The 113,752-nt window shown below is 71.0% G+C and carries 107 protein-coding genes, 1 tRNA gene and 1 riboswitch (1 of these 109 cut by a window edge); of the genes, 62 read left to right on the top strand and 46 right to left on the bottom strand.

Annotated elements, in window-relative coordinates; all coding sequences use genetic code 11:
* Positions 1-41 precede the first annotated feature (41 nt).
* Positions 42-1,853, top strand: coding sequence for an AMP-dependent synthetase/ligase (locus NZH93_RS06610; protein ID WP_259622008.1), 1,812 nt, complete (start codon positions 42-44; stop codon positions 1,851-1,853).
* 291 nt (positions 1,854-2,144) lie between these two features.
* Complete coding sequence (locus NZH93_RS06605) at positions 2,145-5,204, top strand: AfsR/SARP family transcriptional regulator (RefSeq protein ID WP_259622007.1); 3,060 nt, start codon at positions 2,145-2,147, stop codon at positions 5,202-5,204.
* A gap of 3 nt (positions 5,205-5,207) precedes the next feature.
* Here NZH93_RS06605 and NZH93_RS06600 read toward each other — a convergent pair whose 3' ends face one another.
* Positions 5,208-5,522, bottom strand: coding sequence for an HC3 family zinc finger protein (locus tag NZH93_RS06600; protein ID WP_259622006.1), 315 nt, complete (start codon positions 5,520-5,522; stop codon positions 5,208-5,210).
* Between the two features lie 317 nt (positions 5,523-5,839).
* On the opposite strand from NZH93_RS06600, the gene NZH93_RS06595 reads away from it, so the two are divergent.
* Together NZH93_RS06595 and NZH93_RS06590 are read left to right on the top strand one after the other, a co-directional pair.
* Positions 5,840-6,721, top strand: a complete 882-nt coding sequence (locus NZH93_RS06595; RefSeq protein ID WP_259622005.1) for a helix-turn-helix domain-containing protein — start codon at positions 5,840-5,842, stop codon at positions 6,719-6,721.
* 16 nt (positions 6,722-6,737) lie between these two features.
* Positions 6,738-6,860, top strand: a complete 123-nt coding sequence (locus NZH93_RS06590; RefSeq protein WP_308214173.1) for a DUF397 domain-containing protein — start codon at positions 6,738-6,740, stop codon at positions 6,858-6,860.
* A 123-nt stretch (positions 6,861-6,983) separates the two neighbouring features.
* Here NZH93_RS06590 and NZH93_RS06585 read toward each other — a convergent pair whose 3' ends face one another.
* The 4 genes from NZH93_RS06585 to NZH93_RS06570 all read right to left on the bottom strand — a co-directional run bounded on the left by NZH93_RS06585 (position 6,984) and on the right by NZH93_RS06570 (position 12,142).
* Positions 6,984-8,120, bottom strand: coding sequence for a glycosyltransferase family 4 protein (locus NZH93_RS06585; RefSeq protein ID WP_259622003.1), 1,137 nt, complete (start codon positions 8,118-8,120; stop codon positions 6,984-6,986).
* A gap of 14 nt (positions 8,121-8,134) precedes the next feature.
* Positions 8,135-9,400 carry a hypothetical protein gene (locus tag NZH93_RS06580; RefSeq protein ID WP_259622002.1) on the bottom strand — a complete coding sequence of 422 codons (1,266 nt, stop codon included), beginning with the start codon at positions 9,398-9,400 and terminating at the stop codon, positions 8,135-8,137.
* A 44-nt stretch (positions 9,401-9,444) separates the two neighbouring features.
* Positions 9,445-10,422, bottom strand: coding sequence for a C40 family peptidase (locus tag NZH93_RS06575; RefSeq protein WP_259622001.1), 978 nt, complete (start codon positions 10,420-10,422; stop codon positions 9,445-9,447).
* A gap of 355 nt (positions 10,423-10,777) precedes the next feature.
* Positions 10,778-12,142, bottom strand: coding sequence for an NYN domain-containing protein (locus NZH93_RS06570; protein WP_372506578.1), 1,365 nt, complete (start codon positions 12,140-12,142; stop codon positions 10,778-10,780).
* Positions 12,143-12,254: 112 nt separating this feature from the next.
* Between NZH93_RS06570 and NZH93_RS06565 the strand changes: the two genes are divergently transcribed.
* Positions 12,255-13,958: a DEDD exonuclease domain-containing protein gene (locus NZH93_RS06565; protein WP_259622000.1), complete on the top strand. Its 1,704-nt coding sequence runs from the start codon at positions 12,255-12,257 to the stop codon at positions 13,956-13,958.
* A gap of 390 nt (positions 13,959-14,348) precedes the next feature.
* Positions 14,349-14,633: an Lrp/AsnC family transcriptional regulator gene (locus NZH93_RS06560; RefSeq protein ID WP_259621999.1), complete on the top strand. Its 285-nt coding sequence runs from the start codon at positions 14,349-14,351 to the stop codon at positions 14,631-14,633.
* A gap of 58 nt (positions 14,634-14,691) precedes the next feature.
* Here the strand turns inward: NZH93_RS06560 and qcrB are convergent, their stop codons facing one another.
* The 4 genes from qcrB to ctaE are packed head-to-tail and all read right to left on the bottom strand — an operon-like array spanning position 14,692 to position 18,939.
* Positions 14,692-16,356, bottom strand: a complete 1,665-nt coding sequence (gene qcrB / locus NZH93_RS06555; protein WP_276022795.1) for a cytochrome bc1 complex cytochrome b subunit — start codon at positions 16,354-16,356, stop codon at positions 14,692-14,694.
* Positions 16,353-17,477, bottom strand: a complete 1,125-nt coding sequence (gene qcrA / locus NZH93_RS06550) for a cytochrome bc1 complex Rieske iron-sulfur subunit (RefSeq protein ID WP_259621998.1) — start codon at positions 17,475-17,477, stop codon at positions 16,353-16,355. Before qcrA ends, qcrB begins: the two co-directional genes overlap by 4 nt.
* Complete coding sequence (gene qcrC / locus NZH93_RS06545) at positions 17,474-18,280, bottom strand: cytochrome bc1 complex diheme cytochrome c subunit (RefSeq protein ID WP_259621997.1); 807 nt, start codon at positions 18,278-18,280, stop codon at positions 17,474-17,476. The genes qcrA and qcrC overlap by 4 nt, the downstream gene beginning before the upstream one ends.
* A gap of 50 nt (positions 18,281-18,330) precedes the next feature.
* The gene (gene ctaE / locus NZH93_RS06540; RefSeq protein ID WP_259622174.1) at positions 18,331-18,939 is read right to left on the bottom strand and encodes an aa3-type cytochrome oxidase subunit III; all 609 of its coding nucleotides are present in this window, start codon (positions 18,937-18,939) and stop codon (positions 18,331-18,333) included.
* Positions 18,940-19,032: 93 nt separating this feature from the next.
* Here ctaE and NZH93_RS06535 point away from each other — a divergent pair, with 93 nt between their 5' ends.
* The 4 genes from NZH93_RS06535 (at position 19,033) to NZH93_RS06520 (ending at position 21,880) form a co-directional block, all read left to right on the top strand.
* Entirely contained in the window at positions 19,033-19,437 is a 405-nt protein-coding gene (locus NZH93_RS06535) for a hypothetical protein (protein WP_372506577.1), read from the top strand.
* Positions 19,438-19,488: 51 nt separating this feature from the next.
* Positions 19,489-19,902, top strand: coding sequence for a hypothetical protein (locus tag NZH93_RS06530; protein ID WP_259621996.1), 414 nt, complete (start codon positions 19,489-19,491; stop codon positions 19,900-19,902).
* 10 nt (positions 19,903-19,912) lie between these two features.
* Positions 19,913-20,962, top strand: a complete 1,050-nt coding sequence (gene trpD / locus NZH93_RS06525; protein ID WP_259621995.1) for an anthranilate phosphoribosyltransferase — start codon at positions 19,913-19,915, stop codon at positions 20,960-20,962.
* 252 nt (positions 20,963-21,214) lie between these two features.
* Entirely contained in the window at positions 21,215-21,880 is a 666-nt protein-coding gene (locus NZH93_RS06520) for a lysophospholipid acyltransferase family protein (RefSeq protein WP_259622172.1), read from the top strand.
* Between the two features lie 331 nt (positions 21,881-22,211).
* Here NZH93_RS06520 and NZH93_RS06515 read toward each other — a convergent pair whose 3' ends face one another.
* Together NZH93_RS06515 and ctaC are read right to left on the bottom strand one after the other, a co-directional pair.
* Positions 22,212-22,610, bottom strand: a complete 399-nt coding sequence (locus NZH93_RS06515) for a cytochrome c oxidase subunit 4 (protein ID WP_259621994.1) — start codon at positions 22,608-22,610, stop codon at positions 22,212-22,214.
* A 33-nt stretch (positions 22,611-22,643) separates the two neighbouring features.
* Positions 22,644-23,579, bottom strand: coding sequence for an aa3-type cytochrome oxidase subunit II (ctaC, locus tag NZH93_RS06510; RefSeq protein WP_259621993.1), 936 nt, complete (start codon positions 23,577-23,579; stop codon positions 22,644-22,646).
* Between the two features lie 232 nt (positions 23,580-23,811).
* Between ctaC and asnB the strand changes: the two genes are divergently transcribed.
* Both asnB and NZH93_RS06500 read left to right on the top strand, forming a co-directional pair.
* A complete protein-coding gene (gene asnB, locus NZH93_RS06505; RefSeq protein WP_259621992.1) occupies positions 23,812-25,740 on the top strand; it encodes an asparagine synthase (glutamine-hydrolyzing) in 1,929 nt (642 codons plus the stop codon).
* A 149-nt stretch (positions 25,741-25,889) separates the two neighbouring features.
* Positions 25,890-26,039, top strand: a complete 150-nt coding sequence (locus NZH93_RS06500; protein WP_259621991.1) for a hypothetical protein — start codon at positions 25,890-25,892, stop codon at positions 26,037-26,039.
* A 75-nt stretch (positions 26,040-26,114) separates the two neighbouring features.
* Here the strand turns inward: NZH93_RS06500 and NZH93_RS06495 are convergent, their stop codons facing one another.
* Positions 26,115-26,504 carry a HesB/IscA family protein gene (locus tag NZH93_RS06495; protein ID WP_259621990.1) on the bottom strand — a complete coding sequence of 130 codons (390 nt, stop codon included), beginning with the start codon at positions 26,502-26,504 and terminating at the stop codon, positions 26,115-26,117.
* Between the two features lie 104 nt (positions 26,505-26,608).
* Positions 26,609-27,613 carry a glycerate kinase family protein gene (locus tag NZH93_RS06490; RefSeq protein ID WP_259621989.1) on the bottom strand — a complete coding sequence of 335 codons (1,005 nt, stop codon included), beginning with the start codon at positions 27,611-27,613 and terminating at the stop codon, positions 26,609-26,611.
* Between the two features lie 40 nt (positions 27,614-27,653).
* On the opposite strand from NZH93_RS06490, the gene NZH93_RS06485 reads away from it, so the two are divergent.
* From NZH93_RS06485 to NZH93_RS06475, 3 genes are read left to right on the top strand one after another with little or no spacing between them, the layout of a single operon-like run.
* Positions 27,654-28,298: a DUF3043 domain-containing protein gene (locus tag NZH93_RS06485; RefSeq protein WP_259621988.1), complete on the top strand. Its 645-nt coding sequence runs from the start codon at positions 27,654-27,656 to the stop codon at positions 28,296-28,298.
* A gap of 41 nt (positions 28,299-28,339) precedes the next feature.
* Positions 28,340-29,326, top strand: coding sequence for an aldo/keto reductase family protein (locus NZH93_RS06480; RefSeq protein WP_259621987.1), 987 nt, complete (start codon positions 28,340-28,342; stop codon positions 29,324-29,326).
* 49 nt (positions 29,327-29,375) lie between these two features.
* Positions 29,376-29,756, top strand: coding sequence for a GNAT family N-acetyltransferase (locus NZH93_RS06475; RefSeq protein WP_259621986.1), 381 nt, complete (start codon positions 29,376-29,378; stop codon positions 29,754-29,756).
* On the opposite strand, the gene NZH93_RS06470 is transcribed toward NZH93_RS06475, so the two are convergent.
* Positions 29,753-29,953 carry a hypothetical protein gene (locus tag NZH93_RS06470; protein WP_259621985.1) on the bottom strand — a complete coding sequence of 67 codons (201 nt, stop codon included), beginning with the start codon at positions 29,951-29,953 and terminating at the stop codon, positions 29,753-29,755. The two genes, NZH93_RS06475 and NZH93_RS06470, sit on opposite strands and share 4 nt — an antisense overlap.
* A 71-nt stretch (positions 29,954-30,024) precedes the next feature.
* On the opposite strand from NZH93_RS06470, the gene cobU reads away from it, so the two are divergent.
* The 3 genes from cobU (at position 30,025) to cobS (ending at position 32,429) form a co-directional block, all read left to right on the top strand.
* Positions 30,025-30,576: a bifunctional adenosylcobinamide kinase/adenosylcobinamide-phosphate guanylyltransferase gene (gene cobU / locus NZH93_RS06465; RefSeq protein ID WP_259621984.1), complete on the top strand. Its 552-nt coding sequence runs from the start codon at positions 30,025-30,027 to the stop codon at positions 30,574-30,576.
* Entirely contained in the window at positions 30,573-31,640 is a 1,068-nt protein-coding gene (cobT, locus tag NZH93_RS06460) for a nicotinate-nucleotide--dimethylbenzimidazole phosphoribosyltransferase (protein ID WP_372506576.1), read from the top strand. Before cobU ends, cobT begins: the two co-directional genes overlap by 4 nt.
* Positions 31,641-31,709: 69 nt before the next feature.
* A complete protein-coding gene (gene cobS / locus NZH93_RS06455; RefSeq protein WP_259621983.1) occupies positions 31,710-32,429 on the top strand; it encodes an adenosylcobinamide-GDP ribazoletransferase in 720 nt (239 codons plus the stop codon).
* A 30-nt stretch (positions 32,430-32,459) separates the two neighbouring features.
* On the opposite strand, the gene NZH93_RS06450 is transcribed toward cobS, so the two are convergent.
* Positions 32,460-33,560: a branched-chain amino acid aminotransferase gene (locus tag NZH93_RS06450; protein ID WP_259621982.1), complete on the bottom strand. Its 1,101-nt coding sequence runs from the start codon at positions 33,558-33,560 to the stop codon at positions 32,460-32,462.
* Positions 33,561-33,576: 16 nt separating this feature from the next.
* Positions 33,577-34,854, bottom strand: a complete 1,278-nt coding sequence (locus NZH93_RS06445; RefSeq protein WP_259621981.1) for an amino acid permease — start codon at positions 34,852-34,854, stop codon at positions 33,577-33,579.
* A gap of 226 nt (positions 34,855-35,080) precedes the next feature.
* On the opposite strand from NZH93_RS06445, the gene NZH93_RS06440 reads away from it, so the two are divergent.
* Positions 35,081-36,577 (top strand): leucyl aminopeptidase, encoded by a 1,497-nt coding sequence (locus tag NZH93_RS06440; RefSeq protein ID WP_259621980.1) that lies wholly within the window; start codon positions 35,081-35,083, stop codon positions 36,575-36,577.
* Between the two features lie 66 nt (positions 36,578-36,643).
* On the opposite strand, the gene NZH93_RS06435 is transcribed toward NZH93_RS06440, so the two are convergent.
* Positions 36,644-36,973, bottom strand: coding sequence for an oxidoreductase (locus NZH93_RS06435; RefSeq protein ID WP_259621979.1), 330 nt, complete (start codon positions 36,971-36,973; stop codon positions 36,644-36,646).
* A gap of 191 nt (positions 36,974-37,164) precedes the next feature.
* Here NZH93_RS06435 and lpdA point away from each other — a divergent pair, with 191 nt between their 5' ends.
* From lpdA to NZH93_RS06385, 10 genes are all read left to right on the top strand, one after another.
* A complete protein-coding gene (lpdA, locus tag NZH93_RS06430) occupies positions 37,165-38,535 on the top strand; it encodes a dihydrolipoyl dehydrogenase (protein WP_259621978.1) in 1,371 nt (456 codons plus the stop codon).
* Positions 38,536-38,590: 55 nt separating this feature from the next.
* Positions 38,591-40,330, top strand: coding sequence for a 2-oxoglutarate dehydrogenase, E2 component, dihydrolipoamide succinyltransferase (gene sucB / locus NZH93_RS06425; protein WP_259621977.1), 1,740 nt, complete (start codon positions 38,591-38,593; stop codon positions 40,328-40,330).
* Between the two features lie 132 nt (positions 40,331-40,462).
* The gene (locus NZH93_RS06420) at positions 40,463-41,356 is read left to right on the top strand and encodes a TIGR01777 family oxidoreductase (RefSeq protein WP_259621976.1); all 894 of its coding nucleotides are present in this window, start codon (positions 40,463-40,465) and stop codon (positions 41,354-41,356) included.
* Positions 41,353-41,961, top strand: coding sequence for a phosphatase PAP2 family protein (locus tag NZH93_RS06415; protein WP_259621975.1), 609 nt, complete (start codon positions 41,353-41,355; stop codon positions 41,959-41,961). Before NZH93_RS06420 ends, NZH93_RS06415 begins: the two co-directional genes overlap by 4 nt.
* Positions 41,948-42,691, top strand: coding sequence for a lipoyl(octanoyl) transferase LipB (lipB, locus tag NZH93_RS06410; RefSeq protein ID WP_259621974.1), 744 nt, complete (start codon positions 41,948-41,950; stop codon positions 42,689-42,691). Before NZH93_RS06415 ends, lipB begins: the two co-directional genes overlap by 14 nt.
* 65 nt (positions 42,692-42,756) lie before the next feature.
* Complete coding sequence (locus NZH93_RS06405; RefSeq protein WP_259621973.1) at positions 42,757-43,812, top strand: serine hydrolase; 1,056 nt, start codon at positions 42,757-42,759, stop codon at positions 43,810-43,812.
* On the top strand, positions 43,809-44,291 hold the full coding sequence (locus NZH93_RS06400; RefSeq protein WP_259621972.1) for an ArsR/SmtB family transcription factor: 483 nt from the start codon (positions 43,809-43,811) through the stop codon (positions 44,289-44,291). The genes NZH93_RS06405 and NZH93_RS06400 overlap by 4 nt, the downstream gene beginning before the upstream one ends.
* 104 nt (positions 44,292-44,395) lie before the next feature.
* Positions 44,396-45,412 carry an ABC transporter ATP-binding protein gene (locus tag NZH93_RS06395; protein WP_259621971.1) on the top strand — a complete coding sequence of 339 codons (1,017 nt, stop codon included), beginning with the start codon at positions 44,396-44,398 and terminating at the stop codon, positions 45,410-45,412.
* Positions 45,409-46,197, top strand: a complete 789-nt coding sequence (locus tag NZH93_RS06390; RefSeq protein ID WP_259621970.1) for an ABC transporter permease — start codon at positions 45,409-45,411, stop codon at positions 46,195-46,197. The genes NZH93_RS06395 and NZH93_RS06390 overlap by 4 nt, the downstream gene beginning before the upstream one ends.
* A gap of 11 nt (positions 46,198-46,208) precedes the next feature.
* A complete protein-coding gene (locus NZH93_RS06385; protein ID WP_259621969.1) occupies positions 46,209-46,991 on the top strand; it encodes an ABC transporter permease in 783 nt (260 codons plus the stop codon).
* On the opposite strand, the gene NZH93_RS06380 is transcribed toward NZH93_RS06385, so the two are convergent.
* The 3 genes from NZH93_RS06380 to NZH93_RS06370 form a co-directional block, all read right to left on the bottom strand.
* On the bottom strand, positions 46,988-47,695 hold the full coding sequence (locus NZH93_RS06380) for a DUF8189 domain-containing protein (protein WP_259621968.1): 708 nt from the start codon (positions 47,693-47,695) through the stop codon (positions 46,988-46,990). The genes NZH93_RS06385 and NZH93_RS06380 overlap by 4 nt on opposite strands.
* Before the next feature lie 76 nt (positions 47,696-47,771).
* The gene (locus NZH93_RS06375; RefSeq protein ID WP_259621967.1) at positions 47,772-48,698 is read right to left on the bottom strand and encodes an LLM class F420-dependent oxidoreductase; all 927 of its coding nucleotides are present in this window, start codon (positions 48,696-48,698) and stop codon (positions 47,772-47,774) included.
* 27 nt (positions 48,699-48,725) lie between these two features.
* A complete protein-coding gene (locus tag NZH93_RS06370; protein ID WP_259622170.1) occupies positions 48,726-49,376 on the bottom strand; it encodes a TetR/AcrR family transcriptional regulator in 651 nt (216 codons plus the stop codon).
* Positions 49,377-49,502: 126 nt separating this feature from the next.
* On the opposite strand from NZH93_RS06370, the gene NZH93_RS06365 reads away from it, so the two are divergent.
* The 3 genes from NZH93_RS06365 to lipA are packed head-to-tail and all read left to right on the top strand — an operon-like array spanning position 49,503 to position 51,931.
* Positions 49,503-49,946 (top strand): hypothetical protein, encoded by a 444-nt coding sequence (locus tag NZH93_RS06365; protein ID WP_259621966.1) that lies wholly within the window; start codon positions 49,503-49,505, stop codon positions 49,944-49,946.
* A 22-nt stretch (positions 49,947-49,968) separates the two neighbouring features.
* Positions 49,969-50,889, top strand: a complete 921-nt coding sequence (locus tag NZH93_RS06360; RefSeq protein ID WP_259621965.1) for an oxidoreductase — start codon at positions 49,969-49,971, stop codon at positions 50,887-50,889.
* A gap of 37 nt (positions 50,890-50,926) precedes the next feature.
* Positions 50,927-51,931, top strand: a complete 1,005-nt coding sequence (gene lipA, locus NZH93_RS06355; RefSeq protein WP_259621964.1) for a lipoyl synthase — start codon at positions 50,927-50,929, stop codon at positions 51,929-51,931.
* Between the two features lie 34 nt (positions 51,932-51,965).
* On the opposite strand, the gene NZH93_RS06350 is transcribed toward lipA, so the two are convergent.
* Positions 51,966-53,000, bottom strand: coding sequence for a saccharopine dehydrogenase family protein (locus tag NZH93_RS06350; RefSeq protein ID WP_259621963.1), 1,035 nt, complete (start codon positions 52,998-53,000; stop codon positions 51,966-51,968).
* A gap of 24 nt (positions 53,001-53,024) precedes the next feature.
* Positions 53,025-53,318, bottom strand: coding sequence for a hypothetical protein (locus tag NZH93_RS06345; protein WP_259621962.1), 294 nt, complete (start codon positions 53,316-53,318; stop codon positions 53,025-53,027).
* 166 nt (positions 53,319-53,484) lie between these two features.
* On the opposite strand from NZH93_RS06345, the gene NZH93_RS06340 reads away from it, so the two are divergent.
* Together NZH93_RS06340 and NZH93_RS06335 are read left to right on the top strand one after the other, a co-directional pair.
* Entirely contained in the window at positions 53,485-54,663 is a 1,179-nt protein-coding gene (locus NZH93_RS06340; RefSeq protein WP_259621961.1) for an LLM class flavin-dependent oxidoreductase, read from the top strand.
* A gap of 55 nt (positions 54,664-54,718) precedes the next feature.
* Complete coding sequence (locus NZH93_RS06335) at positions 54,719-55,432, top strand: SecDF P1 head subdomain-containing protein (protein WP_259621960.1); 714 nt, start codon at positions 54,719-54,721, stop codon at positions 55,430-55,432.
* A gap of 134 nt (positions 55,433-55,566) precedes the next feature.
* On the opposite strand, the gene NZH93_RS06330 is transcribed toward NZH93_RS06335, so the two are convergent.
* From NZH93_RS06330 to NZH93_RS06320, 3 genes are all read right to left on the bottom strand, one after another.
* Positions 55,567-55,638, bottom strand: a tRNA-Val gene (locus NZH93_RS06330).
* Complete coding sequence (locus tag NZH93_RS06325) at positions 55,639-56,088, bottom strand: peroxiredoxin (protein ID WP_259621959.1); 450 nt, start codon at positions 56,086-56,088, stop codon at positions 55,639-55,641.
* A gap of 64 nt (positions 56,089-56,152) precedes the next feature.
* Complete coding sequence (locus tag NZH93_RS06320) at positions 56,153-56,584, bottom strand: DUF3052 domain-containing protein (protein ID WP_259621958.1); 432 nt, start codon at positions 56,582-56,584, stop codon at positions 56,153-56,155.
* Between the two features lie 342 nt (positions 56,585-56,926).
* Here NZH93_RS06320 and aceE point away from each other — a divergent pair, with 342 nt between their 5' ends.
* Positions 56,927-59,692, top strand: coding sequence for a pyruvate dehydrogenase (acetyl-transferring), homodimeric type (aceE, locus tag NZH93_RS06315; RefSeq protein WP_259621957.1), 2,766 nt, complete (start codon positions 56,927-56,929; stop codon positions 59,690-59,692).
* A gap of 51 nt (positions 59,693-59,743) precedes the next feature.
* On the opposite strand, the gene pnuC is transcribed toward aceE, so the two are convergent.
* Positions 59,744-60,367 carry a nicotinamide riboside transporter PnuC gene (pnuC, locus tag NZH93_RS06310; RefSeq protein ID WP_259621956.1) on the bottom strand — a complete coding sequence of 208 codons (624 nt, stop codon included), beginning with the start codon at positions 60,365-60,367 and terminating at the stop codon, positions 59,744-59,746.
* A 73-nt stretch (positions 60,368-60,440) separates the two neighbouring features.
* Positions 60,441-60,569: riboswitch (FMN riboswitch) on the bottom strand.
* A gap of 115 nt (positions 60,570-60,684) precedes the next feature.
* Between pnuC and NZH93_RS06305 the strand changes: the two genes are divergently transcribed.
* Both NZH93_RS06305 and NZH93_RS06300 read left to right on the top strand, forming a co-directional pair.
* The gene (locus tag NZH93_RS06305) at positions 60,685-61,959 is read left to right on the top strand and encodes a phytase (protein WP_259621955.1); all 1,275 of its coding nucleotides are present in this window, start codon (positions 60,685-60,687) and stop codon (positions 61,957-61,959) included.
* Between the two features lie 229 nt (positions 61,960-62,188).
* Entirely contained in the window at positions 62,189-62,851 is a 663-nt protein-coding gene (locus tag NZH93_RS06300; RefSeq protein ID WP_259621954.1) for an LPXTG cell wall anchor domain-containing protein, read from the top strand.
* 166 nt (positions 62,852-63,017) lie between these two features.
* Here NZH93_RS06300 and NZH93_RS06295 read toward each other — a convergent pair whose 3' ends face one another.
* Together NZH93_RS06295 and NZH93_RS06290 are read right to left on the bottom strand one after the other, a co-directional pair.
* Positions 63,018-63,812 (bottom strand): mechanosensitive ion channel family protein, encoded by a 795-nt coding sequence (locus tag NZH93_RS06295; RefSeq protein ID WP_259621953.1) that lies wholly within the window; start codon positions 63,810-63,812, stop codon positions 63,018-63,020.
* Between the two features lie 200 nt (positions 63,813-64,012).
* Positions 64,013-65,548 (bottom strand): alpha/beta fold hydrolase, encoded by a 1,536-nt coding sequence (locus NZH93_RS06290; protein WP_259621952.1) that lies wholly within the window; start codon positions 65,546-65,548, stop codon positions 64,013-64,015.
* A 77-nt stretch (positions 65,549-65,625) separates the two neighbouring features.
* Here NZH93_RS06290 and NZH93_RS06285 point away from each other — a divergent pair, with 77 nt between their 5' ends.
* The 5 genes from NZH93_RS06285 (at position 65,626) to NZH93_RS06265 (ending at position 70,484) form a co-directional block, all read left to right on the top strand.
* Entirely contained in the window at positions 65,626-66,828 is a 1,203-nt protein-coding gene (locus tag NZH93_RS06285) for a PucR family transcriptional regulator (protein ID WP_259621951.1), read from the top strand.
* A 189-nt stretch (positions 66,829-67,017) separates the two neighbouring features.
* Positions 67,018-67,962, top strand: a complete 945-nt coding sequence (locus NZH93_RS06280) for an ACP S-malonyltransferase (RefSeq protein ID WP_308214172.1) — start codon at positions 67,018-67,020, stop codon at positions 67,960-67,962.
* Positions 67,959-68,936: a beta-ketoacyl-ACP synthase III gene (locus NZH93_RS06275; RefSeq protein WP_259621949.1), complete on the top strand. Its 978-nt coding sequence runs from the start codon at positions 67,959-67,961 to the stop codon at positions 68,934-68,936. The genes NZH93_RS06280 and NZH93_RS06275 overlap by 4 nt, the downstream gene beginning before the upstream one ends.
* A gap of 76 nt (positions 68,937-69,012) precedes the next feature.
* Positions 69,013-69,252 carry an acyl carrier protein gene (locus NZH93_RS06270; RefSeq protein WP_259621948.1) on the top strand — a complete coding sequence of 80 codons (240 nt, stop codon included), beginning with the start codon at positions 69,013-69,015 and terminating at the stop codon, positions 69,250-69,252.
* Positions 69,249-70,484, top strand: coding sequence for a beta-ketoacyl-[acyl-carrier-protein] synthase family protein (locus NZH93_RS06265; RefSeq protein WP_259621947.1), 1,236 nt, complete (start codon positions 69,249-69,251; stop codon positions 70,482-70,484). The genes NZH93_RS06270 and NZH93_RS06265 overlap by 4 nt, the downstream gene beginning before the upstream one ends.
* Positions 70,485-70,545: 61 nt before the next feature.
* Here NZH93_RS06265 and NZH93_RS06260 read toward each other — a convergent pair whose 3' ends face one another.
* Entirely contained in the window at positions 70,546-71,151 is a 606-nt protein-coding gene (locus NZH93_RS06260) for a hypothetical protein (RefSeq protein WP_259621946.1), read from the bottom strand.
* A gap of 712 nt (positions 71,152-71,863) precedes the next feature.
* Between NZH93_RS06260 and lanKC the strand changes: the two genes are divergently transcribed.
* From lanKC to NZH93_RS06235, 5 genes are all read left to right on the top strand, one after another.
* Positions 71,864-74,476, top strand: a complete 2,613-nt coding sequence (gene lanKC, locus NZH93_RS06255) for a class III lanthionine synthetase LanKC (RefSeq protein ID WP_259621945.1) — start codon at positions 71,864-71,866, stop codon at positions 74,474-74,476.
* A 4-nt stretch (positions 74,477-74,480) separates the two neighbouring features.
* Positions 74,481-74,648, top strand: coding sequence for a SapB/AmfS family lanthipeptide (locus tag NZH93_RS06250; RefSeq protein ID WP_259621944.1), 168 nt, complete (start codon positions 74,481-74,483; stop codon positions 74,646-74,648).
* 153 nt (positions 74,649-74,801) lie between these two features.
* Positions 74,802-76,427 carry an ABC transporter ATP-binding protein gene (locus NZH93_RS06245; protein ID WP_259621943.1) on the top strand — a complete coding sequence of 542 codons (1,626 nt, stop codon included), beginning with the start codon at positions 74,802-74,804 and terminating at the stop codon, positions 76,425-76,427.
* Positions 76,427-76,579, top strand: coding sequence for a hypothetical protein (locus tag NZH93_RS06240; RefSeq protein ID WP_259621942.1), 153 nt, complete (start codon positions 76,427-76,429; stop codon positions 76,577-76,579). Before NZH93_RS06245 ends, NZH93_RS06240 begins: the two co-directional genes overlap by 1 nt.
* 79 nt (positions 76,580-76,658) lie before the next feature.
* The gene (locus tag NZH93_RS06235; RefSeq protein WP_372506574.1) at positions 76,659-78,380 is read left to right on the top strand and encodes an ABC transporter ATP-binding protein; all 1,722 of its coding nucleotides are present in this window, start codon (positions 76,659-76,661) and stop codon (positions 78,378-78,380) included.
* Between the two features lie 72 nt (positions 78,381-78,452).
* On the opposite strand, the gene NZH93_RS06230 is transcribed toward NZH93_RS06235, so the two are convergent.
* Positions 78,453-78,956 carry a DUF3145 domain-containing protein gene (locus NZH93_RS06230; RefSeq protein ID WP_259621941.1) on the bottom strand — a complete coding sequence of 168 codons (504 nt, stop codon included), beginning with the start codon at positions 78,954-78,956 and terminating at the stop codon, positions 78,453-78,455.
* Between the two features lie 446 nt (positions 78,957-79,402).
* On the opposite strand from NZH93_RS06230, the gene NZH93_RS06225 reads away from it, so the two are divergent.
* On the top strand, positions 79,403-80,671 hold the full coding sequence (locus tag NZH93_RS06225) for a hypothetical protein (protein ID WP_259621940.1): 1,269 nt from the start codon (positions 79,403-79,405) through the stop codon (positions 80,669-80,671).
* A gap of 27 nt (positions 80,672-80,698) precedes the next feature.
* On the opposite strand, the gene NZH93_RS06220 is transcribed toward NZH93_RS06225, so the two are convergent.
* The 5 genes from NZH93_RS06220 to NZH93_RS06200 form a co-directional block, all read right to left on the bottom strand.
* Entirely contained in the window at positions 80,699-81,082 is a 384-nt protein-coding gene (locus NZH93_RS06220; protein ID WP_259621939.1) for a hypothetical protein, read from the bottom strand.
* A gap of 51 nt (positions 81,083-81,133) precedes the next feature.
* On the bottom strand, positions 81,134-82,516 hold the full coding sequence (locus tag NZH93_RS06215; protein ID WP_259621938.1) for a dihydrolipoyl dehydrogenase family protein: 1,383 nt from the start codon (positions 82,514-82,516) through the stop codon (positions 81,134-81,136).
* 36 nt (positions 82,517-82,552) lie between these two features.
* Positions 82,553-83,158: a TetR/AcrR family transcriptional regulator gene (locus NZH93_RS06210; protein WP_259621937.1), complete on the bottom strand. Its 606-nt coding sequence runs from the start codon at positions 83,156-83,158 to the stop codon at positions 82,553-82,555.
* 437 nt (positions 83,159-83,595) lie between these two features.
* Positions 83,596-84,213, bottom strand: a complete 618-nt coding sequence (locus NZH93_RS06205) for a hypothetical protein (protein ID WP_259621936.1) — start codon at positions 84,211-84,213, stop codon at positions 83,596-83,598.
* A 1,249-nt stretch (positions 84,214-85,462) separates the two neighbouring features.
* Positions 85,463-86,584: a PucR family transcriptional regulator gene (locus tag NZH93_RS06200; RefSeq protein WP_259621935.1), complete on the bottom strand. Its 1,122-nt coding sequence runs from the start codon at positions 86,582-86,584 to the stop codon at positions 85,463-85,465.
* A gap of 121 nt (positions 86,585-86,705) precedes the next feature.
* Between NZH93_RS06200 and NZH93_RS06195 the strand changes: the two genes are divergently transcribed.
* Positions 86,706-87,566, top strand: a complete 861-nt coding sequence (locus tag NZH93_RS06195; protein WP_259621934.1) for an SGNH/GDSL hydrolase family protein — start codon at positions 86,706-86,708, stop codon at positions 87,564-87,566.
* Here the strand turns inward: NZH93_RS06195 and NZH93_RS06190 are convergent.
* Positions 87,530-88,423: an NAD(P)-dependent oxidoreductase gene (locus tag NZH93_RS06190; RefSeq protein WP_259621933.1), complete on the bottom strand. Its 894-nt coding sequence runs from the start codon at positions 88,421-88,423 to the stop codon at positions 87,530-87,532. The two genes, NZH93_RS06195 and NZH93_RS06190, sit on opposite strands and share 37 nt — an antisense overlap.
* 79 nt (positions 88,424-88,502) lie before the next feature.
* Between NZH93_RS06190 and NZH93_RS06185 the strand changes: the two genes are divergently transcribed.
* A complete protein-coding gene (locus NZH93_RS06185) occupies positions 88,503-88,628 on the top strand; it encodes a hypothetical protein (protein WP_259621932.1) in 126 nt (41 codons plus the stop codon).
* Positions 88,629-88,739: 111 nt separating this feature from the next.
* The gene (locus NZH93_RS06180) at positions 88,740-91,025 is read left to right on the top strand and encodes a HelD family protein (RefSeq protein WP_259621931.1); all 2,286 of its coding nucleotides are present in this window, start codon (positions 88,740-88,742) and stop codon (positions 91,023-91,025) included.
* A gap of 512 nt (positions 91,026-91,537) precedes the next feature.
* Here the strand turns inward: NZH93_RS06180 and NZH93_RS06175 are convergent.
* Genes NZH93_RS06175 through NZH93_RS06165 form a run of 3 tightly spaced genes read right to left on the bottom strand, consistent with a single transcriptional unit; the run spans position 91,538 to position 92,673 of the window.
* Positions 91,538-91,879 carry a fluoride efflux transporter FluC gene (locus NZH93_RS06175; RefSeq protein ID WP_259621930.1) on the bottom strand — a complete coding sequence of 114 codons (342 nt, stop codon included), beginning with the start codon at positions 91,877-91,879 and terminating at the stop codon, positions 91,538-91,540.
* Positions 91,876-92,229, bottom strand: coding sequence for a fluoride efflux transporter FluC (locus NZH93_RS06170; RefSeq protein WP_259621929.1), 354 nt, complete (start codon positions 92,227-92,229; stop codon positions 91,876-91,878). The genes NZH93_RS06175 and NZH93_RS06170 overlap by 4 nt, the downstream gene beginning before the upstream one ends.
* Before the next feature lie 18 nt (positions 92,230-92,247).
* Positions 92,248-92,673 (bottom strand): SgcJ/EcaC family oxidoreductase, encoded by a 426-nt coding sequence (locus NZH93_RS06165; RefSeq protein WP_259621928.1) that lies wholly within the window; start codon positions 92,671-92,673, stop codon positions 92,248-92,250.
* A 149-nt stretch (positions 92,674-92,822) separates the two neighbouring features.
* Here NZH93_RS06165 and tnpB point away from each other — a divergent pair, with 149 nt between their 5' ends.
* On the top strand, positions 92,823-94,256 hold the full coding sequence (gene tnpB / locus NZH93_RS06160) for an IS607 family element RNA-guided endonuclease TnpB (RefSeq protein WP_259621927.1): 1,434 nt from the start codon (positions 92,823-92,825) through the stop codon (positions 94,254-94,256).
* Between the two features lie 8 nt (positions 94,257-94,264).
* On the opposite strand, the gene NZH93_RS06155 is transcribed toward tnpB, so the two are convergent.
* Positions 94,265-94,696: a MarR family winged helix-turn-helix transcriptional regulator gene (locus NZH93_RS06155; protein WP_259621926.1), complete on the bottom strand. Its 432-nt coding sequence runs from the start codon at positions 94,694-94,696 to the stop codon at positions 94,265-94,267.
* Positions 94,697-94,749: 53 nt separating this feature from the next.
* Between NZH93_RS06155 and NZH93_RS06150 the strand changes: the two genes are divergently transcribed.
* The 3 genes from NZH93_RS06150 to NZH93_RS06140 are packed head-to-tail and all read left to right on the top strand — an operon-like array spanning position 94,750 to position 99,100.
* The gene (locus tag NZH93_RS06150; RefSeq protein WP_259621925.1) at positions 94,750-96,129 is read left to right on the top strand and encodes an MFS transporter; all 1,380 of its coding nucleotides are present in this window, start codon (positions 94,750-94,752) and stop codon (positions 96,127-96,129) included.
* A 36-nt stretch (positions 96,130-96,165) separates the two neighbouring features.
* Positions 96,166-96,966 (top strand): SAM-dependent methyltransferase, encoded by an 801-nt coding sequence (locus NZH93_RS06145; protein ID WP_259621924.1) that lies wholly within the window; start codon positions 96,166-96,168, stop codon positions 96,964-96,966.
* Positions 96,967-97,003: 37 nt separating this feature from the next.
* Positions 97,004-99,100, top strand: a complete 2,097-nt coding sequence (locus NZH93_RS06140; RefSeq protein WP_259621923.1) for a putative bifunctional diguanylate cyclase/phosphodiesterase — start codon at positions 97,004-97,006, stop codon at positions 99,098-99,100.
* On the opposite strand, the gene NZH93_RS06135 is transcribed toward NZH93_RS06140, so the two are convergent.
* Genes NZH93_RS06135 through NZH93_RS06125 form a run of 3 tightly spaced genes read right to left on the bottom strand, consistent with a single transcriptional unit; the run spans position 99,097 to position 101,827 of the window.
* Entirely contained in the window at positions 99,097-100,449 is a 1,353-nt protein-coding gene (locus tag NZH93_RS06135; protein WP_259621922.1) for an NAD(P)(+) transhydrogenase (Re/Si-specific) subunit beta, read from the bottom strand. The genes NZH93_RS06140 and NZH93_RS06135 overlap by 4 nt on opposite strands.
* A complete protein-coding gene (locus tag NZH93_RS06130) occupies positions 100,446-100,721 on the bottom strand; it encodes an NAD(P) transhydrogenase subunit alpha part 2 (protein ID WP_259621921.1) in 276 nt (91 codons plus the stop codon). Before NZH93_RS06130 ends, NZH93_RS06135 begins: the two co-directional genes overlap by 4 nt.
* Positions 100,718-101,827 carry an NAD(P) transhydrogenase subunit alpha gene (locus NZH93_RS06125; protein WP_259621920.1) on the bottom strand — a complete coding sequence of 370 codons (1,110 nt, stop codon included), beginning with the start codon at positions 101,825-101,827 and terminating at the stop codon, positions 100,718-100,720. Before NZH93_RS06125 ends, NZH93_RS06130 begins: the two co-directional genes overlap by 4 nt.
* Positions 101,828-101,977: 150 nt before the next feature.
* On the opposite strand from NZH93_RS06125, the gene NZH93_RS06120 reads away from it, so the two are divergent.
* A complete protein-coding gene (locus NZH93_RS06120; RefSeq protein WP_259621919.1) occupies positions 101,978-102,655 on the top strand; it encodes a hypothetical protein in 678 nt (225 codons plus the stop codon).
* A 3-nt stretch (positions 102,656-102,658) separates the two neighbouring features.
* Here NZH93_RS06120 and NZH93_RS06115 read toward each other — a convergent pair whose 3' ends face one another.
* Positions 102,659-103,561: an NAD-dependent epimerase/dehydratase family protein gene (locus NZH93_RS06115; protein WP_259621918.1), complete on the bottom strand. Its 903-nt coding sequence runs from the start codon at positions 103,559-103,561 to the stop codon at positions 102,659-102,661.
* A 132-nt stretch (positions 103,562-103,693) separates the two neighbouring features.
* Positions 103,694-104,845, bottom strand: a complete 1,152-nt coding sequence (locus tag NZH93_RS06110; protein ID WP_259621917.1) for a nitric oxide synthase oxygenase — start codon at positions 104,843-104,845, stop codon at positions 103,694-103,696.
* Between the two features lie 319 nt (positions 104,846-105,164).
* On the opposite strand from NZH93_RS06110, the gene NZH93_RS06105 reads away from it, so the two are divergent.
* Entirely contained in the window at positions 105,165-105,743 is a 579-nt protein-coding gene (locus tag NZH93_RS06105; RefSeq protein ID WP_259621916.1) for a phosphatase PAP2 family protein, read from the top strand.
* Here the strand turns inward: NZH93_RS06105 and NZH93_RS06100 are convergent.
* Positions 105,679-106,851 carry an FAD-dependent monooxygenase gene (locus tag NZH93_RS06100; RefSeq protein ID WP_259621915.1) on the bottom strand — a complete coding sequence of 391 codons (1,173 nt, stop codon included), beginning with the start codon at positions 106,849-106,851 and terminating at the stop codon, positions 105,679-105,681. The genes NZH93_RS06105 and NZH93_RS06100 overlap by 65 nt on opposite strands.
* A 65-nt stretch (positions 106,852-106,916) precedes the next feature.
* Between NZH93_RS06100 and NZH93_RS06095 the strand changes: the two genes are divergently transcribed.
* From NZH93_RS06095 to NZH93_RS06075, 5 genes are all read left to right on the top strand, one after another.
* Entirely contained in the window at positions 106,917-107,516 is a 600-nt protein-coding gene (locus tag NZH93_RS06095) for a TetR/AcrR family transcriptional regulator (RefSeq protein ID WP_259621914.1), read from the top strand.
* Between the two features lie 213 nt (positions 107,517-107,729).
* On the top strand, positions 107,730-109,307 hold the full coding sequence (locus NZH93_RS06090) for an ATP-binding cassette domain-containing protein (protein WP_259621913.1): 1,578 nt from the start codon (positions 107,730-107,732) through the stop codon (positions 109,305-109,307).
* 78 nt (positions 109,308-109,385) lie between these two features.
* Positions 109,386-110,588: a cytochrome P450 gene (locus tag NZH93_RS06085; RefSeq protein WP_259621912.1), complete on the top strand. Its 1,203-nt coding sequence runs from the start codon at positions 109,386-109,388 to the stop codon at positions 110,586-110,588.
* Positions 110,585-110,779 (top strand): ferredoxin, encoded by a 195-nt coding sequence (locus NZH93_RS06080; RefSeq protein WP_259621911.1) that lies wholly within the window; start codon positions 110,585-110,587, stop codon positions 110,777-110,779. Before NZH93_RS06085 ends, NZH93_RS06080 begins: the two co-directional genes overlap by 4 nt.
* A gap of 192 nt (positions 110,780-110,971) precedes the next feature.
* Positions 110,972-113,752, top strand: partial view of a type I polyketide synthase gene (locus NZH93_RS06075; protein WP_259621910.1) — the 5' portion only. Its footprint extends 7,812 nt past the window's final position; the window shows 2,781 of its 10,593 coding nt (coding positions 1-2,781); the start codon lies at positions 110,972-110,974; the stop codon falls past the right edge of the window.

Genomic DNA, 113,752 nt, shown 5'->3' with positions numbered 1-113,752 from the left:
AAGTTTCCCCACCGGTAACAAACAACCGTCCGGAGGTCGACGTGCGTGAGTTCAGCGTCCCCGCCACCAGCCCCGTGGCTGCCGAGGAGAACCTCACCGACATGGTGTGGGCGAACGCGGAGCGCTTCGGCAACGCCGTCAGCTTCCGCCGCCGCGTCGACGGCACCTGGGTCGACGTCACGGCTCGTGACTTCGCCGCGCAGGTCCTCGCCGTGGCGAAGGGGTTGATCGCGTCGGGCGTGCAGCCCGGCGACCGCATCGGCCTGCTGTCCAAGACCCGCTACGAGTGGTCACTGCTCGACTTCGCCATCTGGTCCGCCGGTGGTGTCGTCGTGCCCATCTACGAGACCTCGTCGGCCGAGCAGGTGGAGTGGATCCTGTCGGACTCCTCCGCCAAGGCCGTGTTCATCGAGACCTCCGCGCACCGCGCCACCGTCGACTCCGTCGTGGACCGGCTGCCCGAGGTGCGCCACGTGTGGCAGATCGACGGCCCGGCCTCCGACGGGGCCGCGGGCGCGATCGACGAGCTGACGGCGCTGGGCGCCGAGTCGTCGGACGACGACGTGCGCGAGCGCCGCAAGCAGGTCGGCGCGGACGACACCGCGACGCTGGTCTACACGTCCGGCACGACCGGTCGCCCCAAGGGCTGCGAGCTGACCCACGCCAACCTCCTGTCCGAGGTCAGGGGCGCGCTGGTCGCGTTCCCGGAGCTGCTGATCGCGGGCAACTCGCTGCTGGTGTTCCTGCCGCTCGCGCACATCCTGGCGCGGGCGCTGGCGATCTGCGGCGTGTACTCGCGGGTGACGCTGGGCCACACCTCGGACGTGAAGAACCTGGTGGAGGACCTGGCCTCGTTCCGGCCGTCGTTCGTCGTGGCGGTGCCGCGGGTGTTCGAGAAGGTCTACAACGGCGCCAAGCAGAAGGCGCACGGCAGCGGCAAGGGCAAGATCTTCGACGCGGCCGAGGCGACCGCCGTCGAGTACAGCGAGGCGCTCGACAAGGGCGGCGCGGGCCTGGTGCTCAAGGCCAAGCACGCGCTGTTCTCCAAGCTCGTCTACACGAAGCTCCAGGCAGCGCTCGGCGGTCGCTGCATCGCCGCGGTGTCGGGCGGCGCGCCGCTGGGCGCCCGCCTCGCGCACTTCTTCCGCGGGATCGGCGTGCCGGTGTTCGAGGGCTACGGCCTCACCGAGACCAGCGCGGCGTGCGCCGTGAACACCAGCAAGGCGTTCCGGGTCGGTACCGTCGGCCTGCCGATCGGCGGCACCTCGATCCGGATCGCCGACGACGGCGAGATCCTGATCAAGGGCGACGTGGTGTTCCGCGGCTACTGGAACAACGCGGAGGCGTCCAAGGAGTCGCTGGACGACGGCTGGTTCCACTCGGGCGACATCGGCGAACTGGACGACGACGGCTTCCTGAAGATCACCGGGCGCAAGAAGGAGATCATCGTCACCGCGGGCGGCAAGAACGTCTCCCCCGCCGTGCTCGAGGACCGCCTGCGCGCGCACCCGCTGATCAGCCAGTGCATGGTCGTCGGCGACGCCCAGCCGTTCATCGGCGCGCTGATCACGATCGACCCCGAGTTCTTCCCCACCTGGAAGAAGCAGCACGACAAGGGCGAGGACGTGACCGTCGCCGACCTGGTGACCGACGCGGACCTCGTCGGCGAGATCCAGACGGCCGTGGACGAGGCGAACCTCGCCGTGTCGAAGGCCGAGGCGATCAAGAAGTTCCGGATCCTGCCCGCGGACTTCACCGAGGCGAGCGGGGAGATCACGCCGAGCCTCAAGCTGCGCCGGACGATCGTGGCGGGCAAGTACGCCGACGACATCACGGCCATCTACACGAGGTAGGGATGTGAAAGGGGGCGGCCTGGCCACGGCCGCCCCCGGCGAGGCCGTTTTCCGCAAAACGGCCCGAAGTTAAGACGGGTGGCTCACGACGGTGAGACCGTGAGCCACCCGACCCCCAGTAGATCGCGTATCCGCTTCGCAGCGGACCCGATGAAGTTCGCGTCCCGATCCCCCAACCGGGACGTCTCCTAGACTGCCGTACCGCTCTGTCGTATCGCTGACGCCGCAATGACACCCGCCGTCAGCGCCCGAATAGGCTTGGGGGCGGTGAACGGGTCGAGGGGATTGATCATGGGATCGGCTGGCGAGTTCCGGTTGCTGGGACCTCTGGAGGTCCGCCGGGACGGCCGGGTGGTCCCGATCCGAGCGGGCAAGCACCGCGCCCTGCTGGCGTGCCTGCTGCTGAGCGCGAACCGCCCCGTCCCGATCGCCGACCTGGTCGAGGCGCTGTGGGGCGACGCGCCCCCCGAGCGGACCCGCGGCACGTTGCAGACGTACGTGATGCGGCTGCGGCAGGTGCTGGGCGAGCCCGAGTCGATCGTCACGACGTCGACGGGCTACCAGCTCTCCGTGCCGCTCGACCGGATCGACGTGCACCGGTTCGCCACGGGCGCGGTACGGGCGCGGGAAGCCGCCGAGGCGGGCGACCTGGTGGCCGCGCAGGAGATCTGCGCCGAGACGATCGCGCTGTGGCGCGGCCCCGCGTTGGCGGACGTGCCGTCGGAGTCGTTGCACCGCCACGAAGCTCCCCGGCTGACCGAGGTGCTGATGGAGCTGCACGAGCAGCACGCCGACGTGGAACTGGCGCTGGGCAACCACGCGCAGCTCGTGCCCGTGCTGCGCGGCCTTACCGTCGACCACCCGCTGCGGGAGCGGTTCTGGGCGCAGTTGATGCTCGCGCTCTACCGCAGCAGCCGCCAGGCCGAGGCGCTGGAGGTGTTCCGCCAGGTCGACCGGATGCTCGACGAGCAGCTCGGCGTCGACCCCGGCGAGGACCTGCGGGCCGTGCACCAGGCCATCCTGACCGGCGATCCGCAACTGGCCGCGCCGCCCGCCGCCGCCCACGAGGAGCCGCTGCCGGGCAGGCTGCCCAACGACCTCGCCGACTTCGTCGGACGCGCGGCGCTGGCGCGGCGGGTGGTCGAGCTGGTCGCGTCGGAGGACCCCGGCACCGCCGTGCCGATCGTGACGCTGTCCGGTCCGGCGGGCGTCGGGAAGACCTCGCTCGCCGTGCACGTGGCGCACCAGCTCCGCGACCGGTTCCCCGACGGCAGGCTGTACGTCGACCTCCGCGGCTACGGCCTCGGGCCGCCCACGGCGACCGTGGACGTGCTCGCGCGGTTCCTGCGCGCGCTCGGCGTGCCCCCGCAGCAGATCCCGCTGGAGGCCGAGGAGCAGAGCACGCTGTTCCGCTCCCTGCTGACCGGCAGGCGGATGCTCCTGGTGCTGGACAACGCTTCCGCGCCCGACCAGGTGCGCCCGTTGCTGCCCGGCGCGGCGAGCTGCCCGGTGATCGTCACCAGTCGCGGCGACCTGCGCGGCCTCATCGCGATGAACGGCGCGCGGCGGCTCCCGGTGGAGGCGCTGGAACCCGTGGAGTCGGTGGCGCTGCTGACGGGCATCCTCGGTGTGGGCTCGGACGGCGCGTCGGTGGAGGAGTTGGCACGCCGCTGCGCGCACCTGCCGCTGGCGCTGCGCGTGGCCGCCGCGAACGTGGCGACCACGTCCGGCGGCACGGTCGCGAGCTACCTGGCCGAGCTGCCCGCCGACCAGCCGCTGGCCGCCGTCGACCTCGCGTACGCCGCGCTCCCCCCGGAGCAGCAGCGCCTGTTCCGCTTGCTGAGCCTGGTGCCGGGCAACGACTTCACCGCCGAGGCCGCCGCCAACGTGGCCGACGTCGACGTGCCCGTGGCGACCAGGCTGCTCGCCAGGCTCAGCGAGGTGCAGTTGCTGCTGAAGCCGTCACCGGGGCGCTACCAGTTCCACGACCAGCTCATGCTGTTCGCCGCGAGGCGCCGGGCCGCGCAGGACGACGAGGGCGAGCAGCGGGCGGCCCGCGTCCGGCTGCTGGAGTTCTACGTCCGGACCGTCGACCGGTGCGCCGAACTGCTGTACCCGGACCTGCTGCGCCTGCCGAGCGGTGAGGCGAAGTCCGTGCGGCTGCCCAGGATCACCGTTCCGCCGCAGGCGCTGCGGTGGCTGGACGGCGAACGCGCGAACCTCACCGAGGCGATCCGGTCGGCGACCGAGCAGGGGCCCGCGTCGATGTCGTGGCGGCTGGCCGACGCGCTGCGCGGCTACCTGTGGATCGGCAAGCACGTCAGCGAATGGCTCGTCACCGCCCGCTACGGCCTGCACGCGGCCCACGAGGAGCGCGACCTCGCCGCCGAGGCGGCCATGCACGGCAACCTCGGGACGCTGCACTGGAAGCTCGGCGAGTTCGCCACGTCCGCGTCGCACTACGAGCAGGCGCTGGAACTGCACCGCTCGCTCGGCAACACCGCCTCGGAGGTGGGCGCGCTGAACAACCTGGGCCTCGTGCACGTGGAGTCCGGCGACCTCGTCGCGGCCCGGCGGGTGCTGCGGCTGTGCCTGGACCTCATGAGCGGCCCCAACGGCGTGAAGGCCGCGCGCAGCACCGTCCTCATCAGCCTGGGCATGCTGGCGATCGAGACAGGCGACCTGACCGAGGCGCACACGCACCTGACGGAGTCGCTGAAGATCAGCAGCGCCAACGGACTCAAGGGCAGCGAGGCCACGTGCCGCAACTTCCTCGGAGTCGTGCTGAGGCTGCGCGGTGAACCCGAGGCGGCGCTGGCGCAGTTGGAGACCGCGCTCGCGGTGAGCCTGGAGGTGGGCGCGAAGGAAGCCACCGCGCGGGTGCTGGAGAGCACGGCGGTGACCAACGTGGACCTCGGCAGGCCCGTCGAGGCGCTGGCGGTGGCGGGCCGGGCGCTGGACGAACTGGCGGAGAGCGGCGACCAGCAGACCACCACCAACGTGCTCGTGGTCATGGCGGACGCGAACCGGCTGCTCGGACGGCTGCGGACGGCCGACGAGCAGTTCCAGCAGGCGCTCACGAAGGCGAACCGGATCGGGTTCCAGCCCGCCGCGGCGCGGGCGTTGATCGGGCTGGCCACGACGCGACGGCTGCTGGGCGCGCCGCGGGAAGCGCTGGAGCTGTGCGGGAAGGCGTTGACGATCGCGCTGGACGTAGGGCTGCGGATCACGGAAGCGTTGGCGCGCGCCGAGTTGGCGACCATCCACGACGCGCTCGGCGACGCCGGGGCCGCGGAGGAGCAGGCCGCCGCCGCGGCTCGGCTGCGCCGCGACACCGGCCTCGCGGGCTGACGGTCACCGCGCCCGCACCGGCACCGGCGCGCGCATCGGCACTGGCGCCCGAGCTGGCACCGGCACTCGCGCCGGCACCGACGCCCGAGCCGGCACCGACGCCCGCACCGGCGCGGGTGCCAGGCCTTCGCGCTTGCGCCACACCGCGTCGCACGTCGGGCACGTCGGCCAGCACCACTCCGCCTTCGTCCCCCGCTCGCGCGGAACGGTGATCGGGACGCCGCACAGCGTGGCCCCCTCGTCGGAGACGACCAGTTCGACCGGGATCGCGTGCCGCCGACCGTCGGCGGGGAACCAGCGGAACAGCCGAACGCCCATCACGAGATTTCCCCCTGGTCAATTCCGATTCGCGTCGCGCGCTGGTCGCACAGGACGCCGATCTCCCGCGCGATACCCGCCAGTTCGCCCAATCTCCGAGCTGCCAGGGCCGGGTCGGGCTGATTACCGAGGAGATCCGTGAACGCGAACGACAACCGGCTCAAGCACTCCCTCACATCATCGAGGTCATTTGTTGACCACCGGTCCATTTATGCCTCCCACCTGCAATGTCCATTCAGAATTACTATGGACATGGAAGCCGTCAATTACCTGATCGAGGGACTTCCGCAGGTCAGAAAAGCGCTTAGGCTGGCCGCATGATCCGCAACACCCCGAAGGCGATCGCCTTGGGCGCCAAGCTTCGAGCTGCCCGCGAAACAGCAGGAATCAGCCAGCGGATGCTCGCGAAGCAACTTCGGTTGGACCAGTCCGTGGTCTCCCGCAGCGAGAGCGGTGAGCGGGTACCGAGCCAGGACGAGGTGGCGGCGATCCTGGACGCCGTCGGTGTGACCGGCGCGGAGCGGGACGAGATCATCGAGTCGGCCCGCGACACGAGCGGATCACCGTGGCAGGGCGCGGACCTCCCGGAGCAGCCGGTTCAACTCGCGGCGCTGCTGGACGTCGAGCAGATGACGCAGGACTACGTCGAGTGGTCGCCTTTGGTCATCCCCGGTCTGCTCCAGGTCAGCTCTTACGCGCGGGCGATCATGCGGGCCGCCGGAGTGCCGGACGGCGAGATCGAGACCAGGGTCGCGATTCGCATGGGCCGCAAGGACATCCTGACCCGCAAGAAGGCGGCCCGCTGCACCGCGCTGATCGGTGAGTCGGCGCTGCGGCAGATGATCGGCGGTCCCGAGGTCGTCGTCGAGCAGCTCGACTACCTGCTGGCGATGAGCGGTCTTCGCACGATCGACCTGAGGGTCGTCACCACGGGCACGGACTGGCACCCCGGCCTCTACGGGCCGTTCGTTCTGCTGACCATGGAAGGCGGGGTGTCGGTCGTGCACCTGGAGAACGCCCGCAGTGCCGTCTTCGTGCCGGATGAGGACGACGTCGCGGTCTACCAGTCGGCCGTGCTGGAATTGCTGGGCATCGCGTTGAGCCCGGAACAGTCCACCGAGCTCATCAGAAGCGAGGCGGAACGGATCGCGAGGACCCATGACAGTCACGTGGCGGAAGTCGACCAGCAGCGGAGCTAACACGAGCTGCGTCGAGGTGGCGAACAGCCTCGACGCGGTGCGCGACTCGAAGAACCCATCCGGCCCTGTTCTGAGTGTGGACCGGGCCGAGTTCACGGCGTTCCTGGCGGACGTGAAGTCGGGCCGGTTCGACGGCTGAGCGCTGGAGGCCGTGGCCCGGCCACGGCCTCCAGCCAGCTTCCGAACAGCCGCCGACCATCCCTCGGTCAGCCCTCAACCAGCGCTCGATCGGCCGCCGCCCAGCCCTCGGTCAGCCCTCAGGTCAGCCGTTGATCAATCCGCGCAGCCGCGCGGCCAGGTCGTCCCAGTTCCACCGCTCCGACGCCCACTGGCGGCCACGCGCGCCCATCTTCGCCGCCTGCTCCGGGTCGGCCAGCAGTCCGGCGACGGTGCTGGCGACCTCCGCGACGTCCTGCCCGTCGACGATCCGGCCGGTCTCGTGGTCCAGCACCGTTTCCGGTGCCCCGCCCGAGTTCCCCGCCACCACGGGCAGCCCCGTCGCCGACGCTTCGAGGAAGACGATCCCCAGGCCTTCGACGTCCAGGCCGCGGCCTCGGGTGCGGCACGGCATCGCGAACACGTCACCCGCGGTGTAGTGGGCGGGCAGCTCCGACCACGGCACGGACCCGGTCAGCACCACGTGCTCGGCGACTCCGGTGGACGCGGTCAGCGCCTCCAACTTCGCCCGGTACGGGCCGCCGCCGACGATGAGCAGCGCCGCGTCGGGGACCTGCTCGCGGATCGCGGGCAGGGCGCGGATCAGCACGTCCTGGCCCTTGCGCGGCACCAGGCGCGACACGCACAGCACCACGGGCCGGTCACCGAGGCCGTAGCGGGCGCGCACCTCGGCGCGGGCGGCCGGGTCGGGCCGGTACACGTCGGTGTCCACTCCGGACGGCAGGTGCTCCAGCGCCGCCAGTCGGCCGAACGCGGCGGAGAACCGGGAGCGGGTGTACTTGCTGACGTAGGTGACGACGTCGGCGTCCGAGCCGATCAGGCGCAGCGCCTGGCGGGCGCCGGGGAGCATGGACCAGCCGACCTCGTGGCCGTGCGTGGAGGCGAGGACGCGCTCGACCCCCGCCCTGCGCAGCGACGGCCCGAGCAGGGCGAGCGGGGCCGCCGCGCCGAACCAGACGGTGTCGCAGCCCTCGGCGCGGACGACGTCGCCTGCGCGGCGCAGGACGTCCGGGGTGGGCAGCATGAGGCTGGTGGGGTGGCGGACCACCTGGAACGGCTGCGCGGCGTCGAACTCGGGGTGGCTGCCGGTGGGCGAGTCCCACGACGGCGCGTAGACGACCAGGTCGTCGGCGGGGAGCCTGGACGCGAAGGCGTGCAGGTAGGACTGGATCCCGCCGGGGCGGGGCGGGAAGTCATTGGTCACCAGGAGGGTCCGACGCACCCGACCTACCGTACTTACCGCGGGAACTCGGCCCGCAGGAACTCCCGCCAGCCCTCGGTCAGGCCCGCGCGGTCGGTGCCGATCGCGGCGCGCAGCACGCCGTCCACATCGGACTTCTCCGCGGCCAGCGCCCGGTACAGCGCGACCAGGCCCGGTTCACCCAGCAACCCGGCGAGGTAGCGGTTGACCGACCACGCCTCCTGGTAGGCGAGGTCCATGGTCGGGCCGCGGAAGTCGGCGTCCGACGGCAGTGCGGTGGGCAGCGCGGTGCGCACGCTCGCGGCCAGCGCGGGTGCCGCCTTGGCCGCCGGGACCTCGCTGCCGCGGAACCCGACGTAGTCGGCGAAGCCCTCCAGCAGCCACATGGGGGCGCCGTCGACGGTGTTGCCGCGCACGGCGACGTGGGTGATCTCGTGCCGCAGGAGCACCCGCAGCGACAGCGGGGACAGGGCCGTGGCGCTGGCGGGGTTCAGGACGACCCGCTGGCCCCTCGCGGTGTGCGCGACGGGGTCGATCTGCTCCGCGACCGCGACGCCCGCGATCGAGCCCACGGCGAACGCGGGGCCGACCAGCGCGCGCATCTCCTCCTGCCCACCGGGCACCAGCACGGCGACCTGGCGCGGCCACGCCGTGCCCCACACCTCCGTGACGACGGCGACGGCGCTGTCCAACTCGGCGAGGACCCGCGCCGCCAGCGCCTCACCGCCGGGGTGGCTGAGCACGAGCCCGGAGGGCGACGTCAGCACGTGGCACGGCCCGAAGTCCCACGGACCCCGCCACGTCTCCCCCGCGGCCGTGTCCGACGCCAGCAGCCACCGGTCGCCGTGCCGGGCGAACAGGTAGCCCATCGGCCGGGTGCTGGGCTGGGCGTCCACGCCCTCGAGCCGGTACCTCAGCCGGACGGCGGGCGCCCACAGTTCGTCGGCGGCGGGGCGGGCGGTCGGCGTGGTCTGGGCGGCGGGATCGACCTCGTAGCCCCACTCGGCGAGCGGGACGCCCGCGAGGTTGTGGAACAGGTCGCGCTGGTGGTCGAGGAACACCGGGTCGGCCGGGTCGACGGTGGCGAGGAACGCGGCTTCGTCGCGGTCCCTCAGCGCAGCGGCGCGGCGGTCCAGCAGGGCCCGGACGACGGGCGCGCGGACGTCGGCGGCGGCGGGAGCGGCCTGCGGCGGCGGGGTCGACGCGCCGACCGGCTGGACGACCTGCGAGAGCCCGGCGAGGAACGTCGCGACGATGGCCGCGACGAGCAACGCCCGTACCCGTGATGCGGTGGAGGCCACCGCCCCGACAGTAGTCGGTGCGGTGGCCTCCACCGGATCGGAGCTCAGCCCGCGACGCGCCGCATGGCCGAGATCGAGCCCGGAGCGTCCAGGGGCACGATCTTGACCGGCACACCGTCGGTGGACGCGTGGACGACCTCGGTGTTGCTGATCGCCAGCGCGACGTGGCCGAAGCCGTTGTAGGCGATGATGTCGCCCGCGGTGACCTCGCCACGGCTGACCGCGCGGCCCGCGGAGCCCTGGCCCTGGCTGGTGCGCGGCAGGTTCACGTTCGCCGACCGGTAGGCCATCATCACCAGGCCGGAGCAGTCCCAGACGTCGGGGCCGGTCGCGCCGTAGGAGTACATGTCGCCGCGCTTGCTGAGCGCGAACGCGACGGCCATGCCCGCGGCACCCGACGGCACGGCGATGTCGCTCATGTCGCCGGAGTCGGTCAGCGTCTTCTTCTCGGACCCCGACAGCTTGGTCAGCGCCGCTTTGACGTCCTTCTTCTGGGTGTCGAGGTCGGCCGCGCGCTTCTTGATGTCCTCGGTGATCTTGATGGCCTCGTCGTTCGCCGACTTCGCGCGCGCCTGGGCCTCGGTGGCCTTCTTGGTCGCGTCCGAAGCCTGCTCCACCGCGCCCGAGAGCTTGTCGAGCGCCTCGAAGTTGTCCGAGGCGAGCACGCCGAGCGCCGACATGCGGTTGAGGAAGTCCTGCTGCGAGTCGCTGACCAGCAGTGCCGAGAGCTGGTTGAACCGCGCGCCCTCGAAGGACGCCTCGGTGAACTTGTCGACCTGCTGGCGGAACGTCTCCTCGTCGGCCTTCGCCTGGTCGCCGACCTGCGCGGCCGCCGCGACGTCGGCCGTGGCCTTGTCGAGCTCCTCCTGGTTCTGGCCCTGCTTCTCCTCGGCCTGGAGGAGCTCCTCGTTGAGCTTGGAAGCCTGCTCGGACAGCTCGTTGTACTGCTTCAGCGCCTCGGAAGCGGTCGCCGGGGTGTTCGGCTGGGCCACCGCTGACGCGGGGGCGATGCTCGCTGCCACGGCGGCAACCGCAGTGGCTGCGATCGCCCCGCGCATACCGCGCTTGAGTCGTTGCGACGCCACAGTCGCGCATGTCTCCTTCGTGATGAACCGCCCACCGGGGGCTGGCGGGACTCAAGGCGCGCGGGGCGCGCCGAGCCGTTGCACAGCCCGCAGATCGATCTTCTCCGGCACGGCTCCCCGACGGGCCGTTTCGGCGGTGATCCCGTGTCGCCGTCCAGGGTGGACGACCACCTGCCACGAGGTCTCGGCCAGGTTACGAAAAGTGAGCGCCCGCGTCCACCTGGTGATCGAGAAAAAATGCACAAGCGTGACCTTGGGCGTCCGGATGGCGCACGGAGGGGTGAGAAAAGCCTCAAACCCGACCGAGTCGAGCCAGCAGCACCGCCGACGGCACCGGGTGCGCGCCGCGCCTGCGGACCGAGTCCGCGACCGCGCGGTCGGACGTGACGACCACGACGGGCCGCCCTTCCGGCTCGGCCGTCACCAGTGCCCGGATCACGTCGTCCGCGAGCACTCCGGGATCGCTGAACAGCACGCGGACGCCCCGCGGCGCGGCGGCGGGCACGGCGACCACGCCCGCGCCGTCGAACACCAGCGTGACCTCGGCGCCCGTGCGCGCGGCCAGCACGGCGAGCTGGTGCACCAGCCGGTCGCGCTGGTCCGACAGCGGCAGGTCCGGGTAACCGGTCTTGGTGACGTTGTAGCCGTCCACGATCAGGTGAACAGCGGGCAGCGCGAGCAGCCGGTCCAGCGCGGCGGGGTCCTCGACCCGCCCGACCGCTCCCTGCGCCGCGCTGGCGCCGCGCACGAGGTCCGCGGGGCGCGGCCCGGCGCCCCCGAGCGCCAGTTCGCGGCGCAGCCCGTTGACCGCGCCGTCCAGGGTGTCCACGAGCAGCGCCAGCCGGACCTCGTCGGCCTGCCTGGCCTCGCGGGCGGACTGGCGGGCGACGTCCGCGTCCGCCTCCGCCCGCGCCGCCTTGGCCCGCTCGGTCTCGGCCCGCTCCCGTTCCCGGTCGCGTTCGGCGGTCAGGCGGACCAACTGCGCCTGCGCCTCCGCACGGGCCTGCGCGACCTCCGTCGCCGCCGACTCCGCCCGGTCCTTCGCCTCCTTGAGCCGCACACCCTGCTCGCGCAACCGCTTGCGCAGGCGTTCCAGCTCGACCTCGGCCTCCTCGCGGATCTTCTCCGCGAACCCGGTCGTCTGCGCCCGCTCCGCGCGCAGCCGCTCCAGCTCGGCGTCCATCCGCTCGGCCTTCAGCACCGCCGCGTCCCGCTCCAGCCGCAACGCCGCGTCACCCGCCCGCCGCGCCACCAGCTCCACGTAGTGCGTCGCCACCTCGTCACCGAGCAGCACCGCCGCCGCGGCGGCGGCCACCGGGTCCGGCGCCGTCAGCTCCAGCGTCGACGGCCGGTTCTTGCGCAGCCACTCGACCACCGCTGTCCGGAAGTTCGCCGACGTCTTCAACCCAGCGATCAGCGACGACCCGCCCAGCCGCGCGCGCTTCGTCGGCGCGAACCGCGCCACCGACCGCAGCGACTGCGGCACGTCGACCTTGGCCATGTCCCCGAGCGCGTCGGCGGCCAACTCCGCCAACCTGGCCCGCAGCCCGTCCGGCAGCCCACCCCAGTCCACAGTGGACTCGACGGCGAGCGTCGGCTCGGCGTCCTCCAGGTCAGGGGGCGCGAGCTCGTCGGGTTCGGGGTTCGGGTCGTGCACCGGTACAGGCTACGGCGCAGTAGCCACGCACACCGTGTTGGATGGCCCGCGTCGACGATTCCACCGAGCCCTCGATCAAAAATGTCGTACCCCTCGATTAGTTTCCCGACTCGTGAACGCGCAACTCTCGTTCGACGAACTGGGCACCCCGCTTCGCGACACGACGTTCGTGGTCTTCGACCTGGAGACCACCGGGGGCAGCGCGAACGACGACGCGGTCACCGAGATCGGCGCCGTGAAGATCCGCGGCGGCGAGGTGCTGGGCGAGTTCGCGACCCTGGTGGACCCGGAGCGGGGCATCCCACCGCAGGTCGTGGCCCTGACGGGCATCACGCAGTTCATGGTGACCGGCGCACCTCGCATGGATGTGGTCCTCCCCGCGTTCCTCGAGTTCGCCGCGGGCGCCGTGCTGGTGGCGCACAACTCCGGCTTCGACGTGGGCTTCATGAAGGCCGCGTGCGAACGCCACGGCTACCACTGGCCGAAACCGAGCGTGGTCTGCACGGTCCGCCTGGCCCGGCGCGTCCTCAGCCGCGACGAGGCACCGAGCTGCCGCCTGGGAGCACTGGCCCAACTCTTCGGCACCGCCACCACCCCGACCCACCGCGCCCTGGACGACGCCCGCGCAACGGTCGAGGTCCTGCACCGCCTGCTGGAACGGGTAGGCCCACTGGGCGTCCAAACCCTGGAGGAGCTGCTCGCCTACCTACCAGAGGTAACCCCCCAACAACGACGCAAACGGGAAATGGCCGCCCACCTCCCCCACGAACCGGGCGTCTACCTGTTCCGCGGCCCGAACGAAGAGGTCCTGTACGTAGGCACGGCATCAGACCTGCGCAAACGCGTACGGCAGTACTTCACCGCCAGCGAGGGCCGCGCCAGGCTCCGCGAAATGGTCGCACTGGCCATCCGAGTCGACTCCATCTCGTGCGCCCACTCCCTGGAAGCGGAAGTACGAGAACTACGCCTGCTCGCCGCGCACAAGCCCGCGTACAACCGCCGCTCGAAGAACCCCCAGAACGCCTGGTGGCTCACCTTGACGGAGGAGGCATACCCACGCCTGTCCATGGTGCGAGAAGCCCGCACAGGCGCCCTGGGCCCCTTCAGATCCCGCCGAGCAGCCGAGACAGCAGCAGACGCGGTCCTGGAAGCCCTACCCATCCGCGCCTGCACCCAACGAATCCCGCTGAAGGTCCAACGCGGCACCCCCTGCGCCCTGCACGAACTAGGCCGCTGCGCCGCCCCCTGCGCAGGCAAGCAAACAGCAGTCGAGTACTCCCCAGCCGTAACCGCCCTACAGGAACTGATAGCCGGCCGCGACGTAGCCCCACTGCACGGCTTGGTCGCCCAACTGGACTCCTACGCCACAGCACACCGCTTCGAGGAAGCCGCGGGCCGCAGAGACCGAATGGCCGCCCTGATCCGCGTGCTGGACCGGGGACAACGATTGGCCGCACTGGCCGAATTGGCCGAACTGGTAGCCGCAAGACCCGACGGCGAAGGCGGCTGGGAATTCGCCGTAGTCCGCCACGGCCGCCTGGCCTCAGCCGGGGTAGCGAAAAGAGGCACCCGCTACCTACCGATCGTGGACGCATTAGTGGCTTCGGCAGAAACAGTCCTGCCAGGAGAAGGCCCCCTCAGGGGAGCCACACCCGAGGAAGCGAGCCTGGTACTGCGCTGGCTGAACCGCCCAGGAACCCGCTTGGTCCGCTGCTCAGCCCCCTGGACCTCACCAGCAGCAGCCGCAGGCGCCTGGCGAGAGTGGGTGGAGCTGGCCGACGCCGGAAGAGACCAGTACCGGGAGTACGACCACTAGACCAGACCACCGACAGAGCCGCCCCCACGGAACTGCCCAGCCAGTCTCGATCCAACCAACCAGTCTCCCCTTGATCCCTTTATTTCCCCCACCACGACGAAACGCGCCACGCCCCCCTCAACCGTGGCCGATTTTACTTGGGGTTTTTGGCGCTAAACTCAGTCGGGCGGCAAGCTCTCCACCTGCCGTTTTGGCCCGACTAGCGCCAAAAAGAGGGGCCCCAAGTCAAATCGGCCACCCCACCCCCAAACCGGCGCCCCCAGGCGACCACCAAGCCACCCCCGGCACCCCCGGACCCACCCCCGGCACCCCATCACGACCCCAGCCACCACACCCAACCCACCAGGGCCCTCTAGCATTGCCCGCACACCATCTGACTAGGAGGACCCAGTGATCAACGCGATCGTGCTGATCCAGGCCGCTGCCGAATCCATCCCCGACGCAGCCCAGACGATCGCCGAGATCGAAGGCGTCACGGAGGTCTACTCCTGCGCGGGTGACGTGGACCTGATCGCCATCGTCAAGGTGGCCCGCCACGAGGACCTGGCCGAACTGGTCCCGGGCCACATCAGCAAGGTCCCCGGCGTGCTGAACACCGACACCCACATCTCCTTCCGCTCCTACTCCAAGCGGGACACCGAAGCCGCCTTCTCCATCGGCCTCGAAGAAGGCTGAGACCAAAACGACGAAGGGCCCCGCACCCAAGAGGTGCGGGGCCCTTCAACGATCAAACTCAAGCGTCAGGCTGCTGCGGCTTGCCCGCCAACTCACCAGGCATGTTCTCCGCCGAGATCTCCTCCGACACCCCGTGCGCCTTCCGAGCGTTGACCAACGCGATGGTCTCCTCAGGCGAGTCGGGGGTCAGGAAGCTACCCGGAACCGGATGCCCGGCGGACCCCAGCTTGTTCATCTTCTTCGGCACCGAAGCACCCTGGTAGGCCAGCGGCAACGGGTGCCCGTGGTCGTCGACCGGACCCAGCGGCTGGTGGACCTCGATGAACTCACCGTGCGGCAGCCGCTTGATGATGCCGGTCTCCACGCCGTGCTCCAGCACCTCGCGGTCAGCGCGCTGGAGACCCAGGCACAACCGGTAGGTGATGTAGTACGCCAGCGGCGGCACCAGCAGCATGCCCACCCGGCCGACCCACGTGAGCGCGTTCAACGAGATGTCGAACTTCATGGCGATGATGTCGTTGCCGCCCGAGAGCAGCAGGACCATGAAGAACGAGATCGCCATCGCGCCCAGCGCGGTGCGCACCGGGACGTCGCGCGGACGCTGGAGCAGGTTGTGGTGCGCGTAGTCCTTGGTCAGCTTCTTCTCGATCCACGGGTAGACCGCGGCGATGCCGGTCAGCAGCGGGAGACCGAGGAGGAACGGCAGGAACGGCGCCGGGACGGTGTAGTTGCCCAGGTACAGCTCCCACGCGGGCCACAGGCGGATCAGGCCGTCGGTCCAGCCCATGTACCAGTCGGGCTGGACGCCCGCGGACACCTGCGCCGGGTTGTACGGGCCGAAGTTCCACACCGGGTTGATCTGGAACAGGCCGCCCATGATGGCGGTGATCGCGACGACGACGGCGAAGAAGCCACCGCCCTTGGCCGCGAACACCGGCATGATGCGCACGCCGACGACGTTGGTCTCCTTGCGGCCGACGCCGGGGAACTGCGTGTGCTTCTGGTACCAGACCAGCGCCAGGTGGACCGCCACGAGACCCAGGATGATCGCGGGGATCAGCAGGATGTGCAGCGTGTAGAACCTGGGGATGATCTCCGTGCCGGGGAACTCCCCGCCGAAGGCCAGCCAGTTGATCCAGGTGCCGACCACGGGGAACGAGATCAGCAGCGCCGCCATCACGCGGAGGCCGGTGCCGGACAGCAGGTCGTCGGGGAGCGAGTAGCCGAGGAAGCCCTCGATCGCGCCGAGCATGAAGAGCAGGATGCCGATGACCCAGTTGATCTCACGCGGGCGGCGGAACGCGCCGGTGAAGAAGATCCGGAACATGTGCACGACGATCGCGCCCATGAACAGCAGCGCGGCCCAGTGGTGCACCTGGCGGACGAACAGACCGCCGCGGACCTCGAACGAGATCTGGAGGGTCGACTCGAACGCGCGGGACATCTCGATGCCCTGGAGGTTCGTGAACGCGCCGTTGTAGACGACCTCCTCCATGGAGGGGTCGAAGAACAGCGCGAGGTACGTGCCGGACAGCAGCAGGATGATGAAGCTGTAGAGCGCGATCTCACCGAGCAGGAACGACCAGTGCGTCGGGAAGACCTTGTTGAGCTGCTTCCGCATGCCGCCCGCGAAGTGGTAGCGCTCGTCAGCGGCCTTGGCGGCCCCGCCGACCGCGCGAGCAGCCGCGTTGGGCTGCTTCGTCGGAGTGGTGATGGCACTCATGACTTACGCTCCCAGAACGCCGGACCCACGGCTTCGATGAAGTCACCGCGAGCGATCAAGTACCCGTCCTCGTCCACCGTGATGGGCAACTGCGGCAGGGCACGGGTGGCCGGACCGAACCGCGGCTTCGCGTAGTGGAAGACGTCGAACTGCGACTGGTGGCACGGGCAGAGCAGCAGACCGGTCTGCTGCTCGTACAACGAGGTCGGGCAGCCCAGGTGGGTGCAGATCTTCGAGTACGCGTAGAAGTCACCGTAGTTGAAGTCTTCCTGACCTGCACGCTTGACGACCGGCTGGCCGGGACGCAGGCGGATCAGCATGACCGGACCGTCGGCGCTCTTGATGGCGTGGACGAGCTTGTCCTCGTCGTCCCGGTCGGACTCGCGGAACGGGAAGACGGTCTCGAAGCCACCGGCCTCCAGGTCCTCCGGGCGGACCAGCTCGACCTCGTGGAACCGGCCGGTGTGGCGGCGGAGGTAGACCTTCTCGCCGTTCTCCGGCTTCCACGCGGTGTGCCAGAGCGACTTGCTGCTCTCGCTGTCCTGCCACGGGTTCTTGATCAGCCCGCCGAGCGGGACGGCCAGCACGCCGAGGCCGAAGATGCCCGCGCCGAGACCGGCGGTCTTCTTGATCAGCGACCGGCGGCCGAGGGTGCTGCGCTCACCGGCGTCGGCCAGTTCGGCCAGCACCGTGGCCTGGTCGACCTGCGACGACGGGCCGTCGTGGCGCTGCTGGACCGCGAGCTCGTCCGGGATGAACTTCTTCGTGTACAGCAGCGCGCCGACACCGAGGCCCAGGATCGCGATGCCCAGGGTGATGCCGATGATCGGGTTGTACAGGCTGTACAGCAGGTGCTTGTCGGTGCCGGGGGCCTCGTAGCGCCACGGCCAGAACAGGAACGCGGCGAGGAAGGCGACACCGCCCAGCGCGGCGATCAGGAACCAGAGCGCGACGAGGCGCTCCGCCCGCTTCTCCGCGCGCGTGCCCTTGACCGGCCACTTGTCCTCGTAGTGGACGAGTTCGACGCCGTCCATCTTCAGGCCGAGCTTGACCAGCTCGTCCCTGCTCATCTTCCCGAGCTCGTCCTCAGTGGGCAGCTCGGTCGGCGTGTCGCCGCTCATGCCTTGGCTCCGATCCAGAGGGTCACGCCGATCAGGGCGGCGATCCCCACGATGAACGCGATCAGACCCTCGGATACCGGGCCGAGCCCGCCGAGGGCGGCACCACCGGGGTTGTTGTTCCCGTCGGTGACCGACTTGATGTACGCGATGATGTCCTTCTTCTCCTCCGGCGTGAGCTGCCGGTCGGAGAACTTCGGCATGTTCTGCGGGCCCGTGAGCATCGCGGTGTAGAGCTGCTCCTCGGTCACACCGTCGAGCTCAGGCGCGAACTTGCCGGACGACAGGGCACCGCCGCGGCCGGTGAAGTTGTGGCAGGCCGCGCAGTTGAGGCGGAACAGCTCGCCACCACGGGCGGGCTCGTCGCCGCGCAGCGCCTGACCGGATTCCTCCGGGTTCTCCGGGCCGCCGCCCCTGGACTGGATGAACGCGCCGAGCGCGTCGATCTCCTCCGGCGTGAACTTGACCGGCTTGCGCTGGGCCTGCGCCTCCTGGCGCGCCATCGGCATGCGGCCGGTGGAGACCTGGAAGTACACGGCGGCCTCGCCGACGCCGATGAGGCTCGGGCCGCGGTCCTTCACGCCGTCCAGCGCCGTGCCGTGGCAGCTCAGGCAGGTGTTGTTGTAGAGCTGTTCACCCTGACGCACCAGGGCCGGGTCGTCCTGCGCCTGGGCGGTCTGCGGGTTCGGCGCGAGCGCCGTGAACAGAAAGCCCGCGCTGAGCAATGCGAACCCGAGCGCGAGGAGGCCCGAGATCCGCCTGCGCAGCTTGGTGCGCGTCCGGGCCCTCTTGGTGTTGGTGGTCATGTGTGCGGCAACCCTTGCTGTCAGTTCGGGGCTTCGTGCTTCGTGGTGGGTCAGGGCACGATGTAGATGACGGCGAACAGGCCGATCCAGACGACGTCGACGAAGTGCCAGTAGTACGACACGACGATCGCGGACGTCGCCTGCGCCGGGGTGAACTTGCTCAGCTTGGTGCGGATGAGCAGGAACACGAAGGCGATCAGGCCGCCGATCACGTGCAGGCCGTGGAAGCCGGTCGTGAGGAAGAAGACGGTGCCGTACGCGGACGACGGGATCGTCGTGCCGTGGTGCACCAGCTCGTAGTACTCCCCGGCCTGTCCAGCGACGAAGATCGCGCCCATGATCAGCGTCACCGTGTACCAGCGGCGCAGACCGAAGACGTCGCCGCGCTCGGCGGCGAACACTCCCCACTGACAGGTGAAGGAGGAGGCCACCAGGATGACGGTGAAGAACAGGGCGTAAGGCCTGTTCAGCTCGGTCGGTTCCGGGGGCCAGGCACCTTCGTTCTGGGCTTTCACCGTGAAGAACATGGCGAAGAGCCCAGCGAAGAACATGAGCTCACTGGACAGCCAGACGATCGTGCCGACGCTGACCATGTTCGGGCGGTTCAGCGAGTGCACGCGCTGGCCGGTGGAAGGCGCTGCCGTTGTCACGTGACGCATTATTGCTTGCAGGTTTTCCGTCCGCCCATCGGGTCCAACCGGGGTGAACGGCGGCTCACCGGCTGTCCGGATCACGGAGGGTGAACGAATCGCATGGGGATGCTCGGCTGGTTGCGTGAACGGCTCGGCGGGGATCGGGAACCCGAACTCCTGACCGGATCACCCGGACTGGTCGTGGTCGTCGAGGCCTTCGACCCGGCCGAGGCGGACTCGGCGGCGCTCGCCCGCTCGCCGCGCTGGCGGCCCGATCGGCCCGCGGTGCTGCGCCACCACCTCGTCCTACCTCCTGACCAGGTAGAACGTGCCGCTTCGATGCTCGCGCAGGACGGTTACGAGCTGCGTCCGAGCGACCGGGGACCGGGTTGTTGGGAGGCCGTTCGGGTGCAGGTGCTGGACGCGCTGCACTGCGCGCAGGAGCGTTCGCGGATGGCGGGCCTCACCCAGCGGCTCGGCGGTGACGCACCGGGGTGGGATGCGCTGCAACCGGAGCCCGGCTAGGCCGATAGCATCGCCACACCTGGTCACCCGACCCGCCGGAGGATCGTCCACATGAGCACGCCGACCACGAAGATCCTGGTGTTCAGCCACCGCCCCGAGGTGCGTGAGACGATCATCACGGCCGTGGGTCGTCGGCCCGCCCCGGACCTGGGCAAGGTGGACTACATCGAGGTGGGCACGATCGCCGAGGTGCTGTACGAGGTGGACAACGGCAACGCCGACCTCCTCATCCTCGACGGCGAAGCGCAGCCGACCGGCGGCATGGGCCTGTCCCGCCAGCTCAAGAACGAGATCACCGACTGCCCCCCGATCGTGGTGTCGGTGCGCCGCCGGGACGACCGGTGGCTCGCCACCTGGTCGCAGGCGGACGCGGTGGTCGTCCACCCGCTGGACCCGCTGGCCGCCGCCGAGACCGTGGCCGAGGTGCTGCGGACCGCGGTGTCGCTGCCCGTCGTGCGCGGCTGAGCGGCAGGCCATGTCCAGAACCTGGCCGCTGCTGCTGAACCAGCTCGTCGACAAGGTCGACCTCTCGGCCGAGGACACCGGCTGGGCGATGAACCAGGTCATGACCGGGTCCGCGACGAGCGCCCAGATCGCCGCGTTCGTCGTGGCGCTGCGCTCCAAGGGCGAGACGCCCGAGGAGGTCGACGGGTTCGCCACCATGATGCTGGAGCACGCGCGCCGCTTCACCGTGGACGCGCGGGCCGTGGACATCGTCGGCACCGGGGGTGACAACTCCGGGTCGGTGAACATCTCGACCATGGCCGCGATCGTGACGGCCGCCGCCGGGGTGCCGATCGTCAAGCACGGGAACCGGGCGGCGTCGTCGAAGTGCGGCACGGCCGACGTGCTCGAAGCGCTGGGCGTCGCCATCGACCTGCCGCCCGCGGGGGTCCAGGCGACCGTCGCGGAACTCGGGGTCGGGTTCTGCTTCGCGCCGATCTTCCACCCGGCGCTCCGGTTCGCCGGGCCCACCCGCGGTGAGATCGGGATCCCCACCGTGTTCAACCTGCTCGGGCCGCTGACGAACCCGGCGCAGCCCGCCGTGGGCCTCGTCGGGTGCGCGCGGGTGAACGCCGCGCCGCTGATCGCCGGGGTGTTCGCGCGGCGGGGCAAGACGGCGCTGGTGGTGCGCGGGGACGACGGGTTGGACGAGATCACCACGACCACGACCACCGCGGTGTGGGTCGCCGACGGCGGCACCGTGCGGACCGATGTGATCGACCCCTCCCGGCTCGGGGTGCGTCCGGCGCTGCCGGAGGACCTGCGCGGCGGTGACGCGGCGGTGAACGCCGAGGTGGTCCGCGAACTGCTCGCCGGGAAGCCCGGCGCGGTGCGGGACGCCGTGCTGATCAACGCCGCCGGGGCCATCGCGGCTCACGGCGGGTTGTCAGGGGACCTGCACGCGGACCTGGCGGGCGCGCTCGGCAGGGCCGGTGAGGCGATCGACTCCGGGGCGGCGGCGGAACTGCTGCGGCGCTGGGCCGTCCTGTCCACCGAGCTGAAGGCCCAGCCGACGGACTGATGCCGAACTGAGGGCCCAGCCACCGGACCGATGCCGAACTGACGGCCCAGCCACCGGACCGATGCCGAACTGACGGCCCAGTCGACGGACCGATTGCGCCGTTCGGGCAGATTCGGGGACTGTTGGCTGAGGTTTCAGTCACTGGTTCACGCCACCGCAACGATGCGGGTTCATGCTGGTACTACGAACGCGGTCGGATCCGGTGGCCGCGTCACCCCGTTGCGAGCCTTGAGCGAGCGAGGAGCGATGACACTGCTGTCCACGGTCATGACGCGAGTGGTTTCCCCCATCGCGCGGATGGTGTACCGACCGACGGTCGAAGGCTTGGAGAACATCCCCGGCACAGGGCCTGTGATCCTCGCCGCCAACCACCTGTCGTTCGTCGACAGCATGATCATTCCGATCGTGGTGCCGCGGCGGGTGTACTTCCTCGCCAAGGCCGAGTACTTCGAGGGGACCGGGATCCGCGGGGCGCTGTCGCGGTGGTTCTTCACGGGGATGGGGAACATCCCGGTGCGGCGCGGGCAGGGGCGGTCGGCTCGGGACTCGCTGGACACCGTGATCAAGGTGTTGGGGGACGGGGAGGCCTTCGGGATCTATCCCGAGGGGACCCGGTCATTGGACGGGATGTTGCACCGGGGGCGTACCGGGGTGGCTCGGATCGCTTTGGAGTCCGGGGCTCCTGTGGTGCCTATCGGGTTGGTGGGGACCGACAAGGTGATGGCCGTTGGGGGGCGGTTGCCGAAGATCGTGCCGGTCACGGTGCGGTTCGGGAAGCCGTTGGACTTTTCCCGGTATGCGGGGATGCAGGATTCGTTGCCTGTGTTAAGGTCGGTTACGGATCAGATTGTTTATAACATCCTGGAGTTGTCCGGGCAGGATTATGTGGATAACTATCAGGCTAGTGCTGCGGCTTGATCCTCGCTTGAGCTGCTGGTCGGGTTGGTTGGGTGAGTGCGGTTCCAGCGTGGGGTTGAGTGCCGGTTCCAGCGTGGTGTGGCCGATTTGACTTGGGGCCCCTCTTTTTGGCGCTAGTCGGGCCAAAACGGCAGGTGGAGAGCTTGCCGCCCGACTGAGTTTAGCGCCAAAAACCCCAAGTAAAATCGGCCACGGTTTTAGGGATACCGTGGCTGCCTGTGGGTGGTCAATCGGCTTTTCAGGCGGGTAGAGCAAAGCAGAGCAAGTACAGCAGAGCAAAGAGAAAAGGGCCGCCCCGGTGGGGCGGCCCTTTTTTCGCTGTGTGCTGTTGCTACTCGTGGTTGGGGCCGGTGTGGTATTCGAAGACCAGGCCGCCGATGGTGATCAGCAGTAGTGCTACTGCGATTACCAGTAGCCAGATGTGCCAGAAGGCCATTGCCAGGCCTGCGATTGCTGCTGAGGCGGCCAGGGCGATGGGCCAGTAGCTTCCTGGGCTGAAGAAGCCCAGGTCGCCTGCGCCGTCGCTGATTTCTGCGTTGGGGTTGTCTTCTGGGCGCTGTTCGATTCGGCGTGAGACGAAGCGGAAGTAGGTGCCGACGATCAGTGCCAGGCCGCCGGTCAGTGCCAGGGCCACGATGCCCACCGGTTCCTTCGACCAGACGCCGTAGACGACGGCCATCAGGAATGAGAAGACGGTGATCAAGTCAAAAATCCGGGCTTCGACCTTCATTGTTCTTCCTCGCTCTCGTGCTCGCTGCCCGGACTACTTCGAGCCGCCGCCGGACGCCTCGCGGGCGGTCCGATCGGTGTTGAAGGGCTCGGTCGTGGTCGCGTGCGGCGTGCACCAGTCGGCGCAGTTCAGCTCGGTGAGAGCCTCGGCGGCCGTGTAGGTCTTGCCGGTCTTCTCGTTGACCTGCTGGCGCAGCTTGATGTACTTGTCGAAGTCGGCCGACTCGAGGGCGCGGACCTCGAAGTTCATCACCGAGTGGTAGGTGCCGCACAGTTCGGCGCAGCGGCCTACGAAGGAGCCCGGACGGTCGATCTGGTCGATCTGGAAGACGTCGTCCTGGTTGTTCTTCTTCGGCTCGGGGAAGACGTCCCGCTTGAAGTGGAACTCCGGCACGAAGAAGGAGTGGATGACGTCGGTCGACCTCAGCGTGAAGCGGATCGACTTGCCGGCGGGCAGCACGAGCAGCGGGACCTCGCCGGAGCTGCCGATGGTGCTCACGGCCTGGTTCGCGTCCTCGGTCTTGAAACCGGGGTACTGGAACTCCCAGTTCCACTGGAACGCGATCACGTCGACCGTGACGTCAGCGGGCTTCGACTTGTCCGTGACGTAGTTCTGGGTGATCGCGGTGAAGTAGAAGAGAACCGCCACGATGATCGTCGGAACGACGATGAGCACGAGTTCCAGCGGCAGGTTGTACGCCGTCTGGCGAGGCAGTTCCTCGCTCTTCTTGCGGTGGAACGCGATCGACCACGCGATCAGTCCCCAGACGATCACACCCACGACGAGCGCGGCGACCACGGACCAGGTCCACAGCTCGCGCATCCTCTCGGCCTGCGGCGTGACGGCCACGGGCCATCCGAAGCGCAGGACCTCGTCCGTGGAGCAACCGGTGGCCCCGATGCCTACCAGGCCTACCAGCCCGGCGACCTTGGCCGTCCGTGCTGCCCTGGTGCCCTCCTTCAGGCCCACTGCTCGCGCCTCCTCAAAGACGGTGCGCGGCCCGCGGTGGTGGTCTGCGGGCCGGTGAAAAACACGCTGTCCGACCGAGAGGAATTCCTGGCCGGGATCATGCGGGAGCGTAGCTCAGCACGGTGGGGCGCACCGCTCGGGGGCAGTGCGCCGTAGTGCAGTTTCGGTCACACCGAGCCACCCCGGCATACTGGTGCCTTCCTTACACGCGACACGAAAGGTGCCAATCGCTGTGTGCGGCTTCGTGGGACTGGTTAGCCCTGGCAAGAACGAGGCAGAGCACGCGCGCTCCGCGGTGGCGGCGGCGCTGCGCTGCCAGCGGCACCGCGGGCCTGACGAGAGCGGGACGTGGCAGGGCGACGAGGTGGTCTGGGGCTTCAACCGCCTGTCGATCATCGACGTCGAGCACTCCCACCAGCCCATGCCGTGGGGACCGCCGGAGGAGCCGGGTCGGTACACGATCCTGTTCAACGGCGAGATCTACAACTACCTGGAGCTGCGGGCGGAGCTGACGAGCAAGTACGGCGCGCGCTTCTCGACGGACGGCGACACCGAGACCATCGTCGCGGCCTACCACTACCTCGGCCCGGCCGCCGTGGCGCGGCTGCGCGGCATGTTCGCGTTCCTGATCTGGGACTCGCAGCGCAAGGTCGTCTTCGGCGCGCGGGACCCGTTCGGCATCAAGCCGCTGTACTACGCGGTCGGCCCGAACGGCGTCGCGCTGTCCAGCGAGAAGAAGAGCGTGCTCGCCCTCGCGGACACCATCGGCATCCGGCCCGCGCTGGACCGCAAGGCGCTCCAGCACTACCTGATCCTCCAGTACGTGCCCGAGCCCGAGTCGCTGCACGGCGACATCCGGCGCATCGAGTCCGGCACCTCGTTCACCATCCGCCCCGGCGGCAAGCCGGTCATGGAGCGGTACTTCCCGGCGACCTTCCGGCCGCGCGCGGTCCGCGGCGAGTCGGACGAGAACCGCCTGTACGACGAGATCGCCGAGGCGCTGCGCGACTCCGTGGCCAAGCACATGCGCGCGGACGTGACGGTCGGCTCGTTCCTGTCCGGCGGCATCGACTCCACGGTCATCGCCGCGCTGGCCAAGGAGCACAACCCGGACCTGATCACCTTCACCACGGGCTTCGAGCGCTCGGGCTTCTCCGAGGTCGACGTGGCCGCCGAGTCGGCCGCCGCGATCGGCGTGAAGCACGTCGTCCGGACCGTGACCGCGCAGGAGATGATGGACTCCCTGCCGCTGATCACCTGGTACCTGGACGACCCGGTGGCGGACCCGGCGCTCGTGCCGCTGTGGTTCATCGCCCGCGAAGCCCGCCAGCACGTGAAGGTCGTGCTGTCCGGTGAGGGCGCGGACGAGCTGTTCGGCGGCTACACGATCTACCGCGAGCCGCTGTCGCTGGCGCCGTTCGAGAAGGTGCCCGGCGCGCTGCGCAAGGCGATGGGCAAGGTCTCCACGAAGATCCCGCAGGGCGTGCGCGGCAAGGACCTGCTGCGCCGCGGGGCGCTCACGCTGGAGGAGCGCTACTACGGCAACGCGCGCATCTTCATGGACGACCAGGTCCGCGCGGTGCTCAAGACGTACGACCCGAGCGTGACGCACATGGACGCCACCGCCCAGGCCTACCGCGAGTCGGCGAACTGGGACCCGGTGACCCGCATGCAGCACGTGGACCTGTTCACCTGGCTGCGCGGCGACATCCTGGTCAAGGCCGACAAGGTGACCATGGCGAACTCGCTGGAGCTGCGCGTCCCGTTCCTGGACCCCGAGGTCTTCAAGATCGCCTCGCAGATCCCGTCCGAGCTGAAGATCACCAAGGACACGACGAAGTACGCGCTCCGCAAGGCGATCCGCGACATCATCCCGTCGCACGTCATCAACCGCCGCAAGCTCGGCTTCCCGGTGCCGATCCGGCACTGGTTGAAGGAGGAGATGCACGACTGGTCGTTGCAGATCGTGGCCGAGTCGCAGACGGACCAGTACATCGACAAGGCCGCGGTGCGGCGGATCATCGAGGAGCACCGCAGCAACGTGCAGGACCACAGCCGCCGCATCTGGGCGCTGCTGGTCTTCATGCTGTGGCACGGGATCTTCGTCGAGGGGCGCATCTCCCCCGTCGTGCCCGAGCCGCACTACCCCGTCAAGCTGTAGCCGCTGGACCGCGAAAGCCCCCGCCTCGGCGGGGGCTTTCGCGCGCGGTGGGGTGGCTCACCCGGCCGGAGACTACCGTTTGGTAGGGCTATCGCAGGTCAGACCGTGCGTCCTACGGTCGGGGGGTGACTACGCCAGAGGCTGCCACCATGACCGAGTTGATCGAGGACTGCGCCGGTATCCCGCGCTCGATCACGCACGCGGAGCACCCGCTGCCCGCACCCCGCGCCGCCGCCTCGTGGGAGGTCGACGAGAGCACGGCGCGGCGGTTCGACGCGCTCAACGACTACGGCGTCTGAGTTCCGCCACCCCACCCGGCGGAACGCCGAAAGGGCGGCCGCCCCGGTGGGGTGGCCGCCCTTTCGCGGTGAGGACTAGTGGAACGAGTCGCCGCAGGCGCACGAGCCGCCCGCGTTCGGGTTCTCGATCGTGAAGCCCTGCTTCTCGATGGTGTCCACGAAGTCGATGACGGCACCCTCGACGTACGGCGCGCTCATCCGGTCGACGGCGACCTTCATGCCGCCGAAGTCGCGGACGGCGTCACCGTCGAGACTGCGCTCGTCGAAGAAGAGCTGGTAGCGGAGGCCCGCGCAGCCGCCGGGCTGGACGGCGATGCGCAGGTGCATGTCATCGCGGCCCTCCTGGTCGAGCAGCGCCTTCGCCTTCGCGGCCGCCTGGTCGGTGAGCGTCACGCCGTGCGTGGGCGCTTCAGGAGCCGGTGCGGCTGCTTCGGTGGAGGCTGCTGCGTCCTGAGCGGTGGTCATAGCTCTCCCTCAGAGGTCGAAACGGGCGGTCAGCCCTGTCAACACGGGCGGTACCCGCTTTGTTCCACCACCCATGGTGGCACAGGAGGCCGACAAGTCGGACGTCACCGTGACCACTGTCCCGCGACCTGGGCCGCGAGGGCGCCGAGCGTCCCGGCGGGATCGGCCATGGCGGCGGCCACGGAACCCGCGTGCTCGGCGACCGCGTAGGAGTCGGTGATGCCCGCCGCGCCCGCCTCCCGGCGACCGACGCTGACCTGGCCCGCGAGCACCAGGCAGGGGATGCCGCGGGCCGACGCGCCGGAGGCGACCGCGGTGACCAGCTTGCCCCGCAGCGACTGCCAGTCGAAGCTGCCCTCGCCGGTGATGGCCAGGTCGGCGGCGGCGAGGGCGGCGTCCAGGCCGGTCAACTCCCGCACCAGGCCCGCGCCGGACGTGACGGTGGCGCCCAGTGCCAGCAGGGCCGCGCCGAGGCCGCCCGCCGCGCCCGCTCCCGGCAGGTCGCGGACGTCGCGCAGGCGGTCCATGCCCGCCAGCCTGGCCTCCAGGCGTGCGACGGCCTCCGGGGAGGCGCCCTTCTGCGGGCCGAACGTGGCCGCGGCGCCGTGCGGGCCGAGCAGCGGGTTCTCCACGTCGGACGCGGCGACCAGCCGGGCGGTGACGTCGGTCACGACGGACAGCAGGCCCTCGCCGCCGTCGGTGGTGCCGGAGCCCCCGAGGCCGACCACGATCGTGTGCGCCCCGGAAGCGGCGAGGACCAGTTCGCCGACACCGCGGGTGGTGGCGCGCTCGCACCACTCGGCCCGCTGGTCGGCGGGCACGAGGTGCAGGCCGCACGCCTCGGCGGACTCGATGTAGGCCGTGCCGTCGTGCTCCAGCCACCGCGCGGGCACGGGCGTGCCGAGCGGGCCGGTGACCTCGACCACGTGCAGTTCACCGCCCAGCGCGGCGTGCAGGACGTCGACGAAACCAGGCCCGCCGTCGGCCAGCGGCCGCAGCAGGAGTTCGTCGTCGGGAGCGGTCGCCCGCCAGCCGTCGGCGATGGCCGAGGCCGCCTCGCCCGCCGTCAGGGTCCCGCCGAAGCAGTCAGGAGCCACCAGTACGCGCACCTCGCGAAGGGTACGGAACGGACTGTCATACCCTTGTCGGGTGAGGTTCCTGCGCCGCAGCTCCGACGAGACCACCGCCACCGTTGACGAGACCGTCCCGGAGGTGGTGACCGACGAGGGCGACAAGAGCCGCACGCCGGGCAAGGGTCGTCCCACCCCGAAGCGGCGCGAAGCGCAGGGCAGGCGGACCGGCCCGGTCCCGCCGCCTCCCCGCACGCAGCGCGAGGCGCTCAAGCGCGCCCGCGGCAACAAGAGCAAGCTCACCAAGGAAGAACGCCGCGCCGCCGCGGCCGACCGCCGGGCGAAGATGATGTCCGGCGACGAGAAGTACCTGCTGCCCCGCGACCGCGGCCCGGTCAAGGCCTACATCCGCGACCTGGTCGACGCGCGCCGCAACCTCATGGGCCTGTTCATGCCGCTGGCGATCGTGGTGTTCGCCGCGCTGCTGACGCCGCTGGTCATCGTGCAGCAGTACGCGACGCTGGTGACGACGTTCATGCTGCTGGCGATGGTGCTGGAGGGCATCATCCTCGGCCGCATCGTCGCCAAGAAGGTGCGAGCGAAGTTCCCGAACGAGACGATTCGCGGTTTGTCGATCGGCTGGTACTCGTTCATCAGGGCAAGTCAGCTCCGCCGCTTGCGCGTACCGAAGCCACGAGTCTCGCCTAGTGACACGATCAAGTAGGTTCTTAGCAAGACGAACGACACCGGTCTAGGCTCGGGCTCATGGAGTTTCGACGTCTTGGCCGCAGCGGCCTGAACATCAGCGAGATCTCGTACGGCAACTGGCTCACGCACGGCTCGCAGGTCGAGGAGGACCAGGCGACGGCCTGCGTCCGGGCCGCTCTGGACGCGGGCATCACGACGTTCGACACGGCCGACGTGTACGCCAACACGAAGGCCGAGGAGGTGCTCGGCCGCGCCCTGAAGGGTGAGCGCCGCGCCTCGTACGAGCTGTTCACGAAGGTGTACTGGCCCACGGGTCCCAAAGGTCCGAACGACAAGGGCCTGGGGCGCAAGCACGTCCTGGAGTCGATCGACGGGTCGCTGAAGCGGCTCCAGACCGACTACGTGGACCTCTACCAGGCGCACCGGTACGACCGGACGGTGCCGCTGGAGGAGACCATGCTGGCGTTCGCGGACATCGTCCGCTCCGGCAAGGCCCTCTACATCGGCGTGTCGGAGTGGAACGCCGAGCAGATCAGCCGAGGCGCCGCGCTGGCCCGTGAGCTGAACGTGCCGTTCATCTCGAACCAGCCGCAGTACTCGATGCTGTGGCGGGTCATCGAATCGCAGGTCGTGCCGACCTCCGAACGCGAGGGCCTGAGCCAGATCGTCTTCTCCCCCATCGCGCAGGGCATCCTGACCGGCAAGTACGCGCCGGGTCAGCCGGCACCCGACGGCTCGCGGGCGACCGACGAGAACGGCTCGAAGATGATCTCGCGCTGGATGCGCGACGACGTGCTCGCCAAGGTCCAGGAGCTCAAGCCCCTCGCCGACGAGGCGGGCCTCAGCCTGGCCCAGCTCGCGGTCGCCTGGGTCCTCCAGAACCCCAACGTGGCCTCGGCGATCATCGGCGCGTCCCGCCCAGACCAGGTGAACGAGAACGTGAAGGCGGCGGGCGTGAAGCTCGAGGCCGAACTGCTGGCGAAGATCGACGCCGTGCTCGACGGGGTGGCCGAGACCGACCCCAGGCTCACCGTCACCGTGTAGTGCGGAAAAGGCCCTGCGGGGTTCACCCGCGGGGCCCTACCGTGCCGGGATGATCGATTTTCGCGCGTCGGTTGAGGGGCTGCGGCCCGACCAGCTCGACGGCTTCTTCGTGGGCTGGCCCTCGCCGCCCTCACCCGAACAGCACCTGGCGCTGCTGCGCGGCTCGGCGCACGCGGTGGTCGCAATGGACGGCGACCAGGTGGTCGGGTTCGTCACGGTGCTGACCGACGGGGTGCTGATGGCGAGCATCCCGCTGCTGGAGGTGCTGCCCGGCCACCAGGGCCGGGGCGTCGGACGAGCACTGGTCGAGGTCGCGGTGTCCCTGGTGGAGGAGCTGTACCAGGTGCAGCTCTGCTGCGACGACGACGTGCGGCCGTTCTACGAGAAGCTCGGCTTCCAGCGGGTGGACGGGATGGTGCGGCGGCTCTAGTCCGCTTGGGCCAGCGACATCGGGCCGTAGACCTCGGACTCGCTGCGCAGCAGCGTCACCTGGGTGATGCCCGCGTCGGCCAGCTCCTGCCACTGCGCGCTGAACCAGTCCTCGGCGTCGTTCTGGTCGGCGAAGGTCTCGGCCGGGCCGTCGACCTCGCGGCCCTGCTCGTCCTGGTAGCGCCACCGGTAGTCCACGACGGCCTCCTGGGGATGTCCTCCGGGTAACGTTCCAGGTCAGGCTAAGCGATCGGTGGACGGAGTTCGGTGTGACGCGTCGGACACTCGTGCTCGGCGGCACCCGGTCCGGGAAGTCCGCGCACGCCGAGGGCCTGCTGACGGACCCCGTGGTGACGTACGTGGCGACCGCCCGCCGCTACCCCGGCGACGACGACTGGGACCGGCGGATCGCGCGGCACGTCGAGCGCAGGCCGAGCACGTGGACGACGGTCGAGGCGCCTGACCTGCCGGAACTGCTGGCGGCGGCGCCCGCCGACGGTCCGCCGCTCCTCGTGGACGACCTCGCCACCTGGCTCACGGGTGTGCTGGACGACGCGGGCGCGTGGGAGGGCGGCGGGGCCGACGAGGTGGAGCGCGCGTGCGCGGACCTGGTCGACGCGGCGGGGCGGTGCCGGGCGAGGCTGGTCGTCGTGTCGGCTGAGGTCGGCCTCGGCGTCGTGCCGTCCACCCGCTCTGGCAGGCTCTTCCGTGACCACCTCGGCTCGCTGAACGCACGGCTGGCCGAGGTGTGCGACGAGGTGCTGCTGCTCGTCGCGGGAATCCCACTGACATTGCGCGAAGCCGGAGGTACTGGGCCGTGAGCACCAGCGAGGACACCGACGCGGGCTTCACGTTCCCGCCCGTGGCTGCGCCCGACGGGGAGGCCCTGCTCCAAGCGCTGGCCCGGTTGGACACGCTGACGAAGCCGGTCGGCTCGCTCGGCACCCTGGAGGGCGTCGCCGCGTGGGTGGCGTCGTGCCAGGGCGTCTGCCCGCCGCGGCCGTTCACCCGGCCCCGCGTCGTGGTGTTCGCGGGCGACCACGGGATCGCCAAGCACGGCGTGTCGGCCTACCCCAGCGAGGTCACGGCCCAGATGGTGGCCAACTTCCTCACCGGCGGGGCCGCGGTGAACGTGCTGGCCACGGTCGCGGGCGCGACGGTGCGGGTGGCCGACATCGCGGTCGACGGCGACACGCCGGACGTGGTGAGCGCCTTCAAGGTGCGCCGGAGCTCCGGGTCGATCGACCGCGAGGACGCGCTGACCCGCGAGGAGGCCGTGCAGGCGATCACCGCGGGCATGCGGATCGCCGACGAGGAGGTCGACGGCGGCGCCGACCTGCTGATCGCGGGTGACATGGGCATCGGCAACACGACTCCGGCGGCGGTGCTGATCGCGTCGCTCACCGGGTCGGAGCCGGTGAGCGTGGTCGGGCGCGGCACGGGCATCGACGACGCCGCGTGGATGCGCAAGACGGCCGCGATCCGCGACGCGCTGCGCCGGGCCCGAAAGGTGATCAGCGACCCGGTGGCGCTGCTGGCCACCGCCGGCGGCGCGGACATCGCCGCGATGGTCGGCTTCCTCGCGCAGGCGGCGTTCCGCGGCGTGCCGGTCATCCTGGACGGCGTCGTGGTCGGCGCGGCGGCGGTCGTGGCCGAGGAGCTGGCTCCGGGCGCCCGCGAGTGGTGGAAGGCCGGGCACCGCTCGGCCGAGCCGTCGCACGCGCTCGCGCTGGGCCACCTAAACCTCCAGCCGCTGCTGGAGTTCGACATGCGCTTGGGCGAGGGCACCGGCGCGGTGGCCGCGCTGCCGCTGGTGATGATGGCGACGAGGGTCCTCGCGGAGATGGCCACGTTCGACAGCGCGGGCATCTCGGGCAAGGAGTAGCCGGGTGGCACGACGAGGGCGGGCGGTGGACGACGTCCGCCCCGCCCGGACGACGGGCGCGGGCTAGCGGTGGACGGTGTTCGGCTCGCACTGTCCTGGCTGACCGTGCTGCCGGTGCGCTCCGGTGACGTCGACGCGCGGGTCGCGCGGCAGGCGATCACGCTGGCGCCGCTGGTGGGCGTGCTCCTGGGTGCCGTCACGGCCGCGGTCCTGCACGGCCTCGCGTGGCTGGACGCGCCGCCGATGCTGGCGGGGCTGCTGGCCGTGGGGCTGCTCGGGCTCGGCACCAGGGGGATGCACCTGGACGGGTTGGCGGACACCGCCGACGGGCTCGGCTGCTACGGGCCGCCGGAGCGGGCGCTGGCCGTGATGAAGGACGGCGGCGCGGGTCCGTTCGCGGTCGTCACGCTCATCGTCGTGCTGGGCGCGCAGGCGTCCGCGTTCGGCGCGGTGCCGTGGGGCGCGGTGGTCGTGGCGCTGGCGGCGGGGCGGGCGGCGTTCGCCGCGTGCTGCCTGAAGGGGGTGCCCGCGGCGCGGCCGGAAGGTCTCGGCGCGCTCGTGGCGGGCAGCCAGTCGTGGCCCGTGGTGGCGTTCTGGTGGACCGCGCTCGCGGTCGCGAGCTTCTTCGTCGTGCCGCACGGCCCGGTCGCCGTCGCGGTGGCGCTCGGCGTGGTGCTGCTGCTGGTGAGGCACACGCGCAAGCGCTTCGGCGGCATCACCGGCGACGTGCTGGGCGCGGCCTGCGAGCTGGCGACGCTCGTGGTGCTGGTCGGCTGCGCGCTGGGGTGAGAGGCCGGGAAGCCCCTCACCCCGCCCGCTCTAGCCGAGCCTCGACATCCAGCCGTGCGCGTCCTCGACCGTGCCGTGCTGGAGGCCGGTCAGCCGCTCGCGCAGCTTCTTGGTCACCTCGCCGGTCACGCCGCCGGACACGCTGAACTCGCCGTCCGCGTGCTTCACGTGGCCGACGGGCGTGATCACCGCGGCGGTGCCGCAGGCGAACACCTCGGTCAGCTCACCGGACTCGGCCTTCTTCTCCCACTCCTCGGTGGAGAAACGCCGCTCCTCGACCGGGAGGCCGAGGTCGGCCGCCATCCGCAGCAGCGAGTCGCGGGTGATGCCGGGCAGCAACGTGCCGGTCAGCTCGGGCGTGACGACGCGGGCGTCCGCCCCGGAGCCGAGGACGAAGAACAGGTTCATCCCGCCCATCTCCTCGACCCACCGGCGCTCCACGGCGTCGAGCCACACGACCTGGTCGCAGCCCTTCTCGGCGGCCTGCGCCTGCGCCACCAGCGAGGCGGCGTAGTTGCCCGCGAACTTGGCCGCGCCCGTGCCGCCGGGGGCCGCGCGGACGTACTCGGTCGACAGCCACACGCTCACCGGCTTCACGCCACCGGGGAAGTACATGCCCGCCGGGGACGCGATCAGCACGTACAGGTACTCGGCCGACGGGCGGACGCCCAACCCGACCTCGCTGGAGATCATGAACGGCCGCAGGTACAGGGACTCCTCCGCCGCGGACGGCACCCAGCGCTCGTCGACGGCGACCAACTGCCGGATGGACTCCAGGAACAGCTCGTCCGGCAGCTCCGGCATGGCGATCCGCTGCGCCGACAGGCGGAAGCGGGCCGCGTTCGCCTCGGGGCGGAACGACGCGATGGACCCGTCGGGCCTGCGGTACGCCTTGAGGCCCTCGAAGATCGCCTGGCCGTAGTGCAGGACCATGGAGGCCGGGTCGAGTTCCAGCGAGTGGTAGGGCTCGACGGCCGGGGAGTGCCACCCCTGTGCCCGGTTCCAGCGGATCGTCACCATGTGGTCGGTGAAGTGCTGGCCGAAGCCCGGCTTCGCCAGTACCTCCGCTACGCGTTCCGGGGTGGCCGGCTGCGGGTTGGAGGTCACGGTGAAAGGCAGCGCTGTCGTCATGGGTAGACGATAATCCCTACTCTTGCTTCAGAAAATCGCCATCCCGAGAATCGGACGTCCGACCTTCCCGCGGCGGGACCTGTTTCACCCTCGAACGGGCGCCGATCCAGCCGCCCAGCCCCAGCAGCGCGGCCCCCACGAGCGTGGTGACGGCCGTCGTGAGCAGAGCCACGATCGGCGCGCTCATCGCCAGCAGCACCGACAGGCCGAGCCCGACGCAGGCGGTGCGCATCGGCCACGTGCGGTCCTCGTGCAGCAGCAGCCGCGCCGAGGCGTTCGTGAACGCGTAGTAGAACAGGGTGCCGCACGCGCCGATCGCGAGGGCCGTCGCGGGTGGGACGAACAGCACCACGACGGCGACGGCCGCGCCGCCCACCAGGTCCAGCGCGGGCGCCCGACCAGCGGTGGGGGCGAGCCGGACGGGCAGGTCGCCGTTCGACGCCAGTCCGCCGAGCGTGCGCCGGAGGCCGCCGAGGACGGGGACGAGCACCGCCAGCGCCGCGACGACCGCGCCGAACTGGACGAGCGGCACGAGCCAGCCGCCGTCCGCGGCGAGCAGCGCGTCGCGCAGCGGGGCGGGCGAGAGGGCGAGCCGGGCGGAGCCGAGCTGGTGCCGCGCGGCGGCGGCGACGGCGAGGGTCACGCCGAGCGTGAGGGCGATGAGCAGCGGGATCGCCACCCGGAGCGTCCGGACGGAGTGCACGGGGTCGCCCCGCAGCGGGGCGGTGATCCGCTCGAAGCCGGAGAAGGCGACGAACATGATCGCGGCCACGGCCATGAACGACGTGAAGCCCTCGTCGACGGGGGGCGCGGCGGGGGCGGGGGGCGGTGCCACGCCGAAGCAGGTGACCACGACCAGCGCGAGCACCGCGAACACCACCAGGCCCACGAGCAGGAGGACGGCGCCGCTCCAGCGCACGCCCGTCGCGGCGAGCACCCCGGCGCAGACGAGCACGAGCAGCGCGACGAGCGTCCGGTTCTCCGGGAAGGCGTACGCGGCGGCCATGCCTGCCAGTGCCGCGGCGACGCCCGCGCGGCCCAGCAGGTAGGCGCTCGCGCCGAGGCGGGCGGGCCACGGGCCGAGCTGGTGGCGGATGTAGCCGTAGCCGCCCTCCGCCGCGGGGAGTGCGCGCGACTGGTCGGCGGTCGAGAAGGCGCTGCACAGCGCGGCCAGCGCCGCGACCACGACGGCCGGGAGGAGCCACCGGCCCGCCACCGAGGCGGCGGGGGCGAGTCCGAGGAAGACGCCGGCACCAGTGGTCGAGGTGAGCCCGAGCACCAAGGCCGCGGGCACAGCCGAACGGCCATGAGGCGATTGCGTCACGACTACACACTGGCAGATTGCCCGCAGGAACCGTAACCGGCCGACGGCGGTCCCCCGATCGTGTTAATTGTTACTCCGCGCAATCGATGGTGCCGTCGACAGTGGAGGTCGGAAGACCTTTAGCATCCATCAGGATCCACCCCCGTTCCCGCCGCACAGATAAGTAGTGCCGGGAGGAATCGCCAAGGAGCACCACGTGACAGGGCCGAAGCTGGCGCTTACTGACAGTGACCTCACCACCCTTGCCGCGGATGTCGTCGTGCTGGGCACGGTCCAGGGTCCGGACGGCCTCGCGCTGGCCGACGGCGGCGCCGCCGTCGACGCCGCGTTCGAGGGCGGGCTGGTCGCCCTGCTCGACACCGTCGGCGCGAAGGGCAAGGCCGAAGAGGTCGTCAAGCTGCCGACGCTCGGCAAGCTGGCCGCGCCGCTGCTGATCGCGGTCGGCCTCGGCAAGCCGGACGCCGACGGCGCCATCACCGAGGAGCAGGTCCGCCGCGCCGCCGGTGCGGCCGCCCGCGCGCTGACGGGCCGCAAGCGCGCCGTGACAACGCTGTCCGCCGTCCACCTCGGCGCGACCGTCGAGGGCACGCTGCTCGGCGGGTACGGCTTCACCACCTACAAGTCCGAGGCGGGCGACGGCCCGGTCGGCAAGCTCGACCTGGCCGTCCCGGCCACCGGCGCGCTCAAGGACCACCGCGCCTCGCTCAAGGCGGCCACGGCCATCGCCGAGGCCGTCACCACCACGCGCGACCTGGTCAACACGCCGCCGAACGACCTGTTCCCGGCGTCGTTCGCCGACCGCGCCGCGGCGCTGGGCAAGGCCGCGGGCCTCGACGTCGAGGTGCTCGACGAGAAGGCCCTGCGCAAGGCGGGCTACGGCGGCATCCTCGGCGTCGGCATGGGCTCGTCCCGCCCGCCGCGCCTGGTGCGCCTGACCTACACCGGCCCGAAGGCGACGAAGAAGGTCGCGCTGATCGGCAAGGGCATCACGTTCGACACCGGCGGCATCTCCATCAAGCCCGCCGCGGGCATGGACGAGATGACCTCCGACATGGGCGGCGCCGCCGCGATCGTCGCGACGATCGTGCTGGCCGCGAAGCTCAAGTACCCGCTGGAGATCACCGCGTGGGTGCCGATGGCGGAGAACATGCCGTCCGGCGCGGCCTACCGGCCCGGCGACGTGCTGACCATGTACGGCGGCAAGACCGTCGAGGTCCTCAACACCGACGCCGAGGGCAGGCTGATCCTCTCCGACGCCATCGCGCGCGCCTGCGAGGACGACCCGGACTACCTGATCGAGACGTCCACGCTGACCGGCGCGGCCGTCGTGGCGCTCGGCAAGAAGACCGCGGGCGTCATGGGCTCCGACGAGTTCCGCGACCGCGTGGCCGCCACCGGCCGCGCCGTGGGCGAGAACGCCTGGGCCATGCCCCTGCCCGAGGAACTGCGCGCCGACCTCGACTCGCGCCTGGCCGACCTCGCGAACGTCATGGGCCACCGCTGGGGCGGCATGCTCGCCGCGGGCATCTTCCTCCGCGAGTTCGTGACCGACGGCGTCCAGTGGGCCCACATCGACATCGCGGGCCCGTCCTGGCACTCCGGCGGCCCCACCGGGTACACGACCAAGGGCAGCACCGGCGTCCCGGTCCGCACCCTGGCGGCCGTCCTCGCGGACATCGCGGCCAACGGGTAGTCACGCTCGGTAATGGAAATGGGTGGGCTCCCGCGTTTCCCGCCGGGGGCCCACCCATTTCGGTCTTTACGAAGCGTTGGGTCGTTTCTTCTGCCTGGCCGTGTAATCGCGCATGCGCTGCGGGTAACCCACGATGCCCGCGTCGTAAATCGGCATCCCGAGTTTCCGGGCGAACTTCTTCGCCCCGTCGGTGCCGTCGATCCGCCTGCGGGTCCACTCGCCGTCGTGTGCGACCAGCACCACAGTTGTTTCGGTCACGGTCGTCTTGGGCTCGACGAACGCCTCGACGCCGTGGCGCGCGGCGGCCCACTCCTCCAGGTGCCCGGTGTCGTTCGACGACGCGGTGCGCAGCACTCCCGGCTTGGGCTTCCTGCGGAAACGATCTAAGAGCCCCACGGGGCCACCTCCTCCGAGACCTGTACCCCCATGGTGCCGGCAGCCCTGTGAAGCAGGCGGCAAATCGTCCCGAAGGGACACCCGATCGAGGCCCCGTCGCCGCTTGCTCCGAGCTAGTGACAAGATGACTTGAGTACCCGCGCGCACCCGCGCGGATGTAAGGCATGTTCACCACTGTCGAGGAGTTCGAAGTGACCGACACCTCCGCCGACCTCGTCATCCTCGGCGGCGGCTCAGGCGGCTACGCCTGCGCGTTCCGCGCGGCTGAGCTCGGTCTGTCCGTCGTCCTGGTCGAGAAGGACAAGCTCGGGGGGACCTGCCTGCACCGCGGCTGCATCCCGACGAAGGCCCTGCTGCACGCGGCGGAGGTCGCCGACAACGTCCGCGAGGGCGACCAGTTCGGCATCAAGAGCTCGCTCGAGGGCATCGACATCGCGGGCGTCAACTCGTACAAGGACGGCGTGATCAGCAAGCTCTACAAGGGCTTGCAGGGTCTGGCCAAGGCCAACAAGGTCACCCTGGTCGAGGGCGCGGGCACGTTCGTCGGACCGAACACCGTCGTGGTGAACGGCGACCGCTACACCGGCAAGAACGTGGTCCTCGCGACCGGTTCGTACGCCAAGAGCCTGCCCGGTCTGGAGATCGGCGGCCGGGTCATCACCAGCGACCAGGCGCTCAACCTGGACTTCATCCCGGAGAAGGTCGTCGTGCTCGGTGGCGGCGTCATCGGCGTGGAGTTCGCCAGCGTGTGGCGCTCGTTCGGCGCCGAGGTGACCATCGTCGAGGCGCTGCCGCGACTGGTCCCGGCCGAGGACGAGTACGCCTCCAAGCAGCTCGAACGCGCCTTCCGCAAGCGCGGCATCAAGTTCAAGACCGGCGTCCGGTTCACCGGCGCCACCCAGACCGACTCCGGCGTGTCGGTGTCGCTGGAGTCCGGCGACGTCATCGAGGCCGACCTGCTGCTGGTGGCCGTCGGCCGCGGCCCGAACAGCGCGGGCCACGGCTACGAGGAGGCCGGTGTCACCACCGAGCGCGGTTTCGTCATCACCGACGAGCGCCTCCGCACCAACCTGCCGAACGTGTTCGCCGTCGGCGACATCGTGCCCGGCCTGCAACTCGCGCACCGCGGCTTCCAGCAGGGCATCTTCGTCGCCGAGGAGATCGCGGGGCAGAACCCGAAGGTCATCGACGAGGCGGGCATCCCCCGCGTCACCTACTGCAAGCCCGAGGTCGCCTCGGTCGGCCTCTCCGAGGCGGCGGCCAAGGAGAAGTACGGCACGGTCGAGACCTTCATCTACGACCTGGCGGGCAACGGCAAGAGCCAGATCCTCAAGACCGCCGGTGGCGTCAAGCTCGTGAAGGCGCCCGACGGTCCGGTCGTCGGCATCACCCTCGTCGGCGAGCGCGTCGGCGAGCTGATCGGCGAGGCCCAGCTCATCTATAGCTGGGAGGCCTTCCCGGAGGACGTGGCTCCGCTGATCCACGCCCACCCGACCCAGACAGAAGCCCTTGGCGAGGCCTTCCTCGCCTTGGCCGGCAAGCCGCTGCACGTGCACGGCTGACCGTCGCAAACAAGTCAGCCGAACCTGCAACTCAAGCACGAGGAGTCAGCGAACGATGGCCTTCTCCGTCCAAATGCCCGCACTCGGCGAGAGCGTCACCGAGGGCACGGTCACCCGCTGGTTGAAGCAGGAGGGTGACCGGGTCGAGGTCGACGAGCCCTTGCTGGAGGTCTCGACCGACAAGGTCGACACCGAGATCCCGTCGCCCGCGGCCGGGGTCTTGCAGAAGATCGTCGCCCAGGAGGACGAGACCGTCGAGGTCGGCGCCGAACTGGCGGTGATCGGCGACGGCGCCGGTGAGCAGACCGCGCCCACCGCGACGCCTTCCGAGGAAGCCCAGCCGGAGCCCGAACCCGAGCCCGAGCAGGCCCCCGAGCCGCAGGCCGAGGCCCCCGAGCAGGAGCAGCAGGAGGCGCCCGCGCCGTCCGGCGGCTCCGGCGGCGGCACCCCGGTCGTCATGCCCGCGCTCGGCGAGTCCGTCACCGAGGGCACCGTCACCCGCTGGTTGAAGCAGGTCGGCGACTCCGTCGAGGTCGACGAGCCGCTGCTGGAGGTGTCCACCGACAAGGTCGACACCGAGATCCCGTCGCCCGTGGCGGGCACCGTGCTGGAGATCACCGCGGCCGAGGACTCGACCGTCGAGGTCGGCGGTCAGCTCGCGGTCGTCGGCTCCGGTTCCCCGGCGCAGTCCTCCGCACCGCCCCCCGCGCCGACGCCCGCTCCCGAGGCGCCGAAGCAGGAAGCCCCGAAGCAGGAGGCCCCCAAGCAGGAGGCTCCGAAGCCCGCCGCCGCGCCCGCTCCGGCCCAGTCGGCACCTGCCCCGGCCGCCGCGTCCGAGGAGTCGTCCAACGGCACCCCGTACGTGACGCCGCTGGTCCGCAAGCTCGCGTCGGAGAACGGCATCGACCTGAACTCGCTGACGGGCACCGGTGTCGGTGGCCGCATCCGCAAGCAGGACGTGCTGGCCGCGGTCGAGGCCAAGAAGGCCCCGGCTCCCGCGCCCGCCGCCCCGGCTCCGGCCGCCGCCGCTCCCGCCCGTGCCGCGGCCCCGGCCAAGGCCGACCAGAGCGGTCTGCGGGGCAGCACGCAGAAGCTCCCGCGCCTGCGCCAGATCGTCGCGCAGCGCACCCGCGAGTCGCTCCAGATGTCGGCGCAGCTCACCCAGGTGTTCGAGGTCGACGTGACCAAGATCGCCCGGTTGCGCACCCGCGCCAAGTCGGCGTTCGAGCAGCGCGAGGGCGTCAAGCTCACGTTCCTGCCGTTCTTCGCGAAGGCCACGGTCGAGGCGCTCAAGCAGCACCCGAAGCTGAACGCCTCGATCAACGAGGAGGCCAAGGAGGTCACCTACTACGGCGCCGAGCACCTCGGCATCGCGGTGGACACCGAGCGCGGCCTGCTCAACGCGGTCATCCACAACGCCGGTGACCTCAACCTGGCCGGTCTGGCGCACAACATCGCCGACCTCGCCGCCCGCACCCGTGCGAACAAGGTCACCCCGGACGAGCTGTCCGGCGGCACCTTCTCGCTGACGAACCTGGGCAGCAACGGCGCGCTCTTCGACACCCCGATCATCCAGCAGCCGCAGGTCGGCATCCTGGGCGTCGGCGTGGTCAAGAAGCGCCCCGTGGTCATCACGGACGAGAACGGCGACGACAACATCGCCATCCGCTCGATGGCGTACCTGGCGCTGACCTACGACCACCGCCTGGTGGACGGGGCCGACGCCGGTCGTTTCCTCACCACCATCAAGAACCGCCTGGAAGAGGGCGCGTTCGAGGCCGACCTCGGCCTGTAATCCCGCTCGCGACGAGCCCCCCGGTGCGGTGTCCGCGCCGGGGGGCTCTGTCTTGTCACCGTGAAGCACGTCCGTTTTGTGAGAATTGCCCCCCGCTGTGCACGAACCCCACCCTTGGGAGACGATCAACCCATGCGCGTCGTGATCGCCGGTTCATCCGGGATGATCGGAACCAGCCTGGTGGCGGCGCTGCGCGGCGAGGGGCACGAGGTGCTCCGGCTGGTGCGGCGCACACCGAAGGCGCCCGACGAGCGGGGCTGGGACCCGCCCGCCGGTCGCCTCGACGACGGCGCCCTCGACGGCGTCGACGCCGTGGTGAACCTGTGCGGCGCGGGCGTGGCGGACAAGCGCTGGACCGACGCCCGCAAGCAGGTGCTGCGCGACAGCCGGAACGTGCCGACCGAGGTGCTGGCCGCCGCCGTGGTCGAGCACGGCGTGCCGACGCTGGTGAACGCGTCGGCGATCGGGTTCTACGGCGACACCGGCGACGCCGTGGTGGACGAGACCCGCGGTCCGGGCACCGGGTTCCTGGCGGACCTGTGCCGCGAGTGGGAGGCGTCCACCGCGGTCGCCGACCAGGCCCCCGACGTGCGCGTGGTGCGGCTCCGCACCGGTCTGGTGATCGGGCCGGCGGGCGGCCTGTTCGGCCGGATCAAACCCCTGTTCTCGTTCTTCCTCGGCGGCAGGCTCGGCGACGGCACCCAGTACATGCCGTGGATCTCACTGGACGACGCCATCTCCGCGATCCGCTTCGCCGTGGAGCACGAGTCGGTGCGGGGCCCGATCAACCTGACCGCGCCGAGCCCCGTGACGAACGCCGAGTTCACCCGCACCGTCGGCCACGTGCTCCACCGGCCGACGCCGTGGATCGTGCCCGGCTTCGTGCTGAAGGCCGTGCTGGGCGACCTGGCGGAGGAAGGCGTGCTGGCGGGTCAGCGCGCCATGCCGAAGGTGTTGGAGCGCAACGGTTTCCACTTCCTGCACCCCGCGCTCGGAGCGGCGGTGTCGGCAGCGGTGAACGGTTGAGCAGGCTGCGCGTCGCTCTCGTCGGCCTGCTCCTGGTGGGGCTCTCGGGGGCCCTCGGCTTCGTCGTGCGCGACGAGGTGCCCGCACTGGACGCCCGGCTCAACGGCTACCCGCCGCTGCACACCCGCCCGCTGACGTTCGCCGCGGAGTGGATCAGCTTCGTGCTCAGCCCCGGCCTCGCGACCATCGCGCTGCTGGGGCTGGCCGTACGGGCGTGGCTGGCGAAGGACCCGCTGGTGTTCCGCTTCGCGGTGCTGCTCGGCCTGTGCTGGGTCACGGTCCTGCTGCGCTACGCGTACCGACGGGTGCGGCCGATCGACTTCCCCAAGTGGAGCTACCCGAGCGGGCACGTGACGGCGGTGACCGCGATGGCGTTCACGTCGGTCGTGGCGTGCGCCTGGCTGGCGCACCGGTGGCTGCGCGCGGTCGTCGTGCTGGCGGTGACCGCCGTCGTGCTGACGGCGGCGAGCCGGGTCGTGCTGCGGATGCACTGGTTCACCGACACGGCGGGCGCCGTCTCGGGCGTCGTGGGCGTCGGCCTGCTCGCCGGGCTCGCACTGGGCCTGGTGAAACCGGGAGTAATCTCGGACCGTGACCGGACCTGACGTCTCCTGCCGCACCTCGAACCACCCCTTCGACGTGCGTGAGCTGGGCACCATCGACTACGTGGCCGCCTGGGACCTGCAACGCGACCTCGCCAACGCCCGTGCCGACGGCACCGCGGGCGACACGCTCCTGCTGCTGGAGCACACCCCCGTCTACACCTGCGGTCGCCGCACCGAGGAGGCCGACCGGCCGGTGAACAGCGCCATCCCGGTCATCGACGTCGACCGCGGCGGGAAGATCACCTGGCACGGCCCCGGCCAGCTCGTCGGCTATCCCATCGTGGAGCTGACCGAGCCGATGGACGTGGTCCAGTACGTGCGCAGGCTGGAGCAGGCGCTGATCCACGTGTGCGACCAGCTCGGCGTGCGCACGGGCCGGGTGGACGGGCGCAGCGGCGTGTGGCTGGCGGCGGACGACCGCGGTCCGGAGCGCAAGATCGCCGCGATCGGCATCCGCGTGCAGCGCGGCGTGACCATGCACGGTTTCGAGATCAACTGCAACGCCGACCTGGCCCCGTTCGGCGACATCATCCCTTGCGGTATCAGGGATGCCGGTGTCGCCTCCTTGTCACAGGAGCTGGATCGGGACGTGTCGGTTGCCGAGGTGCTGCCCATGGCCCGCGATGCCGTGCTGGCCGCGCTGGACGGCAGCCTGCGGCTGACCGACCGGGTGGTGGAACGCCGTGAGCCGAACGCCGCCGGGATCACGTTCGCCGTCCGAACGGGCTGACAAGCCGACCCGGTTCCTCTAGAGTTCCGTAATTACGGACAACTAGAGGGGGAATTGTCGTGCTCTTGAACCGACGACAGGTGCTCACCGCGACGGGCGTGGTCGGTGCCTCGATGTTGATCGGTACCGGGCAGGCGGCGGCAGAGCCGAAAGGGTGGCTCGGCTGGATCGCCGGGAATCGCGACCACGTCGGAGTGGTCCTCGACGACGGACGCGGAGGCCGGTTGAGCCATCGGCCCCACCAGGAGCAGGTCCTCGCGTCGGCGATCAAGGCCGTGCACGCGGCGGGCTACGCGCTCGCCGTCGAGCAGGGTCGTGCCAGGCCGGACGAGCAGGTGCGCGTCGGCGACTGGGAGGCGTACTACCTCGGCCTCGACGGCGGGGCGCACCAGCGGGCGCTGACGGATCTGGCGATCCCGTTCTCCAACGGCGTCACCGCCGACGACCCCGACCGGCTCGTGCCGCTGGACGACCTGGTGAAGGTCGCCCTGGTGCACAGCGACAACGCCGCCTCGGACTTCGTGCGGACGCGTGTCGGCGACGCGACCCTCCGGGCGGCGGCCCTGCGCTGCGGCTGGCCCGGCGCGGACACCCGGTCCATCGCCGGCGAGATGCTGCTGCTGATCCTCCCCGAGCGCGCGCCCGCCAACCCGGCCCACCGCAAGCGCGTGGGCGACGCGCTCGCGGCACAGGCCCTGCGCGACCCCCAGCTCCAACTGGAGATCATCGGCCGCCTGCCCCACATCCCCTCCACCTACGACGGTCAGCGGCCGTGGACGCGGCAGACGTGGCGCGGCTCCGCGGCGCACCTGCACCGCCTCCACCGCTCCATCGCGGGCGGTAAGTTCCCCGCCGCCCGAGTCCACCTGGAACGCGCCTTCGCGGGCTCGCTGCCCCCCGGCGTGAAGGCCATCGGGTTCAAGGGCGGCGCCCTGCCGGGCGTGCTGACGCTCGCGTTCACCGTGCGGTGGGAGGACGGGCGGATCGGCACCGGGGTGCTGCTGACCGAGGAGGTCCCCTTGGAACTGTTCTCCCGGGAGGGCGAACTGGTCGACCTGACCCTCAACGCCCTCCTCGACCCGGCTGCACTGCGAGAACTGCGGGACTCAGTCGTAGGATGACCACGGTGGACGTGGCACGGAGGCTGGCCGAGCTGGAAGAGCGCGTAGCCGCGCTGGAGGGTGACGAGCGCGCGACCGTCGAACTCCCCCGGAGCGGGGACGGCGGCGGCTCGATCGGCTACCGCGGCCTCGTCACGCTGGGCGGCGGCGAGGTGCGCTGGCAGATCGACGTGCAGGCCGAGCGCGTGCTCGGCCTGCCGGACCGGGGCCCGATCGACGTGCTCGCCGCGCTGGCCCACCCCGTGCGGGTGGGCATCGTGCGCTCGCTGCTCGTGGACGGGCCGCAGCCCGGATCGGCGTTGCAGGAAGCCGCCGGACTGGGGTCGACCGGGCAGCTCTACCACCACCTGAAGTCGCTCACGTCCTCCGGCGTCGTGGAGCAGGACAAGCGCGGCAGCTACCGGCTGAGGACCGCCGCCACCGTGCCCGTGCTGGTCCTGCTGACCGCCGCTTCGGACGTCGCAGGTCAACTGAGGTGACGTTTTTCCCTGTGGGATAAGGGTTTGACAGCCGCGGCGGATTTTCCCCAGACTGCGCTCTCGCCCCCGCTACCTGGGCGGGTGGCGGTGGGGTTGGGGGCTCAATGGCGCTGGTCGAGGCACGTCGGCTGACGAAGGTGTTCCGGCGGCCGGACAAGCCGCCGGGGCTGGCGGGGTCGCTGCGGCACCTGGTCAGCCGCAAGTACGTGGAGAAGGTGGCGGTCGACGGCGTCGACCTGTCCATCGAGGCGGGTGAGGCCGTCGCGTACGTCGGTCCGAACGGCGCGGGCAAGTCCACGACGGTGAAGCTGCTCAGCGGCATCCTCGAACCGACGTCGGGCGAGGTGCGCATCGACGGAATGGTGCCGCAGCGCGAGCGGATGGCCGTGGCGCACCGGATCGGCGTGCTGTTCGGGCAGCGCACGCAGCTCTGGTGGGACCTGCCGGTGGCGGACTCGCTGGCCGTGCTGCGCGACCTGTACGGCGTGGACAGGGCGACCTACGAGAAGCGGCTCAAGCGGTTCGACGACGTGCTCGGCACCGGCGAGCTGATGGCCGTCACGGGGCGGAAGTTGTCGCTGGGCCAACGGATGCGCGCCGACCTGGCCGCCGCGCTGATCCACGGGCCGGACGTCGTGTACCTCGACGAGCCGACCATCGGCCTCGACCTCGCGGTGAAGGACCGGGTGCGCGAGTTCTTCCGCGACCTGCGCGACGAGGGCACGACGGTGATGCTCACGAGCCACGACCTGGCCGACATCGAGGGCTTCTGCAAGCGGCTGGTGATCATCGACGAGGGTCGGCTGGTGTTCGACGGCGACCTGGAGGCGGTGAAGGACGAGTTCGCCCGCGAACGCATCCTGCACGTGAGCACGGAGCAGCGGGTGGCGTCGGACGTGGTGCGCGACGCGCTGCCCGGCGCGGTCGTCACGGCCGGGGAAACGCCGCTGTGGCACACGATCCGCTTCGACCGGTTCGCGCTCACGGCCGGGCAGGCGGTGGCCGCGGTGAGCGGCGTGGCGACGGTCGTGGACTTCCGGATCGACGAGCCCGGCATCGAGGACGTGATCCGCCGGGTCTACTCCGGCGACCTCCTGCTGACCTCCGACTCCGCGCTGTGAGGGCCTACCGGGCGCTCGCCAGGACGTCGGCGAAGAACGCGCTGACCTACCGGACGTCGTTCGCGCTCGGCCTGTTCGGGGTCGGGTTCCAGCTCGTGGCGCTGCTGGCGGTGTGGCGGGTGCTGCTGGAGGACGGCTCGGCGGTCAACGGCTTCACCTGGCCCCAGATGCGCGGCTACCTGCTGGTGGCGTTCGCCTCCGGCGCGCTGGTCGGGCTGCTGGCGGACTTCCGGATGTCGTTCCGGATCCACAGCGGACTCGTCGCGCTGGACCTCGTCAAACCCGTGCGGTACCAGGAGGCCCGGTTCGCCGAGGCGCTGGGCGCGGTGTGGATCGAGGCGCTGGTCGTGCTCGGCGTCGTGGGCGTGACGGTCGCGGTCTCCGGTCCGCTGCCGCTGCCGGAGGGCGGTGAGCTGGCGCTGTTCATCACCAGCGTGGTGCTGCTCGTCCCGTTGAAGTTCCTCGTCGTCTACCTGGCCAGCCTGGCCTCGTTCTGGACGCAGAACTACATCGGCGTGCAGTGGGCGCGGGTGGCGATCGTGAACCTGTTCTCCGGCGCGCTGGTGCCGCTCGCGTACCTGCCGGGCTGGCTGGCGACGGTGGCGACGTGGTCGCCGTTCGCCGGGATGACCTCGACGCCGGGGCTGATCCTGATCGGCCGGGTGGACGGCTCGCAGGCCGCGCTGCTGGTCGCCGCGCAGCTCGGCTGGGTGGTGCTGCTCTGGTACGGCGCGAAACTGCTGTGGCGCGGCGCGCTGCGGCGACTGACCGTGAACGGGGGCTGACGGTGCTGAGGGTGATCCGGCTCTACTTCCGGTTCCTGGGGCTGCACCTGCGGGCGCTGCTGGAGTACCAGTCGGACTTCTGGGTGATGGCGGTCGCGACCGTGCTGATGCAGGTCGTGAACCTGGTGTTCCTGTCGGCCGTCTTCGCGAAGGTCCCGGCGCTCAACGGCTGGTCGTTCTGGGCGGTGGTCGCGATGTTCGCGATGATGGCCATCGCCGAGGGCGTCGGCTCGTTCTTCTTCGAGGGCACGTGGCGGCTGTCGATCGCCATCAACGAGGGCACGCTGGACTACGCGCTGGTCCGGCCGTACCCGGTGGTGCTCCAGGTGACCAGCATGGAGGTCGGCATCAACGGGCTGACCAACATCGTGACCGGCGGCGCGATGCTCGTCGTCGCGCTGTCGCGGGTGGACGTCGCGTGGTCGGCGCTCACGGTGCTGCTCGCCGTCGTGCTGCTCCTCGGGGCGGTGTTCATCAAGGTGGCGATCAACCTGGCCACGAACTCGATCTCGTTCTGGCTCTCCGGGCCGAGCCCGATGTTCGCCATGGCGGTCCACCAGGTCGGTGAGCTGGCCCGCTTCCCGCTGAGCATTTACCCGCTGGCGCTCAAGGCGACGCTGGGGTTCGTGGTGCCGTTCGCCTTCATCAGCACGTTCCCGATCAGCTTCCTGATGGACGCGGGGTCGACCCCGTGGCTCGGCCTGCTGACCCCGCTCGTCGCCGTCTACTGCGTGGCGGTCGCGCTCGTGGTGTTCTCCAGGGGCCTGCGCCGGTACGAGAGCGCGGGCAACTAGCTCACCGACCAGATCGCCCAGCCGGCCGCCGCGTTCTCCACCCGGAGGACGCGGCCGTCGGTCGTGCGGGCGGTCACCTCGGTGACGTCGGTGCGCGCGTCCTTCACCGGCGTCAGCGGTCCGGTGACCGTCCAGTCGCCGATGACCGTCCACTCCGACCACTCCCCCGCGGAGTCGTCGGTGTGGATCAGCCTGCCGTCGACGCCGCGCGCGAACACCTCGGTCGTGCCGGTGTTCGGCTGGTGGACGGCCAGCGGGTCGCCCGCGAGCCGCCGGTCGCCGATGACCGACCACTCGGACCAGCCCTCGCCCGCGTTGTCGGCGTGCACGAGCCTGCCCTCGGTGTCCCGCGCGAACACCTCGGTGGACCGGGTGGCCGGCTGGTGCACGCCGCTCGGCGTGCCGACCACGGGTCGGTCCCCGATCGGCGTCCACGGCGTCCAGCCCGCGCCGGTGGCGAACGTGTGCAGCACCACGCCGTCAGCGCCGCGCGAGAAGCCCTCGGCGACACCCGGCAGGTAGGGGGTGTCCGGGCGCTCCTGCGGGGTTTGCGGGATCAGCTTGCCGTCGGGACCGGCCTGCTGCGGGACGGCGGGACCGCCGACGCTCCGCGGGGCGTCCTCCTCGGCGGTCGCGGGTGCGGCGAGCACTACCAGGACGGTCATCCCCACCAGGGCCGAGCCGAGCTTGGTCGTGTTCCGCACGTGTTCCCCCCATGATCCGGTCCACCAGCGTGATCAACGCTAGGGACCGGACCTTGGAGGAATCTCAAAGCGCCCTTCAAGCCAGCTTCGGGGCCACCTCTGCGGCCACGAGCTCGATCTGGTCCAGGTCGGCCAGGTCGAGCACCTGGAGGTAGACGCGGCTGACGCCGGTCCTCTCCCGCCACTCCGACAGCCGTTCGACGGCCTCGGCTGGCGTGCCCGCGATCCCGTTGGCGCGCAGCTCGTCGACTTCGCGGCCGATCTTCGCGGCCCGCGCCGCCACCTCGGCGTCGTCGCGCCCGACGCACAGGACCAGCGCGACGGACCGGGTCAGCTCAGCCGAGTCGCGGCCGATGTCGGCGCACGCGGCGGCGACGCGGTCGAACTGCCGGATCGCCGTGGTGTAGTCCTGGAACGGCAGGTTGAACTCGGTGGCGAACCGGGCCGCCAGCGCGGGGGTGCGCTTGGCGCCGACTCCGCCGACCAGCACGGGCACGGGCGACTGGATGGGCTTGGGCAGTGCGGGCGAGTCGACGAGCCGGTAGTGCTCGCCCTCGAAGGAGTACGGGCCGTCGGCGGCCCAGAGGCCGGTGATGACCTCCAGTTGCTCGGCGTAGCGGTCGAAGCGCTCGGCGACGGACGGGAACGGGATGCCGTAGGCGTTGTGCTCGGCCTCGAACCAGCCAGCGCCGAAGCCGAACTCGACCCGGCCGCCGGACATCTGGTCCACCTGCGCGACGGTGATCGCGAGCGGACCGGGGTGCCGGAACGTGGCGGCCGTCATCAGCGTGCCGAGCCGGATGCGGGACGTCTCGCGGGCCAGACCGGCCAGTGTCGTCCAGGCGTCCGTCGGGCCGGGCAGCCCGTCGCCGCCGCCCATCTTCAGGTAGTGGTCGGAGCGGAAGAAGGCGTCGTAGCCCGCGTCCTCCGCGGTCCGCGCGACGCGCAGCAGGTCGTCGTAGGTCGCCCCTTGCTGGGGCTCGGTGAAGATCCGGAGTTCCACGGCCCCAAAGTAGTGGCGCCGGGCGACCTAGTGCCGTCGGGACCGGGGGCGTCCACGGACCGGGATCGGCACCGGCTCGCCGTCGCGCACCCGCAGGCCCTCGACCACGCGCACGATGGTCCACTCGACCTCGGCGCTGGCCTTCTTCGGGTCCGACGCCGCCGCGATCGTGCTGGCGCCCGCCGAGAGCGCGCCGAACAGCAGCCTGCTGGTGGTCTCGACCGGCATGTCCTCGATCTCGCCCGCGTCGACCAGCAGCTCGATCGCGGTGCGCAGCAGGCCGTAGCTGAAGTGCTCCTCGGCCTCGCGCCAGCGTTCCCAGCCCATCACGACCGGGGCCTCGTGGATGACGATCCGCTGGTAGGAGGGTTCCAGGCAGACGCGGACGTAGGCGCGCAGGCCCGCGATGGCGGTCTCCCACGGGTCGCCGGGGGCGGAGACGATCTCCGACAGGCGGCGCATGAACTTGTTCTCCACGGCGTCGAAGGCCGCTTCGAACAGGGCCTGCTTGCCGCTGAAGTGGTGGTAGAGCGCGCCCTTGGTCACCCTGGCGCGCTTGGTGACCTCGTCGAGCGACGTGCCCGCGTACCCGCGCTTGGTGAACAGCTCCACCGCGTTGTCCACGAGCGCCTGCCGCGTGGACTCCGAGTACTCGACCCGCCTGGACCCCGTTGTCACCACGCTCACAACCGTACGACATACCGCCGGTACGTACCGGTGGTATGTTCGCCTCATCGGGTCATACCGGCGGTATGCGAAAAACCGCGAGTACGACCACGGTCACCCACACGAGGAGGCGTGACGATGGGCTGGAACGACTTCTACCGACGGCGCGACGCCCTGGACGCCGTGCTCCGCCGCGACCCGGCGGGTCCGCTGGAGTTCGACCGCACGGCGTTCGAGAACGCCGACGACCTGCTGCTCGCGCTGCACCACCGCTGGCTCCAGCAGCTCACCGGCCGCCTGGGCGTCGCTCTGGCCGACAACGACGACCGCGTCGCCGCCGTGCAGACGACCTGGCGCGCGCTCGCCGCCGAGCAGCCCGCGCTGCGCGGTGTGCTGGACGCCCACCTGCGCGACCCCGAAGCCGTCGAGCGCGAGGAGCGCCTGCTGGCGCTGACCTCCGGCCTCGCCGAGATGTCCGAACCCGCGCCCGAGGTCTCCCGGATCGGCGCCGCGTTCCTCGCGCTGATCCGATCGGAGCCCGCCGCGCGAACGTCCCGGAACAGGCTGCTCAGCCGCGCCTGAACAACCTTGGTTAGGTGGACGCATGTGGACCGAAGCCGACATCCCCGACCAGACCGGCCGCACGGTGGTCATCACCGGCGCGAACTCCGGGCTGGGCCTGCGCTCGGCCGAGGTGCTCGCCGCCAGGGGCGCGCGGGTGCTGATGGCGTGCCGCTCCCCCGAACGCGGGGCCGACGCGCTCCGGCGGGTCCGGGCGAACGGCGAGGCCGAGCTCGTGGCGCTGGACCTGGCCGACCTGGCGTCGGTGCGCGCGGCCGCCGCGGACGTCCGCGAGCGGACCGGTGACGCGGTCGACGTGCTGATGAACAACGCGGGCGTGATGGCCACCCCGCGGGGCTGGACCGTCGACCACTTCGAGACCCAGTTCGGCACCAACCACCTCGGGCACGCCGCCCTCACGTGGCTGCTGATGCCCGCGCTGCGCACCCGGCCGGGGGCGCGGGTCGTGACGCTGTCGAGCCTCGGCCACAAGATGGGCGGCTTCCAGGTCGCCGACCCCAACTTCGAGGCCCGCCGCTACTCCGCGTGGCCCGCGTACGGCCAGTCGAAGCTGGCGAACCTGCTGTTCGCGAACGCCCTGGCCAGGCACCTGGCGGCCGCGGGCCTCGACGTGACCTCCGTCGCAGCCCACCCCGGCCTGACCGCCACGAACCTCGGCGTCAACCACGCCAAGTCGCACAGCAGCGCCCTGCTCGGCGGGATCGTGCGGGCGTGGGACGCGGTGGGCACGCAGAGCGTCGAGAAGGGCGCGTTGCCGCAGCTCCACGCGGCCACCGCGCCCGGCGTGCGGCAGAACGACTACTACGGGCCCGACAAGCTCGGCGAGACCCGCGGCCACCCGAAGCCCGCCGCGCGGTCCAAGGCCGCGCGGGACGAGGTCACGGCCGACCGGCTGTGGGACCTCACGGCCACGCTCACCGGCATCAACCCGGATCCGGCGTGACCCCGGACACGCGCGCGCGGAGCGTAGGGTGACGGCTGTGACTGTGGTACCAGAGGGTCGGAAGCTGCTGCGGCTTGAGGTGCGCAACAGCCAGACGCCGATCGAGAAGAAGCCGTCGTGGATCAAGACGAAGGCCAAGATGGGCCCCGAGTTCCGGGAGCTCAAGGGCCTCGTCAAACGCGAAGGGCTGCACACGGTCTGCGAAGAGGCCGGCTGCCCCAACATCTACGAGTGCTGGGAAGACCGCGAGGCCACCTTCCTCATCGGCGGCGAGCAGTGCACCCGCCGCTGCGACTTCTGCCAGATCGACACCGGCAAGCCCTCCGACCTCGACCGCGACGAGCCCCGCCGGGTCGCCGAGTCGGTCCAGGCGATGGGCCTGCGCTACTCCACCGTGACGGGCGTCGCCCGTGACGACCTGGAGGACGGCGGCGCGTGGCTGTACGCGGAGACCGTCAACCAGATCCACGCGATGAACCCCGGCACCGGCGTCGAGCTGCTGATCCCGGACTTCAACGCGGTCCCCGAGCAGCTCGCCGAGGTGTTCGCCTCGCGCCCCGAGGTGCTCGCGCACAACCTGGAGACCGTGCCGCGGATCTTCAAGCGCATCCGGCCCGCGTTCCGCTACGAGCGGTCCCTCGAGGTGATCACCAAGGCCCGCGAGTACGGCCTGGTCACCAAGTCGAACCTGATCCTCGGCATGGGTGAGACGCCGGAGGAGGTCACCGAGGCGCTGCGCGACCTGCACGAGGCGGGCTGCGAGATCATCACGATCACCCAGTACCTGCGGCCCTCGCCGCGGCACCACCCGGTCGAGCGCTGGGTGAAGCCCGAGGAGTTCGTCGCGCACTCGGACGACGCCAAGGCCATGGGCTTCTCCGGCGTGATGGCCGGACCGCTCGTGCGCTCGTCCTACCGCGCGGGCAGGCTGTACGCGACCGCCGTGGAGAAGCGCGGCGAGACCCTGCCGGAGAACCTCCAGCACCTGCTCCAAGCGGGCTCCGCGGCCCAGGAGGCCAGCTCGCTGCTCGCCCCCCGCTAGCGTCCCGTGCCCCGGCGTCCGCGTCGGGGCACGGCTACGTCCGGACCGGCTCGTCGATCGTGACGCCGTCGAGCGTGCGCACGAAGTCCGCGCCGAACGCGCTGGACGGCGTGTGCGCGCCCGCGGGCACACCGCCGACGAGCAGCAGGTCCACCGCGCGCAGGACGGCGTCGGCCGTGAGGTCGTAGCCGTTCGGCCCGGTCATGGCGATCGACACCGTGTGCCCGTCGACGTCGGACACCTCACCCCAGAACTCCGACCGGCTCTTGCCCCGCGCGCGCTCGTTCGGCCCGGAGATCCGCTGGGCCACGGCCTTGCCGAGGCGCTGCACCAGCGAGGTGCGCAGCAGCGGCCCGAAGATCGCCTGCAACTGCCCGGTGAGGCCCGGCACGTCGGTGAACGTGGTGATGTTGGGGATGCCCGTCGACCGGTAGGCGGTGCTCACGTCGCCCCACGGGATCGACCCGACGTCGTGCGCGCCCGACCGGAACGCCGCGCTGCGCCTGCGGTGGCCGATGCGGACGTTCCGCAGCTCGCCGTCGACGCGGGCCCGACCACCGGACGCGCTGCCCTCGACGGACGTCTTCGACGTTCCGGGGCTCGCGCCGCCGCCCGCCAAGAACGCGAGGTCCAGGTGCGTCGCGCCGGGCAGTTCGGCCTTGAGCAGCGCCGCCAGGCAGTCGGTCGGCACCACGTCGAAGCCCGCGCCGGGCACCAGCGCCACCCCGGCCGCCTTCGCCTCGACGTCACGGCTCGCGACGGCCTCGAACACGTCGATCTCACCGGTGATGTCGACGTAGTGCGTCCCGGAGGCCAGGCAGGCGTCCACCACCGGCCGCGACGTCGTGGAGAACGGGCCCGCGCAGTGCACGACGACGGCGGTGTCCCGCAGGTTCTCCGCCGCGTCCGCGAGCTCGAACACCACGTGCTCCAGCCCCAGCCGTTCCGCCACGGCCGCGACCTTCACCGCGGACCGCCCGGCCAGCACCGGCCGCTGCCCCCGGCGCACGGCCAGTTCCGCGATCAGCTCACCGGTGTACCCGTTGGCGCCGTACAGCATCCACGTCATGGACGAGACGCTACCAACGAGTAGCTAGTGGCGGGAGCGACGTCTGCCCACCAGCCCACCCACGGCCAGCAGCACGCCACCACCGATCGCCATCGGCAGGGCCCAACCCATCCGCTCGCTCCGCAGCCGCCCGCAGATCCCGACGAACGTCGGATCGATCTTCTCGACCGCGACCGCGTCGAAGCCGATGCCCAGCGCGTTGCCGCACGACACGGGCGAACCGCCGGGGGTGTCCGACGACATCGGCACGAACATGATCAGCAGGCCGGCGAGCAGGAATGCGAGACCAATCACCATCGTGACCGTCCTCGGCGCCATGGGGAGAAGTTACGTCCGAATTGGACTTCCGTACAGAGCCCGAACGGCCCATGTTGATCAACCGCGTACCAGTTGGTGGAACACCGAGTTCTCCCTGAACGGCCCCTGCCGGAGGACCAGGCGCCCGGTTAGCTTCCGACCAGGACCGATGACGGGAGCAACCTGAGTGAAACTCGACATCTTCAACGAGATCCAGGACCCGCGACCGTGGGCGGAAGGCCACGAGCACACCAGGATCCTCCAAGCCATCGAACAGGCCGAGTTGGCCGATCGGACCGGGTACGGCTGCTGGTGGCAGGTCGAGCACCACGGCGCCGAGGAGTTCAGCCTGTCCTCGGCCCCGGAAATGCTGTTGGCAGCGCTGTCCCAGCGCACCTCCCGCATCCGCCTGGGCCACTCGGCCGTCCTCGCCCCGTCCAGGTTCAACCACCCGATCCGCGTCGCCGAACGAGCAGCGTGGCTCGACCACCTCAGCGGCGGCCGCGTGGAACTCGGCCTGACCCGCTCGACCACACCCGAGTGGCGCCTGTTCAACACCGACCCCGCCGAGGTACGCGACCAGGCCTCCGACGCGTTCGACATGATCCCTCGCATGTGGACCGAGGACCGCTTCTCCCACTCCTCCAACAATTACCGGATCTCCGACGTACCGATAATCCCGTCCCCGTTCCAGTCCCCGCACCCACCGCTCTGGCAGGCCGCCACCAGCCCGTCGTCCTTCGAGGAGGCGGGCCGCCGCGGCGTCGGCGTACTCGGCACCACGATCTGGGAGTCGCTGGAACGGGTCGAGCGGATGGTCGAGCTGTACCGCTCCGCGGCGTCGACGTGCGAGTCCCCTGTCGGCGCCTTCGTCAACAACCAGGTCGCGTTCTTCACGTTCGTCCACTGCGCCCCGACCGACGCCGAAGCCATGCGCAACGGCGCCGCCGCCGCTGCGGCCTGGTACACCGTTCGGGCGTTGCGCTTCTTCGAGGCCGCCGACGCGTTCGTGACCGAGCTGGCACGCCAGCAGGAGGTGCTCGCCGATCCTTCCGGGGGCGGACTCACGGGCGACTTCCTGCGGGCCGAGGCGGCGGCCGTGCTCGGACCCAACGAGGCGCAGTTGGTGATCGGCCGGATCCTCCAGGGCGAGGACGTGGACGACGAGGAGGTGTTCGAAGCCCTGAACGCGCAGGACTCGCTGATCGTGGGTAGCCCGGACACGTGCCGCAAGAAGCTGCGGGTCTACGAAGAACTGGGGATCGACCGGCTGATGAGCTTCCACCAGGTGGGCGCTCTGCCGCACGAGCAGGTGATGAGGTCGATCGAGCTGTTCAGCACGCTGATTCCGGAGTTCGACCGCTGACGGCCCACCTCGCGCGCGATGATCGCCCGAACACCCGTCGCGCGAGAGGCAGGCAATGACCCGATCCCTCCCCCGCGCCGCCGCGAGCGTCGTGCTCGCGGCGGCCCTCACCGCGTGCACGACCCAACTCGGCGGCCACCAGTCCCCCGACCCGTCCGCACAGGTCGATCCCGCCGGGCAGTTGTCCGCGACCGGCGCCCCCAAACTCCGCTTCCGCCCGGTGCTCGCGACCACGGCCCAGAACCGCCCGACCGGACGACAACAGGTGGAACCGACGAAGGCGACCACCCCGGAACGCCTGCGGGAGATCGCCGACGAGAAGAAGACCCGCCAAGGCGCCGATTTGTCGAACCGCGACGACCCGGCCTACCAGGTCGTCCTCCAGGCCTACGAATGCCCGGCGACGGACCCTCTGACCGGCGAGGACGATCCGGCGCTACCGCTCATCACCTGCAACCAGGACAACACCGAGAAGTACGTGCTCGGCCCGGTGTTCCTCGACAACACCCAGGTCAGCAGCTCCGTGGCGAGCGTCGACCAGCAGGGTGCCGGAAGCGTCATCACCCTGAAGTTCACGGACCAGGGCACGAAGGTGTGGGCCGACTTCACCACCGCCAACGTCCAAGAACAGGTGGCCCTGGTCTTCAACACGACAACGATCTCCGCCCCGACCATCAACGAACCGATCCTCGGCGGCACCACACAGATCTCCGGCGCCTTCACCCTCCCCGAGGCCAAGCGCTTGGCCGACCAAATCGCAGGCCGCTGACCCGAAGCACCCGCCCAAGGCGACCACCACGGGGGCGAAGCCAACCGGGCGAGGACCGGGAGTGGCGCCCCTGGGAAACACATCAGGAGCGAGGCGGTCCGCGCTATCCGCGAACACACCTCGCCCATCGCGGGTGGGCGCGGCAGGGTTCGAACCTGCGACCGCTCGGGTGTAAACCGAGTGCTCTTCCGCTGAGCTACACGCCCTCAGTCGGCCGTCAGTGCGGCCACCGCATGGTGCCATGCCGTCTGGTCCCGTGGTTCGCCGGGTTCGTTCACCTGGGCGTACCGGATCTCCCCGGCGACGTCCACGAGGAACGTCCCGCGGTTGGCCATGCCCTTGGCCTGGTCGAACGTGCCGTACGCCCGTGCGACGGCGCCGTGCGGCCAGAAGTCCGACAGCAGCGGGAACCGGTAGCCGCGGTCGTGGGACCACGCCTTGAGGCTGTACGGCGTGTCCACCGAGATCCCCAGCACCGCCACACCGGCCGCCGAGTACACCTCCAGCCCGTCCCGCAGCTCGTCCAGCTCACCTTGGCAGGTGCGGCTGAACGCGTACGGGTAGAACACCAGCAGCACCGCGCTGGTGCCCCGGTAGGACGACAGCGTCACAACCTGGTTGTTGCTGTCCCTGAGGGTGAAGTCGGGGGCTTGCACGGTCTCCCCAAAGGCGTGAGCACAGGCCCCCGTACGTCCCGGGGTGCCCGTGCTCAGCCTTCGATCAGCGCTTGACCTTCGCCGAACTGGGGCGCACGAGCCTCGTGCCCGACCAGTCCTCGGCGACGGTGATGTTGGACGTCTGGGACAGCCCTGCGGTCGGCACCGCTTCGGCGATCTCACTCGGCTCGACGTGTCCAGGGCGTCCGGTCTTGGGCGTCAACACCCACACCACGCCGTTCTCGGCCAGCGGACCGGTCGCGTTGATCAGGTCGTCGACCAGATCACCGTCACCGTCCCGCCACCACAACAGGACCACGTCGACAACATCGTCCGCGTCCTCGTCGAGGAGATCGCTGCCGATCCTCTCCTCGATGGCGGCACGAACGTCGTCGTCAACGTCCTCGTCCCAGCCGATCTCCTGAACTGCCTGGCCCGGTGCAATCCCGAGCTTGTCGGCGACACCGCCCTTGTCGGCGTCTCCCGCGGCGACCACGGCTTCCACTCCTCCAACTACGCAAGAGCGGCAGTCGACTCGACTGCCGCGCGATGTATCAACACCTGTCGCGGCTAGCGAACACTGACAGACGGCCTCCGCGCAACCGTTGACCTCATGACACGCCGCAATCCGACCCCCCTGAACTGTCACCCGACCGGATGACGCACACTGAACACACCTCATACCGCGCGCGCGAGGGACACGATCCAGAACTACTGGTCGGTAGGGGGTCCTCTGGGGTGTCCCACGGGCGCTGATGAGGAATCATGGACAGGCAAACCGCCTGAACCCGCAGTGAACGCCGGCAGAAGTCGGCTGCAACCCTGGCGAGGAGAACCCTTGGCCCCGCAGAACAACGGCACCGCCCCCGAACGGGTGCGTGTCATCCGTGACGGTCTCGCCGCACACCTGCCGGACATCGATCCGGACGAAACGGCGGAGTGGCTGGAGTCGTTCGACGCCGCGCTCAAGGGTGGCGGCCAGCAGCGTGCCCGTTACCTCATGCTCCGACTCCTGGAGAAAGCCCGTGAGGGCGGCGTCGGCATCCCGTCCCTGACCAGCACCGACTACGTGAACTCGATCCCCACCGAGCGGGAGCCGTGGTTCCCCGGTGACGAGGAGGTCGAGCGCCGGTACCGGGCGTGGATCCGCTGGAACGCGGCCATGACGGTGCACCGCGCGCAGCGACCCGGCGTGGGTGTCGGTGGTCACATCTCGACGTACGCGTCCTCCGCGAGCCTCTACGAGGTCGGTTTCAACCACTTCTTCCGCGGCAAGGACCACCCCGGCGGCGGCGACCAGGTCTTCATCCAGGGCCACGCGTCGCCCGGCGTCTACGCCCGCGCGTTCCTCGAAGGCCGCCTGTCGGAGGACCAGCTCGACGGGTTCCGCCAGGAGTACTCGCACGGCGGTCTCGGCAAGGGCCTGCCGTCGTACCCGCACCCGCGGCTGATGCCCGGCTTCTGGGAGTTCCCCACCGTGTCCATGGGCCTCGGCCCGATGAACGCGATCTACCAGGCGCGGTTCAACCGCTACCTGTCCGACCGCGGCTTCCGGGACACGTCGGACCAGCACGTGTGGGCGTTCCTCGGCGACGGCGAGATGGACGAGCCGGAGTCGCGCGGCCTGCTCCAGCTCGCGGCGAACGAGCAGCTCGACAACCTGACGTTCGTGGTCAACTGCAACCTCCAGCGCCTCGACGGGCCGGTGCGCGGCAACGGCAAGATCATCCAGGAGCTGGAGTCGTTCTTCCGCGGCGCGGGCTGGAACGTCATCAAGGTCGTCTGGGGCCGCGAGTGGGACTCGCTGCTGCACGCGGACCGCGACGGCGCGCTGGTGAACCTGATGAACACCACGCCCGACGGCGACTACCAGACGTACAAGGCCAACGACGGCGCGTACGTCAAGGAGCACTTCTTCGGCCGCGACCCGCGGACGAAGGAGCTGGTCGCGCCGATGACCGACGACGAGGTGTGGAACCTCAAGCGCGGCGGCCACGACTACCGCAAGGTCTACGCGGCGTACAAGGCGGCCGTCGAGCACCACGGCCAGCCGACGGTCATCCTCGCCAAGACCATCAAGGGCTACGGCCTGGGCCCGCACTTCGCGGCACGCAACGCCACGCACCAGATGAAGAAGATGACCCTCGCGGACTTGAAGATGTTCCGCGACAGCCTGCGCATCCCGATCACGGACGAGCAGCTCGAGAAGGACCCGTACCTGCCGCCGTACTACCACCCCGGCCCGGACTCCCCGGAGATCCAGTACCTGCTGGAGCGGCGCAAGCAGCTCGGCGGGTTCGTCCCGGAGCGGCGGACCCCGGCGAAGGCGCTGAAGCTGCCGGACGACAAGGTCTACGACGTCCTCAAGCGCGGCTCGGGCAAGCAGCAGGTCGCCACGACCATGGCGTTCGTGCGGCTGGTGCGCGACCTGGCGAAGGACCCGGAGATCGGCAAGCGGATCGTGCCGATCATCCCGGACGAGGCGCGGACCTTCGGCATGGACTCGATGTTCCCGTCGCAGAAGATCTACAACCCCAACGGGCAGATGTACACCTCCGTGGACGCCGAGCTGATGCTCGCGTACAAGGAGTCCGAACAGGGCCAGATCCTGCACGAGGGCATCAACGAGGCCGGGTCGACGGCGTCCTTCACGGCCGTGGGCACGTCCTACGCCACGCAGGGCGAGCCGATGATCCCGATCTACATCTTCTACTCGATGTTCGGGTTCCAGCGCACTGGTGACGGCCTGTGGGCCGCGGCGGACCAGATGGCGCGGGGCTTCGTGCTCGGCGCCACCGCGGGCCGCACGACGTTGACCGGTGAGGGCCTCCAGCACGCGGACGGCCACTCGCTGCTGCTGGCGCACACGAACCCCGCCGTGGTCGCGTACGACCCCGCGTGGTCGTTCGAGGTGGGCCACATCGTGCGGGACGGCCTGCGGCGGATGTACGGCGAGGACGCCGAGAACATCTTCTACTACATGACCGTCTACAACGAGCCGTACCAGCAGCCCGCGGAGCCGGAGGGCCTCGACGTCGAGGGCCTGCTGCGCGGCCTGTACCGGTACCAGGCGGCGCCGGAGGGCGAAGGCCCCCGCGCGCAGCTCCTGGCGTCCGGTGTGGCGATGCCGTGGGCGATCGACGCCCAGCGCGTCCTCGCCGAGGAGTGGGGTGTGCGGGCCGACGTGTGGTCCGCGACCTCGTACTCGGAGCTGCGCCGCGAAGCGGTGGAGGTCGAGCGGGAGAACCTGCTGCACCCGGAGAACGAGCCCGGCGTCCCGTACGTGACGAAGGTGCTCTCCGAGTCCACTGGGCCCGTGATCGCCGTGTCGGACTGGATGAAGGCCGTTCCGGACCTCATCCGCCCGTACGTGCCGACGGACATGCACACGCTCGGCACCGACGGGTTCGGCTTCTCCGACACCCGCCCGGCCGCGCGCAGGCACTTCCTGGTCGACAAGGAGTCGATCATCGTCGCGACGCTGGCCGCGCTGGCCAAGCGCGGCGAGATCGACCCGGCGGTGGTCGTGAAGGCCGCCCAGCAGTACCGGATCGACGACGTGATGGCCGCGGGGCCGTCGACGGGCGACGCCGGTCTGGCGTGAGCGCGTGAACCACGAGGGGAGTCCCGGAGCCGGGGCTCCCCTCGTGGCGTTTCAGGCGGTGGCCTGGACGGCGGAGCGCTTGGCCGCCCTGTTCCAGTCGAGCCAGCCGCGGACCACCAGCACGGCGAACACGGTGTAGATCAGCGCGCTGAAGTACAGGCCGGACCGGATCTGCAACGGCACGCCGATGGCGTCGACCACGAGCCAGACGATCCAGAACTCGACCAGGCCGAGTCCCTGGAGCGCGAACGCCAGCACGGTGCCGACGAAGATGGCGGCGTCCGGCCACGGCGCCCACGAGGCGTCCAGCGCGTCGAGGACGAGCGCGAACGCGACCGTGCCGACGACGAACGCCGCCGCGACGGCGACGCGCTCGACGGTGGACCCCTTGCGGACCACCACGCCGAACACCGGGTCCCGCCTGCGCAGCCACGCGTACCAGCCGTAGAACGCGATGAGGCCGACGACGACCTGCCGGATCGCCAGCCCGCCGAGCTGGGCGGACAGGTAGACGGTGAACAGGAGCACGACGGAGGCCAGTTGGACCGGCCACGTCCAGAGGGACCGGCGCTGCGCCAGGAACACCACGGCCAGCGCGAACAACTGGCCGAAGAACTCGGCGTAGGCGATCTTCTGCCCCAGAACGGTGAAACCCTGCTCCAACAACACGTGCACCGCGTCCTCCATCCCCAGGGCGGTCCGGGGCGTGGCGCGGCACCGGTGCACGGGCGCGCCGAACACCGGTGGCGTGCGCGCCTCTCATCCGGACTCTCACCGTCGGCCCCGGAGTTCCACCGGGTCAACCGCGGGCCACGGGGCTCGCGGGTCGTGGGCTGTCACCACCGGTTCGGACTTCCACCGACCCCGGAACGCACGTCTCCTTGTTGCTCGAACATCGTCGCGCGGATCCGGTGTTCCGTCCTCCTTTGTGACGTGCGGCACCCGTTCGCCGTACATCGCCGGTTCACCTCGGCTCGCTAGCGTCCGGCGCCATGGTCCCCACCTCCCTGGTCCTCCCGCTGGTGCTGCTGATGGCGCCCGTCCCCGCCTCCCCCGCGGTGGTCGTGCCGGTCGCGCAGACACGGGCGTTCGTGGACGACTCCTCCGCTTCCCCCGCCAACGCCGACGCGGACGACCCCGCCGTCTGGGTGCACCCGCGCAGGCCGGACCGCACCGTCGTGCTGGGCACGCTCAAGGAGGGCGGGCTCGCGGCGTTCGACCTCGGGGGCCGGACGCTGGGCACGTACCCGGCCCCGTCCGCGCCGACGCCGGACGCCAAGCCCGGCCGGTTCAACAACGTCGACGTGCTCGCCGGGGTGTCGGTGGGCGGCCGGAAACGGGACCTGGCGTTCGTCAGCGACCGGGGCCGCGACCGGATCCGGGTCTACGAGGTGGACGGGCGCGGGTCGGCGGCGGGTTCGGACGTACTCGACGACGTGACGGACCCGAACGCCCGGCCGGTGTTCTCCGCGTCCGAGGCGGAGGTGGACGACCAGCGCAACGCCTACGGGCTGGCCGCGGGCGTCGACCGGCGCACCGGCACGCCGCTGGTGCTGACGAGCAGGCGCAGCGAGACCCGGATCGCGCTGCTGCGCGTCGTGCCGGGCGCGAACGGGTCGGTCGGCACGACGCTGGTGTCCACTGTGGACCTTCCGGTCGGCTTCACGCTCCCGGACGGCACGACGTGGACCCCGTGCGGCGACCCCGGCGACCGGCCCCAGGCCGAGGGGATGGTCGTGGACTCAGCGCACGGCGTCGCGTACGTGGCGCAGGAGGACGTCGGCATCTGGCGGATCCCCCTGCGGGCGACCGGATTCGGGTCACCCGAACTGGTGGACAAGGTTCGCTCTTTCGGGGCACCCCAACGGTATGACGAGGCGACGGAGGAGTGCGTCCCGGACGGTCCGGACCCCGGTTTCGGCGGGAAGTGGCTCAGCGCGGACGCGGAGGGCCTGACGATCGCCGAGGGGCGGCACGGCGGCGGCGAGCTGATCGCGTCCAGCCAGGGCGACTCGCGGTTCGTGCGCTACGAGCGGACGGGCCGCAACCGCGTGCTGGGCGAGTTCGTGGTGGGCGCGGGTCGCGGCCTGGACTCGGTGGAGCACTCCGACGGCGCCCAGGTCGTCACGGCCGACCTGGGCCGCGGTTACCGCGAGGGTCTGCTCGTGCTGCACGACGGCGAGCGCCGTCCCGCGGTCAGGGACCAGGCCACGACGGGGTTCTCGTACGTCAGTTGGGGCGATGTGGTCCACAAGGGACAGCGCTGACCTGCGGGTGTCGGCCCGATTACGCCCAGCGAACGTGACGTACCCTCGCTTGTACCTTAACGGGTGTTTAAAAGTCGCCCACTGATCCACCCGTGACCACAGCGTTGCCAGTCGGTGACCTTAGGAGCACTGGTCGTTGCTACGGTCGCGTGCTGTATCACCCGTACGGGTGGCCCCTCATTGCATTTCACATCGCGTGATCTCGCACGTATCCAGAGCAGGAGACCACATGGCAGGCAGAGTTCTCGGTGCGATCACGGTGGCCGCCACCTCAGGCCTGGCCTTGCTGGCACTGGCGATCCCGGCTTCCGCGCACACCCCTTCCTCGAAGGCGGAGTGCGTCAAGGAGAAGGCCGTGCTGAGCGTCAAGCTCACCCAGTACGCCAGGAGCGGCAACACCATCGTGGTCAAGGACGGCGAGACCGAACTGGTCAACGCGCCGTTCGGTGAGAACTTCGAGAAGTCCTGGACCCGCGCGGGCGACGTCGCCCACACCTTCACCATCACGGTGAAGGCCTCGGACGGCGACAAGTACAACTACACCAAGACCCACAAGGTCGAGGCGTGCGTGAAGCCCACGTCGTCCAGCAGCACGACCACCACCACCACGACGACCACGACCACCACGTCGTCCTCTTCGGAGTCCACTCCGCCGAGCTCGACGAGTGAGAGCACGCCCCCCACCGAGGTGACCACCACCACGGCCCAGTCCTCTTCGGAGACGGTCCCCGTGACCACCACCACGACCCCGGTCGCGGGTGGCGGCGGCGAGGCCCAGCCTCCGCTGGCCTCCACCGGCGCTTCGCCCGGCTGGGCGCTGCTGGCGGGCCTCGGCCTCGTCGGTGCGGGTGCCGGCGCGGTGTTCGTGGTGCGTCGCAAGCGCGCCGCCTAGTACCGATCCGCTCGACCCGGACAGGGCGCTCCCACCTCGGTGGGGGCGCCCTGTTCGCGTCGGTCCCCACCGGACCGGCGGCAAACGCTTGCGGAGCAACGGCCCGGAACGCCGCGAGGGCCGTCCCGCGTCAGCGGAACGGCCCTCGCGGAGGAGAACGGCGCGACTACTCGCCGGACTGCGCCTGCATGCCCGCGGGCGGCGTCGGGGCGTCGGCCGCCGCCTGCTGCGCGGCGGCGTGGCGACGAGCGCCCGCCGTCACCGGCTCCTGGGAGCGGCGCGGGGCCGGGGCGGTCTGGGCCGCCTCGGCCTGCGCACGGGTCAGCCAGCCCTCCCAGCGCTGCTGCATGGGGCGGACGAGGCCACCACCGACGCCGATGACGATGACGCCCGCCACCGTCGCCAGCACGGCGATCAGCACCGGCATGGTCACCGAGACGGCGATGCCGAGCTGGTTGAGCGCGGCGATGACACCGAGGGCCATGATGAAGCCGTAGGTGATGGTGCCGAGCATCCTCGTGTACGACCGACCCGCGAGGGCGCCCGTCACGAGGCCCTGCACGGCCTTGGCGATGGCCGAGGCGACCAGGATGAGCACCAGCGCCACCACGATGCGGGGCAGGTAGGCGATCACGTCGTTGAGCAGCGCGCTCACGGCGTTGCCGGTGCCGAAGACGCCGAACGCGAGCTGGAGCGCGATCAGCAGCACGAAGTAGTAGACGAGCTTGACGATCAGGCCGGACGCGTCCACGGGGGACTGCGCCATCATCGAGCCGAGGCCGGACCTGTCGACCAGGCGGTCGAACCCGACCCGCTTCAACAGGAATCCGACGGCCTTCGACAGCGCCTTGGCGATGAACCAACCAACCAGCATGACGAGCGCGAAGCCAAGGAGCTTCGGCACGAAAGTGGCGATCATGGCCCAGGCCTGTCCAAGACCTTCGGTGATCTGGGAGCCCACGACGCCCTCCTTACTTTCTTCGTTTACCTGTTCACGGTCGGTGGAAATGGTTTCCGAACCGGTACCGGTGGGCAATTCGGCGCGCTGGCACGAAAGGGTGACCGACTGGCGGTTCCCGCGAAGCCGGTTCACAGTGGACGGACCGGTGGGGACCGGGGAGAGGGAGCCGCCCGGTGCCAGTGGCACCGGGCGGTTCCCGTCTAGCGGGTGACGCCGTGGTCGATTCCGTCCAAAAAGGACTCCACCGACCCCGCGGACGCCCGCGCGGCATCCGGTCGGGGGTCGCCCGGACAGGTGTGGCTGCTGCCCGGCAGCACGCCGTCGACCAGGTAGCGGTCGACGGCCGCGTCCACGCAGGCGTTCCCGGTGCCGTAGATCCCGTGCTTGCCCTCGTCCAGGACGGTGATGAGGTTGTCGCCCAATCGGGCGGCCATCGCGGGGCCGCTCTCGTACTGGGTCTGCGTGTCGCCCTCGGCCTGCACGACCACGCCGACGGGGTAGCCGTCGCGCCGGAGCGCCACCATCGGCTCCGGCGGCGTGAACGTGCGGAAGGTGCACGCGGTCGGCGCGGCCCGCAGGACGCCGAAGCCGTACGGGTAGCGGTCGCGGAACACCCGCATCTCCTCGTAGTAGCCCTCCAGGTCGCGCGGCCAGTCCGCCTCGCAGGTGACCGCGTCGTAGACGCCGGGCCGCAGCTCGGCGCGCGCCGAGTCCGCCATCCGTGCGCTCAGCTCCACCGAGCGCCGCGGGTCGGCACCCCCGTCCAGGTCGCTCACGATGGCGGCCAGGTCCGTCCACAGCGGGCGGAAGCGGGCGCCGACGCCGACGGCGGCGTCGAACTCGGTCCGGTCGTGGCCGCCGACGGGTGCCACCGCGAGCCGGGCGGCGACCTTCTCCACGGTCGCCAGCACGTCGGCCGGGCTCGCGCCGAGCTTGGCCGCCCCGTTGCCCTGTGCCACCCACGCGGCCCACAGCTCGACGTTGTGCCGGGTCGCGACGGCCTGGCTCTTGAGCTGCCCGTGCCACAGCCGTTCCGGGTGCACCGCGGAGTCCAGGACGGAGCGGTCCAGGCGCTGCGGGAACAGCGAGCCGTAGACCGCGCCCAGGTAGGTGCCGTAGGAGAACCCCAGGTAGTTGATCTTCTGCTCGCCGAGCACCGCGCGGATCACGTCCACGTCCCGCGCCGTGTTCGCGGTGTTGACGAACCGGCGGATGCCCCCGCCCGACTGCTCGCACGCCTCCTCCGCGGCGCGCGCCTCCGCGGCCCACTTCGCGAACTCCGAGTCCGGCGGGCGCGAGTCCGTGGTGGCGATCTCGGGCACCGAACGGCAGGTGAGCGCGGTCGAACCGCCCACCCCCCTGGGGTCGAAGCCGATCAGGTCGTAGGCCCGCCCCAGCGCCGAGTTCGCGAAGAACGCGGGCATCCCCAGCCCCGAACCGCCCGGCCCGCCGGGGTTCACCACGAGCACCCCGCGCCGGACCCCGGACGCCTTCTTCCGGCTGACCGACAGCGAGATCCGGCCCGCCGCCGGGTCCTGGTAGTCCAGCGGCGCGACGACGGTCGCGCACTCCAGCTCCTGCGCGCAGGCCGCCCACGCGGGCTTCTGCTCGACGAACTCGGCCAGCGGGTCCGGCGGGTCGGAGCCGGTCGGTAACGACACTCCGGCCGAGGCCAGCACCGCGACCACCGCCAGACCGACTGAGACGAAACTCCGCACGACCGGACCTCCTGCCATCGGGGCACCACCACCGAACGTAGGGCCGGGCGCACCCTCCGGGACGTTGTGTCACCCGGACGTGCGATCGTTGTCGAATGACCAGCTCAGCCGGTGCGGATGGGCAGCAGGCCTGGCCCGAGCTGTCCCGCTCGACGCTGCGCGACCTGGAGCGGGCCTCGGGTGACCTGGCCGCGTCCAGCGTGTCGGAGATGGAGCGCAGGCTGCCGTGGTTCCGCCGCATGCCCGCGGACCAGCGGGCCAGCGTGCTGCTGCTGATCCAGAACGGCGTGGCGGGGTTCGTCTCGTGGCTGGACGACCCCCGGCAGGCCATCAAGCTGACCGCCGAGGCGTTCCGGTCGGCCCCCAAGGACATCTCGCGGTGGGTCAGCCTGCGGCAGACCGTGGAGCTGGTCCGGATCGCGCTGGAGCTGTTCGAGCAGCAGCTCCCGCGGCTGGCGGCCGACGACGAGGAGCGGGCCCGGCTGACCGAGGGCGTCCTGCGGTACGGGCGGGAGATCGCGTTCTCCGCGGCCACCTCCTACGCCGCTGCGGCCGAGGCCAGGGGCGCGTGGGACGCGCGGCTGGAAGCGCTCGTGGTGGACGGGATCGTGCGCGGCGACGCCGAGGAGTCGCTGCTGTCGCGCTCCTCCGCGCTCGGCTGGGACCCGGCGGCGGAGGCGACCGTGCTGGTGGGCAACCCGCCGTCCGACGACCCGCCCGCCGTCGTCTACGAGGTGCGCAGCCGCGCGGCCCGCAGCGGGCGGCCGGTGCTGCTCAGCGTGCAGGGCTCGCGGCTGGTCGTGGTGCTGGGCGGCGAGACGGACGAGGGCGACGTGCTGGGCAAGATCGCCGAGGCGTTCGGCGACGGCGCGGTGGTGGCCGGTCCGACGGTGGCCAGCCTCGCCGAGGCGCACCGCAGCGCCAGCGACGCGCTGTCCGGGCTGCGGGCGGTCGTGGGCTGGCCGACGGCCCCGCGGCCGGTGCGGTCGCTCGACCTGCTGCCGGAACGGGCGCTCGCGGGTGACCCGGAGGCCGAGTGGCAGCTCGTGGACCGGATCGCCCGGCCGCTGGAGGAGGCCAGCGGGGCGCTGCTGGAGACCGTGGACACGTTCCTCGAAGTCGGCGGTGTCCTGGAGACCTGCGCGCGCAAGCTGTTCGTGCACCCGAACACCGTCCGGTACCGCCTTCGGCGGGTCACCGAGCTGACGGGCCGCAACGCGCACGACGCCCGCGACGCCCTCGTGCTGCGCATCGCGCTGTCCGTGGGGCGGCTCGCGAAGGCCCGCGGTTTGTGGTGATCGGGACCGGAATGTCGCTTTGCTCCGCCGAGGTGTGACCGACACCGCACGCTTTGGTGGGTGACACAGGTCGCTGTGCACAACACGCCACGACGTTCTTCGGACACTTCGCGGCAACTTTTGTAGGAAACCTCCAAATCCCACCGCCGTACTTCGTGTGCAACGGCATCAGCGGGAGAGGCCTCGACCGTGTTCAGTTGCACTGTGATCGCACTCCTCGCACCCGGACAGGGTTCGCAGACTCCCGGCATGTTCAGCCCCTGGCTCGAACTAGAGGGCGCCGAGCAGCGGGTCTCGTCCTGGTCCAAGGCCACGGGCCTGGACCTGGTGCGCCTCGGCACCACCGCGGAGGCCGAGGAGATCAAGGACACCTCCATCACCCAGCCGCTCGTCGTGGCGCTGGCGCTGCTCGCGTTCGAGGAGCTGCGCAGGCGCGTCGAACTGCCCGCCGACACGATCATCGCGGGCCACTCCGTCGGCGAGCTGGCCGCCGCCGCGATGGCGGGCGTGCTCAGCGCCGACGACGCCGTGGCGCTGGCCGCGGTGCGCGGGGCCGAGATGGCCGCCGCGTGCGCGCTGCACCCCACCGGCATGGCCGCCGTCCTTGGCGGCGACGAGGCCGAGGTGCTGGCGGGGCTGGAGGAACTGGGCCTGGCGCCCGCCAACCGCAACGGCGCGGGCCAGATCGTGGCCGCGGGCCCGCTGGAGGCGCTGGACCGGCTGGCCGAGTCGCCCCCCGGCACCGCGAAGATCCGCAAGCTCCAGGTCGCGGGCGCGTTCCACACCTCGTTCATGGCCCCGGCCGAGGACGCGCTGCGGACCCGCGCCGCGGGCATCACCACGCACGACCCGGTGCTGCCGCTGCTCTCCAACGCCGACGGCGCGCTCGTCACCGACGGCGCGGACGTGCTGCGCCGGCTGATCGCACAGGTGACCCGCCCCGTGCGGTGGGACACCTGCCAGGCCACCCTGGCCGAGCACGCCGTGCACGCGGTCGTCGAACTGCCGCCCGCGGGCGCGTTGACGGGCTTGGCCAAGCGACAGTTGAAGGGCACCCCCACCTTGGCGCTGAAGACTCCGGAGCACCTCGACAAGGTCGCCGAGCTCCTGGCCACCGCGGAGGCGTCCCGATGACGACCTTCAGCATCCCCGCGGCGACGACGGGCACGCGCATCCTCGGGATGGGCAGCTACCAGCCCGAGACGATCGTGAGCAACCACGACCTCGCGAAGGTGATGGACACCAACGACGAGTGGATCCGCGAGCGGGTGGGCATCGTCAACCGGCGCTTCGCGGGCAAGGGCGAACTCCTCGTCGACATGGCCGCGGAGGCGGGCGCGAAGGCCATCGCCGACTCCGGCCTCCAGCCCACCGACATCGGCGCGGTCATCGTCGCGACGTGCACCATGCCGTCGCCGATACCGAACGCCGCCGCGCAGGTCGCCGAGCGCATGGGCTCGAAGGCCGCGCCCGCGTTCGACGTGAACGCCGCGTGCGCCGGGTTCTGCTACGCCCTGGCGACCGGCTCCGACATGGTCCGGTCGGGCAGCGCGAAGAACGTGCTGGTCATCGGGGCCGAGAAGCTCACCGACTGGGTGGACCCGACGGACCGGTCCACCGCGATCATCTTCGCCGACGCGGCGGGCGCTGTCGTCGTCGGCGAGGGCGACGAACCGGCCATCGGGCCGGTCGTGTGGGGCAGCGCGGGCGACATGGCGGACGCCATCGCCATCGCCGACCGCAACTCCTCCATCCACCAGGAGGGCCAGGCGGTGTTCCGCTGGGCGACCACCCAGATCGCCCCCGTGGCGATCCGCGCGGTCGAGCTCGCGGGCCTGGAGCTGTCCGACGTGGACGCGTTCGTGCCCCACCAGGCGAACCTCCGGATCATCGAGCTCATCGCGAAGCGCCTGCGCGCCAAGGGTGCGCGTGAGGACATGGTCGTCGCGCGTGACATCGTGGACTCCGGCAACACGTCCTCCGCCTCGATCCCGATGGCGCTCGACCACATGCGGGCGGCGGGCGAGATCTCCAGCGGTGACGTGGTGCTGCTCATGGGCTTCGGTGCGGGCCTGTCCTACGCGGGGCAGGTCGTCCGGTGCCCGTGATGTCGGGCCCCAACAGTGTTCCGGCTGGACGGGACTGCCGTTCCAGCCGTCCGATGCACGAAGGAAGGGATTTTCAGTGAGCAACGAGGACATCCAGAAGGGGCTTGCCGAGATCGTCGAAGAGGTCGCCGGTGTGGCCGCGGACGACGTGACGGCCGAGAAGTCCTTTGTGGACGACCTGGACATCGACTCGCTGTCCATGGTGGAGATCGCCGTGCAGGCCGAGGACAAGTTCGGCGTGAAGATCCCGGACGACGAGCTGGCCAACCTCAAGACCGTGGGCGATGCGGTGAGCTACATCGCTGGCAAGGCATGACGACTAACCACGACGTCGTCGTCACCGGGCTGGGTGCCACCACCCCGCTCGGTGGCGATGTCGCCTCCACCTGGGACGCGCTGCTCGCCGGTCGCAGCGGCGTGTCGACCATCGACATGGACTGGGTCGAGCGCTTCGACCTGCCGGTGAGGATCGCCGCGCAGCTCGCGGTCGACCCGACCGAGGTGCTCCCCAGGGTCGAAGCCCGTCGGCTCGACCGCAGCGAGCAGGTGGCGATGATCGCCGCTCGCCAGGCGTGGGCCGACGCCGGGCACGGGGACGACACCGTGGACCTGGACAGGCTGGCGGTGATCGTCGGCACCGGCATCGGTGGCGCGATGACCCTGCTCAACCAGGACGACCTCCTCGAGCAGCACGGCCTGCGCAAGGTCTCGCCGCTCACCATCCCGATGCTGATGCCCAACGGCCCGGCCGCGCACGTGGGCCTGGAGTTCAAGGCGCGCGCCGGGGTGCACGCGCCGGTCTCGGCCTGCGCGTCGGGCGCCGAGGCGCTCGCGTGGGCGTGGCGGATGATCCGCACGGGTGAGGCCGACGTCGTGGTGGCCGGAGGCGCGGAAGCGTGCATCTGCGCCATCCCGGTGGCCGGGTTCTCCCAGGCCCGCACCATGAGCACGCGCAACAACGACCCGGCGGCGGCTTCACGGCCGTTCGACACGGGCCGGGACGGCTTCGTGCTCGGCGAGGGTTCCGGGATCATGGTGCTGGAGCGCGCGGAGTTCGCGGCCGCTCGCGGCGCCAAGGTCTACGGCCGTCTCGCGGGCATCGGCACCAGCTCCGACGGCTACCACATCACCGCTCCCGACCCCGAGGGCACGGGCCAGGCGCGGGCCATGACGGCCGCGCTGCGCACCGCGGGCCTGTCCGGCGGCGACATCGGCCACGTGAACTGCCACGCGACGTCCACCCCGGTGGGCGACGTGGCGGAGACCGTGGCCGTGCGCAAGGCGATCGGCGACCACCCGGTGCTGACCGCGCCGAAGGGCGCCCTCGGCCACATGCTGGGTGCGGCGGGCGCGGTGGAGGCGATCATCACGGTGCTGTCGCTGCGGGACGGGATCGTGCCGCAGACGCTCAACCTGGACAACCTCGACCCGGCCGTCGAACTCGACGTCGTCGCGGGCGAGCCCCGCAAGGTCAAGCTGGACGCGGCGATCAACGACTCGTTCGGCTTCGGCGGGCACAACGTGGCTCTCGCGTTCACGCCCGCCTAGTCCCACCGGTTCCGCGTCCCACGGCCCGTCTCCTCCCCGGAGGCGGGCCGTGCCGCTTCCGTCAGCAGGCCTCGAACTGGGGCGTGTAGCCCTCGGGGCCGATGTCGACGCGGAGGGTGCCGCCCTCCTCCCGCACCGGGTAGACGACGCGCCAGCGGATGCAGTCGACGGGGAGTTCGGCGGGGGCCTTGGCGACGTCCTGGACGCTGACGAACCCGGCCATCACCCGGAGCCGCTCGCTGGAGGAGGCGTCGATCCGCTGGACGACGACGGTGCCGTCCGACGTCGTCTGGTAGTTCGACGTCCACTGCGGTTCGCGCAGCCTGCCGGCGAACTCCGACGTGACGGCCCCGGTCCACGCCTGGTAGTCGCGGGTGTTGATGGCGTCGAAGTACCGCTGGAGGAGCCCTCGGACGCGTTCGCCGTCCGGGTGCAGCGTGGCGTCCACGCTGAGCCGCACGGCCCGGTCACCTGGCTGCGCGGACCGCGGCACCGAGGTGGACGGCCTGCTGCTCGGGGTCGAGGCGGGCCCGGTCGAACTCACCGCGGCGGGCCGCTGGTAGACGTCGCGCACCAGGAGACCGCCCGCCACCGAGCCCGCGGCCACCACGAGGGCCGTCGGCAGGACCCACAGGGCGCGAGGACGCCTCGGTTCTTCGGTCGTCACCTTTCGAGCGTGCCACAGCGGGCAGGCGCCCAGGGAGCCGGCCGGCCGTTAGCCGTATCCACGGGTGAACCGTTTAAACCACCCATTCGGGTGACGAAAGCTCGGTAAACTCACTGAATACTGCATGAGGAACGCTCATAAATCCCGAACGAGTGACAGAAACAATCCTATCGACACCATTAGGATGACCAATAGGCCCGCCAAGAGTCCACGCTCGCGAGTTGCACAAATCGGCGGACCCACTCCGTAAATGCCGACCGGTTGACGCAACGACCTGCGGAAAGGCATACCCATACCGCCAAATGGGGACTGCGAACGGGGCGAAAGATCCCGCTTTCGAGCAAGCCCAACAGGCGTAACCGCAACTCTCGGTAACCAGCACTCCAACGAGCACCGATTCTCCGAGCCGGGTCCAGGAAAGCGCTGGTAGCGACGGGTCCCATTTCCTGAACGAGTGAGTTTCGTTTAGTTGAAAAGATCGTTTTGCGAACGGCGTTACACCCCAACAAACATCGCGATCGGGTGAATCCACGGAGTGACGGTCGACAATCCGTCGAAAAACCGAGGGTATGTCACACATTCCGCATCCTCGAACGGATCAAACTCCATCGCCCGTGTGGCGGATTGGAAACTCTCCGCAAACTGTGCGGAAATATGGCCGTCGCATTAACGGCGACCACATCGCACCGCACTTCCGAGGGAGGGAATTCCAGTGGATCTTCGCTATGAGGCTTACTGCTTCGCGGACCGTCACTTCTACGACGTCCAGAGCCACGCGGAAACCTCCGTCGACGATTTCTCCCGCGAGCTCCCCGAGCTGCCGGAGGGCTGGTCGCAGGGTGAGAAGAACATCTGGCGGCACCTGCACCCCAAGGGCAACGTCCTGGCGAAGCAGGGCTGGAAGATCCACGTGTCGGCCACGGTCGCCAACGCGGGCCGCGTCCTGAAGACCACCTACGACTACTGCGTCGAGCACCGGATCTCGTTCAAGTACCTGCGCACCCAGTCCATCGTGCTGGCCCGGAACTCCAAGTACGCCCCCCGCGAGGCCAGCGGCAAGCTGATCGCGATCTACCCGGCCGACGAGGTCGAGCTGGAGCGCATCCTGGTCGAGCTGTCCGACCTGCTGGAGGGCGAGGACGGCGCGTACATCCTCAGCGACCTCCGCTTCGGCGCCGGTCCCCTCTACGTCCGCTACGGCGGGTTCGTCGAGCAGTGGCTGGAGCAGGACGGCAAGCAGGTGCTCGCCATCGAGGGCCCGGACGGCGAGCTGGTCCCCGACCAGCGCAAGCCGAACTTCTGGGTGCCCGAGTGGGTCGAGCTGCCGCCGTTCCTGGTGCCGCACCTCGCCGCCCGCAACGGCGGCGACCCGGACGAGTTCCCCTACGACGTGGTGCGCTCGCTGCACTTCTCCAACGGCGGCGGCGTCTACCTCGCCACCCGCAAGTCCGACGGCGCCGAGGTCGTGCTGAAGGAGGCCAGACCGCACGCGGGCCTCGACCGCGACAACGTCGACGCGGTCGCCAGGCTCGACCGCGAGTTCAAGATCCTGACCATGGTGGACGGGATCGCGGGCGTGCCCCAGGTGTACGACCGGTTCACCGTGTGGGAGCACCACTTCCTGGCCATGGAGTACATGCCCGGCAGACCTCTCGGGCAGTGGCTCGGCATGCACTACCCGTTGACGCACAACGGGATCAGTGACGAGCGCCTCACCGAGTACCGGACGCGGGCGCTCGCCGTGGTCGACGAGGTCGAGCGGACGGTCCGCGCGCTGCACCGGCGCGGGGTCGTGTTCTCCGACCTGCACTCGCTCAACGTCCTGCTGGACGACGACGACCGGATGTCGCTGATCGACTTCGAGCTGTCGTTCCACGTGGACGAACCGCGCAGACCCACCCTCGGTGCGCCCGGCTTCCAGGCCCCGCCGGACCGCGAGGGCTACGAGATCGACGAGTACCCGCTCGCCGCGCTGCGGCTGTGGCTGTTCCTGCCGCTCAACGAGGTGCTGGAACTGGCGCCGTCGCGGTTGAGGTCCCACCTGGACTTCATCCAGCGCCGGTTCGGGCTGTCCGACGAGTACTGCGAGCGGATCGCCGCGGTGCTCACCCCCCGCGTCGATGTCCCCCCGGCGCCGGAGCGGACGACGCTCGACCAGCCCGCGCCGGACTGGCGCGCCGTGGGCGAGGACATCGCGAAGGCAATCCTGGCCAGTGCCACCCCCGACCGCACTGACCGGTTGTTCCCCGGCGACATCGAGCAGTTCGAGGTCGGCGGCGCGTGCTTCGCCTACGGCGCGGCCGGTGTGCTGCACGCCCTGCACGTCAGCGGGCACGGCCGGTTCCCCGAGTACGAGCAGTGGCTCCAGGACTCCGTGCGGCGCGACCCGCCGAAGCAGCCCGGTTTCTTCACCGGCGCGCACGGCATCGCGCACGTGCTGGAGAACTTCGGCCACCACGACCTGGCGACCGACCTGGTCACCGAGTACGCGAAGACGTTGCCGGGCACGGCGGACCACGGACTGGGCAGCGGCCTGTCCGGTGTCGCGCTGAACCTGCTGCACTTCGCGGACGTCCGACAGGACGACGACTTCCTGGCCCAGTCGGTCGACATCGCCGACCGGCTGGGCCGGGAACTCCAGTTCGCGGAGCCTCCCGGCCCGAAGGCGAAGGCCGGTCTGCTGCACGGCTGGTCCGGCCCGGCGCTGCTGTTCCTCCGGCTGTTCGAGCACAGTGGCGACCGCTCCTGGCTCGACCTGGCCGGGCAGGCGCTGGACCGCGACCTGGCCGAGTGCATGGTCGCGCTCGACGGGTCGACGCAGGTGCGCGACGGCGGCTACCGCACGCTCCCCTACGTCGAGGTCGGCGGCGCGGGCATCGCCATGGTGCTCAACGAGTACGCCCGGCACGCACCCGACGCGGAGAGCGTCACCCGACTTCCCGACCTGCTGCGCGGCGCGGCGGGCGAGTTCGTGATCCACCCCGGCCTGGTCCTCGGCCGGATGGGTCTGCTCGCGACGCTCGCCCAAGCCGTGCGGCGGAAGCCCGACCCGGTGTTCGAGCAGGCGATGCGACGACACCTGGCCGCGCTCGCGTGGCACGCCGTCCCCTACCGGGACGGGCTGGCGTTCCCCGGAATGCAGCTCCGCAGGCTGTCGATGGACCTGAACACCGGCGGTGCCGGAATCCTGCTGGCGCTGGCGTCCGTGGTGGACGGAGACGGATCAGTCCTTCCGTTCCTCGGAGCGTCGCCCACCCCCCAGAACCCCCGGTCCCGAGTGGCTGGTGGAGCAGTAACCCCGAATAGTTCGCTGAATGAGGAGTAAGACCATGGGATTCATCCTCGACATGCAGGAGCTCGAGACCCCCGAGGCCCCGTCCAACGCGATGGCCAGCGGCCACGGCGGTGGCGGCGGTGGCGGCGGCAGCACGACGGCCTCCAGCGCGAGCCTGCTGCTCCCCTGCAGCCACTCCTCCGCGAGCCTGATCCTCTGCTAGGTCTCGCCAGAGAGGTTGGGTGAGCGGCACAAGCGAAGTGTGCCGCTCACCCGGTGACACGAGGGTCCGATGGCAGCGACCGACCACGAATCGGTCCGTCTGCCGTCGGGCCCTTTCCCATGATGCGCCCACCCGTCCCCGGAGGGAACAGGCATGGCCCAACCGGGCGACACCCTGCTGGTCGAGGCGGCGAACCACGACCGCCGCTGGCTCCTGCTCGTGCTGAACGCCGCGCTGGCCACGACCGCCGGCCTGCTGCTGCCCGCCGCGCTGGCGAGCACCGTGGACATGGCGCTGGCCGGGCGGTACGACCCCTCCACCGTCCTGTGGCTCGTCTCGATGGTGTCGATCGAGGTCGTCGGCGACGCGATCGGCGTGGTGCTGGCCGCCGCGATCACCGCGAAGGTCACCGCCTGGCTGCGCCACCGCGTGGCCGCCCACCTGCTCGGACTCGGCCACCCGTCGCCGTTCGCGGCGGGTGACGCGGTCAGCCGCGTCACCGGCGACTCCGCCATCGCGGGTGGCGTCTCGGTGATCCTGATCGTCCTGACCGTGACCGTCCTCAGCTCCGTCGGCGCCGTCGTCGCGCTGGCGTTGATGGACTGGCGGCTCGCGGCCGTGTTCCTGCTCAGCGTCCCGCTGGCGACGCTCCTGGTGCGCACGCACATGCGGCTGACGGCGGACGACGTGGCCACCTACCAAACCGTGTCGGGTGACCTGTCCGCGCGGCTGCTCGACGCCGTCGCGGGTCTGCGGACGATCGCCGCGTCCGGTACCGCCGAGCAGGAGTCGGAGCGCGTGCTGCGTCCACTCCCGACGCTCGCCGCGGCCGGGATCGGCATGTGGCGCACTCAGGCGAAGATGATCTGGCGGGCCGGGCTGCTGCTGCCCGCCGTTGAGCTGGCCGTGCTGACCGCCGCGGGGTTCGGCGTCGTCGCGGGCAGGCTGTCGATCGGCGACCTGCTGGCGACGCTGGGGTACGTGGCGCTGGGCATGGGGATCGTCGGCCAGTTGCCGATGCTGACGACGTTCGCGCGCACCCGTGCCAGCGCGACCAGGCTGGTCGAGGTCCTCGACACCCCGCTGCCACACCGCGACGCCCCTGGCCCGCCCGCGAACCCCGGTGACCTCGAACTGCACGACGTGTCGCTCGACGGCGCGCTGCACGACGTGCACCTGCGGATCCCCGCGGGCACGTTCACCGCCGTCGTCGGCCGGTCCGGCGCGGGGAAGTCCGCGCTGGCGTCCATCATCGGCGGACTGTCCACACCGGACTCGGGCGAGGTGCGTCGCGACGGGACGGTCGGGTACGCGTTCGAACGGCCCGCGCTGCTGGGCGCGACCGTCGGCGAGGCCATCCGCTACGGGGCCGACGCGGGCAAGCGCCGGGTGCGCGCGGCCTGCGTCGCCGCGCAGGTGCACGACGTGGTCGTGCGACTGCCGGACGGCTACGACACCCCCATGGCCGACACGCCGCTGTCCGGTGGCGAGGCGCAGCGCCTCGGCCTGGCGCGGGCCCTCGCCAGGGACCCGGACGTGCTGGTACTGGACGACGCGACGGCCAGCCTGGACATGGTCACCGAGGCCACCGTGGACAAGGCGATCGAGGCCGCGCTACCCGGCCGCACGAAGGTCGTGGTCACCCACCGAGCCGCCACCGCCCGCCGCGCCGACCTCGTCGTGTGGCTGGTCGACGGCCGGGTCCGCGCGACCGGCTCGCACGAAGCGCTGTGGCTGGATCCGGGCTACCGGGCCGTGTTCACCGGAGGAGACGCCTGATGGACGTGCTCGAACCCTGTAAGATCGAAGACCGGTCGACCGACGGAACAGCCTACTGGCCCGACGTCCGGCTGCTGCTCCAAGGATTGCGGGCTCGCGCGGTCACACCGCGCCAGGACCGCGCCATCCGCCCCGAGGGCGGTGTCCGGTGACAGCTCGCGGCATTCGACTGTTAATCGAAGGGTTACTGGTTCGAGTCCCTTCCCCCCGTCACGCCGGAGGCGATCTCCCGTGGACGTGATGCGGCTGTACCTCGGTGCCCTGGCCGGTCAGCGGCGGGGTGTGCTGGTCCTGCTCGGCTGGTCGGTGCTGGAGGGCGTGCCCGCGTTCCTGTCGGGGCGGCTGGTGGCGCTGGCGGTGGACCGCGGGTTCGCGGCGGGGCGGCCGTTGGTCGGTGTGGGGTGGCTGCTGGTGTTCGCCGTGGTGGCGGTGCTCGGCGGGTTCGGTCTGCGCCAGGTGTTCCAGCACCTCGGCGCGGTGATCGAGCCGATGCGGGACGCGCTGGTCCGGGTCGTGGTGCGCGGTGTGCTGCACGACGGCACGTCGCACCGGCGGCAGCCCGACGCGAGCGCGGTCGCGCGGATCACCCGGCACGTCGAGGTGGTGCGGGACGCGACGGCGGGTGTGCTGGTGCAGGCGCGCGCGCTGCTGGTCACGACAACGGCGGCGCTGATCGGCCTGGTGACCACCGTGGCCGACCTGGCGTGGCTGGTGGTGTCGCCGGTCGTGGTCGCGCTGCTGCTGTTCGCGCTGCTGCTGCCGTCACTGGCGCGCAGGCAGCGGGACCAGGTGATGGCCGACGAGAACAGCGCGGAGGCGGCGGGCACGGTGCTCGTCGGCATCCGCGACGTCACCGCCTGCGACGCCGTGCGGGAGGCGGGCGACGGGGTCGGCAGGACGATCGACCGGCAGGCCGAGGTGGCCGTGCGGGTGGCGTGGGCGAACTCGCTGCGCGGGCTGGTGATCGCGGTCGGCGGGTTCGCGCCGTTGGCGCTGCTCGTGGTGGCCGCGCCTGCGAAGGTCGCGTCCGGGCAGCTCACGGCGGGCGCGGTGCTCGGCGCCGTGGTGTACCTGAGCACGAGCGTGCAGCCCGCGCTGCGGCGGCTGGCCGACACGACGAGCACCGTGGTGCTGCGGCTGATGGTCGCGCTGCGCAGGCTGTCCGAGGCCGCGCCCGCCCCCGCGCCGCCCGCCGGTGACGAGGTGCCCGACGGGCACGCGGTGACGATGCGCGGGCTGACGTTCGGCTGGGGCGAGCACGCCGAACCGGTCGTGCGGGACCTGGACCTGGACCTCGCGCCCGGCGACCACCTGGCGGTGGTGGGTCCGAGCGGGATCGGGAAGTCCACTGTGGCCGGTCTGCTGACCGGGCTGATGCCGCCGCGGTCGGGCACCGTGAAGCTCGGCGGTGTCCCGGTGCACCTGGTGCGGCCCGCCCTGCGGCACGAGCGGATCGCGTTGATCCCGCAGGAGACCTACCTGTTCACCGGGACGTTGCGGGAGAACCTCGCGCTGTTCACGCCGGGCGCGTCGGACGAGGACCTGCTCGCGGCGGTCGACGCCGTGGGCGCGTCGGAGCTGGTGGCGCGGATCGGCGGGCTGGACGCCGCGCTCGGCCACGCGGGCGCGGGCCTGTCCGCGGGTGAGGCCCAGCTACTGGCGGTGGCCAGGGTCCACGCGTGCCCGGCGTCGCTGGTGATCCTGGACGAGGCCACCTCGCACCTGGACCCGGCCGCCGAGGCGAGGGTGGAGCGGGCGTTCGCGGAGCGCGGCGGGATCCTCGTGGTGATCGCCCACCGGCTGTCGTCGGCGTTGCGCGCCAAGCGGGTCCTGGTGATGGACGGCGGTCCGCCGCTGCTCGGCGACCACGCGGACCTGGTGCGGTCCTCGCCCGCCTACGCGGAGCTCATGCAGGCCTGGCTGCCTGCCGAGAGCGTCCGGCCGTCGTACTGACGATTCCGAGGTGCGATTCGCCCGCCGTTGAGGACCCCCGCTCTCCACGGGGGTCCTCAACGGTGACGCGGATCAGCCAACGCGGTGCAGCCAGGTGACCGGCGCGCCGTCCCCGGCACGGCGGAAGGGCTCCAACGCGTCGTCCCACGCGGCGCCGAGCAGTTCGTCGACGCCGTGCGCGAAGGACTCGCCACCACGAGCGCGCAGCGCGAGCGCGCGGAGTTGGTCCTCCGACACCACGATGTCGCCGTTGGCACTGGTCCGCGCGTGCCACAGGCCCAGTACGGGGGCAAAGCAAAAACGCTCGCCGTCCACGCCGTCGCTCGCATCCTCCGTCACCTCGAACCGGAGCATCGGCCACGCCCGCAACGCGGACACGAGTCTTCCGCCCGTCCCGGCATCGCCGGTCCAAGCGCATTCGGCGCGCAACTGACTTGGCGCCGCGGGCTGCGCCGCCCACCTGAGGTCCACTCGCTCACCGAGGGTGCCCGAGATAGCCCACTCGACGTGCGGACAGACCGCAGACGGCGACGAGTGGACGTAGACCACGCCACTGGTGCTGCCACGGGTGCTCACAGCTGACCTCCGCTACTCGACGAGGGACGTCTTCCCCTACGACCTGTCGAAACGGACGATCAAGTGAATTCCCGCTGCGGCCATTCTGCCTGCTGCCGGTGCTGTCCGCCAGAAGAACCAGTGCGATCATCACCCAGGTGGGGCAGATACAGGACTTTCGACCCTAAAGTGCGTGCAGACGGCCCAAATAATGAACGATCCTGCCAAAACCCGAGATCAACGCGTGATCTACACGTGATCATCCGGCGATCAGCGGCCTCGGACCACGGAGAACACTCGTGATGGCCGCCACGCACCGCAGTGCTTGTGCCCCAAGGGGTACCCGCTCCGCGACCGGTCGGGTGGAATCCGTGATGACCATCACGGACCGTGACAGCCGTGAGCCTGTCGGCCTCCCACCCCCCTGCGGGGCTACCGTGTCCGACCGTGTGGAGTTTGGTGATCTCGTGCGGTTGATCAGGCTGGGGAGCGTTCCGACCGAGGTCGGCGCCGACGTGCGCGCGGCGTTGAGCACATGGGGTGCCGGGGACGCGGTGCTGGGCGGTGTCGCGCTGCTGGGCGTGCAGCCCCCCGGCAGCCCCAAGGCGGTGGACGCGGTCGTCGTCCTGCCCCGCGGCGTCGTCGTGGTCGTCGGCGTGGACCTGCCCGACCCCGCCGTGCGCCTGGAAGCCCCGCTCAGCGGCCAGTGGCGGATCGACGGCTGGCCACTGGTCCGCCCCGACGGTGCCGTCAGCCCCGCCGCCGAAGCCCTGGAGGCCGCGCTGGCCGTGGGCAAGCGCATCCAGGAGATGCGCGCGGAACCACTGCCCGTCACCACGGTCGTCGCCGTCGGCCCGTACGTGGGCACCGTCGTCCAGCCGACGGTCGACCTGAACCGCGGCGTGCGCGTGCTCCACCCCAAACCGACCTCGCTGCTCGCGGCCGTGCGCGAACTGGCCACCAGCGACCGCCCCTGCTCCGTGGGCCACGCGGAGAAGCTGCTGGCCGTCCTGTCCCCCACCGGCACCCCGCCCACCACCCGCGACCTGCTGGCCGAGGGCTTCGCCGACGCCATCACGAGCGACCTGGCCTCCGCCAGTACCGTGCTCATCCCGAAGCTCCCCACCGCGGGCAAGACGAAGCAGTTGGCCGCGAAAGCCCCGAAACTGCTCCCCTACGCCGCCGCCGCGCTGGTTGCGCTGCTGGCCGTGGTCGGCATCATCGTCGCCACGTCCGACGACAGCAGCCCCCGAACGGCGGCCCCCACCACGTCGGAGCCCCTCCCCACCACGGTCGTGGTGGACGGCGAGAACTTCACCCCGCGCGGCACCGGCCAGGACACCGACTGCGCCGCCCACTCCTTCGGCGACGTCAGCGCCTGGCTCTCCAAGCACCGCTGCACCGCGCTGCACCGCGCCCAGTACGAGACGAAGATCGGCGACCGCCCCGTGGGGGTGGCGGTCGCCGAGGTGGCGCTGGCCGACGCGCTCAGCGCCCAGGAACTGCACGGCGTCGTGGCGACCGCGGGCTCCGGCGGCATCACCACCCTCCTCAAGGAGGGCAAGAGCTGGCCGAACAGCCCCAGGTCCTTCGACCGGTCGGCGTTCGCCAGCACGGTCAAGAACACACGGGTGCTCCTGGCGCAGGCGGTCTGGGTGGAGGGCGACTCGACCGCCACCGACCCGGACCTGCTGAAGGCGGCGGAACGCGCGCTCCGGCTTCCCGCGAGCCAGTAGCGGGCGAAAGTTGCGACGCCGCCACCGTCACCTCAGGTGCGGGTTCTCGTCCACCTTCAGCAGCCCCACGGCGATCAGCCCGAACACCGCGTGCAGCACCATCACCACACCGGCCACGGCTCCCAGCCGCTCCGTCCCCTCGACCCCGTGCACGGCCCCGAAGGCGAACAGCCACCCCAGGACGGCGGCCCCGAACCACCCGGCCACCACTCCGCGCGGCACCAGCGCGATGGCCAGCAGGGCATCGGAACTGGCCCGCCACAGCGTGTGCAGCACGACCGGCAGCACCAGCACGGCGGGCACGTACACCACGACGGCCGGCAGCGGTGCCGCGTGCCGGAACGTCGTGGCGATCACGAAGGCGCACCAGAGAACGGCGGCACTAGCGGTGATCACCACGGCCCTGGTCACCGCTTCAGCTTAGTTAACCGCCCCGACCGGCCTAACGCGCGCACCGTTCCGTTACAGCCCGTACGCCTCCAGCAGTCGCAGCCACACCTCGCTGATCGTCGGGTACGACGGCACCGCGTGCCACAACCGGTCCACGGTCACCTCCCCCACGATCGCGATCGTCGCCGCGTGCACCATCTCCGCCACGTCGGGCCCGACGAACGTGACGCCGACGAGCGTCCGGGTGCCCTCGTCCACGACCATCCGCGCCTTGCCCCGGTACCCGTCGCCGTGCAGCGACGACCCGGCCACCGCGATGTCCACGTCCACGACCCGCACCGAGAGCCCGGCCTCGCGGGCCTGCGCCGACGTCCTCCCGACGAAGCCCACCTCGGGATCGGTGAACACCACCTGCGGCACGGCCGCGTGGTCGGCGGTGGCAACGGCGACCGACCACGGCTCCGGGTCACGGGCGTCCGCCAAGATCGCCGACCCGACCGCGCGGGCCGCGTACTTGCCCTGGTGCGTCAGCGGCGCCCGGCCGGTCACGTCGCCGCAGCCGTACAACCAGTCCACTCCGGACACCCGGCCGGTGTCGTCGACGGGCAGCGCCTTCCCGGCCTCCAGCTCGAAGGCCTCCAACCCGAGGTCACTGGTGGCGGGCACGCGCCCGGTCGCGACCAGCAGGTGCTTGCCGACGATCGACGTCCCGTCAGCCAGCTTCAGCTCGACCCCGCCCTCCACAGTGGACACCGAGGAGGTCTTCGCGCTCGCGTGGACCACCACGCCGTCCTCGCGCAGCCCGTCGGCGACGTACTCGCCGACGAAGTCCTCGAACTTGGCCAGCGGCCGGTCCTGGGAGATCACCAGGGTGACCTCCGACCCGAGCCGGGCCCACGCCTGCGCCATCTCGACGCCGACCACACCGCCGCCGAGCACGATCAGCGACTCGGGCACCTCGTGCGCGGACGTCGCCTCGCGCGAACCCCAGAACGGCACCTCGGACAACCCCGTCAGGGAGGGCAGGCGCGGCACGCTGCCCGTCGCGAGCACCACGGCGCGGCGGGCGGTCAGCACGCGGCCGTCGACGGTGACCTCGCGTTCACCGGTCACGACACCCCGGCCGCGGATCGGCACGATGCCCGCGCCCTCCGCCCACTGGACCTGGCCCGCGTCGTCCCAGTGGGAGGTGAACTCGTCGCGGCGCGCCAGCACCGCCTTGGCATCCAGCCGGTCCCCGACCGGCACCCCCGGCAGGCGCTTGGCCGCCGCGAGGGCGTGGCCGGGGCGCAGCAGCGCCTTGCTCGGCATGCACGCCCAGTAGGAGCACTCGCCGCCGAAGCGCTCCGCCTCCACCAGCGCGGTCCGCAGGCCTCCGGCGGCGGTCCGCCCCGCCGCGTTCTCGCCCACCGGGCCGCCACCGATCACGATCACGTCGAACTCGTCGCTCGTCACGGGACCAGCCCACACCACCCCGTCAACCGGGGCAAGTCAGCTCGGGTCGAGAACCTCGGCGAGCATCGTGGAGATCACCTGGTCGGCCTTGCGGAGCACGTGGAACCGGTCGTCGCCGGAGAGCTGCGAGGCCAGGGTGAACAGGCTGTCCGCGGTCTGGGCGGCCATCCGGAACGTCAGCCGCACCGGACCGTCGCCGGGCGCGCCGAACCTCTCCACGAACAGCTCCGCCAGCCGTTCGGCCATCAGCTCGTACTGGTCGACGCTGGAGTCGAGCCGGTGCCCGTCGAGCAGGTCGCTGAACCTGATGCGCCCGAAGCCGGGCACGTCGATCAGCATCCGCATGTAGACGCCCACGACCTGGCCCATGGCCTGGCGCCAGTCCTCCGACAGCGTGCCGCCCTCGAACAGGACGTCGACCTCGGCCAGGTACTGCTCCATGCCGCGCAGCGCGAGCGCGTGCACGACCGACCTCTTGTCCGGGAAGTACTGGTAGAAGGACCCGATCGGAACGCCTGCCATCTCGACGATCCGGGCGGTGGTGATGTCGTCGTAGTCCTGCTCGTTGAGCAGCGTCGAGCAGGCGTCCAGTATCGCGGTGACGGTGGCCGCGCCCCGCTGCTGGACCGGCTGCCGACGCATGACTCTGGCGAGTCGCCCTCTGGCGGGATTGTCAGACACTGCGCATCCTTAAGTGTTACGGACCGGTAGTGCTCAGCACGGGCATCGTCGAACTCGGATCGGGTCGCCGCATTTGCACCTGACCGATCGGAGATTAACTCTCGTCAGGTCGACCATGAGCCATTATCGCATTAGTCGGAGCGTCCGCACCCGTCGCCACCTGCACATGCGTGATCCAAATTGAGGGGAAACGACCCGTATCCTCATCGGACATCGCTCGTTTGAGGTGTCTTTAGTGGGGTCGGGTTATAAAGCGGAGATCACTCAATCGGCTCCTTTCGGAGGCGCGAGCGAAACCCGATCGCTATGGTCGACGCGTTACGAAACTCGAACGTCTCGCTCGAATGGGTGAGTTTGAGACGGTGACGACACCCGAAAAGCCGTCTGGGTGTGCGTCCTCAGGTGGTGGAGTCGGCCTCCGCGCGTCTGCCGCTGTCGACCCGCTGCCGCGGGACGCGCGCACGGGTCGGGTCCGGCCGCGGCGGCCTCGTCACGTACGGCCGCACCAGGCCCGCGACGAGCAGGCCGGGCGCGAGCAACGGCACCACGGCCGACAACGTCACCGCCGTCGCCCCGGCGTGCAGCACCCCGCGCGGCAGCAACGCGATCCGGTCGACCACGAACGCCCGCCGCCCCAGCAGCGACAGCAGCGCGAACACGCCGATCACGACGGCCAACGTCACCAGCGCCCGGTGCACCGCAGCCGCGTACCCGATCGCCTCCGCCGCCACCAGCACCGCCAACCACCCACCAGGCGCAGCCAACCGCCCGCGCTCGGTCGTCACAGCCCACAACCCTCCGGCCAAGAACGCGAACCCGGCCAACACCCCTTGCCGCGCCCGCACCCACTCCCCAGCCGCGTCCACCCACCCACTGGGAATCCCAGCCCAGTCCACCGGCGCCCGCAGCACCCCCAACGGCGACACGGACACCCCACCGACCTGCCCGAGGATCCAGGCGAAAGTCCAGGCCGACACCACAACGGCCACCACCACCTGCCACCGCGGTCCAGCCACCACACACCGGCACAGGCGCACGAACTCCCGACGCTGATCCCTCACCAACCCCAGAGTGCCGCGAACCCCCAGCCCGCAATACCCATTCACCCCGCTGCCCAGCCGTTACCGCTCTTCAGGGGGAGTCCGGTCACTGGCCGTGCCCTGGTGGAGGGGTGGAGGGGTGGAGGGGAATGGCCGGGGTGGTCGAGGGGAATGACGGGGGTCGAGGAGGGTGGCGGGGCCGGGGTTGGCGGGGCGAGGAGGCGGGTGAGGTGGCGGAGGGCACAGTGAACGGGCCGTTCAGGCGCCGGGTGGGGTGAGGACGGCGGGTGGGGTGGACAGGCCAGCCCAGCCGATCGAACGCTTGGCGGGACCAGGTCGCGAGTGAACGGGCCGTTCAGGCAATGAGTTGGGGTGGGAACGACAGGTGGATGGCCAGGCCGGGAAGCCGGGAGTTAAGGGCCGGACAGTTCGATCGGACGCTAAGCGGGACCAAGTCGCGGGTGAACGGGCCGTCCAGGCCATGGCCAGAGAGAGCCATGGGGGAGACCGATGGAAGGGCCGATTCGGAACCGGGACCGAGACACGGGTGAACGGGCCGTTCAAGCCATAGCTGGGTGAGAACGACAGGCGGGGTAGACGGCCGGGCTGATGGGCCAGCCAGCCGATCGGTGCTGGACAAGATCAAGAAGCCGGTGAACGGACCGACGACACCGAATCGGGGCTGCGAGGCGGCGTCTTCACACACCACCTCAACCACTCGACACCAGTTGAACGGCCCGCTCACACCACCACAGCCACTCGACACCAATTGAACGGCCCGTTCACACACCACCCCGACCGCTCGGCGCCGGAAGAACGGCCCGTTCGCGCTTCCAAACCGCTCAGTGCCCGTTGAACGGTCCGTTCACGCGCCGTCACCGCCGCTCGGCATCGAGTGACCGGCCCGTTCACTGGCCAGCACGACTCTCAAGGGTGTGTGAACGGTCCGTTCATGCGTCGGAGCGGAGGTTGGGAAGTCGATGAGCGGGCCGTCGAGTCAGGTCATGAGCGGGTGGCCAGCGTCCGTGAGCCGAAAGCGGCGTGGCTTGAAACCCCGTGGGCCGGAGACCCATGATCCGGAAGCCGCGAGCCTAGAGCCCGAAAACCGAGAGCCAGCAACCCGAAAGCCTGTAACCGGGAAGTCCGTCAACCACGCCGAACAGCTCTCACCCCACCAACACGACCGGACCGCACACCCAGCCGCACACCCCCACCCCCATCCCCATCACCCCTTCCCGCCCAACACCCTCCGAGCCGCCAAAGCCGCCCCAATGCGCTGAAGATCCACAGGCCGAGCCGGGTCCAGCCCCGTCAAAGCCACAACCCTCCGCAACCGATAATCCACCGTGTTCGGATGCAGATGCAGCCGCGCCGCAGTACGGCGCCGGTTCAGGTCCTCCGCCAAGTACAACTCCAACGTCGGCAACAGATCCGGGTTGTCCGACAGCGGGTCCAGCAGGGCCGCCAACGCGGCCGTGGCCGGTGTCACCTGGCCGAGTTGGTACTCCAGCAGCACGTCCTCCAGCCGATAAGCGCCCGGCGGCCGTCCGAGGCGCACGACGATGTCGAGCACGTCGCGTGCCTGCCGGTGGGCGGCGGGCAGGTCGGGGGTGTCGGCCAGGACGTAGGCGGCGGTGGCGTGGGCCACGGTGCCGAGGCGGTCGACCAGGGCGGTGACGGGCTGGTCGGGTGGGAGTAGGAGGACGCCGCCGTGGGCGTCCAGCAGGTGCAGGGTGGTGCGCAGTTCGTCCTGCACGCGCCTCAACGCGCGGCGCGCGGAGATCCCCTCGTCGGGGTGCCGTCCGAGGGACAGGACGACCAGCGCGTACCGATCCAGCACGCGGTCGGCGACCGGTTCGCCCGCCAGCAGGGCTCTGACCAGGGCGTGACGGGTGTCGCGTTCGTGGCCGGAGATCGTTTGGTGTTCCTCGGCGTACGCGGTCGCGACGACCGAGACGGCGGTCTGCTGGAACCGGAGCACGAGGTCGGTGGCGCTCAGCACGTCGGCCAGGTCGGACGGGGAAGCGTCGTCGAGCAGCGCGTGCCACATGGCGCGGATGCCGATGCTGTACGCGGTGAGCACGGCCCCCAGCGGTACGCCCTCGGCGGCGCGGCGGGCGGCGGAGACCGCGAGGTCGCCCAGGTCGGCCTCGGTGGGCGGGACGCCGGTGCGCAGCACCCGCTCGACGATCCGCAGGTTGGTGGCGGTGATGCGGGTGATGTCGCCGTCCAACTCCTCGCGCGGCAGCGCCTGGTAGAGCGGGATCTCCGCGACGAACCGGGCGACCAGGTCGCGGGCGATGGACCGGCCGCGCACGAGTTGTTCGTGCAGCGGACGACCGTTCACGGTGAGCTTGTGATCCGTCACAAGTACCTCGATCGGGTTTTGCGTGAACTCCCAGCGGCAAGACGCGCCGGCAGCCCACATCATGTCATCCAGGCCAGTTGGTGACACTCGGGAGATAATCATGCGCAGGCTGCTACCAGTGCTGTTGGCGGCGTTGTCGATCACGGCGGTGACCGGGACGGCGTCCGCCGCGCCCGCCTTCACCGAGTACGTCGCCCTGGGCGACTCGGCGGCGGCCGGGCCGCTGATCCCGGACCAGGACGTGCTGAACCTCGGCTGCCTGCGGTCGTCGCGGAACTGGCCGAGCGTCCTGGCGGGCAGGCTCGGCGTGGCGACGTTCCGCGACGTCACGTGCTCGGCGGCCGTCGCGGACGACTTCGAGGGCAGCCAGACGACGTTCCTCGGCGCGGTGCCGCCGCAGTTCGACGCGCTCACCCCGACCACGGACCTGGTGTCGCTGACCATCGGCGGCAACGACATCGGCCTGGTCGGCGCGGCGCTCGGCTGCGTCAACCTGCTGCCGGAACCGGTCGGCTTCTCGTGCCAGAGGAGGCTGACGGCGGGTGGCGTCGACCAGCTCGCGGTGAAGATCGACGCGTTCGGGCCGGAGTTCGCGGCGGTGCTGGACGGGATCCACGCGCGGTCGCCGCACGCCAAGATCGTGGTCGTCGGCTACGGCACGTACATCCGGCCCGGCGGGTGCTACCCGGCGCAGCCGCTGTGGGGCCGCGACTCCGACTACCTCCAGGCGAGCATCGCCCGGCTGAACGGCGTGTTCGCCGCGGCGGCCGAGGAGCACGGGGCGACGTTCGTGGACATCGCGCCGCCGAGCGTCGGGCACGACGTGTGCGCGCCGATCGCCGAGCGCTGGTTCGAGGGCCTGGTGCCGACGACGGCCGCCGCTCCCCTGCACCCGAACCAGCGCGGCATGGCGGGCATCGGCGGCTACCTCGCGGACGCCTTGTCCGACAGCGTCTCGTAGACCTGGTAGACGCCGCTGTGGTCGTCGTCGCCGAACCCGAGTGCGCACATCGCCGAGTAGAGCTGCTCGACGGTCGCCGTCACCGGTAGCGGCACGCCGACCTCGCGGCCCGCCTCGACCGCGAACACCAGGTCCTTCAACTGGTTCACCGCGCGACCGCCGGGGGCGAAGTCGTGCGAGAGCCACTTCTCCTTCTTCACGTCCAGCACCCGGCTGCCCGCGAGCCCACCCTGGAGGACCTCCACGACGACCGCCGGGTCGAGCCCGCCCTTGACGGCGAGCGCGAGCGCCTCGGACACGGCCGTGAGCGTGGCCGCGACGACGATCTGGTTGCACGCCTTGGCGAGCTGGCCCGCGCCGAGCGGCCCGAGGTGGCGGACGGTCGTGCCGAGCGCGGCGAAGTGCGGCCGCAAGCGCAGCACGTCGTCGGCGTGGCCGCCGACCATGATGCTCAACGTCGCCGCGTCCGCTCCCACGTCACCGCCGCTGACCGGGGCGTCGACCAGCCGGACGTCCGGGAGCCGGGCACCGAGCTCGCGGATCGCCGTCGGCGACACGGTGCCCATCACGACGAGCAGCGGCCGTTCGACGCCCGCGCGCTTCCAGCCCGCGAGGAGCCCGTTCTCGCCCGCGAGGACCTCGACAACGTCCGGCAGGTCCGGCAGGACCGTGAGCACGATCGGCAGCGCGGCCTCGGCCGGGGTCGCGACGGCGACCGCCCCGGCGCTCCTGGCCTCGCCGTCACGACCGGGTGTGCGGTTCCAGACGGTGACCGGGAAGCCCGCGCGGGCCAGGTTCCTGGCCATCGGCAGGCCCATGGCCCCCATGCCCAGCACGGCGATCGGATCTTGGCGCATCCAGGCATCCTGGCCTCGTCGCGCCGGGTCGGCAACGGCTGCGTCGTCCCATGACGGGTGGTTCCTATGATGGGTGACCATGAGCGTCGAGCGGCCGAGGCGGCACTCCGGTCACCCGCTGTTCGAAGGGTTGACAGCGGTGGAGCGGGACCAGTTGGCTGGGTTGTTGCCGAGGGCCTGCGCGCAGCACGAGTCGCGGCGCTGAAATGACGTTCCGGGGTGTAGATTAGATGTTCTGCGCGCGCTCCTGGGGGCAAGCAGAACTGTCAGGCCAAAAAACCTGACGACAAAAGACGGTATCGAGAAATGAGGCACGTTGTCAAGCCCCTCCGATGACCTCCGGCTCCGGGAAATCTCCTCGGAGCAGGAGTACGTGTCGATGCTGTACGGCAGGCTGGACGACCTCCGCGAGCAGAGTTCGAAGCGATTGGCGGGTGCGCTTCGGCAAACCGGTGGCACGCACCAGATGCGCTCGGAGCGGGACACCTCCGTCGCGATGTACTCGGACCAACTCGCCCAGTACAGCGCGGTGGAGAACGGTCTCTGCTTCGGCAGGCTGGACTTCCACGAAGGCGAGCGGTTCTACATCGGCCGCATCGGGTTGTTCGACGAGGACAAGGAGTACGAGCCGCTGCTGATGGACTGGCGCGCCCCCGCGGCCCGCCCGTTCTACCTGGCGACGGCGGCGTCGCCCGACGGCGTGCGCAGGCGCAGGCACATGCGCACCAAGCAGCGCACCGTCGTGGCGTACGACGACGAGGTCCTGGACATCAACTCGACCGAGCCGAGCCGCAACGAGGGCCTGACCGGTGAGGCGACGCTGCTCGCCGCGGTCAACGCGAACCGCACCGGGCAGATGAGCGACATCGTCGCGACCATCCAGGCCGAGCAGGACCGGATCATCCGCACCGAGCTGAACGGCGTCGTCGTCGTGCAGGGCGGTCCGGGCACCGGCAAGACGGCCGTCGCGCTGCACCGCGCGGCGTACCTGCTGTACACGCACCGCAGGCAGCTCGCGAAGCGCGGCGTGCTCGTGGTCGGCCCGAACGCGACGTTCCTGCGCTACATCGGCCAGGTGCTGCCGTCGCTCGGTGAGACCGGCGTGCTGCTGTCGACCGTCGGCGAGCTGTACCCCGGCCTCAACGCCGTGGGCCGCGAACCCGTCGAGGTGGCGGCGATCAAGGGCCGCCTCCAGATGGCGGACGTCATCGCGCACGCGATCAAGGACCGGCAGGAGGCGCCGGGCATGATCGAGATCCCGTTCGAGCAGGACACCCTGCGCATCGACCGGCGCGCGATCACCGAGGCCCGCGGCCGGGCCCGGCGCACCCGCAGGCCGCACAACGAGGCCAGGCGCACGTTCGTCCGCGAGATGATCTCCACGATGGCGAACCAGGCCGTGAACAAGCTGGGCAGGCACCTGCTCGACGCCGACGACATCGACGAGATCCGCCGCGAGCTGCGCGAGGACGAGAACGTGCAGCGCGCGCTGGCCCAGTTGTGGCCGACGCTCACCCCGCAGCGGCTGCTGTCCGACCTGTACTCCTCGGCCAAGCGGCTCTCCGCCGCCGCGCCGCGGATGCCCAAGGAGGAGCGGGCGCTGCTGCTGCGCCCCGCGGACGCCGAGTGGACGCCAGCCGACGTGCCGCTGCTGGACGAGGCGGCGGAGCTGCTGGGCGAGGACGACGCGGACGCCAAGGCGAAGGCGGAACGCCAGCGCAGGCAGGCGATCGACTACGCGCAGGGCGTGCTGGACATCCTCGACCTCGAGGACGACGCCGATCCCGAGATCCTGATGGCGCACGACCTGATGGACGCCTACCGGCTCGCCGAGCGGCACGGCGGCGAGACCTACGAGACCGCCGCCGAGCGCGCGGCGGCCGACCGGACGTGGACGTTCGGGCACATCATCGTCGACGAGGCGCAGGAGCTGTCGGCGATGGCGTGGCGCACGCTGATGCGCCGCTGCCCCAGCAAGTCCATGACGGTCGTGGGCGACATCGCCCAGACCGGCGACATCGCGGGCGCCACGTCGTGGGGCCAGGTCCTGTCGCCGTACGTGATGGACCGCTGGAAGCTCACCGAGCTGACCGTGAACTACCGCACGCCGTCGGAGATCATGGCCGTCGCCGCCGACGTGCTCGCGAGCGTCGACCCGGCCCTCGTGCCGCCGACGTCCGTGCGCGACAGCGGTGTCGAGCCGTGGCACGCGCGGGTCGACGACTTGGCGGCCGAGTTGCCCGCGCTGGTCGCGCGCGAGTCCGCCGAGATCGGCGAGGGCAAGCTGGCCGTCATCGTGCCGCTGGCCAGGCTGACCGAGCTGGGTGACGCCGTCACCGCCGGGGTGCCGGGCTCGGCCGTCGGCAACCAGTCGTCGGCGCTGGACTCGCGCGTCGTGGTGCTCAGCGTGGTCGACGCCAAGGGCCTGGAGTTCGACGCCGTGGTGGTGGTCGACCCCGCCGGGATCCTGGCCGAGTCGCCGCGCGGCGCGAGCGACCTGTACGTCGGGTTGACGCGGGCCACGCAGCGGCTGGGTGTCGTGCACGCGGACGACCTGCCCGAGGTGCTGAGCCGGTTGAAGGACGCGCCAGTGCCCGCGTGACGAAAATGGGCTGTCGAGGCCACCGCAGAGGGGTGGTGGCCTCGACAGCCCGACGTGGGGGCATTATAGGAACTGATGAGATCAGCAATACTGGAATCCGGTTGCGTCGACCGGAAACAATAACGTTGTCAGCGAATGACACCGTTATCACCTTCCGCCCGCCAAGCCCCGCTCCAGGGCAGGGAGCTGGGACTTCACGGTCGAACACGGTGCGTACAGCTATTACACCGTCAGAGTCATAATCAAACGCCTTTCGTCTGACAATCTAATCTTCCTCGCCACCCCGGACGTTACCGAAGAAATGTCGTAACTATCATTGAGCCAAGTGGACCAATGCATTGACCGGGTCGGACCGACGGAGCCACCGCAGAGGGTGGTGGCCCCATCCGTCACCAAGTGCGCCCCCCTGAGCGGGCTTGTCCGACCAACGAGCGGACGCCGTCGGGGATTCGGTGCGGAACGCCGTTCGGTTCGATTCGTGATGTTCGCGCGACGAGGTTGGACCGGTCGGTCTAACCGGCCAGGGCCGCCAGGAGCAAGCCCGCTTGGGCCGCGGTCAGACCGAGGGCGAGCGAGACGCCCACGTTCAGCAAAGCCTTGCCGCGGGCGCCCTTCTCCACCAGCTCCAGCGTGTCGAGGCTGAACGTCGAGTAGGTCGTGAGCGCACCGCAGAACCCCGTGCCCAGCCCGGCCAGCACGGCGCCGTCCGCGGGCAGCCCGACCAGGAACCCGAGCAGCAGCGAGCCCACGACGTTGACGAGCAGGGTCCCGCGCGGGCCGGGGAAGGCACGGCCCGCCAGGTAGCGCAGCGGCGCGCCGACAGCGGCGCCCAGCGCGACCAGCAGCGCGGTCATCGCCGCACCCGACGGGTCAGCGCGGTGCCCGCGAACACGGCGGCCAGCGCGGGCAGCAGCGTGCCGAAGAGGTAGAGCAGGGCGACCGCGGGCCGCCCGTCGGCGAGGAACCGCTGGAGGTCGACCACGTACGTGGAGAACGTGGTGTACCCGCCGAGGAACCCGGTACCGAGGAAGGCGCGCGGCACCGGCGCCTCGGTCGCGGCGGCCAGCACCCCGATGAGGAAGCAGCCCGACACGTTGACGACCAGGATCGTCCACGGACCGTGCGGGAGGACCACGCCGAGCCCGTAGCGCGCCAGCGCGCCGAGGACACCGCCGCACGCGACGGCTCCGAGGAGTCTGGGCACCGTGGTCCTCCCGAACGGTCACCCCTTCTCGGGCAGCTCCGAGGAGTGGTGGGTCACGATCATCCACTTCCCGTCGATCTTCTCGTAGACGAACGTGTAGCGGGCGTCGACGTGCGCGGTGCCGCCGTTCTTCTTCAGGGTGAATCGGCACACGCCGGAGTCGATGGCCTCCGTCGAACGCAGCACGCGCACGTACGACTTCAGCACGACGCCCAGCGGCCGTAGCTGCTGGAACTGCGCGAAGTAGTCCACGATGCCCGCGCGGTCCGTCCGGACCTCGTTCGACAACGTGGGCAGCAGCACGGCGTCCGGCGTGTACCGGTCGGCGACCAGGTGCGGGTCCCCGCTGGCGAGCGCGGCGTTCCACTCCCCGTACAGCGCGGCGATCTCCCCCACGGCAGGCCAGTAGGTGATGGTGCGGGTGGTGTCCAGCAGTTCGCTCATGGCGGTTCTCCCCGAGACCTGAGGAAGTGACTCCGTCCACTGTCGACTCGGAAAGCCCGCAGGACATCCCCTGTTCCGCGCCGGAGCACCCCAGGAAATGGGTAGGGGTGGTTTGACGGCCGCACTCGAACATGTGTTCTACTGGCCGCGTGAGGTCGCAGGACATCCCCGAGAACCCCCTGGTGACCGGAGTGATCCAGGCATACCGCTTCGCCCTCGCACCGACCCCCGAGCAGGACGACCTCCTGCGGTCGCACTGCGGCGCGCAGAGGTACGCCTACAACTGGGGGCTCGCGCTGGCCAAGGCGGTGATGGACCAACGCCAAGCAGAGACCACCTACGGCATCCCTGACACCGGGTTGACCCCGCCGCTGAACTGGTCGGCGTACAGCCTGCGGAAACTGTGGAACCACAGCAAGGACGACGTCGCGCCGTGGTGGGGTGAGAACTCCAAGGAGGCGTACTCGTCCGGCTTGGCGAACCTCGCGACGGCGCTGACCAACTGGAACGCTTCCAAGCACGGTGCCCGGCGTGGCCCCAAGATCAGGTTTCCCCGCTTCAAGGACAAGCGGCGCAGCATGTCGTGCCGGTTCACCACCGGCAGCTTCGGCCTGGCCGACAGCGACCGGCGGCACGTCAAACTGCCTCGCATCGGTGTGGTGCGCACCCACGAGTCGACCCGGAAACTGGCCCGGCACGTCGAACGCGGCACCGCCCGCATCCGCTCGGCCACCATCACCCACCACGGTGGGCGCTGGTTCTGCTCGCTGTCGGTGGAAATCCACCGCACCGATCCGGCACCGGCTCGACCCGCTTCAGCGGTCGGGGTCGACCTAGGCGTCAAGTCGCTCGCGGTGCTCTCGACCGGCGAAATCATCACCAACCCCCGCCACTTCGATCTGGCCGTGCCACGGCTTCGTCGCCTACAACGTCAAGCCGCTCGCCGCTCCGACCCCGACCGGCGGACCCGCAGGCAACCGTCACAGCGGTGGCACCGGACCAGGGCGCGTATCGCGAAACTGCACAACGCCGTGGCGAACGCACGTCGCGACAGTCTTCACAAACTCACCACCCACCTCGTGAGGACGCACGGCACGGTCGTGGTCGAGGACCTCAACGTCGCCGGAATGCTCAAGAACCGGCGGCTGGCCCGGCACGTCGCCGGGGTCGGCATGGGCGAGTTCTGCCGCCAACTCGACTACAAGACCGCCTGGACCGGCGGCACGCTGCACGTCGCGGACCGCTGGTACCCCTCCTCCAAGACCTGCTCGGCCTGTGGCGCGGTGAGGACCAAACTGCGCTTGGCCGAACGGACGTTCCACTGCGACGAGTGCCCGCTGGTGCTCGACCGCGACCTCAACGCCGCCCGCAACCTCGCCCACCTCGTGGTCGGGTTCGCGGACGGCACGTCCTCCCCGAGTTGCGGGGCGACGCGAAACGAGCCCGCTGGAAACCCACGTCAGACCCGCACCGCGCGGGCAGCGGGTATCGCCACGGGAAGCCCCGGACCTCATCCGGGGCAACGCCGCCACCGCAAGGAGACGGCCGCCTCGAGCACGGGTACCCACACCCGGTTCAGGTGACGGTGGTTTCAGCGCAGGTGGTCCACCAGGTGGTCCAGCGCGGCCAGCGCGCGCACCACGTCGGCGCGTTCGACCTCGTCCAGCTTGTCCAGCGCGTCGCCGATGCGCTTCTCGTGCGCGCTCTGCCACACCGCCAACTGGTCGTGCCCCTGCGCGGTCACGGACAGCCGGGCGACGCGGCGGTCGGTCGGGTCGCCCGCGCGGGACACGAGGCCGGACTCGATGAGTTGGCCGACGAGGCCGCTGACCGTGTTGGGGGCGAGGCGGAGTTCGGCGGCCAGGTCGCCCACCCGCATGGGCGGCCGTTCGGCCAGCGTCTGGAGCAGTTCGATCTGGGCCATGGGCAGTGATTCCCACGGCCAGTCCGACCTGATGCTCGTCCGCAGCGCCCTGCGCAACCGGGTCACCACGTCGGTGAGCGTCCGGGCCTCGTCTGACATGGGGAGGAGATTACTGACCACGATACCTCTGACTCCGATATACTCGGTAGCAGATGGATCATGCGACGCGCGGGTGGCGGTGGTTCGTCGCGGAGTCCCCCCGTCCGCGGCGGGTCGCGAGCTGGGCTGGTGCGCCGTGGCTGGTGATCGCGACGGTCTGCTTCGGCGCGTTCATGGGCCAGTTCGACGCGAGCATCGTCACGCTCGCCCTCCCCGCGCTGGCCGCGCGCTTCGACGCGCCGCCCGCCGCCGTCGAGTGGGTGTCGCTGTCCTACCTGCTGGCGCTGGTGGCGCTGCTGGCCGCCGTCGGCGGGCTGGCCGACGTGCTCGGCCGCAAGCTCGTCTACGTCTACGGGTTCGCCGTCTTCACCGCCGCCTCGGTCGCGTGCGCGCTCGCGCCGGACCTGACGACGCTGATCGTCTTCCGGGTCGTGCAGGGCCTCGGGGCCGCGATGCTCCAGGCGAACAGCGTGGCGCTGGTCGTCACGAGCGTGCCGCGCGAGCGGATGCGGACCGCGCTGGGCGTGCAGGCGGCGGCGCAGGCGCTCGGGCTGGCGCTGGGGCCGACGGTCGGCGGTGTGCTCGTGACGACGCTCGGCTGGCAGTCGGTGTTCGCGATCAACGTGCCGATCGGCGTGGTCGCGATGGTGGCGGGCCACTACCTGCTGCCGCGCACGGTCGACCGCGCCGAGCGCTCCCGGTTCGACGTGCTCGGCACGCTGCTGCTCGCCGCGACCACGACGGCCGCGCTGCTGGCGCTGTCGGGGGCGTCGGGGCTCGCCGTGCCGGTGCTGCCGCTGCTCGCCGCCGCCGTGGTCGCCGGGGTGCTGCTGTGGTGGTGGGAACGGCGGGTGGACGCGCCGCTGCTGGACCTCTCGCTGCTGCGGGCCGCGCCGATCAGCCGCGGCCTGCTCGGCGCCCTCTGCGGCTACCTGGTGCTGTTCGGGCCGCTGGTCGCGGTGCCGTTCGCGGCCACCGGGTCGCCGCTGTCGACCGGGCTGGCGCTCACCGCGCTGCCCGTCGGGTTCGCGCTCGCGGCGACGCTCGGCCAGCGGCTGCTCCCCCGCTCGTGGACCTCCGCCCGCGTGGGCGCGTGGCTGGCCGCGGTGGCGGCGCTCGTGCCCGCCGTCGCGCCCGCCGCGCTCGTGCCCGCGCTGGCGCTGCTGGGGTTCGGGCTCGGCGTGTTCACGCCCGCCAACAACGCGGCGGTCATGGCGGCGCTCCCGACGGGCCGGGCCGGGCTGGGTGGCGGGCTGGTCAACACGACCCGCGGTCTCGGCACCGCGCTCGGGATCGCGATCAGCACGTTCCTGCTGCACACCGGGGGCACCGAGGCCCTCCGGACCACGTTCGCCGCGCTGTCGGTCGCGGCAATCGCGTGCGCGTTGTCCACACCGGTACTCCGAACCGGTAGCGAGACCTACACTCGGTAGCTCCTACGGTCTTGGCCGGAGCTGGGAAGGCGCGCGGTGGAACTGGCGAACTGGGTACCGGCGGGTTCCGACACCGGTCTTCCCAGCGCGGCCCGCCTCTACGACTACCTGCTCGGCGGCGGCCACAACTTCGCCGCCGACCGCGCCCTCGCCGAGGAACTGCTGGTGGTCGAGCCGAACGCGCGGGCCATCGCCAGGCACAACCGCTCGTTCCTCCGCCGCGCCGTGCTGTACATGATCGACCAGGGCGTCCAGCAGTTCCTCGACCTCGGGTCGGGCATCCCGACCGTCGGCAACGTGCACGAGGTCGCCCGCCGCGCGGCCCCGGAGACGCGGGTGGTGTACGTCGACTTCGAGGACATCGCCGTCGCGCACAGCAGGCGGATCCTCGCCGCCGACCCGCTCGCCGCGATCGTGCAGGAGGACCTGACCGAGCCCACCGCGGTGCTCGACGCGGCGTCGCGCACCGGTCTGCTCGACCTCGCCGAACCGGTGGGGCTGCTCGCGGTGAGCGTCCTGCACTTCGTGTCGTCCACCGCCGACGCGGCGGGCGCGCTCGGCGTCTACCGGGACGCCGTCGCGAGCGGGAGCCACCTCGCGCTGTCCCACGCCACCGCGGACTTGCAGCCCGTCGAGATGGCCGGGATCGTCGAGGTGATGAAGAGGAGCGCCAACCCCGTGTTCCCGCGCTCCCACGCGGAGGTCCACGGCTTCTTCCTCGGCTTCGACGTGGTCGACCCCGGCGTCGTGCCGGTGCCGAGGTGGCGGCCGGAGAGGGCCGCCGACGACGACCCGGCGAGCGCCGGTCTCTTCGCGGGCGTCGGCCACAAGGGGTGACGTCGTCGCGGATCCGCCGAGCACGAGGAAAAGGAGCATGACACCGCAGGAGCCGCCGCCCAGGACTCGTCGGCAGGAACTCGCCCGCGAGTGGATGAAGGCCGTCTACTCCACGACGTACGTGCCGATGTCGTCCACCGAGATCGAGCTGTACCTGCTCGACCTGGTGGACGTCATCGCCGACGCCATCCAGGCCGAGCCGTTCTCCGCCGAGCCGGTCGGGGCCGTCGGCGACCGGATGGTGTCCGCCCACTTCACCGGCCTGGAGACGTTGCAGCGCACGGTGGAGGTCCTCGGTCACGCGCTGCTGTTCACCCCGGAGCTGGCGGGCGTCGACCGGCTGGCGGAGAAGGTCGTCGCGATCCTCGGCGCGCTCGCCGCGCGGTTCGCGACCGCGATGCGGCTCGACGCGTTCGACCAGCAGGAGGAGATCAAGTGGGCGCTCCTGCAGGCGAAGCAGGGCGTCGAGCGCACGCTCAAGCTGAGCGAGGCCCGGTTCCACGAGGTGTTCGGCTCCTCCGCGCTGGGCATCGCGATCACCGGGCTGGACGGCACCGTCATCGAGGCGAACGACGCCATGGCGGCGATCCTGGGCGGTGACGGCGACCTGGTCGGCGAGTCGCTGCTGGCGCGCTTCCACCCGGACGACACCCACGTGCTGACCGAGTCGTACCGCGGGGTGCGCGAGGGCGTGGTCGACCGGTTCCGCGAGCAGCACCGGCTGATCCGCTCCGACGGCGAGCCTGCGTGGGTCTACCTGGCCGTGTCGCTGCTGCGCGACGCCGACGGCGAGCCCGCGTACCACGTGACGATGGTCGAGGACGTCAGCGAACTGCACCTGATGCAGAAGAACCTGGACTTCCTGCTGCTGCACGACTCCCTCACCGGCCTGTCGAACCGGCAGCACTTCATCACCCAGCTCGAGGCCGTGCACAGCCGCTCGGAGCGCGGGATCACGCTGTACCACCTGGACCTCGACTCGTTCTCGCTGATCAACAACGGCCTGGGCCACGCGACCGGCGACCGGCTGCTCAAGCAGACGGCGCAGCGGCTGACGGCCGTCGTCGCGGGCGAGAACACCGTCGTGGCGCGCATCGGCGGCGACGAGTTCGCCATCGTGGTGGACAACTCGGCGACGACACCCGGTGTCACCACGATGATCGACATGATCAACGACGAGCTGGCCGAGCCGACGTTCGTCGACGACCGCGGCGTCGCGCTGACCGCCAGCATCGGCGTGCTGGACCGCCCGTCGCGCGACTGGACCGTCGGCGAGCTGCTGCGGGCGGCGAACATGACGCTGCACCGGGCGAAGGCCAAGGGCAAGCGGCAGTGGCTGCCCTACGACCCGCACGAGGACTCGCGGCACCGCACGTGGGCGGACGTCGCCGCGTCGATGCCCGGCGCGCTGGAGAACGGTGAGATCGAGGTCGACTTCCAGCCCGTCGTCGCGCTCGCCGACCGCACCGTCGTCGGCGTCGCCGCGCAGCTCCGCTGGGGCACGTGGGGTCACCGCCAGTGCCTCGAACTGGCGGAGGAGACCGGACTGTCGTTACCCGTCGGCCAGTGGATGCTGCGCCACGCGGGCGAGCTGGTGGCCCGGTGGCGGGAGGACGCGGAACTGGCCACCGTGCCGCTGCACGTGTCGCTGGGCCCGATGCAGTCCCGCGACGAGGACCTCGTGGGCGCGGTCAAGCGCACCCTGGACGAGACCGGGCTGCCCGTGTCCGAACTGCGGATCTCGTTGAACACCCGCGCGGTGCTCACCGGCGGTGGCGACGACAACGTGCAGGTGCTGGCCGATTCCGGCATCAGCACCGGCCTCACCGCCTTCCACGGCGGCCAGGACGAACTCGCGCTGCTGACCGAGCTGCCCATCACCTCCGTGACCATCGCGGGCGCGGACGTGCGGAGGCTGGCCGCCGAACCGGACCGGGACTCCCTGCTGCACAACGCGATGGCCGCCCTCGTCTCGGTCGTGCACCGGGCGGGCGTGACCGTGGTGGCCACCGGGGTGGCGAGCGAGGACGAGGCCGCCTGGTGGGCGGCGATCGGCGCCGACGCCGCCCAGGGCGAGTTCTTCGCCCCTCCCCTGACCGCCGACGAGGTCACCGGCCTGTTCCACCGGAACTAGAGCTGCTTCACCGCCGCCAGGAGCTTGGTCAGCGAGTCCTTCGCGTCGCCGAACAGCATCGTGGTCTTCGTGTTGTAGAGCAGTTCGTTGTCGATGCCCGCGAACCCCGGCCGCATGGAGCGCTTCATGAACACCACGGCCCGCGCGCGGTCGACGTCGAAGATCGGCATGCCGTAGATGGGGCTGGCGGGCTCGTCGCGCGCGCCGGGGTTGACGACGTCGTTGGCGCCGACGACGAGCGCGACGTCCATGCTCGTCATGCCGGGGTTGACGTCGTCCAGTTCCTTGAGCTGCTCGTAGGGCACGTCGGCCTCGGCGAGCAGGACGTTCATGTGGCCGGGCATCCGGCCCGCGACCGGGTGGATGCCGTAGCTGACGGTGATGCCGCGGCCTTCGAGCAGCGACACCAGTTCGCGGGCGGCGTGCTGGGCCTGCGCCACGGCGAGGCCGTAGCCGGGCACGATGACGATGGAGTGCGCGTACCCCAGCAGGATCGCGACGTCCTCGACGGTGCCGGAGCGGACCGTGCGCTGCTCCTCGCTGTGCGCCTGCGCGACGGTCGCGGTGAACGCCCCGAAGAGGATGTTCGCCAGCGGCCTGCCCATGGCCTGCGCCATCATCCGGGTCAGCAGCGTGCCGGACGCGCCGACGAGCGTGCCCGCGACGATCAGCAGGGTGTTCGCCAGGACGTAGCCGGACGCGGCGACCGCGAGGCCGGTGAACGCGTTGAGCAGCGAGATCGCGATCGGCACGTCCGCGCCGCCGACCGGCAGCACGAAGGCGATGCCGAGCAGCAGGCCCGCGACCGTCAACGCGACCAGCAGGGCGGTGGACGACGTGGCGAGCACGGCCACCGCGAGCCCCAGGCTCACGACGACGATCCCGATGCTCAGCACCCGTCCCGCGGGCAGCACGACCGGGCGGGTCGTCATGATCTCCTGGAGCTTGGCGAACGTGACCAGGCTGCCGGAGAAGCTGACCGCGCCGATCAGGACCGTCAGCACGGTGGCGACGCGGAACAGCAGCTCGCCGCCGTCGTGGAACTCGGCCAGCGCCACCAGTGCCGCCGCCGCGCCGCCGACCCCGTTGAACAGCGCCACCATCTGCGGGATGGCGGTCATCTTCACCGAGCGCGCCGCGGGGACGCCGACGACCGTGCCCAGCACGATCGCCAGCAGGATCCACAGTCCGTTGTGGACGGCGCCGTGCAGGAACGCCGTGACGACGGCGAGCGCCATGCCCGCCGCGCCGAGGAGGTTGCCCGCGCGGGCGAAGCGGGGCGTGCTCAACCCCTTGAGCGCCAGCAGGAAGCACAGCGCGGCGACGAGGTAGGCCAACTGGACGCTCATCGCTTGTGCCCCTTGAACATCTCCAGCATCCGGTCGGTGACCACGAAGCCGCCGACGACGTTGACGGTCGCGAGGAACACCGCGAGCAGGCCGAGCACCACCTGGACGCCGCTCTCGGCGGCACCGGTGATGAGGATGGCGCCGACGAGGATCACGCCGTGGATGGCGTTGGCGCCCGACATCAGCGGCGTGTGCAGGATCGTGGAGACCTTCGAGACCACCTCGAACCCCACGAACGCGGCGAGCACGAAGATCGTCAGCAGGTCGATCACAGCAGCCCCCTGGTCGGCTCGTGCCGCACCTCGCCCGCGTGCGTCAGGCAGCACCCGGAGAGCACCTCGTCGGTCAGGTCCGGCTCCACGACGCCGTCCTTCGCCATCATCATCAGCAGGTTGGCGACGTTGCGCGCGTAGAGCTTGCTGGCGTGCACCGGCATCCCGCTCGGCATGTTGCGCGCGCCGTGCACGAGCACCTCGCCGACCCAGACCTCCTCACCCGGCACGGAGCCCGCGCAGTTGCCGCCCGACTCGGCCGCGAGGTCGACGACCACCGAACCGGGCGCCATCGCCTTGAGCATGTCGGTGGTGACGAGCACCGGGGCCGCCCGGCCGGGGACGGCGGCGGTCGTGATCACCACGTCGGAGGCGGCGACCCGCTCCGCGATCAGCTCCCGCTGGCGTTCCAGGAAGGTCTCCGACTGCTCGGCCGCGTACACGCCGGACTGCGCCTCCAGCGGCAGCTCCACGAACCGCGCGCCGAGGCTGCGCACCTCCTCGGCCGCCGCCGCGCGCACGTCGTACGCCTCCACGACGGCCCCGAGCCTGCGGGCGGTCGCGATGGCCTGCAACCCGGCCACGCCCGCGCCGAGCACGAGCACCTTCGCGGGCGGCACCGTGCCCGCCGCCGTGGTGAACATGGGCAGGAACCGCGGCAGCCGTTCGGCGGCCACGAGCACCGCCCGGTACCCCGCCACGAGCGCCTGCGACGACAGGGCGTCCGCGCCCTGCGCCCGCGTCACGCGCGGCAGCAGGTCGAGGCTGAACGAGGTCACGCCGCGGTCGGCCAGCACCCGCACCAGGTCGAGCTCGTTCGACGGCGACAGGAGGCTGATCGTCACGTCGCCTTGGCGCAGCTTCCGCGCCTGGGCGATCTCCAGTGGTTGGACGGACAGGACGACTTCCACTTCGCCGACCGGATCGTGCCCGACGACCTGCGCGCCCGCCGCCCGGTACGCCGCGTCGGCGGCGTGCGCGTGCGTGCCCGCACCAGATTGGACGTCCACGGCAAGACCCGCGCCGAGCAGGGTGCGCACCGTGTCCGGAACGCACGCCACCCGGCGCTCGGCGGGCCGCGTCTCCGCGGGAATGCCGACTCTCACACCTGGTCACACTAGACACCTGAAGGTGATCTAGGCCACAGATCACCTTTAACCGTGATCGCCGTACGCCCGTACGGGTTAGTCGTCCCGGCGGACCCGTGAGGTGGGGAGGCTGTTATTTTCGCGCCTCCAAGTCCTGGGGGGATTTCCATGCGCGTTCCGCGCTGCCTGTTCACCGCCGCCCTGATCACGGTCCTCGCGGGCTGCTCGGGCGGCACCACCGCCGCACCGCCGAGCGCGTCGTCCGCCGCGCCGACCACCACGACCTCCGCCGCACCGCCCACGGTGGAGCAGATGCCGCCGGAGGAGGCCGACGCCGGGCTCCGCCGGGGCATGATCACCGAGGCCCGGCTCGGCGAACTGGGCTACACCACCGCGGAACCGTTCACCATCAGCAGGAAGCCCAGCCACGTCGTCAGCACCTGCGGCGGCGAGACGGAGGTCAACGACCGCGTCTACGGCTGGGCGCTGGCGAAGTACACCCGCGCGGGCGTCGCGCTCACCACGCAGGTGTCGCACTTCGAGCTGATGACCGCCGGGGAGGCGCTGGAGCAGGTGCGCGCGCTGGCGACGTGCCCCGGTTACCAGCAGCCCGACGGCAGGGCGCTGACGATGCACTACGACGTGACCGTGCCGCCGGTGGCGGGCGTCGACGGCGAGCTGTCCTACTGCGCCGAGGCGGAGGGCGGCGTGGGCTTCTGCCACCTCCTGCTGACCCACCAGAGCTTCCTCAGCGCCACCACGGTGGTCGCCCCCTCCCGCGCCGCCGCTCTCGGCCTGCTGGGCGAACTGGCCCCCGAGCTGGGGGCCGCGATCATCACGGCCTAGCTGTCACGCCCGGCGCACCTCGGCGGCGATCCAGTCCAGCACCGGGACCCGCGACGGCGACCACCCCAGCGCGCGGGCCCGGTCGGCCCGCACGCGGACGTTGGACGACATGGTGAACGTCGCCGCGCCCTCGCCCCACAGCTCGGCGGCGGCGGCGAACTCCAGCGGGCGCGGCGGCGCCTCCTGGCCGAGGGCCCGACCGATGGCCGCGGCGAGGTCCGCGAACGACGCCTCGCCGTCCTCCGCGAACAGGAACGTGCCCGCCTCGCCCTTTTCCACCACCAGGACGTACAGGTCGGCCAGGTCCGCGACGTGGACGGCCGACCACACGTTGAGGCCCTCGCCGACGTGGCCGGGCACGCCGTCGCGGCGGGCCAGCTCGACGAGCTGCGGCACCTGGTAGCTGTCGCGGCGCAGGCCGAGGCCGTGACCGTAGATGAGCGTGGGGCACACCACGACCGTGCGGATCCCGCGCCCGGCCGCGGCGAGGATCGAGCGGTCGAGCGCGGCGCGCGCGGCCTTCTCCGGCTCGGGCGTGAACTCGTCGTCGTCGGACAGCACCGGACCGGCCGCCGCGGCTCCCCTGGCCTGGTCCGCGACAACACCCGCGCCGCTGGTCTGCACGTACGCCTTCCCGCTGCCCGCCAACGCGTCCAGGAACACGGCCACCGACGCGGCGTGGTCGGAACTGGCCGCGTTCACGACGACGTCGGCGGCACGGGCCTGCTCGGCGAGCAGGTCGGCGTCGTCGAGCGTGCCGAACACCGGCTCGACGCCGAGCTCGCGCAGGGCCGGACCCGCGTCGGTGGACCGGGCCAAGCCGACGACCCGGTGCCCGGCGGCGAGCAGCGCGGTCGCGATCGAGCCGCCGACGTACCCGGTGGCCCCGGTGAGGAAGACCTTCATACCGCCACGCTAGCGGCAGTCGGATCGCCGCGAACGCGATCCCGAGGGGTGGTCCGCCCCGGCAGGGGGACGGCGTCGCGGCGCGTGGAGGTGCCGCGTCCAGTCGTGGAGCCTCCACGCGCCGCGTGCCCGCTAGTGGATGACCGGGCAGACCCCGGTGGTGCCCACGGGGAAGAAGTTGGGCACCATCTCCTCCGTGTCGTAGTACCGGTGGAACACCGGGGTCAGCGACCCGGACATGGGCGGGACGATCCAGGACCAGTCGGCCGGGCACTTGCGGCCCGCCGCCTCCTCCTTCTGGACGTGCGTCAGGAAGCGCTGCGACTCGGTGTGGTGGTCCGTGATCGTCACGCCTGCTTCGGCGAACGAGTGCAGGACCGCCCGGTTCAGCTCGACCAGCGCCCGGTCGCGCCAGAGCGTCTGCTCAGACGAGGTGTCGAGCCCCATCCTCTTGCCGAGGTAGGGCAGCAGGTCGTAGCGGTCGTTGTCGGCGAGGTTGCGGGCGCCGATCTCGGTGCCCATGTACCACCCGTTGAACGGCGCCGACGGGTAGTCGACACCACCGATCCGCATCCGCATGTTGCTGATGACGGGAACGGCGTGCCACCGCAGGCCGAGCTTGGCCAGCCACGGCAGCTCGGGGTGGCTCAGCGGGACCTCGAGCACGGCGTCCGGCGGGAGGTCGACCATGCCCGTCTCGGCGTCCGTGCTCTCCACGAGCACCGGCAGGACGTCGAAGGGACCTCGGGTCCGGGGCGGCTGCCAGCCGCGGGTGATCGCGAGGTCGGTGAGTTCCAAGTTCCGGCGGTCGCCTAAAACACCGCCGTCCGGTCCGCGGTAGGCGGCGTACCGGATGAGCTGCTCGTTGCGGATGCGGGGACCGGGCTGACCGGGCTCGTCGGGGGCGAACACGGACATCACCGGGCGGATCTTCCCCGCGTTGGTGGCGATCCGGAGGTGCTCGACGCACTCGTCCGCCACCTCCTTGGGGTCGCGGAGATCGCGGAGGTCGCGCACCTTGAGGCTGCGCCAGTAGAGCCTGCCGATGCAGCGGGCGCTGTTGCGCCAGGCAACCCTGGCGCCGAAGGTCAACTCCGTTGTGGTGTGCCGGTAGGTGCCGGTCGCCGCGATCTCCGCGTGCACTTCGGCGAGTCGGTCTTCCACCGGTCCTAGGTCATGGTTTTCCTCGTGGTGCAGCCGGACGAACGCCTCTGCTTCCGCGATGTCGATCTCGGCCGCCTGCGGGGCGGCGGCGTTCTCGACGAGTGACGGAGGCAGCGGCATCACGTCTTCCGGACACGTGGGGACGGGGGCCATGGCGGGACACCGTAATTGCACTTTCGTGGTCGGTGCACCGCCGTGCCGGTCACCGAGTTACGCCGACGAGGCACCCGAGGTGGACACCGTAAGTGCTTGATCCGTCAACCGGGTGACCAGACCTGCGATTACGAGTGGTGTTGCAATCGTTACGCCTCGGAAGCCTTCCGGTTACCCGTGGGCAAGATCACATAGATTGTTCAGTCGATACGGTGACGAATTCACCTTGTCAAGCGATGCCCCCCGCGTTCATCCGTCGTTCACCTACCGGCATACTCGGCGGACAATGATCAACACCAGTGCCGAGCTCTACCTGCTCATCACGCGCTTCGCGCAGAGCACCCCCGAATGGGTGCACTCGTTCGCTGACGTAGGCACCGACGCGGGTCTGCTGGTCTTCGCGGCCCTCTTCGCGTGGAACGGCTGGCGCACGAGGGGAACGCCCACCCACCGCCTCGCGCTGGTCGCGCCGCTGGCCGTCATCGGCGCCTACCTGGTCAGCGAGGTGACCAAGTCGCTGATCCAGGAGGACCGCCCGTGCCGGGCCGTGGCGGGCGCCGTCCCCATCGCCGAGTGCCCGAGCGTCGGCGACTGGTCCTTCCCCAGCAACCACGCCACGATCGCGGCCTCCTGCGCCGTCGTGCTGGCGGTGCTCTGGACGCGCCTCGCGCCGCTGGTCATCCCGCTGGCGATGCTGATGGCGTTCTCCAGGGTCTTCGTCGGCGTGCACTACCCGCACGACGTGGTCGCCGGGTTCCTGGTCGGCTCGGTCGTCGGCGTGACCCTCGCGCTGCTCGCGGTCAGGCTGGTGGGGCCGAAGGAGAAGGCGGCCGTGCCACGAGCACCGGTGGCCGCCAGGCGCTGAACCGCGCCATCCCGGACACCGCGACCTTCGCCGGGACCGCCCGCAGCAGCGCGTTGCGCGCCGCGACGGCCACCGGGTTGCGCAGGCCGTGCCCGGCACGGCCCATGAGCCGCGACGCCCTGGCCACGGCCTGCGTGCGGGGCCTGCGCTCGCGGTCGTACCGGGCCAGCGCCTCCGCCACGGTCGCGCCGTCCGCGCACGCGGCCGCCAGCACCACGCCGTCCTCGATCGCCTGGCACGCGCCCTGCCCGAGGAACGGCGTCATGGCGTGCGCCGAATCGCCCAGCAGGGCCACCCGGCCGCGCACGTACGTGGGCAGCGGGCTCGCCAGCTCGTGGACGTCGTGGCGCAGCACGGACTCCGGGTCGGTGGCGGCCAGCAGCGCCGGGATCGGGTCGTGCCAGCCGTCGACGAGCCTCTTCACCTCGGCGAGTTCGTCGTCGGCGCGCAGGCCCGCGGGCGACAGGGTCGCGGCGTACCAGTAGACCCGGCCCGCGGCGAGCGGCAGGACGCCGAACTCCGTGCCCGGCCCCAGGGTCTGGCCGATCTCCAGCGGGCCGTCGTGGTCGACGACCGCGCGCCACGCCGTCGTCCCCGCGTAGACCGGTTCGGGCGCGTCCGGCCAGAGCGTCGAGCGGACCCGGCTGGCGATGCCGTCCGCCGCGACCACCAGGTCCGCCTCCAGCTCCACGGGCTCGCCGTCCACGAGGTAGCGCACGGCGGGTTCCACCTCCACGACGTCGGCCGAGGTGACGAGGCTGTCGGCGGGCAGCGCGGAGCGCAGGACCCGGTGCAGGTCGGCGCGGTGGATCGCGACCAGCCTGCCCAGGCGGTCGAGACCGTCCTCGTCCAGGTGCCCGAGCGCCCGACCCCGGTGGTCGAGGACGCCGCCGGGCAGGCGCGGGGTGCCCTCCCGGCGCACGGCGTCGCCGAGGCCGAGCGCGTCGAGCGCGCGCAGGGCGTTGGGCATCACGCCGATGCCCGCCCCGACCTCGCCGAACTCGGGCGCGCGTTCGAGCACGGTCACCCGCCAGCCGACCCGCCGCAGCGCGACCGCCGCCGTCAGGCCGCCCAGTCCCCCGCCGACCACCACCGCCGTTCCCCGCATGCCGCCCCCTCGTTTTCTACAGGTGTAGAGCCGCGATACTACAACTGTAGAAACGAGGTGTCACCGTGACCGACCGCATGGACCTGCTCGCCGACGCGGCCATCGAGGTCGTGGCCGCGCACGGGATGCGCGGCCTGACCCACCGCGCCGTCGACGCCGAGGCGGGGGTGCCGCCAGGGTCGACGTCGGCGTACTTCCGCACCCGCAAGGCGCTCGTGGAGGGGCTCGTCCAGCGGCTCGCGGACCTCGACGACGCCGAGATCACCACAGCCCGGCTGGACCACCTCGCGGTCGACGGCCCGGCGGACGTCGACCGGCTCGCCGAGGGCGTGGCCGCCCTGCTGGACCACTGGCTCACGGTGGGGCGGTCCCGGTCGCTGGCGCGGTTCGCCTGCCTGCTGGAGGCCACCCACCACCCGGAGCTGCGCACGATCCTCGCTCACGGGGACCGGCCGCGGGCCCAGGCGCGCGCGGTCGTGGCGCTGGCGGGCTCCACCGACCCGGACCGCGACAGCCGCGCGCTGGTGGCGTTCGTCGACGGCCTGCTGTTCGACCGGCTCGCGGGCGCGGGCGTGACGACCGCACCGCCGCCCGGCACGCCCGAGAGCCGCGACCAGCTCCGGCACGCGTTCCGCGCCGCCCTGCTCGGGGTGCTGCGGGGGTAAATCGGTGGCGGGCCGCCGGGCCCGTCCCTATCGTCGGGGCCATGGGATCACCTTTCGGCGTGTTCTACCTCTGAGTTCGGCCACGGTTCGGCGTGCGGTCGCACGCCGGTCCTCGATGTGCCCGAAACGCTCGCCACCCCGGCTTGAGCACCAGAACCAGTGGAACGCGCCCCGCTCTCCTCGGCGCGCGTCCCCGCCGTCAAGAGGTGACCTGTGCGCGCTGTGCCACAACCGACCCACCACGCCCACCTGCGGGCCGAAGACCTGAGCAAGGGCTTCGAGGAACGACCCGTCCTGTCCCGGATCTCGCTCACCGCGTCCGCCGGTCAACGCCTCGGCGTGATCGGCGAGAACGGCCGGGGCAAGTCCACCCTGCTCGGCCTGCTCGCGGGTGACCTCGAACCCGACGCGGGCTCCGTGACCCGCCACGGCTCGGTGGCCGTGGCGGCGCAGGAACTCCCGTTCGCCGACGACGACACCGTCGGCACGGTCCTCGACCGCGCGACGGCGGCGGCACGGGCCGCGCTGTCCGAAGTGGACGGTTCCGCCGCGGCGCTGGCCGAGGCCGAGCCGGGCGCGGACGACCGCTACGCGGCAGCGCTGGCCGAGGCGGAACGCCTGGAGGCGTGGGACGCGGAACGGCGCGCCGACCTGGCGCTCGCCGCGCTGGACGCGCCCGCCGACCGGTCCCGGCGGCTGGCCGAGCTGTCCGTCGGGCAGCGGTACCGGGTGCGGCTCGCCTGCGTGCTCGCCGAGCGCGCGGACGTCCTGCTGCTGGACGAGCCGACGAACCACCTGGACGCGACGGGGATGGACTACCTGACCGCGCGCCTGCGCGAGCACCGCGGCGTGGTGGTGCTGGTCAGCCACGACCGGGTGCTGCTCGACGAGGTGTGCACGGCCCTGCTGGACCTGGACCCGAACGCCGAGGGCGAGGTCGTCGCGCACGGCGGCGGCTACTCGGCGTTCAAGGCCGCGAAGGCGGCGGAACGCGCGCGGTGGGAGCAGCGGTACGCCCTGGAGTCGGCCAGGGACGCCGAACTCCGCGAGAAGGTCGCGGCGGCCGAGGCGCGGCTGATCACGTCGTGGCGGCCTCCCAAGGGGGCCGGGAAGCACAAGCGCGCGACCCGTGCGCCGGGCCGGATGCGCACCGTCGCCCGCAGGCTGGACGAGCTGACCGGGCAGCGGGTGCCGAAACCGCCGGAGCCGCTCCGGTTCACCGGCCCGGACCTGGCCGCGGGTCCGGACGAGGTGCTGCTGGGCGCCTCCGGCGTCACCGTGCCCGGCAGGCTGCGCCCGCACCCGGACCTGGCCGTCGCCGCGTGCGGGAGGCTGGTGGTGTCCGGCGCCAACGGGACGGGCAAGTCGACGCTGCTGGCCGTGCTGGCCGGGCGGCTGGCGCCCGCGACCGGCGTCGTCCGGCACGGGGCCGGGACCCGGATCGGCCTGCTGGCGCAGGAGTCGGACTTCGCCGACCCCTCGCTGAGCCCGGCCCGCCTGGTGCGCGACCCCGAACCGCTGCGCGCGCTGGGCCTGCTGCCCGACGTCGACCTGACCCGGCCGGTCGGGCGGCTGTCCACCGGGCAGCGCAGGCGGCTGTCACTGGCGTTGCTGCTGCTCGGGTCCCCGCACGTCCTGCTGCTGGACGAGCCGACGAACCACCTGTCGATCACGTTGGTGGACGAGCTGACGGAGGCCATCCGGGTGACGTCCGCCGCGGTCGTCGTGGCGACCCACGACCGTCGGCTGCGGCGTGACCTGGACTCGTGGCCTCGCCTCGACCTCATATGAAAACAATGTTCTTCACGGAGTCGTAAATCTTCTGTAGCTTCTGAAGTAGGTCCCTTAACGCACTGGGAGGTGTGCAAGATGACCGAAACGATCTCCACGGGTCTGCCCATGACCCGTGACAACCCGTTCGACCCACCCGCTGAGCTGGGAGTCCTCCGCGAGGAAACACCGATGAACCGGCTCCGGTTCCCGGACGGGCACCTCGGCTGGCTCGTCACGGGCCACGAACTGGTCCGCCAGGTGATGGGCGACCGCCGCTTCAGCTCGCGATCCGAGCTGCACCACATCGCGATCCGGCGTGGCAACACCCCGATCGGCCGCAGGCCACCGGCGACGCCGGGCATGTTCATCGGCATGGACGCGCCCGACCACACGAAGTACCGCAAGCTGCTCACCGGCCAGTTCACCGTCCGGCGGATGAACCTCCTGTCGGCCCGCGTCGAGGAGATCGTCCTCGGGCAGATCGCGGAGATGCGGGAGCGGGGCACGTCCGCCGACCTCGTCACGGCGTTCGCGCTGCCCGTGCCGTCGCTGGTGATCTGCGAACTGCTGGGTGTGCCGTACGAGGAGCGGCACTCGTTCCAGGAGGACACCGCGACGGCCCTGCGGCTGGAGTCCAGCGTCGACGAGGCGATGGCGGCGTTCGAGCGGGTGAAGGACTTCATCCGCGACCTGGTGCGGCGCAAGCGCTCCGAGCCCGGCGACGACATGCTCAGCGGGCTGATCGCCGCCGACGAGCACCTCGACGACGAAGAGGTCACCGGCATGGGGGTGCTGCTCCTGATCGCCGGTCACGAGACGACGGCGAACATGCTGGGCCTCGGCACGCTGACCCTGCTGAGCAACCCCGACCAGCTCGCCGCGCTGCGGGCCGACCCGTCGCTGATCGACAACACCGTCGAGGAACTGCTGCGGTACCAGACGATCGTGCAGTTCGGCGCGACCCGCACGGCGCTGGAGGACGTCGAGATCGGCGGCCACCAGGTCAAGGCGGGCGAGACGCTGTCGCTGTCGCTGCCCGCGGCGAACCGCGACCCGCACAAGTTCGACCGCCCGGACGAGTTCGACGTCGAGCGCTCGGCGAGCGGCCACATGAGCTTCGGCCACGGCGTGCACCAGTGCCTCGGCCAGCAGCTCGCGCGGATCGAGATGCGGATAGGCTTCGCCGCACTGTTCCGCGAGTTCCCCGACCTCCGCCTCTCGGTGCCGGTGGACGAGGTGCCGCTGCGCACCGACATGGCGATCTACGGGGTGCACGCCCTACCGGTGGGGTGGTCATGAAGGTAGAAGCCGATGCGACGAAGTGCTGCGGTTCCGGCATGTGCGTGCTGACCGACCCGGACGTCTTCGACCAGAGCGAGGACGACGGCACGGTCGTCGTGCTCGACGCCGAACCCGCCGCGTCGCACCACGCGGCGGCGCGCGAGGCGGCGGCGCTGTGCCCCGCGGGCGCCATCACCGTGCACGAGTGAGCACCCCCCGACACCCCGTCCGCTAGCCGGGCGGGGTGTCGGGTCCACCCGCTCTGACCTGCCCTTCCGCGACGATAGGGGTCGCATTGGGGGCCGTCAGGGGTGTCGTCCCCACGAGCCCGTCACTAGCTTTCGACAAGCGATCTGTGCCGGGGAATTGTCGTGCGGGCTTCGTGAAAAGGGTGGCGCTGAATGTCCAACGAGGAGAAGCTCCGCGACTACCTCAGGCGGGTGACCGCGGACCTGCACAGCACGCGCCACCGGTTGCAGGAGGTCGAGAACGCGGGCCAGGAGCCCGTGGCGGTCGTGGCGATGGGCTGCCGCTTCGCGGGCGGGATCACCTCACCGGAAGAGCTGTGGGACTTCGTCGTGAACGGCCGGGACGCCGTCGCGCCGTTCCCCACGGACCGCGGCTGGGACCTGGAAGCGTTGTACCACCCCGATCCCGACCACCAGGGCACCTCCTACGTCATGGAGGGCGCCTTCGTCGACGGGGTCGCCGAGTTCGACCCGAGCTTCTTCGGCATCTCGCCGCGCGAGGCGATCACGATGGACCCGCAGCAGCGCCTGCTGCTGGAGACCGCGTGGCACACGTTCGAACGCGCGGGCATCGACCCGCACTCGTTGCGCGGCAGCCGAACCGGTGTGTTCACCTCCACCAACGGCCAGGACTACTTCACCAACCTCCAGGGCGAACTGCCCGAAGGCCTCGAGGGCCACGTCGGCACGGGCACGGCGGCGAGCATGATCTCCGGCCGCCTGTCCTACACGTTCGGCCTCGAAGGCCCCGCCGTCACGGTCGACACGGCGTGCTCGGGTTCCCTGGTGACGCTGCACCTCGCGGTGCAGGCGCTGCGCAACGGCGAGTGCGACCTCGCGTTGGCAGGCGGCGCGACGATCATGACCTCCCCCGGTGCCTTCATCGACTTCAGCCGTGCCCGCGGCCTGTCGTGGGACGCGCGCTGCAAGTCGTTCGCGGCGGGCGCCGACGGCACGAGCTGGGGTGACGGCGTCGGCCTGGTGCTGGTGGAACGGCTGTCCGACGCGCTGCGCAACGGCCACGACGTGCTCGCGGTCGTCCGCGGCATCGCGGTGAACCAGGACGGCGCGTCCAACGGCCTGACCGCCCCGAACGGCCCGTCGCAGCAGCGCGTCATCCGCCAGGCGCTGGCCGACGCGCGGCTGTCCGCGATGGACGTCGACGTGATCGAGGCGCACGGCACCGGCACGAAGCTCGGCGACCCGATCGAGGCGCAGGCGCTGATCGAGGCCTACGGGCCCGAGCGCGACACCCCGCTGCTGCTCGGTTCGGTGAAGTCGAACATCGGCCACACCCAGGCCGCGGCGGGTGTCGCCGCGATCATCAAGACGGTCCTCTCGCTCCAGCACGGCGTCGTGCCCAAGACGCTGCACGTGGACGCGCCGTCGCCGCAGATCGACTGGAGTTCCGGCGCGGCCGAACTGGTGACGGAAACCCGCCCGTGGCCCGAGACCGGGCACCTCCGCCGGGCCGGTGTGTCGTCCTTCGGTTACAGCGGCACGAACGCGCACGCGATCCTGGAGCAGGCGCCGGAAGCCGCCGCCGAGACGATCGAACGTCGTGCGCTGCCACTGGTTCCGGTGGCGCTGTCGGGCAAGACCGAGGAAGCCCTGCGCGCCCAGGCCCGCAACCTCCTGGACTGGGACGGCGACCTCGCCGACCTCGGCTTCTCCACCGCGACCACGCGGGCGCACCTGGACCACCGCGCGGTCGTCGTGGCCGAGGACCGCGACGACCTGGTCGCCGGTCTCCAGGCCCTCGCCGACGGCTCCCCCGTGGCGAGCGAGGCGGTGGAGGGCCGGACGGCCGTGCTGTTCACCGGCCAGGGCAGCCAGCGGATCGCGATGGGGCAGGCGCTGCACGCCGCGTTCCCGGTCTACGCCGAGGCGTTCGACGCCGTGTGCGACCGGTTCGACCCGCGGCTCCGCGAAGCCCTGAACGACGCCGACCTGCTCAACCAGACCGAGTTCACCCAGCCCGCCCTCTTCGCCATCGAGGTCGCCCTCTACCGCCTGGTCGAATCCTGGGGCGTCACACCGGACTTCCTCGCGGGCCACTCCATCGGTGAACTCGCCGCCGCGCACGTCGCCGGAGTTCTGTCGCTCGACGACGCCACGACGCTGGTCGCCGCGCGCGGCAAGCTGATGCAGGCGTTGCCGACCGGCGGTGCGATGATCGCCTTGCAGGCCACCGAGGACGAGGTCCGGAAGCACCTGACCGACCGCGTGTCCATCGCCGCGATCAACGGGCCCCGCTCGATCGTCATCGTGGGCGACGAGGACGCGGCCACCGCCGTGATCGCCCAGTTCACCGACCGCAAGTCCAAGCGGCTCACCGTGTCCCACGCGTTCCACTCCCCCCGCATGGACGGCATGCTCGCCGAGTTCCGCGCGGTGGCGGAGGGGCTGACCTTCAACGCTCCCACCACCTCGATCGTCTCCACGTTGACCGGCAAGCTCGTCACGGACGAGGAGATCACCTCGCCGGAGTACTGGGTCCGCCACGTCCGCGAGGCCGTCCGCTTCGCGGACGCCGTGCGGACGCTGGAATCCGAGGGCGTCACGACGTTCCTGGAGCTGGGCCCCGACGGCGTGCTGACCGCGATGGCCTCGGAGACCGCGACCAGGGCGCGGCTCGTCCCGTCGCTGCGCAAGGACCGCGACGAGGTGCGGGCGATCGTCACCGCGCTCGGCGCCGCGCACGTGAGCGGCGCGCCGGTCGACTGGACCGCCTTCTACGCCGGGTCGGGCGCGCGGCGGGTGCCGCTGCCCACCTACGCCTTCCAGCGCGAGCGCTACTGGGTGGAGAGCGGCCAGGCCGCGCAGGACGTGACCTCGGCCGGTCTCGGCTCTGCCGACCACCCGCTGCTCGCCGCGGTCCTGTCCGCGCCCGGCGGCGGCACGCTGTTCACCGCCCGCCTGTCGCTGGCGGGT

The organism is Umezawaea endophytica (genome assembly GCF_025061645.1).
Taxonomy (GTDB): domain Bacteria; phylum Actinomycetota; class Actinomycetes; order Mycobacteriales; family Pseudonocardiaceae; genus Umezawaea; species Umezawaea endophytica.
This window is presented reverse-complemented; position numbering and strand designations above follow the sequence as displayed.

Bases quoted from the DNA above. Each gene is read 5' to 3' on its own strand.
- NZH93_RS06605 (WP_259622007.1), top strand. From the start codon at position 2,145: ATGGGATCGGCTGGCGAGTTCCGGTTGCTGGGACCTCTGGAGGTCCGC.
- NZH93_RS06600 (WP_259622006.1), bottom strand. From the start codon at position 5,522: ATGGGCGTTCGGCTGTTCCGCTGGTTCCCCGCCGACGGTCGGCGGCAC.
- NZH93_RS06595 (WP_259622005.1), top strand. From the start codon at position 5,840: ATGATCCGCAACACCCCGAAGGCGATCGCCTTGGGCGCCAAGCTTCGA.
- qcrB (WP_276022795.1), bottom strand. From the start codon at position 16,356: ATGAGTGCCATCACCACTCCGACGAAGCAGCCCAACGCGGCTGCTCGC.
- qcrA (WP_259621998.1), bottom strand. From the start codon at position 17,477: ATGAGCGGCGACACGCCGACCGAGCTGCCCACTGAGGACGAGCTCGGG.
- qcrC (WP_259621997.1), bottom strand. From the start codon at position 18,280: ATGACCACCAACACCAAGAGGGCCCGGACGCGCACCAAGCTGCGCAGG.
- ctaE (WP_259622174.1), bottom strand. From the start codon at position 18,939: ATGCGTCACGTGACAACGGCAGCGCCTTCCACCGGCCAGCGCGTGCAC.
- NZH93_RS06535 (WP_372506577.1), top strand. From the start codon at position 19,033: ATGGGGATGCTCGGCTGGTTGCGTGAACGGCTCGGCGGGGATCGGGAA.
- NZH93_RS06530 (WP_259621996.1), top strand. From the start codon at position 19,489: ATGAGCACGCCGACCACGAAGATCCTGGTGTTCAGCCACCGCCCCGAG.
- trpD (WP_259621995.1), top strand. From the start codon at position 19,913: ATGTCCAGAACCTGGCCGCTGCTGCTGAACCAGCTCGTCGACAAGGTC.
- NZH93_RS06515 (WP_259621994.1), bottom strand. From the start codon at position 22,610: ATGAAGGTCGAAGCCCGGATTTTTGACTTGATCACCGTCTTCTCATTC.
- NZH93_RS06500 (WP_259621991.1), top strand. From the start codon at position 25,890: ATGACCGAGTTGATCGAGGACTGCGCCGGTATCCCGCGCTCGATCACG.
- NZH93_RS06495 (WP_259621990.1), bottom strand. From the start codon at position 26,504: ATGACCACCGCTCAGGACGCAGCAGCCTCCACCGAAGCAGCCGCACCG.
- NZH93_RS06480 (WP_259621987.1), top strand. From the start codon at position 28,340: ATGGAGTTTCGACGTCTTGGCCGCAGCGGCCTGAACATCAGCGAGATC.
- NZH93_RS06475 (WP_259621986.1), top strand. From the start codon at position 29,376: ATGATCGATTTTCGCGCGTCGGTTGAGGGGCTGCGGCCCGACCAGCTC.
- NZH93_RS06450 (WP_259621982.1), bottom strand. From the start codon at position 33,560: ATGACGACAGCGCTGCCTTTCACCGTGACCTCCAACCCGCAGCCGGCC.
- sucB (WP_259621977.1), top strand. From the start codon at position 38,591: ATGGCCTTCTCCGTCCAAATGCCCGCACTCGGCGAGAGCGTCACCGAG.
- NZH93_RS06420 (WP_259621976.1), top strand. From the start codon at position 40,463: ATGCGCGTCGTGATCGCCGGTTCATCCGGGATGATCGGAACCAGCCTG.
- NZH93_RS06400 (WP_259621972.1), top strand. From the start codon at position 43,809: ATGACCACGGTGGACGTGGCACGGAGGCTGGCCGAGCTGGAAGAGCGC.
- NZH93_RS06395 (WP_259621971.1), top strand. From the start codon at position 44,396: ATGGCGCTGGTCGAGGCACGTCGGCTGACGAAGGTGTTCCGGCGGCCG.
- NZH93_RS06365 (WP_259621966.1), top strand. From the start codon at position 49,503: ATGGGCTGGAACGACTTCTACCGACGGCGCGACGCCCTGGACGCCGTG.
- NZH93_RS06360 (WP_259621965.1), top strand. From the start codon at position 49,969: ATGTGGACCGAAGCCGACATCCCCGACCAGACCGGCCGCACGGTGGTC.
- NZH93_RS06350 (WP_259621963.1), bottom strand. From the start codon at position 53,000: ATGACGTGGATGCTGTACGGCGCCAACGGGTACACCGGTGAGCTGATC.
- NZH93_RS06345 (WP_259621962.1), bottom strand. From the start codon at position 53,318: ATGGCGCCGAGGACGGTCACGATGGTGATTGGTCTCGCATTCCTGCTC.
- NZH93_RS06335 (WP_259621960.1), top strand. From the start codon at position 54,719: ATGACCCGATCCCTCCCCCGCGCCGCCGCGAGCGTCGTGCTCGCGGCG.
- NZH93_RS06305 (WP_259621955.1), top strand. From the start codon at position 60,685: ATGGTCCCCACCTCCCTGGTCCTCCCGCTGGTGCTGCTGATGGCGCCC.
- NZH93_RS06300 (WP_259621954.1), top strand. From the start codon at position 62,189: ATGGCAGGCAGAGTTCTCGGTGCGATCACGGTGGCCGCCACCTCAGGC.
- NZH93_RS06290 (WP_259621952.1), bottom strand. From the start codon at position 65,548: ATGGCAGGAGGTCCGGTCGTGCGGAGTTTCGTCTCAGTCGGTCTGGCG.
- NZH93_RS06285 (WP_259621951.1), top strand. From the start codon at position 65,626: ATGACCAGCTCAGCCGGTGCGGATGGGCAGCAGGCCTGGCCCGAGCTG.
- NZH93_RS06275 (WP_259621949.1), top strand. From the start codon at position 67,959: ATGACGACCTTCAGCATCCCCGCGGCGACGACGGGCACGCGCATCCTC.
- NZH93_RS06265 (WP_259621947.1), top strand. From the start codon at position 69,249: ATGACGACTAACCACGACGTCGTCGTCACCGGGCTGGGTGCCACCACC.
- NZH93_RS06250 (WP_259621944.1), top strand. From the start codon at position 74,481: ATGGGATTCATCCTCGACATGCAGGAGCTCGAGACCCCCGAGGCCCCG.
- NZH93_RS06245 (WP_259621943.1), top strand. From the start codon at position 74,802: ATGGCCCAACCGGGCGACACCCTGCTGGTCGAGGCGGCGAACCACGAC.
- NZH93_RS06240 (WP_259621942.1), top strand. From the start codon at position 76,427: ATGGACGTGCTCGAACCCTGTAAGATCGAAGACCGGTCGACCGACGGA.
- NZH93_RS06210 (WP_259621937.1), bottom strand. From the start codon at position 83,158: ATGCGTCGGCAGCCGGTCCAGCAGCGGGGCGCGGCCACCGTCACCGCG.
- NZH93_RS06195 (WP_259621934.1), top strand. From the start codon at position 86,706: ATGCGCAGGCTGCTACCAGTGCTGTTGGCGGCGTTGTCGATCACGGCG.
- NZH93_RS06190 (WP_259621933.1), bottom strand. From the start codon at position 88,423: ATGCGCCAAGATCCGATCGCCGTGCTGGGCATGGGGGCCATGGGCCTG.
- NZH93_RS06185 (WP_259621932.1), top strand. From the start codon at position 88,503: ATGAGCGTCGAGCGGCCGAGGCGGCACTCCGGTCACCCGCTGTTCGAA.
- NZH93_RS06175 (WP_259621930.1), bottom strand. From the start codon at position 91,879: ATGACCGCGCTGCTGGTCGCGCTGGGCGCCGCTGTCGGCGCGCCGCTG.
- NZH93_RS06165 (WP_259621928.1), bottom strand. From the start codon at position 92,673: ATGAGCGAACTGCTGGACACCACCCGCACCATCACCTACTGGCCTGCC.
- NZH93_RS06155 (WP_259621926.1), bottom strand. From the start codon at position 94,696: ATGTCAGACGAGGCCCGGACGCTCACCGACGTGGTGACCCGGTTGCGC.
- NZH93_RS06150 (WP_259621925.1), top strand. From the start codon at position 94,750: ATGGATCATGCGACGCGCGGGTGGCGGTGGTTCGTCGCGGAGTCCCCC.
- NZH93_RS06140 (WP_259621923.1), top strand. From the start codon at position 97,004: ATGACACCGCAGGAGCCGCCGCCCAGGACTCGTCGGCAGGAACTCGCC.
- NZH93_RS06135 (WP_259621922.1), bottom strand. From the start codon at position 100,449: ATGAGCGTCCAGTTGGCCTACCTCGTCGCCGCGCTGTGCTTCCTGCTG.
- NZH93_RS06120 (WP_259621919.1), top strand. From the start codon at position 101,978: ATGCGCGTTCCGCGCTGCCTGTTCACCGCCGCCCTGATCACGGTCCTC.
- NZH93_RS06115 (WP_259621918.1), bottom strand. From the start codon at position 103,561: ATGAAGGTCTTCCTCACCGGGGCCACCGGGTACGTCGGCGGCTCGATC.
- NZH93_RS06110 (WP_259621917.1), bottom strand. From the start codon at position 104,845: ATGCCGCTGCCTCCGTCACTCGTCGAGAACGCCGCCGCCCCGCAGGCG.
- NZH93_RS06105 (WP_259621916.1), top strand. From the start codon at position 105,165: ATGATCAACACCAGTGCCGAGCTCTACCTGCTCATCACGCGCTTCGCG.
- NZH93_RS06100 (WP_259621915.1), bottom strand. From the start codon at position 106,851: ATGCGGGGAACGGCGGTGGTGGTCGGCGGGGGACTGGGCGGCCTGACG.
- NZH93_RS06085 (WP_259621912.1), top strand. From the start codon at position 109,386: ATGACCGAAACGATCTCCACGGGTCTGCCCATGACCCGTGACAACCCG.
- NZH93_RS06080 (WP_259621911.1), top strand. From the start codon at position 110,585: ATGAAGGTAGAAGCCGATGCGACGAAGTGCTGCGGTTCCGGCATGTGC.